At 52.1% G+C, this 106,594-nt stretch carries 100 protein-coding genes, 1 pseudogene and 1 riboswitch; of the genes and pseudogenes, 59 read left to right on the plus strand and 42 right to left on the minus strand.

The window, feature by feature from the left end; translation table 11 throughout:
* The 4 genes from P8H26_RS13305 to P8H26_RS13320 all read left to right on the plus strand — a co-directional run.
* A partial coding sequence (locus P8H26_RS13305) for an MBL fold metallo-hydrolase (RefSeq protein WP_289633578.1) occupies positions 1-852 on the plus strand: 852 nt, incomplete at its 5' end.
* A 3-nt stretch (positions 853-855) separates the two neighbouring features.
* The gene (locus P8H26_RS13310) at positions 856-1,197 is read left to right on the plus strand and encodes a helix-turn-helix transcriptional regulator (RefSeq protein WP_289633580.1); all 342 of its coding nucleotides are present in this window, start codon (positions 856-858) and stop codon (positions 1,195-1,197) included.
* 4 nt (positions 1,198-1,201) lie between these two features.
* On the plus strand, positions 1,202-1,627 hold the full coding sequence (locus P8H26_RS13315; protein WP_289633582.1) for a YeeE/YedE family protein: 426 nt from the start codon (positions 1,202-1,204) through the stop codon (positions 1,625-1,627).
* A 12-nt stretch (positions 1,628-1,639) separates the two neighbouring features.
* Positions 1,640-2,050 (plus strand): DUF6691 family protein, encoded by a 411-nt coding sequence (locus P8H26_RS13320; protein ID WP_289633583.1) that lies wholly within the window; start codon positions 1,640-1,642, stop codon positions 2,048-2,050.
* Positions 2,051-2,072: 22 nt separating this feature from the next.
* On the opposite strand, the gene thiD is transcribed toward P8H26_RS13320, so the two are convergent.
* The 10 genes and pseudogenes from thiD to P8H26_RS13370 form a co-directional block, all read right to left on the minus strand.
* Positions 2,073-2,906, minus strand: a complete 834-nt coding sequence (thiD, locus tag P8H26_RS13325; RefSeq protein ID WP_289633585.1) for a bifunctional hydroxymethylpyrimidine kinase/phosphomethylpyrimidine kinase — start codon at positions 2,904-2,906, stop codon at positions 2,073-2,075.
* Between the two features lie 3 nt (positions 2,907-2,909).
* A complete protein-coding gene (thiE, locus tag P8H26_RS13330; RefSeq protein WP_289633587.1) occupies positions 2,910-3,554 on the minus strand; it encodes a thiamine phosphate synthase in 645 nt (214 codons plus the stop codon).
* A complete protein-coding gene (gene thiM, locus P8H26_RS13335) occupies positions 3,541-4,353 on the minus strand; it encodes a hydroxyethylthiazole kinase (RefSeq protein WP_289633588.1) in 813 nt (270 codons plus the stop codon). The genes thiE and thiM overlap by 14 nt, the downstream gene beginning before the upstream one ends.
* Before the next feature lie 61 nt (positions 4,354-4,414).
* Positions 4,415-4,510, minus strand: a riboswitch (TPP riboswitch).
* Positions 4,511-4,554: 44 nt separating this feature from the next.
* A complete protein-coding gene (locus tag P8H26_RS13340) occupies positions 4,555-5,859 on the minus strand; it encodes a glycerate kinase (protein WP_289633704.1) in 1,305 nt (434 codons plus the stop codon).
* Between the two features lie 159 nt (positions 5,860-6,018).
* A pseudogene (locus P8H26_RS18090) lies at positions 6,019-7,014 on the minus strand (NAD(P)-dependent oxidoreductase); the annotation flags it as partial.
* Positions 7,015-7,040: 26 nt separating this feature from the next.
* Positions 7,041-7,628, minus strand: coding sequence for an RES family NAD+ phosphorylase (locus P8H26_RS13350; RefSeq protein ID WP_289633590.1), 588 nt, complete (start codon positions 7,626-7,628; stop codon positions 7,041-7,043).
* Positions 7,625-8,188, minus strand: a complete 564-nt coding sequence (locus tag P8H26_RS13355; RefSeq protein WP_289633591.1) for a hypothetical protein — start codon at positions 8,186-8,188, stop codon at positions 7,625-7,627. The genes P8H26_RS13350 and P8H26_RS13355 overlap by 4 nt, the downstream gene beginning before the upstream one ends.
* An 83-nt stretch (positions 8,189-8,271) precedes the next feature.
* Positions 8,272-9,513 (minus strand): FAD-binding oxidoreductase, encoded by a 1,242-nt coding sequence (locus tag P8H26_RS13360; RefSeq protein WP_289633593.1) that lies wholly within the window; start codon positions 9,511-9,513, stop codon positions 8,272-8,274.
* A gap of 149 nt (positions 9,514-9,662) precedes the next feature.
* Entirely contained in the window at positions 9,663-10,424 is a 762-nt protein-coding gene (locus P8H26_RS13365; RefSeq protein ID WP_289633595.1) for an ABC transporter substrate-binding protein, read from the minus strand.
* 149 nt (positions 10,425-10,573) lie between these two features.
* The gene (locus P8H26_RS13370) at positions 10,574-11,647 is read right to left on the minus strand and encodes a saccharopine dehydrogenase family protein (RefSeq protein WP_289633597.1); all 1,074 of its coding nucleotides are present in this window, start codon (positions 11,645-11,647) and stop codon (positions 10,574-10,576) included.
* Between the two features lie 216 nt (positions 11,648-11,863).
* Between P8H26_RS13370 and P8H26_RS13375 the strand changes: the two genes are divergently transcribed.
* The 4 genes from P8H26_RS13375 to P8H26_RS13390 all read left to right on the plus strand — a co-directional run bounded on the left by P8H26_RS13375 (position 11,864) and on the right by P8H26_RS13390 (position 14,776).
* Positions 11,864-12,292, plus strand: coding sequence for an Lrp/AsnC family transcriptional regulator (locus tag P8H26_RS13375; protein WP_289633599.1), 429 nt, complete (start codon positions 11,864-11,866; stop codon positions 12,290-12,292).
* Between the two features lie 187 nt (positions 12,293-12,479).
* Positions 12,480-13,727, plus strand: coding sequence for a hypothetical protein (locus tag P8H26_RS13380; protein ID WP_289633600.1), 1,248 nt, complete (start codon positions 12,480-12,482; stop codon positions 13,725-13,727).
* Complete coding sequence (locus P8H26_RS13385) at positions 13,714-14,361, plus strand: hypothetical protein (RefSeq protein WP_289633602.1); 648 nt, start codon at positions 13,714-13,716, stop codon at positions 14,359-14,361. The genes P8H26_RS13380 and P8H26_RS13385 overlap by 14 nt, the downstream gene beginning before the upstream one ends.
* A gap of 268 nt (positions 14,362-14,629) precedes the next feature.
* Positions 14,630-14,776, plus strand: coding sequence for a DUF1127 domain-containing protein (locus tag P8H26_RS13390; RefSeq protein ID WP_075656864.1), 147 nt, complete (start codon positions 14,630-14,632; stop codon positions 14,774-14,776).
* A gap of 172 nt (positions 14,777-14,948) precedes the next feature.
* Here the strand turns inward: P8H26_RS13390 and P8H26_RS13395 are convergent, their stop codons facing one another.
* The 3 genes from P8H26_RS13395 to dsbD all read right to left on the minus strand — a co-directional run bounded on the left by P8H26_RS13395 (position 14,949) and on the right by dsbD (position 18,072).
* Positions 14,949-15,386 carry a DsrE family protein gene (locus tag P8H26_RS13395; protein WP_289633604.1) on the minus strand — a complete coding sequence of 146 codons (438 nt, stop codon included), beginning with the start codon at positions 15,384-15,386 and terminating at the stop codon, positions 14,949-14,951.
* Positions 15,387-15,504: 118 nt separating this feature from the next.
* Entirely contained in the window at positions 15,505-16,137 is a 633-nt protein-coding gene (locus P8H26_RS13400) for a DsbA family protein (RefSeq protein WP_289633606.1), read from the minus strand.
* Between the two features lie 42 nt (positions 16,138-16,179).
* Positions 16,180-18,072, minus strand: a complete 1,893-nt coding sequence (gene dsbD / locus P8H26_RS13405) for a protein-disulfide reductase DsbD (RefSeq protein WP_289633607.1) — start codon at positions 18,070-18,072, stop codon at positions 16,180-16,182.
* 230 nt (positions 18,073-18,302) lie between these two features.
* Between dsbD and P8H26_RS13410 the strand changes: the two genes are divergently transcribed.
* The 4 genes from P8H26_RS13410 to P8H26_RS13425 all read left to right on the plus strand — a co-directional run bounded on the left by P8H26_RS13410 (position 18,303) and on the right by P8H26_RS13425 (position 23,809).
* The gene (locus P8H26_RS13410; RefSeq protein WP_289633609.1) at positions 18,303-18,962 is read left to right on the plus strand and encodes a response regulator transcription factor; all 660 of its coding nucleotides are present in this window, start codon (positions 18,303-18,305) and stop codon (positions 18,960-18,962) included.
* A complete protein-coding gene (locus tag P8H26_RS13415) occupies positions 18,962-20,284 on the plus strand; it encodes an ATP-binding protein (RefSeq protein ID WP_289633611.1) in 1,323 nt (440 codons plus the stop codon). Before P8H26_RS13410 ends, P8H26_RS13415 begins: the two co-directional genes overlap by 1 nt.
* 131 nt (positions 20,285-20,415) lie before the next feature.
* Positions 20,416-21,663 (plus strand): O-antigen ligase, encoded by a 1,248-nt coding sequence (locus tag P8H26_RS13420; RefSeq protein WP_289633612.1) that lies wholly within the window; start codon positions 20,416-20,418, stop codon positions 21,661-21,663.
* Positions 21,664-22,111: 448 nt separating this feature from the next.
* Positions 22,112-23,809: a thiamine pyrophosphate-binding protein gene (locus P8H26_RS13425; RefSeq protein ID WP_374708304.1), complete on the plus strand. Its 1,698-nt coding sequence runs from the start codon at positions 22,112-22,114 to the stop codon at positions 23,807-23,809.
* 67 nt (positions 23,810-23,876) lie between these two features.
* On the opposite strand, the gene P8H26_RS13430 is transcribed toward P8H26_RS13425, so the two are convergent.
* Entirely contained in the window at positions 23,877-25,913 is a 2,037-nt protein-coding gene (locus tag P8H26_RS13430) for an NADH:flavin oxidoreductase (RefSeq protein WP_289633616.1), read from the minus strand.
* A 161-nt stretch (positions 25,914-26,074) separates the two neighbouring features.
* Here P8H26_RS13430 and P8H26_RS13435 point away from each other — a divergent pair, with 161 nt between their 5' ends.
* The 7 genes from P8H26_RS13435 (at position 26,075) to P8H26_RS13465 (ending at position 34,958) form a co-directional block, all read left to right on the plus strand.
* Entirely contained in the window at positions 26,075-26,710 is a 636-nt protein-coding gene (locus tag P8H26_RS13435; RefSeq protein ID WP_374708305.1) for a TetR/AcrR family transcriptional regulator, read from the plus strand.
* A gap of 110 nt (positions 26,711-26,820) precedes the next feature.
* On the plus strand, positions 26,821-27,423 hold the full coding sequence (locus P8H26_RS13440) for a YigZ family protein (protein WP_289633618.1): 603 nt from the start codon (positions 26,821-26,823) through the stop codon (positions 27,421-27,423).
* A 435-nt stretch (positions 27,424-27,858) separates the two neighbouring features.
* The gene (gene repA, locus P8H26_RS13445) at positions 27,859-29,097 is read left to right on the plus strand and encodes a plasmid partitioning protein RepA (RefSeq protein ID WP_289633705.1); all 1,239 of its coding nucleotides are present in this window, start codon (positions 27,859-27,861) and stop codon (positions 29,095-29,097) included.
* Entirely contained in the window at positions 29,094-30,188 is a 1,095-nt protein-coding gene (gene repB / locus P8H26_RS13450) for a plasmid partitioning protein RepB (RefSeq protein ID WP_289633619.1), read from the plus strand. The genes repA and repB overlap by 4 nt, the downstream gene beginning before the upstream one ends.
* Before the next feature lie 337 nt (positions 30,189-30,525).
* On the plus strand, positions 30,526-31,788 hold the full coding sequence (repC, locus tag P8H26_RS13455; protein ID WP_289633621.1) for a plasmid replication protein RepC: 1,263 nt from the start codon (positions 30,526-30,528) through the stop codon (positions 31,786-31,788).
* Positions 31,789-32,047: 259 nt separating this feature from the next.
* Positions 32,048-32,803 carry an SURF1 family protein gene (locus P8H26_RS13460; protein WP_289633622.1) on the plus strand — a complete coding sequence of 252 codons (756 nt, stop codon included), beginning with the start codon at positions 32,048-32,050 and terminating at the stop codon, positions 32,801-32,803.
* Positions 32,804-32,960: 157 nt separating this feature from the next.
* On the plus strand, positions 32,961-34,958 hold the full coding sequence (locus P8H26_RS13465) for an acetoacetate--CoA ligase (protein WP_289633623.1): 1,998 nt from the start codon (positions 32,961-32,963) through the stop codon (positions 34,956-34,958).
* Here the strand turns inward: P8H26_RS13465 and P8H26_RS13470 are convergent.
* Entirely contained in the window at positions 34,955-36,001 is a 1,047-nt protein-coding gene (locus P8H26_RS13470) for an AraC family transcriptional regulator (RefSeq protein ID WP_289633624.1), read from the minus strand. The two genes, P8H26_RS13465 and P8H26_RS13470, sit on opposite strands and share 4 nt — an antisense overlap.
* A gap of 122 nt (positions 36,002-36,123) precedes the next feature.
* Here P8H26_RS13470 and P8H26_RS13475 point away from each other — a divergent pair, with 122 nt between their 5' ends.
* From P8H26_RS13475 to P8H26_RS13515, 9 genes are all read left to right on the plus strand, one after another.
* The gene (locus P8H26_RS13475; protein WP_289633625.1) at positions 36,124-37,293 is read left to right on the plus strand and encodes an isovaleryl-CoA dehydrogenase; all 1,170 of its coding nucleotides are present in this window, start codon (positions 36,124-36,126) and stop codon (positions 37,291-37,293) included.
* Positions 37,294-37,306: 13 nt separating this feature from the next.
* Positions 37,307-38,911 (plus strand): carboxyl transferase domain-containing protein, encoded by a 1,605-nt coding sequence (locus P8H26_RS13480; protein ID WP_289633626.1) that lies wholly within the window; start codon positions 37,307-37,309, stop codon positions 38,909-38,911.
* 8 nt (positions 38,912-38,919) lie between these two features.
* The gene (locus P8H26_RS13485; protein WP_289633627.1) at positions 38,920-39,723 is read left to right on the plus strand and encodes an enoyl-CoA hydratase/isomerase family protein; all 804 of its coding nucleotides are present in this window, start codon (positions 38,920-38,922) and stop codon (positions 39,721-39,723) included.
* The gene (locus P8H26_RS13490; protein WP_289633707.1) at positions 39,716-41,734 is read left to right on the plus strand and encodes an acetyl/propionyl/methylcrotonyl-CoA carboxylase subunit alpha; all 2,019 of its coding nucleotides are present in this window, start codon (positions 39,716-39,718) and stop codon (positions 41,732-41,734) included. The genes P8H26_RS13485 and P8H26_RS13490 overlap by 8 nt, the downstream gene beginning before the upstream one ends.
* Positions 41,735-41,736: 2 nt before the next feature.
* Positions 41,737-43,410 (plus strand): AMP-binding protein, encoded by a 1,674-nt coding sequence (locus P8H26_RS13495; protein ID WP_374708301.1) that lies wholly within the window; start codon positions 41,737-41,739, stop codon positions 43,408-43,410.
* A 35-nt stretch (positions 43,411-43,445) separates the two neighbouring features.
* Complete coding sequence (locus P8H26_RS13500; protein WP_289633629.1) at positions 43,446-44,378, plus strand: hydroxymethylglutaryl-CoA lyase; 933 nt, start codon at positions 43,446-43,448, stop codon at positions 44,376-44,378.
* Between the two features lie 206 nt (positions 44,379-44,584).
* Positions 44,585-46,027 (plus strand): homospermidine synthase, encoded by a 1,443-nt coding sequence (locus P8H26_RS13505; RefSeq protein ID WP_289633630.1) that lies wholly within the window; start codon positions 44,585-44,587, stop codon positions 46,025-46,027.
* A 260-nt stretch (positions 46,028-46,287) separates the two neighbouring features.
* Positions 46,288-47,346, plus strand: a complete 1,059-nt coding sequence (locus P8H26_RS13510; protein WP_289633631.1) for a GNAT family N-acetyltransferase — start codon at positions 46,288-46,290, stop codon at positions 47,344-47,346.
* Between the two features lie 70 nt (positions 47,347-47,416).
* Complete coding sequence (locus P8H26_RS13515; RefSeq protein WP_289633632.1) at positions 47,417-48,811, plus strand: serine hydrolase; 1,395 nt, start codon at positions 47,417-47,419, stop codon at positions 48,809-48,811.
* Positions 48,812-48,924: 113 nt separating this feature from the next.
* On the opposite strand, the gene P8H26_RS13520 is transcribed toward P8H26_RS13515, so the two are convergent.
* The gene (locus P8H26_RS13520; RefSeq protein ID WP_289633633.1) at positions 48,925-50,004 is read right to left on the minus strand and encodes an acyltransferase; all 1,080 of its coding nucleotides are present in this window, start codon (positions 50,002-50,004) and stop codon (positions 48,925-48,927) included.
* A gap of 338 nt (positions 50,005-50,342) precedes the next feature.
* Between P8H26_RS13520 and P8H26_RS13525 the strand changes: the two genes are divergently transcribed.
* On the plus strand, positions 50,343-52,130 hold the full coding sequence (locus P8H26_RS13525; protein WP_289633634.1) for a monovalent cation:proton antiporter-2 (CPA2) family protein: 1,788 nt from the start codon (positions 50,343-50,345) through the stop codon (positions 52,128-52,130).
* Here the strand turns inward: P8H26_RS13525 and pcaF are convergent.
* From pcaF to P8H26_RS13575, 10 genes are all read right to left on the minus strand, one after another.
* The gene (gene pcaF, locus P8H26_RS13530; protein WP_289633635.1) at positions 52,127-53,329 is read right to left on the minus strand and encodes a 3-oxoadipyl-CoA thiolase; all 1,203 of its coding nucleotides are present in this window, start codon (positions 53,327-53,329) and stop codon (positions 52,127-52,129) included. The genes P8H26_RS13525 and pcaF overlap by 4 nt on opposite strands.
* A 1-nt stretch (position 53,330) precedes the next feature.
* A complete protein-coding gene (locus P8H26_RS13535; protein WP_289633636.1) occupies positions 53,331-55,322 on the minus strand; it encodes a 3-hydroxyacyl-CoA dehydrogenase NAD-binding domain-containing protein in 1,992 nt (663 codons plus the stop codon).
* 45 nt (positions 55,323-55,367) lie between these two features.
* Complete coding sequence (locus tag P8H26_RS13540) at positions 55,368-55,763, minus strand: RidA family protein (RefSeq protein WP_022709570.1); 396 nt, start codon at positions 55,761-55,763, stop codon at positions 55,368-55,370.
* Complete coding sequence (locus tag P8H26_RS13545) at positions 55,756-56,172, minus strand: thioesterase family protein (RefSeq protein WP_121993216.1); 417 nt, start codon at positions 56,170-56,172, stop codon at positions 55,756-55,758. The genes P8H26_RS13540 and P8H26_RS13545 overlap by 8 nt, the downstream gene beginning before the upstream one ends.
* 10 nt (positions 56,173-56,182) lie before the next feature.
* Positions 56,183-57,361, minus strand: a complete 1,179-nt coding sequence (locus tag P8H26_RS13550) for an acyl-CoA dehydrogenase family protein (RefSeq protein WP_289633637.1) — start codon at positions 57,359-57,361, stop codon at positions 56,183-56,185.
* Positions 57,362-57,364: 3 nt separating this feature from the next.
* Positions 57,365-58,216: an enoyl-CoA hydratase family protein gene (locus tag P8H26_RS13555; RefSeq protein ID WP_289633638.1), complete on the minus strand. Its 852-nt coding sequence runs from the start codon at positions 58,214-58,216 to the stop codon at positions 57,365-57,367.
* Positions 58,213-59,013, minus strand: coding sequence for an SDR family NAD(P)-dependent oxidoreductase (locus tag P8H26_RS13560; protein ID WP_289633639.1), 801 nt, complete (start codon positions 59,011-59,013; stop codon positions 58,213-58,215). The genes P8H26_RS13555 and P8H26_RS13560 overlap by 4 nt, the downstream gene beginning before the upstream one ends.
* Positions 59,014-59,030: 17 nt before the next feature.
* Positions 59,031-61,364, minus strand: coding sequence for a bifunctional salicylyl-CoA 5-hydroxylase/oxidoreductase (locus tag P8H26_RS13565; RefSeq protein WP_289633709.1), 2,334 nt, complete (start codon positions 61,362-61,364; stop codon positions 59,031-59,033).
* A 156-nt stretch (positions 61,365-61,520) separates the two neighbouring features.
* Positions 61,521-63,140, minus strand: coding sequence for an AMP-binding protein (locus P8H26_RS13570; protein WP_289633640.1), 1,620 nt, complete (start codon positions 63,138-63,140; stop codon positions 61,521-61,523).
* A gap of 112 nt (positions 63,141-63,252) precedes the next feature.
* A complete protein-coding gene (locus P8H26_RS13575; protein ID WP_289633641.1) occupies positions 63,253-63,756 on the minus strand; it encodes a MarR family winged helix-turn-helix transcriptional regulator in 504 nt (167 codons plus the stop codon).
* A gap of 165 nt (positions 63,757-63,921) precedes the next feature.
* On the opposite strand from P8H26_RS13575, the gene P8H26_RS13580 reads away from it, so the two are divergent.
* The 6 genes from P8H26_RS13580 (at position 63,922) to P8H26_RS13605 (ending at position 69,614) form a co-directional block, all read left to right on the plus strand.
* Positions 63,922-64,800 carry an alpha/beta hydrolase gene (locus tag P8H26_RS13580; RefSeq protein ID WP_289633642.1) on the plus strand — a complete coding sequence of 293 codons (879 nt, stop codon included), beginning with the start codon at positions 63,922-63,924 and terminating at the stop codon, positions 64,798-64,800.
* A gap of 103 nt (positions 64,801-64,903) precedes the next feature.
* The gene (locus P8H26_RS13585) at positions 64,904-66,052 is read left to right on the plus strand and encodes an ABC transporter substrate-binding protein (RefSeq protein ID WP_289633644.1); all 1,149 of its coding nucleotides are present in this window, start codon (positions 64,904-64,906) and stop codon (positions 66,050-66,052) included.
* Between the two features lie 157 nt (positions 66,053-66,209).
* Complete coding sequence (locus P8H26_RS13590) at positions 66,210-67,130, plus strand: branched-chain amino acid ABC transporter permease (RefSeq protein WP_289633645.1); 921 nt, start codon at positions 66,210-66,212, stop codon at positions 67,128-67,130.
* 78 nt (positions 67,131-67,208) lie between these two features.
* On the plus strand, positions 67,209-68,189 hold the full coding sequence (locus tag P8H26_RS13595; protein ID WP_289633647.1) for a branched-chain amino acid ABC transporter permease: 981 nt from the start codon (positions 67,209-67,211) through the stop codon (positions 68,187-68,189).
* Positions 68,182-68,931, plus strand: coding sequence for an ABC transporter ATP-binding protein (locus P8H26_RS13600; protein ID WP_289633648.1), 750 nt, complete (start codon positions 68,182-68,184; stop codon positions 68,929-68,931). Before P8H26_RS13595 ends, P8H26_RS13600 begins: the two co-directional genes overlap by 8 nt.
* Complete coding sequence (locus tag P8H26_RS13605) at positions 68,931-69,614, plus strand: ABC transporter ATP-binding protein (protein WP_374708302.1); 684 nt, start codon at positions 68,931-68,933, stop codon at positions 69,612-69,614. The genes P8H26_RS13600 and P8H26_RS13605 overlap by 1 nt, the downstream gene beginning before the upstream one ends.
* A 45-nt stretch (positions 69,615-69,659) precedes the next feature.
* Here P8H26_RS13605 and P8H26_RS13610 read toward each other — a convergent pair whose 3' ends face one another.
* The 5 genes from P8H26_RS13610 to P8H26_RS13630 form a co-directional block, all read right to left on the minus strand.
* On the minus strand, positions 69,660-70,595 hold the full coding sequence (locus P8H26_RS13610; RefSeq protein ID WP_289633650.1) for a LysR substrate-binding domain-containing protein: 936 nt from the start codon (positions 70,593-70,595) through the stop codon (positions 69,660-69,662).
* A 79-nt stretch (positions 70,596-70,674) separates the two neighbouring features.
* Entirely contained in the window at positions 70,675-71,880 is a 1,206-nt protein-coding gene (locus P8H26_RS13615) for an FAD-binding oxidoreductase (RefSeq protein ID WP_289633651.1), read from the minus strand.
* Positions 71,877-72,689, minus strand: a complete 813-nt coding sequence (locus P8H26_RS13620; protein ID WP_289633652.1) for an NAD(P)-dependent oxidoreductase — start codon at positions 72,687-72,689, stop codon at positions 71,877-71,879. The genes P8H26_RS13615 and P8H26_RS13620 overlap by 4 nt, the downstream gene beginning before the upstream one ends.
* Positions 72,690-72,749: 60 nt before the next feature.
* Positions 72,750-74,366 carry a hydantoinase B/oxoprolinase family protein gene (locus P8H26_RS13625; protein WP_289633653.1) on the minus strand — a complete coding sequence of 539 codons (1,617 nt, stop codon included), beginning with the start codon at positions 74,364-74,366 and terminating at the stop codon, positions 72,750-72,752.
* Positions 74,363-76,447, minus strand: coding sequence for a hydantoinase/oxoprolinase family protein (locus P8H26_RS13630; protein ID WP_289633654.1), 2,085 nt, complete (start codon positions 76,445-76,447; stop codon positions 74,363-74,365). Before P8H26_RS13630 ends, P8H26_RS13625 begins: the two co-directional genes overlap by 4 nt.
* A gap of 299 nt (positions 76,448-76,746) precedes the next feature.
* Here P8H26_RS13630 and chrA point away from each other — a divergent pair, with 299 nt between their 5' ends.
* Positions 76,747-77,973: a chromate efflux transporter gene (gene chrA / locus P8H26_RS13635; RefSeq protein ID WP_289633656.1), complete on the plus strand. Its 1,227-nt coding sequence runs from the start codon at positions 76,747-76,749 to the stop codon at positions 77,971-77,973.
* Positions 77,974-78,081: 108 nt separating this feature from the next.
* On the opposite strand, the gene P8H26_RS13640 is transcribed toward chrA, so the two are convergent.
* The gene (locus tag P8H26_RS13640) at positions 78,082-80,073 is read right to left on the minus strand and encodes an autotransporter outer membrane beta-barrel domain-containing protein (protein WP_289633658.1); all 1,992 of its coding nucleotides are present in this window, start codon (positions 80,071-80,073) and stop codon (positions 78,082-78,084) included.
* A gap of 264 nt (positions 80,074-80,337) precedes the next feature.
* Here P8H26_RS13640 and P8H26_RS13645 point away from each other — a divergent pair, with 264 nt between their 5' ends.
* Together P8H26_RS13645 and P8H26_RS13650 are read left to right on the plus strand one after the other, a co-directional pair.
* The gene (locus tag P8H26_RS13645; protein ID WP_289633659.1) at positions 80,338-81,096 is read left to right on the plus strand and encodes a hypothetical protein; all 759 of its coding nucleotides are present in this window, start codon (positions 80,338-80,340) and stop codon (positions 81,094-81,096) included.
* Positions 81,096-84,110 (plus strand): hypothetical protein, encoded by a 3,015-nt coding sequence (locus tag P8H26_RS13650; RefSeq protein ID WP_289633661.1) that lies wholly within the window; start codon positions 81,096-81,098, stop codon positions 84,108-84,110. Before P8H26_RS13645 ends, P8H26_RS13650 begins: the two co-directional genes overlap by 1 nt.
* Here the strand turns inward: P8H26_RS13650 and P8H26_RS13655 are convergent.
* The 4 genes from P8H26_RS13655 to P8H26_RS18170 form a co-directional block, all read right to left on the minus strand.
* A complete protein-coding gene (locus P8H26_RS13655; RefSeq protein ID WP_289633663.1) occupies positions 84,072-84,314 on the minus strand; it encodes a hypothetical protein in 243 nt (80 codons plus the stop codon). The genes P8H26_RS13650 and P8H26_RS13655 overlap by 39 nt on opposite strands.
* A 101-nt stretch (positions 84,315-84,415) precedes the next feature.
* Positions 84,416-84,823, minus strand: a complete 408-nt coding sequence (locus tag P8H26_RS13660) for a type II toxin-antitoxin system HigA family antitoxin (RefSeq protein ID WP_289633665.1) — start codon at positions 84,821-84,823, stop codon at positions 84,416-84,418.
* Complete coding sequence (locus tag P8H26_RS13665) at positions 84,823-85,116, minus strand: type II toxin-antitoxin system HigB family toxin (protein WP_289633667.1); 294 nt, start codon at positions 85,114-85,116, stop codon at positions 84,823-84,825. Before P8H26_RS13665 ends, P8H26_RS13660 begins: the two co-directional genes overlap by 1 nt.
* Positions 85,117-85,377: 261 nt before the next feature.
* Complete coding sequence (locus P8H26_RS18170; RefSeq protein WP_374708303.1) at positions 85,378-85,650, minus strand: hypothetical protein; 273 nt, start codon at positions 85,648-85,650, stop codon at positions 85,378-85,380.
* 294 nt (positions 85,651-85,944) lie between these two features.
* Between P8H26_RS18170 and P8H26_RS13670 the strand changes: the two genes are divergently transcribed.
* The 4 genes from P8H26_RS13670 to P8H26_RS18095 are packed head-to-tail and all read left to right on the plus strand — an operon-like array spanning position 85,945 to position 88,446.
* Entirely contained in the window at positions 85,945-86,583 is a 639-nt protein-coding gene (locus P8H26_RS13670) for a phage tail protein (protein WP_289633668.1), read from the plus strand.
* Positions 86,584-86,595: 12 nt separating this feature from the next.
* Positions 86,596-86,904: a hypothetical protein gene (locus P8H26_RS13675; RefSeq protein WP_289633669.1), complete on the plus strand. Its 309-nt coding sequence runs from the start codon at positions 86,596-86,598 to the stop codon at positions 86,902-86,904.
* Positions 86,886-88,217, plus strand: coding sequence for a hypothetical protein (locus P8H26_RS13680; RefSeq protein WP_289633670.1), 1,332 nt, complete (start codon positions 86,886-86,888; stop codon positions 88,215-88,217). Before P8H26_RS13675 ends, P8H26_RS13680 begins: the two co-directional genes overlap by 19 nt.
* The gene (locus P8H26_RS18095; protein ID WP_308446676.1) at positions 88,153-88,446 is read left to right on the plus strand and encodes a DnaT-like ssDNA-binding protein; all 294 of its coding nucleotides are present in this window, start codon (positions 88,153-88,155) and stop codon (positions 88,444-88,446) included. The genes P8H26_RS13680 and P8H26_RS18095 overlap by 65 nt, the downstream gene beginning before the upstream one ends.
* Before the next feature lie 29 nt (positions 88,447-88,475).
* Here P8H26_RS18095 and P8H26_RS13685 read toward each other — a convergent pair whose 3' ends face one another.
* Positions 88,476-88,943: a hypothetical protein gene (locus P8H26_RS13685; protein ID WP_289633671.1), complete on the minus strand. Its 468-nt coding sequence runs from the start codon at positions 88,941-88,943 to the stop codon at positions 88,476-88,478.
* A gap of 121 nt (positions 88,944-89,064) precedes the next feature.
* Between P8H26_RS13685 and P8H26_RS13690 the strand changes: the two genes are divergently transcribed.
* The 9 genes from P8H26_RS13690 (at position 89,065) to P8H26_RS13730 (ending at position 94,711) form a co-directional block, all read left to right on the plus strand.
* Complete coding sequence (locus P8H26_RS13690; protein ID WP_289633673.1) at positions 89,065-89,490, plus strand: DnaT-like ssDNA-binding protein; 426 nt, start codon at positions 89,065-89,067, stop codon at positions 89,488-89,490.
* Between the two features lies 1 nt (position 89,491).
* Complete coding sequence (locus tag P8H26_RS13695) at positions 89,492-89,899, plus strand: hypothetical protein (RefSeq protein ID WP_289633674.1); 408 nt, start codon at positions 89,492-89,494, stop codon at positions 89,897-89,899.
* Positions 89,900-89,902: 3 nt separating this feature from the next.
* On the plus strand, positions 89,903-90,958 hold the full coding sequence (locus P8H26_RS13700) for a phage minor head protein (protein ID WP_289633676.1): 1,056 nt from the start codon (positions 89,903-89,905) through the stop codon (positions 90,956-90,958).
* On the plus strand, positions 90,955-91,365 hold the full coding sequence (locus P8H26_RS13705) for a hypothetical protein (RefSeq protein WP_289633677.1): 411 nt from the start codon (positions 90,955-90,957) through the stop codon (positions 91,363-91,365). The genes P8H26_RS13700 and P8H26_RS13705 overlap by 4 nt, the downstream gene beginning before the upstream one ends.
* On the plus strand, positions 91,365-91,790 hold the full coding sequence (locus P8H26_RS13710) for a phage tail terminator-like protein (protein WP_289633678.1): 426 nt from the start codon (positions 91,365-91,367) through the stop codon (positions 91,788-91,790). Before P8H26_RS13705 ends, P8H26_RS13710 begins: the two co-directional genes overlap by 1 nt.
* 45 nt (positions 91,791-91,835) lie before the next feature.
* Positions 91,836-92,312 (plus strand): hypothetical protein, encoded by a 477-nt coding sequence (locus P8H26_RS13715; RefSeq protein ID WP_289633679.1) that lies wholly within the window; start codon positions 91,836-91,838, stop codon positions 92,310-92,312.
* Between the two features lie 50 nt (positions 92,313-92,362).
* Positions 92,363-92,749: a hypothetical protein gene (locus tag P8H26_RS13720; protein WP_289633681.1), complete on the plus strand. Its 387-nt coding sequence runs from the start codon at positions 92,363-92,365 to the stop codon at positions 92,747-92,749.
* 541 nt (positions 92,750-93,290) lie between these two features.
* A complete protein-coding gene (locus tag P8H26_RS13725; protein ID WP_289633683.1) occupies positions 93,291-94,232 on the plus strand; it encodes a hypothetical protein in 942 nt (313 codons plus the stop codon).
* Positions 94,229-94,711, plus strand: a complete 483-nt coding sequence (locus tag P8H26_RS13730; protein ID WP_289633684.1) for a hypothetical protein — start codon at positions 94,229-94,231, stop codon at positions 94,709-94,711. The genes P8H26_RS13725 and P8H26_RS13730 overlap by 4 nt, the downstream gene beginning before the upstream one ends.
* Positions 94,712-94,803: 92 nt before the next feature.
* On the opposite strand, the gene P8H26_RS13735 is transcribed toward P8H26_RS13730, so the two are convergent.
* The gene (locus P8H26_RS13735) at positions 94,804-95,187 is read right to left on the minus strand and encodes an Arc family DNA-binding protein (RefSeq protein ID WP_289633686.1); all 384 of its coding nucleotides are present in this window, start codon (positions 95,185-95,187) and stop codon (positions 94,804-94,806) included.
* Positions 95,188-95,278: 91 nt separating this feature from the next.
* Between P8H26_RS13735 and P8H26_RS13740 the strand changes: the two genes are divergently transcribed.
* The 3 genes from P8H26_RS13740 to P8H26_RS13750 are packed head-to-tail and all read left to right on the plus strand — an operon-like array spanning position 95,279 to position 96,456.
* Positions 95,279-95,446: an Arc family DNA-binding protein gene (locus P8H26_RS13740; RefSeq protein ID WP_289633688.1), complete on the plus strand. Its 168-nt coding sequence runs from the start codon at positions 95,279-95,281 to the stop codon at positions 95,444-95,446.
* A 39-nt stretch (positions 95,447-95,485) separates the two neighbouring features.
* Positions 95,486-96,223, plus strand: a complete 738-nt coding sequence (locus P8H26_RS13745; protein ID WP_289633689.1) for an antA/AntB antirepressor family protein — start codon at positions 95,486-95,488, stop codon at positions 96,221-96,223.
* Positions 96,220-96,456, plus strand: coding sequence for a hypothetical protein (locus P8H26_RS13750; RefSeq protein WP_289633691.1), 237 nt, complete (start codon positions 96,220-96,222; stop codon positions 96,454-96,456). The genes P8H26_RS13745 and P8H26_RS13750 overlap by 4 nt, the downstream gene beginning before the upstream one ends.
* A gap of 29 nt (positions 96,457-96,485) precedes the next feature.
* Here P8H26_RS13750 and P8H26_RS13755 read toward each other — a convergent pair whose 3' ends face one another.
* Positions 96,486-96,740 (minus strand): hypothetical protein, encoded by a 255-nt coding sequence (locus tag P8H26_RS13755; protein WP_289633692.1) that lies wholly within the window; start codon positions 96,738-96,740, stop codon positions 96,486-96,488.
* A 124-nt stretch (positions 96,741-96,864) separates the two neighbouring features.
* Between P8H26_RS13755 and P8H26_RS13760 the strand changes: the two genes are divergently transcribed.
* Complete coding sequence (locus P8H26_RS13760) at positions 96,865-98,952, plus strand: tape measure protein (protein ID WP_289633693.1); 2,088 nt, start codon at positions 96,865-96,867, stop codon at positions 98,950-98,952.
* A gap of 55 nt (positions 98,953-99,007) precedes the next feature.
* Here the strand turns inward: P8H26_RS13760 and P8H26_RS13765 are convergent, their stop codons facing one another.
* Both P8H26_RS13765 and P8H26_RS13770 read right to left on the minus strand, forming a co-directional pair.
* The gene (locus tag P8H26_RS13765) at positions 99,008-99,379 is read right to left on the minus strand and encodes a hypothetical protein (RefSeq protein WP_289633695.1); all 372 of its coding nucleotides are present in this window, start codon (positions 99,377-99,379) and stop codon (positions 99,008-99,010) included.
* A gap of 48 nt (positions 99,380-99,427) precedes the next feature.
* Positions 99,428-99,748, minus strand: coding sequence for a ribonuclease E inhibitor RraB (locus tag P8H26_RS13770; RefSeq protein ID WP_289633696.1), 321 nt, complete (start codon positions 99,746-99,748; stop codon positions 99,428-99,430).
* A 303-nt stretch (positions 99,749-100,051) separates the two neighbouring features.
* On the opposite strand from P8H26_RS13770, the gene P8H26_RS13775 reads away from it, so the two are divergent.
* From P8H26_RS13775 to P8H26_RS13790, 4 genes are read left to right on the plus strand one after another with little or no spacing between them, the layout of a single operon-like run.
* A complete protein-coding gene (locus P8H26_RS13775; protein WP_289633698.1) occupies positions 100,052-100,876 on the plus strand; it encodes a hypothetical protein in 825 nt (274 codons plus the stop codon).
* A gap of 8 nt (positions 100,877-100,884) precedes the next feature.
* Positions 100,885-103,116 (plus strand): hypothetical protein, encoded by a 2,232-nt coding sequence (locus tag P8H26_RS13780; protein ID WP_289633699.1) that lies wholly within the window; start codon positions 100,885-100,887, stop codon positions 103,114-103,116.
* Between the two features lie 9 nt (positions 103,117-103,125).
* Entirely contained in the window at positions 103,126-104,952 is a 1,827-nt protein-coding gene (locus tag P8H26_RS13785; RefSeq protein WP_289633701.1) for a carboxypeptidase-like regulatory domain-containing protein, read from the plus strand.
* Entirely contained in the window at positions 104,952-105,419 is a 468-nt protein-coding gene (locus tag P8H26_RS13790; RefSeq protein ID WP_289633702.1) for a hypothetical protein, read from the plus strand. The genes P8H26_RS13785 and P8H26_RS13790 overlap by 1 nt, the downstream gene beginning before the upstream one ends.
* 3 nt (positions 105,420-105,422) lie before the next feature.
* On the opposite strand, the gene P8H26_RS13795 is transcribed toward P8H26_RS13790, so the two are convergent.
* The gene (locus P8H26_RS13795) at positions 105,423-106,010 is read right to left on the minus strand and encodes a CatB-related O-acetyltransferase (RefSeq protein WP_289633703.1); all 588 of its coding nucleotides are present in this window, start codon (positions 106,008-106,010) and stop codon (positions 105,423-105,425) included.
* Positions 106,011-106,594 lie beyond the last annotated feature (584 nt).

Genomic DNA, 106,594 nt, shown 5'->3' on the forward strand with positions numbered 1-106,594 from the left:
TACGATCAGCGCACCGGCTCCGTTCAATATGTTGTTGCAGACCCTGAAACGCTGGACTGCGTGATTATTGATCCCGTGCTGGAATATGATGAGAAATCCGGCCAGACTGCCACCAACCATGCTGATGAAATGCTGGATTATATCGCGCGCCGTAGCTACCGGCTCGTGCGTATTCTCGACACGCATCCCCATGCTGATCACCTTTCTGCCGCCCATTATCTGCACACCCGCACCGGTGCGCCGACATCTATCGGCGCGGAGGTCAGACAAGTGCAGAAAATTTGGTGCGAAATATATAACTGGCCGGATCTGGCCTGCGACGGTTCGCAATGGGATCATTTGTTTGAAGACGGCGAGACATTTCAAGTCGGCAATCTCGATGCCCGCGTGATCCACTCCCCCGGCCACACGCTGGCCTCGGTCACTTATGTGATCGGCGATGCCGCTTTCATCCATGATACATTGTTCATGCCCGATGGCGGTACAGCGCGCGCCGATTTTCCGGGCGGCAATGCCACGGCACTGTGGAACAGTATTCAGGCCATTCTGCAATTGCCGGAAGATACGCGTCTGTTTACCGGCCATGATTACCGGCCGAACGGCCGCGAAGCTCGCTGGGAATCCCGAATTGGCGACCAATTGCAGGATAATATTCATCTCAGTCGCTACCGCGATGAGGCGAGCTTTGTGGCCGCCCGTCAGACACGGGATTCCACTTTGCCGATACCAAAACTAATGCTCCATGCCTTGCAGGTGAATATTCGCGGCGGGCGTTTGCCGGAGCCGGAAGATAACGGACAGCGCTATATCAAAATCCCGCTCGGGCGTTTTGACGGCGCGCCGTGGGAGTAAAATATGGCTGACATTATACAATCTGTAGCCTCTGCCCCCGATGCGAGTGAACTGCGCGCGCGGGTGACCGAGGCTTCCGCCTTTCTGAAAAAGCTCTCGAACCCTGACCGCCTGCAAGTGGCCTGCGCTCTGGTTGAGGGTGAACTGTCCGTGCGCCAGCTTGAGGATATGCTCGGCATCCGCCAGCCAGGTCTGTCACAGCAGCTGGCAGAATTGCGCGCTGCCGGTCTGATCAGCGCCCGCAAAGAAGGCAAAGCCGTGTTTTATTCGCTGGCCGATGAGCGGGTGAAAATCTTCATCGCGACCATGCATCAGCTGTTTTGCGCACCGGATATAAGGACGTAATATCATGGAAAATTTTACCCCGTGGTCTGCACTCTCCGGCGGGCTGCTGATCGGGTTTTCAGCCGTCTTGCTAATGTTGTTTGAAGGTCGGATTGCCGGTATCAGCGGTATTGTCAGCAGGCTTTTCCCGCCCTATACCGACAATCGTTTTTTATCTCGCGCCGGTTTTGTGCTGGGATTACTGACAGCACCTTTTCTCTATCTGCTCTTCACCGGTGCGCTGCCAACAATCACAGTTTCATCCGATCCGGTCATGATGATGAGCGCCGGTTTGCTGGTTGGTTTTGGTGCGGTCTTGGGTAGCGGCTGCACCTCCGGCCACGGTGTATGCGGAATTTCCCGCCTCTCACCCCGCTCACTGCTGGCGACAACATTGTTCATGGCAGCCGGTTTTATCACCGTCTTCATCATGCGCCATCTTATCGGATAAAGGAGATCGATCATGTCATTTTTGATTAATCTTGTTATCGGTCTGATCTTCGGGCTGGGGCTGGTAATCTCCGGTCTGGCCAATCCTGAGAAAGTACTGAACTTTCTGGATATTACCGGCAATTGGGATCCCTCATTAGCTCTGGTGATGGGTGCAGCAGTGGTCACAACTTTCATCGGCTATCGCGTGGTTTTTGCCCGTCAGAAACCGCTCTGCGCTGTTGGTTTTGATGTGCCTGCAAACCGTAAAACCGACAAATCCCTGATGACAGGGGCAATCCTGTTCGGCATCGGCTGGGGGCTTGGCGGTATTTGTCCGGGGCCTGCCATCACCACTGTCGGCTTAGCCGCAACCGGAACATTGATCTTTGTACCGGCGATGATTGTCGGCATGTTGATCGCCCGTAAAGTCAGGGCTTCCTGATCACTCAGGAAGCCCCCACTTATCAGTTCATTTGATCAATCGAATGAAACACAGGGCCGTGACCGACTGATCGGCCATTTCCGTCTTTCATACCAACTTTAAGCTGATGCGCAGCGCCAATCGCCCGCAGCAGATAGGCCTTGGCCTCGCGCACCGCATCCGGCAATATATTGCCTTTTGCCAGTTCCGCCGCCAAAGCGCTGGAGAGCGTGCAGCCGGTGCCGTGGGTATCGGGCGTTTCAACACGCGGCGCTTCAAACCACATATTATACTCAGCATTCAGGAGCAGATCAGGGCAATGCTCTCCAGTCATATGACCGCCCTTCATCAGCACGGCTTTGCAACCTTTAGCCAGCAAAGCACGGCCTTGGCGCTCCATATCTTCACGGTTTTCAGCCATCGGTTGTCCCAGCAATGCCGCCGCTTCCGGCAGGTTCGGCGTCAGCAAAGTTGCCAGCGGCAGCAATTTCTGCGTCAGACTTTCCACCGCCTGCGGATCAAGCAATGCTGCGCCGCCTTTGGCAATCATCACCGGATCAAGCACAATCTGTAAATCCGGTTGTTTGACAAGCTGCTCCTGCAAAACCTGCGCCACGCGGTCAGAAATCTGCGCATTCACGATCATACCGATCTTAACCGCATCGACGCGCACATCGCTAAAAATCATGGTTAATTGCTGGGCAACAAAATCTGCCGGTACAGGGAAAACACCGGAAACGCCCTGTGTATTTTGCGCTGTCAGCGCTGTTAGCGCCGCCATGCCGTAAGTGCCTCGGGCAGCAAAGGTTTTCAGATCAGCCTGAATACCGGCACCGCCGGACGGATCGGAACCGGCGAGAGAGAGAACATTTTTCATGACTTAGCCCTTTGCTCCACGGAAATGAGCAATCGCCGCATTGAAAGCACGCGCTTCCTGTTCAGGGCTCTCCTGTCCGCAAATCGCAGACACCACAGCCAGACCATTAACACCGGTTGCCAGCACATCTTCCACATGCGGCAGTTTAATGCCTCCGATTGCCACGGCTGGCAGGCCGTTGTGCGAGTAAACCCGTTTCAACCCGTCAAAACCGATAGAGGGCGCGCAGTTCTTTTTGGTAGCGGTCGGGAAAACTGGGCCGATGCCAAGATAATCAACCACAGCACTATCCGCTTTAGTGGCCATTTCTGCAGTCTGTACCGACAGACCGAGGATCATATCCGGCCCGATTTTTGCACGCACCTGTTCCGGCGAGCCGTCATGCTGGCCGATATGCAAACCATCCGCACCAACAGCAATGGCAACATCAACATTGTCATTGATAATCAGCTTGGCATTGGTGCCTTCAAGCGCCGCCTTCAGCGCTTTGGCGGTTCCAAGTATCTCTTGCTGACTGGCATCTTTATCACGCAACTGCACCATTGTAGCACCGCCGCGCACCGCTGCGATTGCGGTTTCTACCATACCCAAACTGCCGCAAAGCTCGCGGTCGAGAACGAGATAGAGCGACAGATCAAACTGTTTCATAAAATTGTACCTTTGCCTGAGACTGGAATTGTGCGGGGGAGAGCGCATAAAGCGCATCAATAAAATTTATCTGGAAGCTGGCGGGGCCTTTTGCCTGCAAGGCGGCGTGCTCTCCGGCCACGGCATACATAGCCAGAGCTGCGGCAGAGGCCTCGAGAGCAGAGACTTTATGTGCAGCGACAAAAGCACCGGTCAGGCAGGTCAGCGCACAACCCAAAGCCGTGACTTGCGGCATCAGTGGCGAGCCGCCGTCAATGCGCAAAGTTGTCTGACCATCGGTGACAAGATCATAAGCGCCGGTCACCGCGACTGTGCATTTATGCTGCTGCGCCAGTTGTTGTGCCGCATGGTGCGCGCTACCGGCATCATCACCGCTGTCTGCGCCTTGTCCGCGCGCGGAAAAACCGGCAAGCGTCAGAATTTCCGATGCATTGCCGCGGATGACGGTTGGCTTCAGTGCCAGAAGTTTTTGCACAGCATCGCGGCGGAAAGTTGAGGCAAAATGCGCAACAGGGTCAAAAACCCACGGAATATTATGCGCATTGGCGGCTTCAACCGCTGTAAACATACCTTGCAGCCAGAGCGGCGACAGCGTGCCGATATTGATCGTGACCGCACCGCATAATTTTGCGAACTCTCCTGCCTCTTCCTGCGCATGCAGCATGGCCGGTGAGGCTCCGGCAGCCAGAACCACATTGGCAGCCGTATTCATCGCCACGAAATTAGTGATGCATTGTATGAGGGGTTTACGTTGCCGCATGGTTTCCAGCATCACGCCGAAATCCGGTAAATTTTTCATATCAGCCCTCCGCAACGGTGAGGGTCTGACGCGGGGCCGTTATCGTCGCTGTTGCGAAAAGCCGCCCTTTGATCTGACTCCCTCCGCCGGCATTATCCGGTTCAGGTTCAAAGGGTACTTCTCAGCCGGTATGATCCGGGCGCCCCTGTCTCTCATCTTCATTATGGCAGAGCGAAATGCGGCTGTCCACCGCTCGCAAGTTCAGTTGATTAATATGGCACGGAAATCATTGACATTTGTGCCGGTCGGCCCCGTCACAAACAGATCACCACTGGCATTGAACGCACTCCAGCTGTCGTGCTCTGCGAGAAATTGTTTCGCATCAAGACCAAGCTTCGTCATGCGCTGAATTGTGCTTCCATCAGCAAAAGCACCGGCATTATTTTCCGAGCCGTCAATACCGTCCGTATCCGCAGCCAAAGCATGGATATTCACGAGCCCAGCAATATTCAGTGCCAATGCCAGCATAAATTCGCTATTGCGCCCGCCTTTCCCTGCTTTTGAACCGGAGCCGAGCGTTACCGTTGTTTCACCGCCCGAAAGCAGCAGAAGCGGCTGGCCGGATGTGCGGTTGCGTGCCTGATACTGCGCCATTGCCCCATGTATCAGCGCAATGTCTTTCGCTTCACCTTCAATGGAATCCGATAGAATGAGCGTCTCAACGCCTTGTGCTTCGGCCAGTTTTGCAGCTGCCTTTAGTGATTGCGCGGCACTGGCAATAATATGGTGACTGTGCCGCGCAAACACCGCATCATCCGGCTGCGGAGCATCCGCTGCTTCACTTCGCAAATGTGCCATCACCTTTTCCGGCAACTGCATCTTATAATGTTCAATATATTTCAGTGCATCATAGCGCGTTGCACGGTCGGCAATTGTGGGGCCTGAAGCAATCAGCGCCGGTTCATCGCCCGGAATATCTGAGACAATCAGGCTGACCATGCGGGCAGGTCCTGCCAAAGCTGCCAGCCTGCCGCCTTTAATCGTGGAGACATGTTTGCGAATGACATTCATGACACTGATCGGCGCGCCGCTGGCGAGCAGTGCAGCATTAACCGCCTGCTCATCGGCCAGTGTCAGCCCCTCCGGTGGCGCAGGCAGCAAAGCCGAACCGCCGCCGCAGATCAGCGCCACAACCAGATCATCTTCGTGGAGATTTTTCAGCGCGGCTTTTAACTGTTTTGCTGCTTCCAGTCCGGCATCATCCGGCACCGGATGTGCGGCTTCCAGCACTTTGATAAAACAGCATTCTGCACCATAACCATAACGGGTGACAACCACACCCTGCGGTGCAGGGTTACCGGCCTCAACCCATAAAGCCTCAAAAGCCTGCGCCAGTTGCGCAGCGCCTTTGCCCGCACCGATCACAACCGTTCTGCCCTTTGGTGCTTGCGGCAAATAGGGTTTGAGACAATGCAGCGGATCAGCTGCCTGCACGGCTGTTTCAAACAGCGATTTGAGGAATTGCCGCTCTTGCCCTTTTTTGAGTTTCGCCTGCGGGCGCCCGATACCCTGCGGCAGCTGGCTGCCACCATAGCTGTAACCGGCAGGGATCGCGCCAACTGCATTGATGACACGGCGCTCGGTAATCGCCGCGAAAATCTGGTCAACGGCCTGTTTTGCTCCTGCCAGCCGAGATGGGTGATCGGTATCAGCTGCTGCATGAGGCAGCAGAAGCATGCGTTGCGGGTATTTTTTTGCCAATGGCAAATAAGGCGCCAGCGGCCCAGACAGAGTGCCGTCTTTTTCAAACAGGTCGGCATCCACTGCAACATTGCGGATATGTCCGCTCTGCATCAGCCGTTCAAGCGCCGCAACATCCACCAGCTCGCCACGGTCATAATTGATGACCATTGCGCTTGTCGCCATTGCCGTCAGAACATCGTGACCGACAAGATCCTGATTGCTGTAGCGTCCTGTTTCACTATTCAGCGCACCTAGTCCCAGATGCACGCTCAATACATCAGCATTTTGCGCAGCCTCTTGTGGTGTCGTCGCATAAGTATAGCCTTGGCTTTCAATCCATTGGCGGTGATGTTCGCGTGCATAGATCACCACATCCATAGCAAAGGCTTTGGCGAGTTTTGCCACTTCCATGCCAATATTGCCGCTGCCGAGGACTGCAAACTTACATCCTTCCAGACCAGTGCTTGGAAAACGTGCCAGATCGCGGCCGGTATCGAATTTGCCTTCCAGCACCTGCGTATAAAGCGCTTCCGTATCCAAATCAGGACGAAACTGTAATAGCGCTTTCAGCACCATTTGTGCGGTGATACGGCTATTGATGCCCGGTGTATTCATCAAAGGCGCTGTGCCGGAAACCCATGATTGCGATTGCATATTGCCGGTACCGGCACCAATACGCACCCCGCCCTCGGCAAACAGGCATTGTGGCGGGATACGGGTGGCGGCTGCAATTACCGCATCATATTGCCCCTTCCCTGCAACAGCTGTCAGTTCTTGTTCAGTGCTCAAATCAGGGCAATAGAAGAAATGCAGCTTACCAGCTGCGAGTTCCTGCCCTGCTTGCAAAGCATGGTCGTGGAAGACCCCGCCTTTGCCTTCAATGTAACGGCGGATTTCATGCCATTGATGCTTACCTTCCGCATCCAGCCGCAACTCCAGATGATCCGCAATCAGGATTTTGGCAGTTTTGTCCGGCATGATTTCAGTTTCCTTAGTGGTGATTTTTAAGGTGCGATACCCAGATTATAGTGATTGGCAATTTGCCAGAACCAGTCTGCATCAAGATCAGCCTGCCGCTCAGCAATGCTGATATGCTCCGCGCAATGATCAAACAGCGCGTAGCAAAGCTGCTCATCATCGTGGCGGGCATAATAGGCAATGCCATCTATCTGTGCAGGATGGTTGTGCAGCGCTTTTGACCAGTTTTGCGCGGTATCGTAAGGCAGTCCGCTATGCAGAACCTCTGCCGTTGCACCAAGAATAGCAAGGCCGCGCCCTGCAAGCTTAGCCAGCTTCAAGGGTGCGGTCAGTTCCAGCTCCACATGCGCTTTCTTTTGCAAAAGCCCCAGATCAATCAGGCTGCGGCCGGGTTCGCGTAAGAATGTTTCAGCAAAAGCGCCTTCCCGAGCGGCGGCAGTATACAATACACCATAGGACGCATCCGGCGCATTCAGCCTGCCCATATCCGAGCGGTCGAAATAGACAGGCTCAAATGCTGCCGTGTGAAAGCGATATAATTTGCTCCCCGCAGCCAGAGGCATCAGCTCAGGCTGTCGGGAAGCCAGATTGTGCGGTGGTTGCGGCCCGCTCACGCGCCTTGCAGACCATTCAGCCGTGCAGCTTCCAGCACCGGCTCAGTCTCACCGCGGCGCAACAGTTCAATCGGCTTTTTGCCGTTGAGCCGCTCATCCGGCCTGCTCAGAAAGTTCAGCAGGAACCACGGATTAGCACTGCCAAGTGCCTGCCGCACAGCTTTCAGTCCGGCAACAATACTGCCGTCATTGAGAAACTGAATTGTCGGATAGGCACGGCGGTTGCCGGGCCCAGGAACTGCAAGCAATGAGCCATCCTGCACGCGTTTATCAACAGCCTGACGGGAAATACCCTGCAATAACAGACGCACCTGCTCCAGCGTGTAGGCACCGCCCGCTTCACGCAGATCCTGCTGAGCAATCTCAAGACCACGCAACAAAGCCATAGCACGGGCATCCGGCTGGTAAGCATCTCTGGCAATAACAGCGCCCGCAGTTTTATGCGCGGTCTGTCTTTTCGCAGTCGCGCGCAACGTTGTGCCGGAGCGCGCCTTTGCCTTGGCAGTCAGCGTTTGCCGTGCTTTCTTGGGTTCCTGTGCATTCTGCGTTGTCTGTACCATTATCATCTCCTGATCTTAAAGATGATACTGCACAGAGGCGTTGTCAACCTTGCTGTTGTTGTCAAGGTTGACAAAGTTTCCTATTACATAAAACGACCTGCAGAATATGGCTCTGCCGGAATGAACGGTTTTTCTTGCGTCATCAGTTCTGCCAGCAGACGACCGGAGGCAGGCCCCAGTGTAAGACCATGATGCGCATGACCAAAATTCATCCACAGTCCCGGCTTGTTCGGCACCTGACCGATCACCGGGCGCATATCCGGCATACAAGGACGCAAACCTAACCAAGGTTGGCTTTCAACCGGCTTACCCAGCGACGGCAGCACTTTACGCGCCCGTTTTTCGGCACGATCCAGCAGGATACGGTTGGCCGGTGCATCCGGTGACGCGAATTCAATACCGGTTGTGAGACGCATGCCCTGACGCATTGGTGCCAGCACATAGCCGCCTTCCACTTCAACCACCGGATGATTGAGCGCTGCATCATCATTGAGCGAGAAATGCAGATGGGTGCCGCGCTTGACAGCCATTGGCAATTGCAGACCGGCTTTTTGATAGATGAGATGTGACTGCGGTCCGAGCGCGGCCACAACATTGCGCGCTTGCACCGGCTCTTTGGCCTGCACAGACCAGCCATCGCTCTGCTGTTGCAATGTGGAAGCATCACCATGCAGGAAAACGCCGCCTCTCTGCACGAACAGACCGGCATAGGCTTTCACCAAAGCGGAAGGATCACTCACGGTTTTCGGATCGAGCCAATGCACTGCACCGGCAATATTGCGCATGGATGGTTCTGTTGCCGCAAAGCCGGAACCGTCGAGCACTTTATACTTCAGGCCAAACCGGTCGAGATCCGGCAGATTTTTAACGAAAGCATTGAAAGCCTGCTCACTGCAAAACGCTTCCAGCCAACCTTTGTCCTGAATCAGCCCCTGACAATCTGCCTGTTCAATCAGGAAATCATGTTCTGTCACGCTTGCTTCAACGAGCGGCAGCATGGCTTCCGTGGCTTTGGCAAGTCCGGCGGCAGATGAATTGCGCCAGAACTGAAACAACCACGGCGCCAGTTTCACCATATAGGCCGGATCATAACGCACATCGGTGCGGTTATTCAGGGCGTATTTTACGAGATTGGAAAGTCCGCGCGGAAAAGAATAAGGAATAACGCTGGAGCGCTCAATCAGACCGGCATTGCCGTAGCTGGTGCCTTCTCCGGGATCTTTTTTGTCGACGAGACAAACGGCATGACCGCGAGCCTGCAAATGAAGGGCGGTGCTGACACCGATAATGCCTGCCCCTAAAACAATGGTATCGAATTTACGCATGATATAGCCGGAAAATGCGGGTCACAAACGACTGGAACAGAAGTATCCGGTCAGCAGCTTTGCCACGCAACAACAGAGAAATATGAAATTTGAAGTGAAATGAGCGCGCAATGATGCGCGCCCACCAAATGCTTTAGCAGCTATAGCGATCAATAAATGTCGAAGTCGAAATACTTCTTCATGATCTTGTCATAGGTGCCGTTTTTGCGGATGCCATCAATCGCCGCATTGAACTGGGCTTTCAGATCGTCATTGCCTTTTTTCAGAGCAATGCCGGTTTCTGTCTGGGTGCCCGGAACATCTTCCAAAATATGACAGCAGCTGCCGGCTTCCGTTTTCAGCCAGTCCATGACAGGGAACTTATCAGAAATCATCGCATCCAGACGACCGGTCTTGAGATCGGCATTGGCTTCATCTGCGCTGACATAGAGTTTGACTTCGGCACCTGCTTTGGCAAACACGTCTTCAGCATAAATAGCCTGTGTGGTACCGCCCTGCGCGCCGATTGTTTTGCCGGAGAAGCTTTCCGGTTTCACATCTTTAATGGGGCTGTCTTTCGGTACGGCAATCGCCAGAGGGGTGGAGTAATATTTATTGGTGAAGTCGATCTGTTTCTGACGCTCTTCGGTGATGCTCATGGATGCGATAACCGCATCAAATTTTCCGGCCTGCAGACCCGGGATCATGCCATCCCAGTCATTAGCAACCAGAGTACATTTCGCTTTCATTTCCTCACAAAGCGCATTGGCAATATCAACGTCAAAGCCTTTCAGCGTACCGTCAGCATCAACAAAGTTGAACGGAGGATAGGCACCTTCGGTGGCGATGCGGATTTCTTTCCATTCTTTAGCGCCAGCTGATGTTGCAATAGCAGCCAGTACCAGACCGGCGAATAAAACTGATTTACGCATAGTTCCCTCATTTATGTCGTAGAAATCGTTATTTCCGAGGGTAGCTAAACAGAAAAACGGGACAAAGGAAAGCCCCTGCCCCGTTTCTCATTTCATGACCATATTCTCATCGCGCATCACATGAATGATGCGCGACAGGGACGGTTGAATTACGCGTAAACTTTACCGAAGCGGTTTGCGAGGAATGCATCCAGCGCAATATCTTCCTGCTTCATGAAGCCCTGTGCAGGGATGCTGCCGTCAGCAAGCATATCAACAACAGCGCAGATTGCGGAAGCTGTGGTAACCTGGATACCGGTCATTTCCAGCTCGCCCTGAGTCTGGTTGTAAACCTTGTTTGCATAGGTTTCCTGAGTCAGACGGCCATCCTTGTAACCGGTTACGGTTACGAAAATAACGATAACGTCCTGCTGGGTGCCCGGAACGGATGTTTCCAGAACTTCCTTGAACAGGTCGCGACGGTTGCGCAGGCCCAGATCGTTGAGCAGTGTTTTGAAGATTGCGCAATGGCCAGGGTAACGGATAGTGCGGTAGTTCAGGGTGCGCACTTTACCTTCAAGGGTTTCTGCCAGAGTGCCAAGGCCGCCGGAAGTGTTGAAGGCTTCATAGGTTACGCCTTCGAGCGAGAATTCTTCACGCTCTTCCATCGCAGGAACCATAGTCAGCTTGCCGTTTACGATCGCTTCGCAAGGCTCGATATATTCGTTGATAACGCCGTCCGTGCTCCATGTCAGGTTGTAGGTGATGGAGTTGGTCGGGAACTGTGGCAGGGCGCCAACGCGCATGCCGATGGATTCCAGCTTGTCGAATTTCTTCGCCAGATCGTAAGCAACGATCGAGATGAAGCCCGGAGCCAGACCGCACTGTGGAATGAAAGCGGTTTTAGCTGTTTTCGCCAGTTCTTTAACGTGGCGTGTGCTTGCAACGTCTTCAGTCAGGTCGAGGTAGTGAACGCCGGCTTTAGCAGCAGCATCAGCAATGCGGATTGTCATCTGATAAGGCGCTGCGCTGAGAACGGCAAATTTGCCGGCCAGAACGGCTTCAAGAGCTGCGGCATCAGCAATATCAACAACCTTGGCAGTGATATTCTTTTTGCCTGCAAGGGCTTTCAGCTGTTCTTCCGAACGGTCTGTTACCGTTACATTATAATCACCGGTGTTACCCAGAAGCTGTGCAATTGTTACACCGATCTTACCGGCACCAACGACGACGACGTCTTTCATGATTGACCCTTTATTATATCTGCCTGAGTGTCACAGCCTGTGCCTGCGCAACAAGAGAAATGTAACACTTTAATAATACTGTACTATTTGTTGGGTACTTTGATTCATTCCCAAAAAATGATGGCATAGAGTCGCAGAAATTTCGTCAAAAAGAAGTATCTAAAATGACGGAATGACGCTATATATTTGGACGAAGTGACGTTAACGAGGTTCAAAATGACGACGAAAGCCGATATGGCCCTGATTGCTCTTTTACGCGAGAATGCCCGCGCATCGACAGCAACACTGGCCAGGCGGCTCGGCGTATCACGAACAACCGTGCAGAGCCGTATCGACAGGCTCGAAAAACGCGGCGTTATTACCGGCTATACGGTTAAACTATCGTCCGAACATGAGAGCCATCTGGTGCGCGCGCATGTGCTGGTAACCGCTCTGCCGAAATTTTCACCAAAGGTTGAAATCGGACTCAAAACAATGCTGTCCGTGCGCTCGGTGCATTCAATCAGCGGCAATTTTGATATGATTGTGATTGTGGAAGCCCCGTCCATCGGCGAGCTTGATAGTGTGCTGGATCAGATCGGCGCGCTGGAAGGCGTTGAACGCACAATGTCTTCCATTATTCTCTCCACACGGATTGAGCGCTGAAGCTCAGCTTGTGCAGGCAGGCTGCAGCTCCTCAAATATAGTATATTCTGAAATAGTTTTGCAGTCATATCTAATATTAGTGGTCTGAGCAGAACAGGAATTATTACAGAAATTAGCGCTGCCATTTTTATCCCCGTAGTATATGTAGTCTTTGCATCATATTTAGGCAAAAACCGCGGGGGTAGTCTTGCTTAAAACCTATAAAGGCATTCGCCAGCTTATCAGCGCGGGTGTAATTACGTGCACGGCAATCGCTTTCATTTATTCCAATCAGTTTGCAGCGCTCAAACTCGCTTTAAACTGGTGGGATCCGTTTGCAATTTCTCATTACAGACTCTCCGCCTTAACTACGGACGAGTTTATTTCTGAAATTCAGAGCGCTTTGGATGAAGATGATATTGCAGAGGCGCAAAATCTCGTCACCTTGGCAACAGATTACGGGCACACACTTCCGCAGGAACTGGTGGCAAATACCGAAGAAGGTTATCTGGCAGCAACCTACCGCTATAGCTCCGGTTTTGTGAATGGATTTATCTATGGCGAAGTCGATTCCGTTAACACACTGCTCGGTAGCCTAGCATCCGATTATGTTGGGTATGGCGACCTGAGAGACATATCGACAGAAGGCACAAAGTTCGTAACAGGTGAAAGCTATGATGCGATCACCTTAGGTATAGCTGCAGTCGGTTTATCTACATCGGTTGTAACCTGGAGTTCTAAGATCGCCTCTTTGAACCCGATTAATGCACCTGTAACTGTACCCGTAGCATTAGCTGCCGCTCAGGCTGATAAAGGCGCGTCATTAATAAAGGGCGCATACAAGACCCGAAAACTGTCGCGACCGCTCATTGAGAAAATAACGGCCGTTTCTTCCAAGCTCATCAATAAACCCGCCTTAACAAAGGCATTAACGAGCCCTGAGCCATTATACAAAATCCCTTCACTATCGAAGATGACAACAGCCGCTAAGAATATTGACTATAAGAAATTGCTTAAAGGCGATTTCACTGATTCAGAAACCATTTTGTATGAAGCGAGCCCGCTTGATCTCGCAGCACTGGGAAAAAGATTTGACGGCGTTATAAATACAAGTGCCGTCAAAGAACTGGATGACCTTGTCTCAGCATCCGGAAAGTTGCTCTCCAGTGCCGGTGTCAGCACCTCTATGCGGGCGCTGGCCTATGCCGATGATGCAAAAGACTTGCGTAAGTTCGCCAAACTATCTGATAAATTCGCCGAGAAAACTTCATCCGTCATCAAGCTGCTTGGCAAAAATGCCATCAGGCTCGGCAAGCTCCTGTACTTGGTTATCTCCATTCTGATCTCTGTTGCGATCTGGCTCGCATGGGCAATTTGGCTTGTTTATTCGCTGTCAAAGTCAACCTACCGCATAATTGCCCGCAAGAAAAAACGAGTTGCCCATGAAGCTCTCTAGTCCGACAAAATTATCCATGCTGGCAGCAGGTGCCGGCGGGGCAGCAGTTGCAGGCTTCGGATTGGCTGCCGGTCGTGACTTATATAAAAGCACCAAGAGGAGTGTCGGTTTGCTCCTCTTATTGGGCGCAGCACTCGTCTGTCCGTTTATCGGCGGGCGCGGTCTTGTCAGGGGGCATGACCGTGGTTTTTTAGGAACGCTTTTCCTGACCTGTATCAGCAATTTTTTGCTTATAGCGCTGGGCATTGCCGCATCGTCAGCAATAGTCTTCTACTTCATTGCTGCGGGAGCCACCCAGTCCAGTCCTGCCACAATATCCGGCGCGATTTTCATTGGCGCAAGCGCAACACTGCTTATGACAGCAGCCGGTATTTTAGTCGGCTTATTCCAACGACCTAAGCGCCTTAAAATCTTTACCGTTGCACACGCAAACGAACGCTTCATGCATGATCAGGGTTTTCAGGAGACGAACGGAACCGACATTACGCATTATGATAAGAGCGGTCATGCTTTGCGGTTTCTTGAAGCGCATCCGAACAAGATCGTTTTTATGGCCGTTGGCAGACGCGGTAAACGCGCATTCATTAATCTCGATAAAGACGGCAGAATGATAGGATATACCGGCGTCCAATAAAGAACTGCATAGCTCAGGTGCCGGTTTTGCAAAAATGCAGCCTTTATAAGAGCCTGACCACGATTGTGGCCGCTTCTGGGCTGCATACAGAGCATTTTGGGCAAGTTTTTCAATTAAAACGATGATTATGACAATTTGATGCGTAGGGATGCGTTTTCCCAATCTGAATAAGCAACGCTGCTATGCAAATTTGTCTCTGCTCATTTCTGATCACAAGGGCTATATACAACTCAACAAACAACGACATAAAATTTTCTAGGTGAGAAACATGAACCTGATCCGCTCTTACAATAACTGGCGCCGTTACCGCAGCACAGTAAACGAACTGAACCGCCTCTCAACACGCGAACTGAACGATCTCGGCATCCTGCCTGCAGAAATTCCGTTTGTAGCTCGCAAGGCAGCTCAGCGCTAATAAGAATTACAGAGATATCAAACCTGAGCCTCCCTCCTCCTCCCAACTCAGGTTTGATTGAAGACCGGTCTCCCTCCTCCCAACCGGTCATTCATTGTAACGCCCGATGCTCCTCCCAGCGTCGGGCGTTTACTTTTTCTGCAACCTGAATTTTTTGCTGAAAGCCCGTCAATCAAAGATGGATATAGGCAAAGCCCTGCATTTGCAGGTAGCCAAGTTCTGCAACGCCGCTTGGCACAATGTCATTCTCTGCAACGCGGCAGAGATTTTTCGGCTCCAGAGCCCGCGCGCGCAATGTATTAGCGCAGACCAGAAAACGAACGCCCTGTTCGTGCAAACCATCAAAACGGTTTTTTAGAGTTTCGTCGGCTTCAACAATGCCGAACAGATCAACCCCCGCACCATGACAAACGACATGAATGGCAAAGCCGTCCGGTGTTGCATCGCTGCGAAGTGCCTGTACATGATTTGTCAGTGATGTGAGCAGACTTGCCATATAGGCTTTTGTGTCTGCGGGGCTCGCATTTATATGAGCGCCATTATTATGATAGACGATCCGCTGTTCAACGGGACTGTGATAGCGGTTGTTGTTCAGCGGATCGCTCATCATATTTTTCCATTCAGAGGACGACGACTTTTGTGTCGTTCACACTTACTGGCAATATTGGTATTACCGGTAAATTCCAGAGCGGTATTATACCGAAGGGTAATAAAACCGCTCTGTCTCGTTATTTCGCAGCCTTTTCACGGGCGCGGGCATCAGCAACAGCCATCTTGAAACCGTTATAATCCAAAGCCATTGCACGGAACGGCCCGATCAGATGGGTTGGAGTGCCCTCAACGCCGATGGACTCCGCCTGCGCCATAACACGTTTAAGCTGCGCAGTGATTTTGCCGTTGTTCTTGTTCAGATCAGCCTGCAACTGCTGCATATCAGCGCCAGAGGCTTTGACCGCATCAAGCATCGCCTTTTTTGAGACTTTGCCACCCGGAATAGACATCAGTGCTTTATGCACCAACTCATATTTACCCTGATACTGCGCCGCCAGTGCCAGCTGGGAACCATAGACCGAGGATTCTGTCAGTATCGGCCATTCTTTATAAACAAGGCGGATATTTCCGTCTTCCTTCACAATCCGCGCCAGATCCACACCGGACTTTTTGCAATAAATGCAGTTATAATCGGTGAAGACAACAATGGTCAGATCACCTTTCGGATTGCCGCCAAGCGGCGCTTCCGGATCATAGAGAATACCGTTGATATCAACATCCTGCGCAAGCGCTGCCTGTTGTCCGGCGAGCAGCAGAGAAGCACTCAGCGCGATGCCGGAGGACACTTGAAGAAACTGGCGGCGTTGCATTGGGTAACTCCTGTTATACTAAAATAAAATCGCGTGTTGTGTTCACAGACCAAGCGCCTGCAACCGGTCATTCAGCTTTGCTGAGGTCAGCTCACCGATGACACGGTTATGCGTTTGCTCTTTTGCCGTTTGCGCTTCAAGGAACATCAGCGTTGGCGGGCCGGCAACATTAAAACGCTGCATCAGATCACGGCTGGCATCCGAATATTCGGTAATATCGGCCTTGATGAGTGTCAGATTGCCGAGCCTCGCCGCATATTCCGGTTTTTTCATCAGTTTTTCATTGGCCTTGCAGGTCACACACCAGTCTGCGGTGAAGTCAACCAGCACCGGCTTTCCGGTCGCCACGGCTTCGCTCATTGCCAGATCATATTCGGTTGTCGTTTTGACAATTTTGGCCTGTTGCACCGGTGTGCCCTGAGCAATCTGCGTGGCATTGCCCTGCAAAAAACCTAACGGCTGCCACGGATCGGTAGAGCCACCAGCAAAACCGACAAGCAGCAATGTTCCGTAAATCAGCGCAACAATACCGGTCGTTTTTTCCACCCGCATCAGCGGCGTGCTTTTGGTGCTCAACCGGTCGAATACGCCGAGAAACACACCACAGGCCAGCGCCGTAACAGCGAGCAGCAGCATGGCATTTTCATCCGACAGCAGGCGTAGCACCATATAGATCGCCAGCCCCAGAAACACGACGCCGAAAATCTGCTTGATCGTATTCAGCCAAGGGCCGGATTTTGGCAGGAATTTTGCTCCGAAAGTCCCAAAGATGATGAGCGGCACGCCCATGCCCAGCCCCAGTGCAAACAAGGCTGAAGCACCGCGCACGGCATCTCCGGTCTGCGCCACGTAAAGCAGAGCGGCGGCAAGCGGCGGAGTAACACATGGCCCGACAATCAGCGCGGAGCCAAAGCCCAGCAATAACGCGCCGGTGATTGCACCGCCTTTTGCCGATGTGCGGCGGCTGAAATAGTTCGTCCAGGCTTGCGGCAGCTGCAATTCGTAATAGCCGAACATAGAAAAGGCGAGTGCCACAAAAATCAGCGCCATGAATCCAAGCGCATAAGGCGTTTGCAGTGCGGCCTGCAAATTATAGCCGGACCAGGATGCGGCAAAGCCAAGCAGAGCATAGGCAGCAGCCATTGCCACCACATAAGCCGAAGACAGCACAAAGCCGCGCCCCGCTGAAAGCTTTTCACCGGAACGGGCAAGCATGCCCGACAGGATCGGGATCATCGGAAACACACAAGGTGTGAGCGCCAGCAACAGGCCGAAGCCGAAAAATGCAGCCAGCATGAGCGTGAAATTGGAGGCCAGCCATGTGCTGACTTCCTCTGCGCTCACATCTGTCAGGCTTGCGACAAATCCGGTTTCTGCCGGTGGCGTGCTTGTCTCAGCAAAAGAGGTGTCACCCAGTGACAAATCGGCGACCGGCAGATCAGCCTGCCCCAGCCCGCCAAAACCGAGCGCGACCTTTGATATTTCCAGCGTTTGCAGATCAAGCGACTTTGTTACCGGCGGATAGCAGATGCTGTCCTCTTCACAACCCTGATAGCGGATCAGCACATGGCCGTCTTTTGGCAGGGCACTGTCTGCGACCTGTGCAAAGGCACGGTTATACAGAACCTCTGTGCTGCCGAAGTTCATATCCTCTTTGATAATGCCCTCAGTCACATCTGCTGGCAAAAGCGTGCCGTCCGGTTTCTCAACCTGTATCTTGTCGCGATACATATAAATCTTAGGTGCAATATTCCACTGCAGCTGCAACGCATTGTTCGCATCGCGCGCGACGGTCAGTTGCATAACCTCTTCAACACTGCGAACAGATTGTGCCTGCGCCTGAGGGGTAGCAAGAAAAGCAGCCGTCAAAACAACGGATAAAAAAGCGCTTAAAAAAACAAAGCTGAAAAGCTGTCTGTGAAAATATCGGAGCATATTATCCTGCGGATCGTGGAACTGTGCATGTGATTAGATGATAAGTCGCCTTGAGGCTCATCCCAGAACCGTGGCGCCGTGTTATAATATGTATATTTATCTCATGACCTTAAGTCAGCCTTAAGGCAGAAAAGTCAGGCTTGGCCAAGAATAGACCGCAAATCCGTTGCAGGTAAATATGGTTATGCAGCCCCTGAGAGAATACGGGCGGTGCGGCGCAGGAGAATGATATGCGAATTCTGGTAGTGGAAGATGATCCGGTTTTGTCAAACGGTCTTAAAGTGGGTCTTGGGCTGACCGGCGCGACTGTTGATCAGGTTGCCACTTGTGCCGATGCTCTGGTCGCACTCACGTCTTCCCGGTTTGATGCGATTGTGCTCGATCTGATGCTGCCGGACGGTTCCGGACTGGATGTGCTTAAGAAAATACGCGCGGACAAAGACCAGACCCCGGTGCTGCTGCTCACTGCGATGGATGAAACATCAGACCGCATTACGGGGCTGGACAGCGGCGCGGATGATTATATGGGCAAGCCGTTTGATCTGGATGAGTTGGCCGCACGGATCAGAGCGATTGCGCGGCGCGGTGCGGGGCGTGCGCGCGCCGTTATGGTGGCCGGTCATGTGGAGCTTGATCCTTCAAGCCTCAATGCAAAAGTAAAAGGCCAGCGTGTGCCGCTGTCGCGCAGGGAATTTGCCGTTTTATCTGCGCTGATGGAAAGGCCGGGCATTATCCGCTCCAAAAGCGATATTGAAGAAAGGCTCTATGGCTGGCAGGAGGAAGTGGAAAGCAATACTGTGGAAGTGCATATCCATAATCTGCGCAATAAAGTGGGGCGGGATGCGATTGAAACAATACGCGGCCTTGGCTACCGCATGCGGGTAACATAATGACATCGCTGCATAAAAGACTGTTCATCATTCTTGTAACCGCAACCGGTATTATCTGGGCTTGTGCGGTTGCGTGGACATATTTCAACAGTCGCAATCAGCTGGAAAATGTGCTCGACACCCGATTGCAGGAAGCCGCACGGATGGTGCACTCGCTCTTGGGCAATTCAGCGGGAATGAGTACGTCCAAAGCTATCAGCCTGCCCCATGCACATGGCAATTATGAGCGTTATCTTTCCTGCCAGATCTGGTCGCTGGATGGTGAGCTTGTCGGCAGTTCCACCGGCGCGCCGGATATCAAAATACATGGCAACACCACCGGCTTTTCGGATGAAGTGGTTGAGGGCGAGCTATGGCGTGTTTATACGATTGTTGATCCGGCAAAATCTGTGCGGATTATTGTGGCTGACCGGCTGGCTTTGCGCGACCGGCTTGTAAGTGATCTGATTAAAGGACTGCTTGCGCCGGTTATTCTGATCCTGCCATTGTTCGGGCTTCTGATCTGGGTGAGCCTTGGCCGTGGTTTGCGGCCGCTGCATGAACTGGCTGATAAGGTGCGGCAGAAAGATGCCGATGATATGCGGCCGTTGCAGGCGACAAATATTCCTTCAGAAGTGAAACCGCTGGCCGATGCGCTCAACGGGCTTTTTGTTAAAGTAGAAGCCGCACGCCGCCATGAGCGTGAAGTCACTGCTTTTGCCGCCCATGAATTGCGCACACCCCTCGCCGGTCTGAAAACGCAGGCGCAGATTGCCCTTGCCGCCGCCGATCCCGCGATTAAAGAAGGCGCATTGCAGCAAATCCTGCTCTCTGTTGACCGCACAACCCGTCTGGTGCGCCAGTTGTTGGCACTGGCAAAACTGGATGCCGATGCCTCCCCTGTTGTGACCGAAACGGTCAATCTCGGGCAGTTGGTCGAGGAGATCATTGCGCAAAACCCCGTGAGTGGCCGAAAGGTTGCAAACATGATTGATCCGGCGCTCTACGACAGCACAATCGAAACAGACCGGCATAATCTGTCGCTGATGCTGCGTAACATCTATGAAAATGCCACCCATTATTCACCGCAGGATGAGGTTATCCGTTGGGAGAGCCTGAAAACCGGCAACGGCATTATTGTGCGCGATTGCGGGCCCGGCGTCACAGAAGAGGAAGTGCCGTTGCTGACAACGCGCTTTTATCGCGGCAGCAACAAAAGCCAGACAGGAACCGGTCTGGGACTGACCATTGTGGAAACCGCGGCCAAACGCATTGGTGTGTTGTTCAGCCTGCGAAACCGCTCGGATCGCAAAGGCATGGAAGCTGAACTGCGCTGGACATAATCTGGCGGTAAACAGCAGACACAAGTTCATGATTATAGAAGTTTAAATATATAAGAGTTAGAATGAAATAAGAGAAAACTGACGTATATTAGCGTTATTTGAAGAGATAATTATTTTGAAAGGAAAGATCAGTGAACCGGACAGGCAAGACTATCCTGTTTGTGCTGATTTTTCTTCTGTTCTGGGTCACGTTGACACCGTTTATGGATTTGCGTGATCCGACTGTCCTGCTCGCACAGGAGCAGGGCAACGCGCTTCAGCAGCTTATATCCCTGTCGCTGTTCTTCATTTCCGGTCTTTATTTACTGGCAAACCGGCAGATCGCCTTCAAAATGCTGTCGCCACTGCTGATCATCCTGCTGTTCTGGCAGTTTATTACGGTCTTCACGTCTGATTATTCCGATATTGCATTCCGCCGGTATGTCTACAGCATCACAGTGATTGTGACCGCTATGGCATGGGTTATTCTGCCTGAAAATAAGCAGCATTTTCAGCGCATGCTGAAATATCTCAGCCTGTTCATTCTGGGATTGTCTTATTTCGGCGTGATTTTCATGCCGGAAGTTTCTATTCATAATGAAGCTGAAGTGCTGGAACTGATCAATGCCGGTTCGTGGCGCGGACATTTCTCTCATAAGAATATTGCAGGCCCTGCGATGATCGTGCTGATCATCTATAATCTGTATCTGCTGCGCAAAGATGATTATCTGATACCGGCGCTGAATATCGTGCTGGCCACAATTTTCCTGATCTTTTCAAACAACAAAACCTCCATCGGCCTGATTATTGTAGCCCTTCTGGTCGCCGAGGCTGTGCGTTTTGCGCGATTGCTGCCGCTGCAAATTCTGGCAGCACTCATCCCCATCGGATTGATGATGGTGCTGACGGTTGGCACAGTTGTGAGCCTGCCTGTGCAGGATTTTGTTACCGGACTGATTTCAGACCCGACCTTTACCGGACGCACCGAAGTCTGGAAATTTGCGCTTGAGCAATTGCGGGCGCATCCGTGGATCGGTTTCGGCTTTGATACATTCTGGAACATGTCCCATCTGGTGAATGGCGGCTATGAGATTGAAACATGGGCAGCATCAGCCGGACATGCGCATAACGGCTATATCAATCTGATGGTGAGCACAGGGATTATCGGCGTAGGACTGTTTATCGTCTGGATGCTGTTTTGCCCGCTTCTGGATTATCACCGGTCGCAGAAAACCGGCAATGATACAGGGCTTGCAATGATGTATCTGCGCATCTGGGTGTTTATGATGCTCTATGCCAGTCTGGAATCGCCGTTTTTTGCCCCGCGCGGGCAGGTGTGGTTCTCACTCCTCGCAGCCGTTTTTGCACTGCGGCTGCATGCCCGCAGCAGAATCCAATAAACAATCCTCCCTGCCGGTTGCTTATGTCCATCCGGAATTTCGATCTGGATTAGCGTTTTTCCGGTTAAACCGTAATTTCTTAAACTTGAATCAGTTTCAGTTAAAATTATGCGCTCATTTTCAGATGTTAGAGCGAGTTTTGTGCGTTCAATGGGACGCCCGGCGCTCTAATGATGATCTATTGGCACAATGTGATTAGTATTCATCACAAATGATTGTCGTTGTTGTTGACTAAGCTCAATTTTCAAACTGTATTTCTGTGGTCTTATATCTGTGGGAGACAGGTTAGGGGCATGCTTCGAAAAAACGGACACGTTTTTTTCGGTACCAGCATGCAAAGGGAATGAACGGAGCATGCACTGCTCCGGACGGCAGTTAACCGTGATCAAGGTAATCCGGGGGGATGCCGGTACGGTTACAGGCACTGCAGGCGAACATTATTGAGGAAATGTCGGCTATGAATCATAAAAATAATCACCGGACAGGCGGAGAGATCCTGATTGATGCTTTGCGCATCAACGGCGTGGACAGAGCTTTCTGCGTGCCGGGTGAAAGCTATCTGGCAGCTCTCGATGCATTGCACGATGCAAAAGAGGAAATTGAGCTGATTGTCTGCCGTCAGGAGGGCGGTGCAACTTATATGGCGGAAGCCTATGGCAAACTCACTGGCAAGCCGGGGATTGCTTTTGTTACCCGCGGACCGGGTGCAACCAACGCATCGGTGGGCGTGCATACCGCATTTCAGGATTCCACCCCGATGATCCTGTTTATCGGACAGGTTGCCAGCGATCAGGTTGAACGCGAAGCCTTTCAGGAAGTGGATTATCGCCGCATGTTCGGCCAGATGGCCAAATGGGTTGTGCAGATTGATGATGTCGCCCGTATTCCGGAGCTGGTGTCTCAGGCGTTTCACCGCGCGGTCAACGGCCGTCCGGGTCCTGTTGTGGTGGCGCTACCGGAAGATATGCTGACCGCTCATGCCAGCGTTTCTGACGTTCCGGCACATAAAAAGGTAGAAATTTCTGCCGGTGCCGAGCAATTGCAGGAACTGACCGATCTTTTGAAACAGGCAGAACGCCCTGTGGTGATGCTCGGTGGCAGCGGCTGGAACAAGCAGGCTGTGGCCGATGTGGAATCCTTCTGCGCAGCCAACAATCTGCCGGTAACAACATCGTTCCGCTGTCAGGATCTCTATAATAATGCGCTGGCTAACTATGCCGGTGAATTAGGCACGTCTGCCAGCCCGAAACTGCTGCAAAGTGTCAAAAACAGCGATCTTTTGCTGGTGATTGGCGCACGGATCGGGGAAATGACCAGTGCCGGCTATACAATGGTCAATATTCCGGTGCCAAATCAGAAACTGATCCATGTGCATAGCGGCGCGGAAGAGCTTGGCCGCGTTTATTACCCTACCCTGCCAATCAATGCGACAATGGCAGCCTTTGCCAAGCAATTGCGTGGTCTTGCCAAGATCAGCTCTGATAAATGGGCATCCTGGACAGCTGAGCTGAACAAGAATTACAACGATAATCTGCAACATGCGCCAATTCCGGGCAATGTGCAGATGGGTGAAATCATGCAGTGGATGCGGGCAAATCTGCCTGAAGATACGATCATGACCACCGGCGCGGGCAACTACACCGCATGGCCGCATCGTTTCTACCAGTATAAAACCTTCCGCACCCAGCTTGGTGCGACCAACGGCTCAATGGGCTATGGCGTACCGGCGGCGATTGCTGCCAAGCTGACCGACCGTGACCGCACAGTGATTGCTTTTGCCGGTGACGGCTGCTTCATGATGAATGGTCAGGAACTGGCAACGGCGATGCAATATGATGCCCGCGTGGTGTTTATCGTTGTTAATAACGGCATGTATGGCACTATTCGCATGCATCAGGAACGCACCTATCCGGGCCGTGTTTCCGGCACCGCTCTTGCTAATCCGGACTTTGCAGCTCTGGCTCAGGCCTATGGCCTGCATGGCGAAGTGGTTGAAAATACCGGTGAATTTGCACCGGCTTTTGAGCGTTCCGTTGCCTCCGGTAAGCCTGCACTGATCGAAATCCGTATTGATCAGGAAGCAATTACACCGAAGATGACCCTGAGCGCGATGCGTGAACAGGCACTGGCTGCTCAGAAGGGCTAAGCATTTACAGTTAAAATATAAGAAGCCCCCTGCCCTCCTCCGAAGAGGGCAGGGGGCTTCTCTTCTGTTAAAGGTCTTTGACCAGACGCAGCGCATCATAAATCGCTGCATGGGTATTACGCGCGGCAACGGCATCACCAATACGGAACAGCTGGTACCTCCCCTCCCCGTTTGAATTGATCTCTTGGGCGCGACCATCAATCAGATCATCATAATTCACCGCGCCGAGATTTTTGGAGAGCGGTTTCAGGTCGAAATACAGATCATCCAGCGGCCGCGTGCCGTGGTTGATAATAATCTGATCATGTTCCTGCTGCTTATCCACGCCGCCATAATCACTGCCGATATGTGCGGTGAGGCTGTTGCCGCTTCGGGTCACTTTATCCAGACGGTACGTCACGGTGAACGTCACACCGTCTTTTTGCAAGCTCCGCATATAGGGCACGAGATTCATCGCCATGATTTCCGGCGCAAAACTGCGATCAGGGGTCATCACCTCAACTTTAGCGCCTGCTTTTGCCAACACTTCCGCCGCCTGCAAGGCAGCATGGTCACCCGCATCGTCAAAAATCAGCACATTGCTGCCCGCTTTGACATCGCCGGATAAGATATCCCATGCAGAAACAACAAAATCATTTCCCTCAGGCAGCATTTCCGTATGCGGCAAACCACCGGTGGCAATAATCACCACATCAGGATTTTCCGCATCAATCTCCGCCTGCTCTGCCCATGTGCTGAATTTGAACTGCACACCGAGCCGCTCACATTGCGCCATACGCCAGTCGATAATGCCGATCATCTCACGGCGGCGTGCGGACTGTGCTGTCAGGCGGATTTGCCCGCCTGCCCTGTCTGCCGCTTCAAACACCACCACTTCGTGGCCGCGTTCACCGGCAACACGGGCTGCCTCCATACCGGCAGGCCCTGCGCCGACAATCACAATCTTCTTTTTCACCGGCGCTTTGCTGATCGTATGCGGCATCGTCAGCTCACGCCCCGTCGCCGGATTATGAATGCAATAGGCCGCACCGCCCTGATAAATCCGGTCGAGACAGTAATTGGCACCGACACAAGGGCGGATATCATCTTCACGCCCTTCAATAATTTTACGCACAATATGCGGATCGGTCATGTGGGCGCGCGTCATCCCCACCATATCCAGCTTGCCGGAAGCAATGGCATGGCGCGCTGTCGCCACATCAGGAATTCTGGCCGCATGAAAGGTCGGAAAATTGGTCGCTGCACGAATTTCTCCGGCAAAGTCCAGATGCGGAGAACCGGCCATACCCTGAATAGGAATGAGATCGGTCATTGCCGGGTCGGTATCAATATGACCGCGCACCACATTGAGAAAGTCGATCATGCCACAGTCTTTGAGACGACGGGAAATCTCGATCCCCTCTTCTTTGTCGTGGCCGCCTTCCATCATTTCATCACCGGTATAACGAATGCCGACAATAAACTCTGAGCCTACCCGTTTGCGGATCTCTGCCAGCACATCAAAAGTAAAGCGCAGACGATTATCCAGCGAGCCGCCATAGGCATTGTTAAGATCATTGGTCACCGGCGACCAGAACTGCTGGATCAAATGGCCATAGGCCTGCAATTCAACCCCGTCCAATCCTGCGGCCTGCATACGCTCGGCCGCATCGCCGAAATCCTTGATAATCCGCGCAATGTCCCAGTCCTCCAGCCGCTTCGGGAACGCGCGATGCGCTCCTTCCCGCTCGTGCGACGAGGTGACAGCTGGCAACCAGTCGCCTTTATCCCAACGTGTGCGGCGACCAAGATGGGTCAGCTGGATCATTACCGCTGCGCCATATTCGTGGCATTCGTCTGCCAACGCCTTCATCCACGGCACGACTTCATCTTTATAGGCCAGCACATTGTTGAAAACCGGCGGGCTGTCACGCGAGACTGTGGCAGAGCCCGCAGTCATTGTCAGCGCCACACCCGCTTTGGCACGCTCCACGTGATAGGCGCGATAGGCATCTTTCGGCATACCGTCTTCAGGATAAGCAGGTTCATGCGATGTGGTGATAATACGATTACGTAATGTGAGATGTTTCAGCTGATACGGCTGCAGGAGCGGATCATTAAGCATTGTCTTTCCCCCTATTTTGGTGAAAGCCTATGTAAAATGTACAACAGTGTCAATTTTATATACAGCAGTGTACATTTTATCGCAGGTACTATAATCTCTGGCTCTGGTTTTAACATAAGACTATGATAAATATGAATTTAAATTGAAAGCAGGTGCCGATGATGGAGGCCTTGACGGATGCAGACAGCGGCTGGCGCGGCTCAAAAGAGCTCTGGCTTGAAGCCGCCTATCAGTTGTTGATTGAAGGCGGGATCGACAATGTCCGGGTTCTGACGCTGGCAAAAATGCTGAAATTGTCCCGTACCAGCTTCTACTGGTTCTTCAAAGACCGTGATGCTTTGCTCGATGCGCTGCTCATTCTCTGGCAGGAGAAAAACACTTCTGCCTTGCTCAACCAGACGACGGCCAAAGCCAGCAGCCTTGCCGAAGCGACGCTCAATCTTTTTGACTGCTGGCTTGATAATGCCCTTTTTGACAGCGTGTTTGAACATGCGGTGCGCAGCTGGGGCGTACAGTCGGCTTCTGTATCGCAAGCACTCAGTGACGCTGATGCAGTCAGGCTTGAAGCCGTCAAAGCAATGTTTATCCGCCACGGCTCAGAACCACTGGTCGCCGATGTTCGCTCCCGTGCGCTTTATCTGACACAGATCGGCTATATCAGCATGAACACACAGGAAGATGTGGCAACACGTATGCTGCGTGTTCCGTCCTATGTTGCAATTTTCTCAGGCACCCTGCCCTCCGGCGCTGAGCTGGAGCGCTTTCATCAGCGTCATTCTTACAGGCAGCGCCCGTAGCGCATTTGGCGCTTCAGACATTATCTGCTATCAGAGCATTCGCAATGTCCGCTTTGTTTTAAAACAAGGCGCATTGCAAGACAGCATTCATCCGCAGAAATTGAGACGCCATGTTTACGCTAGCAAAACGCGAGGTTTTTGAGCAGGAAATCAAACGGAGCCGTTTTCTTGCCATTGCACTTCCCGTTGCCGATGAAGACGCTGCTAAAGATTTTATTGCCCGTGAATCCTATAGTGATGCCAATCACAATTGCTGGGCATGGCGCATCGGACAGAATTACCGCTTCAACGATGATGGTGAACCAAGCGGCACCGCAGGCAAACCGATCCTGCAAGCAATCGACGGGTTGGAACTGGATAATGTCGCCGTTCTGGTCACACGATGGTTTGGCGGCACTTTGCTTGGCAGCGGCGGATTGATCCGCGCCTATGGCGGCAGTGCCGCTTTATGTTTACGCGCCGCTGAACTGATTGAGCTCATCCCGACCGAGACTGTTTATATCCGCGCGCATTTCTCAGAGCTGGCTTTGATTAAGGCGCGACTGGCAGGCGTTGAGCATCTGGCTATCACCTCAGAAGCCTTTCACAATACCGGTGCAGACTTGCGGCTGGAAGTTCCCGTTGCTGAAAAAGACACTGTGCTGCGCATGCTGACAGATATTACACATGGACGTATTCAGATCTCCGACAAGGCTGAAGATCTGAGTTTCTAAAACAGAGTGCTGTTGACAGCTGTCAACTCTGCGGGGATGAGACAGCCTTACTGCAGGCAAGTCATGTCCTGAAAATGCGCGACACCGACCTTTCCGGCGTCGAATTTTGCGCGTCAAATTTTGATAATCGAGCGTTGCAGAGCGGTTAATTTCCGTTAACTATAAACTATTTGACTTTCCTTACAGGATTTTACACCTTTGTAACGAATAAATTCGAATATTTATCGTTTTTCCGTTACTCGTTTATCCTGCTGTTATTTGCGTTTTCCAGTGTTGATTTCAATACTGTCGTTAACAGATTCGTAATTTTGTCCGAATCGTAGCATGGTAGGCAAATAAAAGTAGCGGATTGCAGGTATTCGTAACCGGTACGCATAAAGGTTAGATAAAGTGACAACGAATTGGGCAGATATTGTTGCTGATGCACAGCAGCATTTGGCAACGACAAACAAATCAACTGAAGCACCGCTGGCCGCCGACCAGGCGATTGCTGCGGATGCGGAATTGTTGTCTGCCCAGTTGCAGGCTATGCGTGAACGGTTGTTTGCGCCGGCATCCAGTAAAATTCTGCGTAAATTCAGCAGCAGCGAAGCGGCAAAGCTGATCGGCGTCTCCGACAGTTATCTGCGTCAGCTTTCTATTGCAGGCGAAGGCCCGCAGCCGGAAACCGGAACCGGTGGCCGCAGGCTCTATACGCTTGAAGATATCAATGCATTGCGCCATCTGCTCACCGAACAGAATACTAATAAAAGCCGCAGCTACCTGCCTTGGCGCGATGAAGAACGCGGCGAACATTTGCAGGTCATCGCGGTTACCAACTTTAAGGGCGGTTCAGGCAAAACCACAACCACTACCCATCTGGCGCAGCATCTCGCTTTATCAGGCTTGCGCGTTCTGGCGGTTGATCTCGATCCTCAGGCTTCAATGTCAGCCCTGTTCGGTTATCAGCCGGAACTGGATTTGAGCGGCAATGATACGCTCTATGGTGCCATTCGTTATGATGAAGCACAGCGCCCTTTAAGCGATATTATCCGCAAAACATATTTCGACGGTCTTGATCTGGTTCCGGGCAATCTGGAATTGCAGGAGTTCGAGCATACCACGCCGCGGGTTCTGGCTGAACGTCGCGGCCCTGCCACCGATATGTTTTTCACCCGTGTTCAGGCTGCCCTGCAATCGGTTGCCGATGATTATGATGTCGTTGTCATCGACTGCCCGCCGCAGCTGGGCTTTCTCACACTGTCAGCTTTGTGCGCAGCCACATCGGTTATCGTGACGGTTCATCCGCAGATGCTGGACGTTGCCTCGATGAGCCAGTTCCTGTTCATGACATCGGATTTGCTTTCCGTTGTGCGTGAAGCCGGCGGCTCGTTGAATTTTGACTTCCTGCGTTACCTCATCACACGCTACGAGCCAAATGACGGGCCACAGGCACAGATTGCCGGTTTCTTACGGGCGCAATTTGGCGAACGGGTGCTAACCTCACCAATGGTCAAATCAACGGCAGTTTCTGATGCCGGTCTGACCAAGCAGACACTTTATGAAGTCGGACGTGAAAATTTCAGCCGCGTCACCTATGACCGTGCGATGGAATCGTTGACAGCTGTCAACGCAGAGATCGAAGCGCTGATCTATTCTGCCTGGAACCGTCCGGCGAGGGGAGGTAAGGCATGAACAGCTCAAGCCGTAAAAACCAGCTGAAAGCCCTGTTCGGTGCTCCGGTTGTGCCAACACCGGAGCCGAAGGTTGCAGAACAATCTGCACCACTTGCTCCGCAGGCAATACCGGCTGAAAATCTTACAACGCCCGAAAAAACGGCGGACACACCGATGCGTTCTCAAGCCAGCCGTTCCGGTGCCGTGAAGGCGATGGGATTGTCACTTGCGGATATGTCGCGTGAATTGGAAAGCGCAAAGCAACTGTCGGAAAGCCTAGCCAAGGGCGATCAGGTTGTCGAGCTTGATGCCGCACTGATCGACGGTTCTTTTGTCGAGGACCGCCTGACACGGCAGGAAACCGATGATCCGGACTTTCTGGCTTTAGTACAGAGCTTGCATCAACACGGGCAACAAGTGCCAATTCTGGTGCGTCCGCATCCGGAAAAAACCGGGCGCTATCAGGCGGCCTATGGTCACCGGCGTATGCGTGCCGCAGCGCGTCTTGGTCTGCCGGTCAAAGCGCTGATCAAGCCTTTGAGCGATGCCGAACTGGTGCTCGCGCAGGGCAAAGAAAACAGCGAGCGCCGTGATCTTTCTTTCATTGAACGCGCATTGTTTGCGCAAGCCCTGATTGAACGCGGCTTTGACCGGACAACCGTTCAGGATGCTCTGTCTTTGCATAAAGCGGAAATGACGCGCTTCCTTCAGGTTGCCACAGCTATTCCTGAGCAGATCATTCGGGCCATTGGCCCTGCGCCCAAAGTCGGCAGACCACGCTGGATGCAATTGGCCGATGCGCTGAGAGACAAGGTTTTACTGAAACAAGCGCAACGTGTGATCGCAGAGCAGGATTTTAAAGATGCGGAAACGGATCTGCGTTTTCAGCATCTCCTGCAAAAACTGACAGCCACCGATAAAGCTGAAACACAGAAACCGGCAGAACATAAGTTGCGTACGCGTGATGGTGAAAGTCTCGGACTGTTGCGTTTACAGCAGGGCAGGGCGCAATTCGATATTCAACATCACGATGCAGAAGCTTTCGCAGAGTATCTGGCCGGTGAAATGGCAGCGCTCTTTGAGAAATACCGGCAAGTGCGGGAAAAGTAAAAATCTATCCCCGCTTTGCAGACTTGCGTTAAGTATGGGTAACACGCGTCATTCATCGTCTTGAGCAGGCTCAACTGCTGAAGGCGGCAACAGGAAACGAATAAAGGAAGTGTAGCGGTTATGTTGACTAATCCCTGCCACGCACATGCGGCACGGACGCTGACATAGTCAAATTCACAAAGATAGGAAAAAACGGCAAGAAAAAAGGCCCCCTGAACGTATCCGAACCGGAAGCCCTCTTTCGATGTAGCAATTAGAGAGAATCACTTTCGAGACCAAAAGTCAAGCGTCGGCGATGTTCCGGCAGTGTTTTTGCTTGCCTCAAACGAGGTGACAAATGACTGAGCATTTTGCGACGTCCCCATTTGGCGGGCGAATGATGAATGCTGCACATTTTTTGAGTTACGAAAAACTTCGTCAACAGCAACAAAATATGTGCAACGAACAATCCGATCGTGGTGCAAAACCGGTGCAAAACCGGTCTGTCGACCGATGGAAACTGCTGCGTTCTTTAACGGAAGCGCGTGAAGCCTATCAGCTTTCCTATCGCACCATTGCGGTTTTGGAAGCGCTTATGAGCTTTTATACCGATAAGATGCTCGACGGTTCGCTCCCCCTGATCGTCTTCCCGTCCAATCACGAGCTTTCCATGCGTCTGCGCGGCATGTCCGCGCCAACCATTCGCCGTCATATTGCATGCCTTGTTGCACTTGGCTTTATCCTGCGGCGTGACAGTCCGAACGGGAAGCGTTTTGTCCGCCGTGACAGCAATGGCGAGATTGCGATGGCTTTTGGCTTCGATCTGGCACCACTTACCTTCAAAGCCGATGAGATTGAGAGTTTTGCCGAACAGGCAAGGGAAGAAAACCGCCAGAGACAGCAGCTGCGCTTCGCTATTACCATCCATCTCAGAGATATTGCCAAGACAATTGATGCTGCGCTCAATGAGGGCAGGGCAGGCGACTGGGCAAGCCTTCTCGTCCGTTTGCAGCAGCTTTCCGGCCGCGTGGAGCGCAATGGCACGATCCATGATTTGAGTGAACGTGAGCTGAGCTTAAGCGTTCTGCGTCAGAAAGTAGAAAACCTTTATCTTTCAAATCTTTCTAACCAGGAAATGATCGGCAATGAAACTGAAAATGAGCACCACATTCAGAATTCAAAAATAGAATCTATAGATTTAGAAACCAACGAAAAAAGTAAGAAGAAGAATATCGCTCACAAGGCAGAGCCAGCTAAACCGAAGACCACCATGCTCCGGACAGTGCCTGAACTGGATGAGATTTTACAAAACTGCCCGCAGATTAAGAGCTATGCCGTCCGCGGCATTCATAATTGGGCTGATTTGATTACAACAGCAGGGCATATCCGCTCCATGCTTGGTATTACTGCCTCTGCATGGCAACAAGCCTGTGAAATAATGGGCGATATGAATGCCGCGGCTACAATTGCGGCTATGCTTGAGCGCTCGGAGACAATTCATTCCGCAGGGGGGTATTTGCGAAAATTAACGCAGCGTGCTGAAATAGGGCAATATTCGGTAAAACCGGCTTTAAGAGCCTTGGCTCATACCCGGGCGGTTGATCTCCGGATTGTTTCATAGCGCTCGTTCCGGACATTGAAAGTACGGCAAATTACCGGTTCGATCATTAATTTCGGTGATTACCTGTCATTTGAGGTTGTGGTGCGCAATTCAAAATCTTATTTGCTGGGCAAGGTTCCGCTGCGAAGATCAAGGCAAAACCATACTCTTTTTGTGTCGGCTTATGATAAGAAATCTTAAAATCGAAGCAAATACAATGGGTTAATAATGATATGATTAAGGCTCATACGGCGTGCGCTTAACAGATGAGGGTAAAAACATGGTTGAAGAGCAAACGACACCTGTTAAAAATCTGCGCGGCAGAATAGCGCTGATTGGCCTGATTGCATTGGTTTTAATCGGAATTTTAACTGCGCTAGGCAGCTGGCAGATACAGCGTTTAGGCTGGAAGCATGATCTGGTTGCCCGTGTTGAACAGAATATTCATGCGCAACCGGTTGCTGCACCGGATAGTGCTGCATGGCAAACGGCCGATAAGAAAGCCACGGAATACCGTGCTGTCAGCGTGCGTGGGCATTATTTGAACGATAAGGAAATTCATGTCGGTGCCTTGACAGAAAAAGGCTCCGGTTATTGGATTGTCACACCATTTCAACGTGATAGTGGCGAAGTTGTTTATATCAACCGTGGTTATGTTGCTTCAGCTCTGCGCGATCCTGCAAAACGCGCCAGCGGCCAGATTACAGAGGAAACATCCGTCACAGGCCTGCTCAGACTGACAGAACCGAAAGGTTTTTTCTTGCGTCAGAACGAGCCGGATAAAAATATCTGGTATGCCCGTGATGTTGAGATTTTTGCTGAACGCGCAGGTTTGAAAAATGTCCCGGCCTATTTCATTGACGCGAATGCGGAGCAAAACCGTTCCGACCGGCCGCAAGGCGGGCTGACCGTGATCAAATTTGCAGATAACCATCTTGTCTATGCTTTAACCTGGTTTTCACTGGCGCTTATGGTTTTTGGCATGACTGTTTTTCTTATTCGTTATGAAATGAAACGGAATGATAAGGATGAGTAAAAAACTATAAGCTTTTGATTAATTTATATTTTTTTGAATAATTAAGAAATATAAGCGAAATAGCTGCTCGTTGAATTTCAGATACAGCACCCGCATTTTCATCCGGCCTTTGTCTTCTTCATAAAAACGGCGATAATGCTGTGAGGAGGAGAGCCGGATGAACACCAATGCCCGACCAACCACTGAAGATGCCAGACCTTTATGGCAGCCGACGGCACAAAATATTGCCGCAGCTAATCTGACCGGTTTTACAGCAAAAGCGCGGAGTATCAGCGGCTCACCTCTTGAAACCTATCAGCAATTGCATGACTGGTCAGTTGAGCGGCCGGAGGTTTTCTGGCCTCTGATATGGGATGAATGCGGTATTATCGGGCATAAAGGTGCTCGCATTCTGATTAATGCCGACAATATGCTGGCTGCACGGTTTTTCCCCGATGCGAAACTGAACTATGCTGAAAATCTGCTGCAAAAAACCGGTAATGACGATGCTCTGGTGTTTCGCGGTGAGGATCGTGTCCGTTCGCGTCTGTCCTGCGATCAGTTGCGGGATCTGATCTCGCAGTTACAGCAGTTTATGCTGGCGCAGGGCGTGCAGGCGGGGGATCGTGTGGCGGCCATGCTGCCAAATATGCCGCAAAGCATTGCCGCTATGCTGGCCTGCGCTTCCATTGGTGCTGTCTGGTCGTCCTGTTCACCCGATTTTGGTGTGCAAGGGGTGCTGGATCGTTTTGGCCAGATATTGCCCAAACTGTTCATCACCTGCGATGGCTATTGGTATAATGGCAAAGCGCAGCCGATCGGTGATAAATTAGAACAGATTGTGCCGCAATTGCCGTCCCTGCAAGCGGTGCTGATCGTTGATTATCTGGGCACTGCTGAAGCTGTGTCCCGCGAGATTCAAAATGGGACATCGGCAAAATGTCTGACCTTCGATCAGGCCACAGAACAATTCACCCCATCAGAATTGCAGTTTAACCAACTTCCATTTGCTCATCCGCTGTTTATTCTCTTCTCATCGGGCACCACCGGCATACCAAAATGTATTGTCCATTCCGCTGGCGGCACCTTGTTGCAACATGCCAAAGAACACCGTTTACATGCGGATATTAAACAGGGCGACAGACTGTTCTATTTCACAACCTGCGGCTGGATGATGTGGAACTGGCTGGCCTCGGGGCTGGCTGCAGGGGCGACCTTGTTGCTCTATGACGGGTCGCCGTTTTATCCCGATGGCAATGTGCTATTTGACTATGCGCAGGCCGAAAGCATGACTCATTTCGGCACTTCCGCTAAATATATTGATGTCTTGCGCAAAAGCGGGATCGAGCCTGCGACCAGTCATCATCTGCCGCATCTGCGCGCTGTGTTTTCTACCGGATCACCGCTTTCACCGGAAAGTTTTTTCTATATTTATCAGTCTGTTAAGAAGGATATCCACCTCGCTTCGATCTCCGGCGGCACCGATATCGTGTCCTGTTTTGTGCTGGGTGTTCCGGTTCTGCCGGTATGGAGCGGTGAAATTCAGGGTGCAGGCCTTGGCATGGCTGTTGCAGTCTGGGACGTAGACGGCACACCATTGATGCATGGCAAAGGCGAGCTTGTCTGCACCAAACCGTTTCCTTGCCAGCCGACCGGTTTCTGGAATGATCCGACTGGCGAGAAATACCGCTCGGCCTATTTCGACCGTTTTGCAAATGTGTGGTGTCACGGTGATTTTGCCGAACTCACGGAACATGGCGGCATCATCATCCACGGGCGTTCTGATGCCACACTCAATCCGGGTGGTGTGCGGATCGGCACCGCCGAGATTTATAATCAGGTCGAGCAATTGCCGGAAGTTGCCGAAGCGATTTGTATCGGGCAGAACTTTGCAGATGATGTGCGGATCGTGCTGTTCGTGCGTCTTGCCGCAGGTGCCAGTCTTGATGATGCCTTGCAGGAACAGATCAGGCAACACATCCGCAACGGTGCCTCACCACGTCATGTGCCTGCAAAAATTATCGCAATTGCCGATATTCCACGCACCAAATCAGGAAAAATTGCTGAAATCGCCGTGCGGGATGTTGTTCACTGTCGCCCAATTAACAATCGGGAAGCACTGGCCAATCCTGAAGCATTGGCTCTTTATGCAAACCTGCCGGAGTTGCAGATTTAGCACCCTGTCTGGGACTTTTTTCTGAAGACACTGGGCGTTTCATTCGTGCGGGAGCGGAATGCACGGGAGAAACTTTTCTCATTGCTGAAACCGGCAAGAAAGGCCACGCGCTTGATCGGATGTGTTGAGCGTGCAAGCAGCTCTTTGGCGCGTTCCGTCTGCACGTGTTCTTTCAGCGCGCGCAAAGAGGTTCCTTCCGCACTGAGATGGCGGTGCAAACTGCGCACAGACAGGTTGAAAACACTTGCCACATCCTCGGCCACAGGCAGGCCGTTTTTTGCCATACGCAATAAGCGTCGCACCTGACTTGTCAGTTGATGCTCGCTTTTATAGGGCAGAACAGTGAGCGGCAAAGCGCGTTTGAGCATGCTGTTAATTGCAGCCTCATCCCGTTGCAGCGGGCGTTCTAGAAACGCTGCATTGAACTGAATACGCGCGATTGAGGCTGAAAACTTTAGCTTTGGTGAGAACAGCTTGGGATAAATATCGGCGTGTTGTGGTTCTGCATAGGGAAACTCGGCGGTTGTAAGCGGTATTCTCTCGTCGATAGCCCAGCAGGCAAAGCCTAAAACATAGCGCAGTAAAGTGACGAGGCAGAACTCGCGATAAGCTCCGAGAGCCCGTATCTCAGTGATGCTGATCGAGGCAATGCCATCGGCAATATCGAGATTGAGAAGAACATCATCTGTGAGCAGGCGATGATGGCGCTTCCAGCGGTGCAGGGCAATGCCAAGCGTTGTGGCACCAAGGGAGGCACGGCAAAGCATGCCATAAGTGCCCCACGGCAATTTGCGGGAAAACCAGCCCAGAGCCTCATCATCCAGCTCCTGCATTGCTTCCCAGTTCAGGTCTTCAAACTGATCCGGTGTGACGCGACCGTTCTCATCAGCAAGGCTTTCTGGCGGAATTTGTGCCTTTTCCAGTGTTGCGGCAGGATCTGCCCCATATTTTGCATAGGCCAGCAAAATACAGCGGACAAAGGCCGCAGGGATGACCGCTGCCGCTTTTCCTGTGTGAGAAGAGACCGAAATTTGATCCGTCATAACCGTAGCTTGTAGCCAAATGGCCGATTTTGCAACCTGTATGTCCGATCAAGTGCCGGCTTATGGTTCACACTGGTTATAACATAGGCAAACTGCAAAACGGTTTGGGAGGACTGTTGTTGATGACACCAAGCCTTGACTTCCTTTTGGGAGAGGAAATCGCCCAGTTGCGGGATAGTGTGCGTACATTCGCAGAGGCAGAAATTGCCCCCCGCGCGGCATATATCGACAGCAGCAATCAATTTCCCGCCGATTTGTGGATGAAGTTTGGTGCAATGGGATTGCTTGGCCTCACCGTGCCGGAAGAAGACGGCGGCACCGGCATGGGCTATCTGGCGCATATTGTGGCGATGGAAGAGATTTCGCGCGCCTCCGCCTCTGTCGGTCTGTCTTACAGTGCCCATTCCAATCTTTGCGTCAATCAAATCCGTCGCAACGGCAGTGCAGCGCAAAAAGCCAAATATCTGCCAAAACTGATCTCAGGAGAGCATGTCGGCGCCTTGGCGATGTCGGAACCGGATGCGGGTTCTGATGTTGTTTCAATGAAATTGCAGGCGCAGAAACAGGCGGATCATTATATCCTCAACGGCTCGAAAATGTGGATTACCAATGGTGGCGATGCGGATGTGCTGGTTGTTTATGCAAGAACCGGCGCCGGCAAAGGGGCAGAGGGCATCACAGCTTTTCTTGTCGAAAAAGACATGGCCGGTTTCAGCCACGGTGCGCATCTTGATAAGCTCGGCATGCGCGGCTCCAACACATACCCGCTGTTCTTCGATAATTGTCTTGTGCCTGCAGAAAATGTGCTTGGCGGCGAGGGCAATGGCGTTAAAGTTCTGATGTCGGGGCTTGATTATGAACGCGTGGTTCTGAGCGGCGGCCCCCTCGGCATCATGGCGGCCTGTATGGATATCACGCTGCCTTATATGCATGAGCGCAAGCAGTTCGGCCAGCCGATCGGTGATTTTCAGCTCATGCAGGGCAAGCTGGCCGATATGTATTCCACATGGCAGGCCGTGCGCGCCTATATCTATGCTGTTGGCGTGGTATGCGACCGCAATGACCATTCCAGAACCCTGCGCAAAGATGCGGCAAGCGCCATTCTCTATGCCGCAGAAAAAGCGACATGGATGGCCGGAGAAACAATCCAGACACTCGGCGGCTGCGGCTATACAAATGATTACGCAGCGGCACGGCTGTGGCGCGATGCCAAATTATACGAGATCGGTGCAGGAACTTCAGAAATCCGCCGGATGCTGATCGGGCGGGAATTAATGGCTGAAACCAGATAATCGGGGCATAGATATGGGTGTTCTGAAAACCGGTATTAACCTGCAAAGCGACGAATTTACCGCTAATCACGCTGTCATGCGCTCTCTGGTGGGGGAGTTGCGTGGCCGCAGTCAGACTGCCTGTGCCGGAGGCGGGGAGGCCGCATCGGCACGGCACAAAGCGCGGGGCAAATTGCTGGCGCGGGAGCGTATTGATCTGCTGCTTGATGCCGGTGCAGCGTTTCTGGAAATCGGACAGCTTGCCGCAAACGGTCTTTATGATGATGACGCGCCGAGTGCCGGTCTTGTTGCCGGTATTGGCTGCGTTTCAGGCACGCAATGTATGATTATCGCCAATGATGCCACGGTCAAAGGCGGCACTTATTATCCGCTCACGGTCAAAAAACATCTGCGTGCGCAGGAGATTGCCGAGCAGAACTATCTGCCCTGCATCTATCTGGTGGATTCCGGTGGTGCCTATCTGCCGAGACAGGATGAGGTGTTTGCGGATCGTGAGCATTTCGGCCGGATTTTTTATAATCAGGCGAATATGTCGGCAAAAGGCATTGCGCAGATTGCTGTGGTGATGGGCTCCTGCACGGCAGGCGGTGCTTATGTGCCTGCAATGTCTGATGAAACGATTATCGTGCGCAATCAGGGCACCATCTTTTTAGGCGGGCCGCCACTGGTTAAAGCGGCAACCGGTGAAGTGGTCACAGCAGAAGAATTAGGTGGTGCTGATGTGCATACAAGCCAGTCCGGTGTGGCCGATTATCTTGCGGAAAATGATGCCCATGCGCTGACAATCGCCCGCCGGATCGTTGCCAATCTGAATATGACGGCAAGGCCTGATCTGCTCAATGGCGGTGAAGAACCGCTTTACCCGCCGGAAGAGCTCTACGGCATTATCCCTGCAAATCCGCGTCATCCTTATGATGTTCGGGAGGTGATTGCGCGGCTGGTTGACGGCTCACGCTTTGATGAGTTCAAGGCGCGGTACGGCACAACGCTTGTGACCGGTTTTGCGCAACTCTATGGCGCAACGGTCGGGATCATTGCGAATAACGGTATTCTGTTCGGTGAATCTGCACAGAAAGGCGCACATTTTATTGAGCTTTGCGCGCAGCGGCATATTCCATTGGTTTTTCTGCAAAATATTGCCGGTTTTATCGTCGGGCGAAAATACGAAAATAACGGCATTGCCAAAGACGGCGCGAAAATGGTGACGGCTGTGGCAACCGCGCAGGTTCCAAAAATTACAATGCTGATCGGCGGCTCCTTTGGTGCCGGTAATTACGGCATGTGCGGCAGAGCCTATTCGCCGCGCTTTCTGTGGACATGGCCGAATAGCCGCATTTCGGTAATGGGTGGTGAACAGGCTGCCAGCGTGCTCGCCCGTGTGCGGCGCGATGCCTTGGAAGCGCGCGGAGAAAGCTGGAGCACTGCGGATGAAGAAGCATTTCAGGCGCCGATCCGCGAGCAATATGAAACGCAGGGCAATCCCTATTATGCCACAGCCCGCCTTTGGGATGACGGCATTATTGACCCAGCCCAAAGCCGCCGCGTTCTCGGCCTGTCACTGGCTGCAGCGCTGAATGCTCCGGTGAAAGAAACCAAATTCGGTCTTTTCAGAATGTGAGGCAAATCATGTATGAAGCCTTGGAAATTACCCGCGACGGCTCCGTGGCAACCATCTGGATGAACCGTCCGCAACGGCATAATGCGTTCGACGCTGCACTCATTGCCGAACTGACACAGGCCTTTACGCAGCTTGGTGCAGATGATGAGACCCGTATTGTGATCTTGGCCGGTCGCGGCAAAAGTTTTTCTGCAGGCGGCGACCTCAACTGGATGAAAGCTGCCGGTGAGGCCGGTTTTGATGCCAATCTTGCCGATGCGGAAAAGCTGGCGCAGATGTTTCACATTTTGGCTGAGATACCCAAGCCGACAATCGCGCGCGTGCATGGTGCAGCATTGGGCGGCGGAATGGGGCTGGCTTCTGCCTGCGATATTTGTATTGCCTCAACGCTGGCAAGTTTTGCCACATCCGAAGTGCGGCTGGGCATTATTCCGGCGGTGATCAGTCCCTATGTGCTGCGTGCTATCGGTGCACGGCAGGCTTCACGCTATTTTCTGACTGCGGAGCGCATTGATGCTGCAAAAGCCCTGCAAATCGGCCTTGTGCATGAAGTGACGGAAGCGGAGGCGCTCGATGCTGCGATTGATGATCTGATAGCGGCTCTGCTCAATGGCGGCCCGCAGGCACAGGCCGCTGCAAAACGACTGATCCGCAATGTTGCTGGCAAGATGATGGGCGATGCATTGGCGCAGGAAACCGCGGATAGTATTGCTGCTCTGCGTATGAATGCGGAAGCCCGTGAAGGCCTGAGTGCCTTTCTCGATAAACGGGTACCGGCATGGATAAACCGGACAGGATCAGATGATGTTTGACAAAATTCTGATTGCCAATCGCGGCGAAATTGCCTGCCGCATCATCAAAACCGCCCGCCAAATGGATATCCGCACGGTTGCCGTTTTCTCTGACGCTGATGCGCAGGCGCGGCATGTGCGGCTGGCGGATGAGGCCGTTTATATTGGGGCTGCGCCGCCACGGGAATCCTATCTCGACGGGGCAAAAATTATCGCTGTGGCACAAGCCACCGGCGCTCAGGCCATTCATCCCGGTTATGGTTTTCTCTCGGAGAATGAAGCTTTTTGTCTTGCCTGTGCGCAGGCCGGAATTGTCTTTATCGGTCCGCCCGTTGAGGCCATTCGGGTCATGGGTTTGAAGTCGCAAGCGAAAAAGCTGATGGGTGCGGCGGGCATTCCGCTGATCCCCGGTTATCACGGGGAAGATCAGACGCCTGAAAACCTGCAACGCGAGGCTGATGCAATCGGCTATCCGGTCCTTATCAAAGCATCGGCAGGCGGCGGCGGCAAAGGCATGCGGCTTGTTGAAAGGTCTGAGGATTTTACGCAAAACTTGTTCGCCTGCCAGCGTGAGGCGCAATCCGCTTTCGGTGATGATCATGTGCTGATCGAGCGCTATATTACCCGTCCGCGCCATATTGAAATTCAGATTTTCGGCGACAGTCACGGCAATTATGTTTCGCTGTTTGAGCGGGATTGCTCGGTGCAGCGTAGGCACCAGAAGATCGTTGAAGAAGCGCCTGCGCCGCATTTTTCCGAACAGCAACGCCGCATCATGGGCAAGGCCGCAACAGATGCCGCGCGCGCAGTGCATTATACGGGCGCAGGCACGGTCGAATTTATCGTTGCCCCTGACGGGCAGTTCTATTTCATGGAGATGAATACTCGCCTTCAGGTGGAACATCCGGTGACAGAAATGATAACCGGCCTTGATCTTGTGGAATGGCAGTTGCGGGTCGCGAGTGGTGAGAAACTGCCTGTTACGCAGGAGGATTTGTCTCACTCCGGCCATGCCATAGAGGCGCGTATCTATGCGGAAGATCCGTCAGCCGGATTTTTACCGTCAACAGGCAAGCTCGTGCATTTTCAATTGCCTGAGGAAAGTGCTCATGTGCGGGTGGATGCAGGTGTTGAGGAGGGGGATGCGATCAGCCGGTTCTACGATCCGATGATCGCCAAGTTGATTGTCTGGGATGAAACACGTGACAAAGCCCTGCGCCGCATGGAACGTGCACTGGCAGATACGCAGGTTGCAGGCATTGCCAGCAATATTGAGTTTCTCTCGCGTCTCGTGCGTTGCCGTTCCTTTACGCAGGCTGATCTGGATACGGGGCTGATTGAGCGTGAAACTGCGGCGCTCTTTCCAGAAGTGCAGGAGCCACCCGCTGAAGTGTTTTTATTGGCGGCACTGGCACAATTGTTGCATGAGGCCGATGAGGCTCCGTTGTCTTCTTTCTTGCAACGGCGCGATGGTTTCCGGCTCAATACGCAGGTCAGGCGTGATCTGAATTTCCGTTATGGTGCGGCACAGCACATTGTCACTGTGACCTATCTGGACACAGGATACCGGTTGCAAACAGGCTCACTTGATGTCACTGCCACCGGCCGACAAGACAAGGGCAATCGCATCATTGCCGAGATTGACGGGCTGCGTAAATCATTCACGGCAGTCAGATTGGGCAGTTTCATTCACCTTTTCACAGACGGGCAAAGCTGGAAGCTGGAATGGCTTGATCCGCTTGATGTGTCGCCCGATCACGCTGCTTCCCATGACGGACTCGTGGCACCCATGCCCGGCAGTATTACCGCCTTGCTGGTGGAGCAGGGGCAGCAGGTTGCCAAAGGCACGCCGCTTCTGATCGTTGAGGCGATGAAAATGGAATTCAAAATCACGGCTCCTGCTGCGGGCTATGTGAAAGCCTTCCGCTGTGCTGTTGGCGATCAGGTCAATGAAGGCACAGAGCTGGCTGATTTTGAGCTAGCAGACGGAGAGGCAAAGGAGCAGCTTGCGCTGACCTCACAGGAGGAATGAAAGTGACAGAAAAGCTGAGCTTGGTGAAAGGCGCGACGGAATATCCGCTGATAGAAGCCACGATCGGTCAGTTTTTCGATGAAACTTGTTTGCGATATCCGCATGTTGATGCCCTGATCTCAGTGCATCAGAATATACGGCTGACCTATGCCGAGCTCCGTCAAAAAGTGGATGCTCTGGCCTGCGGTTTATTGCGCCTTGGCCTGACAAAAGGGGATCGGGTTGCGATCCTGTCACCCAATAATGCCGAATGGGTTTTGACACAGTTTGCCACAGCAAAAGCGGGTCTGATCCTCGTTAATATCAATCCGGCTTATCGCCTGACCGAGCTTGCTTTTGCAATCAGCAAGGTGGCATGCAGGGCGATTATCCTGTCTCCTCGTTTTAAAAGCAGCGATTATATCGCGATGCTCTGCGAATTAGCGCCGGAAATCCCTGTTTCAGACCCGTATAATCTGCGGATTGAGCGTTTCCCGCAATTGCGATGGGTTATACGCCTTGGCACGGATAAGACATCCGGCCTGATCAACTTCGACGATCTGCTTGTTGCGCCGGAAGTGGCAGAACTGGACGCATTGCAGCAGATTGGTGCGGGTCTGAATGCGAATGACCCCATCAATATTCAATTTACCTCAGGCACAACCGGCTCACCGAAAGGGGCGACACTCACACATCGCAATATTCTCAATAATGGACGCTTTGTCGGCGATGCAATCCGCCTGCAAAGCGGTGACAGGCTGTGCATTCCCGTACCGCTTTATCATTGTTTCGGGATGGTGATGGGTAATCTCGGCTGTCTCACACATGGCGCGACGATGGTCTATCCGGCAGAGTCTTTTGAACCGCTGGCTGTGCTGAAGGCCGTGCAGAATGAGCATTGCTGCGCTCTATATGGTGTGCCGACCATGTTTATCGGTATCCTCGATCATCCTGACTTTGCAACATTTGATGTCTCAAGCCTGCGTACCGGTATTATGGCGGGCAGTCCCTGTCCGGTTGAGGTGATGAAGCGGGTGATCGAGCATCTGCATATGAAGCAGATCACAATCGCCTATGGTATGACAGAGACATCGCCGGTATCGTTTCAAAGCAGTGTCGATGACAGTCTTGAGCGCCGTGTTTCAACGGTTGGCAGGGTTCAGCCGCATTGCGAAGTGAAGATCATTGATAGCAGCGGGACAATTGTGCCGCGTGGTGTGTCGGGCGAACTCTGTACGCGCGGTTATCTCGTTATGCATGGCTATTGGGACGATCAGCGCCAGACTGATGAGGCCGTGGATCAGGATGGCTGGATGCACACCGGCGACCTCGCCACCATTGATGCTGAGGGCTATTGCAATATTGTCGGGCGGATAAAGGATATTATTATCCGCGGCGGCGAGAACATTTATCCCCGCGAGGTTGAGGAATTTCTGTTTCGCCATCCTGCAATCAGGGATGTGCAGATCGTGGGTGTTCCCGATCATAAATATGGCGAGGTAGTCTGTGCATGGATTATTTTGCGCGCAGATGCCGAACTGACAGCGGAGGATGTCCGCGCCTTCTGTGAGGGGCAGATCGCCCATTATAAAATCCCGCATCACGTCAAATTCGTTGATCAGTTTCCGATGACGGTGACAGGTAAGATACAAAAATACATTATTCGCGACCAGATGATGCAAGAACCGGGACTTTAGGAAAGCAGAACAGCGTAAGCTGACGGGAGATCACAATGGGAGAGCGTGTCAAAATTGTTGAAGTCGGCCCGCGCGATGGTCTGCAAAATGAAAAGCAGATCATTGATACAAGCATCAAGCTTGAACTGATCGAGCGTCTGGTCGCGGCCGGTTTGCGCAATATTGAGGTGACGTCTTTCGTATCGCCCAAATGGATACCGCAAATGGCAGATCAGTCGGCGGTTATGCAGGGGCTGAAAACCCATGCCGGTGTTTCCTATTCGGTGCTCACGCCTAATCTGCAAGGCTTTGAGGCGGCGGTGGCCGCAGACGCAAAGGAGGTTGCCGTTTTTGCTGCGGCTTCAGAGACTTTCAGCCGGAAGAATATCAATGCCAGTATCGCGCAATCGCTGGAGCGTTTCGTGCCGGTCACAGAGCAAGCACTGAAATTGGGACTAAAAATACGCGGCTATGTCTCGTGCGTATTGGGCTGTCCCTATGAAGGAGAGATCGATCCGCGACGGGTCGCGCAAATCTCCAAAGAGATGTTCGATATGGGCTGTTATGAAATCAGCCTGGGCGACACGATTGGTGTCGGTGTGCCCGATGGTGTGAAGCGGCTGATTGAAAGTGTCGGTGCGCAGGTTCCCGTTGAGACACTGGCCGGACATTTTCACGATACCTATGGCATGGCCGTGGCCAATGTCGTGGCTGCCTATGCCTTGGGCATAAGAACTTTTGATGCCTCGGTCGCAGGGCTGGGTGGCTGCCCCTATGCCGCAGGCGCTACCGGCAATGTGGCGACAGAAGATCTTGTCTGGCTGTTTAACCGGACAGGTGTGGAAACCGGTATTGACCTGAAGCAACTGGTGGATTGCGCAGTCTGGATCAGCAAATATCTTGGCCGCTCGCCGCAATCGCGGGTTGCTCAGGCGCTGAACAGCACCAGAGCGGCTCCGGTTAATATTGACCCGTTGAAGCTGTTATAACTCTTTGTTTATAAACATATTTTGTTTGAAAGCTGTTTCATATTTTTCGGGGTGGGCTCTGACTCTACATGGCAGGCAGGTAATCATGTTTTGTAATATTAATGCATTACAGGGTGTTTATCGTTATTATGAAGCGATAGTCTGATTAAAACAGGCTCGTTGCTCTTCAAATACAGGTTTTTATACTTACGGTCAGAGAGGCAAAAATGGCGAAAGCGAAATGGCAAGTCTATGGCGAGATAACCGGCCCTGTCATCATGATCGGTTTCGGATCTATCGGGCGCGGTACCTTGCCGCTGATTGAGCGTCATTTCAAATTCGATAAAGCGCAGATGACCGTGATCGATCCGAGCGATATCAACCGTAAAATTCTTGATGATAAAGGCATCCGCTACATACAAGAGGCGATTACGAAAGAGAATTACAGGCAGGTGCTCGAGCCGCTTTTGAAGGGTGCCAAAGGCCAGCCTTTTGTCGTCAATCTTTCTATTGATACCAGCTCGCTTGAACTGATGCGTTTCAGCCGTGAACATGGCGCGCTTTATATTGATACGGTCACCGAACCCTGGCCCGGCTTTTACTTTGATGAGCAGGCGGATAATGCCTCCCGCACCAATTATGCCCTACGTGAAACGATACGCGCTGAGAAGCGCAAAAATCCGGGCGGAACCACCGCCGTTTCCTGCTGCGGTGCCAATCCCGGCATGGTGTCGTGGTTTGTCAAAAAAGCCCTGATTGATCTCGCGACAGAGTTGAAAATCGACTTCACCGAACCGGCAGCAGATGACCGTTCCGGTTGGGCAAAACTGATGAAGAAGGCCGGTGTCAAAGGCATTCATATTGCCGAGCGCGATACACAGCGCGCTAAAGAGCCCAAGCCTTTTAATGCGTTCTGGAATACGTGGTCAGTCGAGGGCTTTATCTCGGAAGGGTTGCAACCGGCAGAACTCGGCTGGGGCAGCCATGAAAAATGGAAACCGAAAAACGCCCGCAAACAGAAGAAAGGCAGTAAAGCAGCCATTTTTCTTGAGCAACCGGGCGGTAATACCCGCATCCGCACGTGGTGCCCGACCCTTGGCGCGCAATATGGCCTGCTGGTGACGCATAATGAGGCGATTTCCATTGCAGACTTTTTCACGCTGCGCGACAAGAAGGGTAAACTCGACTACCGCCTGACCTGCCACTACGCCTATCACCCGAGCAATGTTGCCCTGCTTTCACTGGACGAGATGTTTGGTGCCAGCGGCAAGGCGCAGCCGGTACAGCATGTGCTCGGAGAAGATGAAATTATTGACGGCTCCGATGAGCTAGGGGTTTTGCTCTACGGTCACGATAAGAATGCATATTGGTATGGCTCGCAGCTGACAGTTGCGGAGGCGCGTGCTCTTGCCCCTTATCAGAATGCGACCGGATTGCAGGTTTCTTCCGCAGTGCTGGCAGGCATGGTCTGGGCACTGGAAAACCCTGAAAGGGGCATTGTTGAGACTGACGAGATGGATTATCGCCGCTGCCTGGACGTGCAGATGCAATATCTGGGGCCGGTCAAAGGTTATTATACCGACTGGACACCGCTGGAAGGTCGCAGCCATCTCTTTCAGGAAGAACTCGACACCAAAGACCCGTGGCAGTTCCGCAATATTCTCGTGTGATCCGTCTCCGGTCAGGGCTGTATCAAGGTTCGGGCAAGCGGCCAAAAACCGCTTGTTCCGCCTCTGATCCGGCAGTATCTGACTGGTCTGCACTTTTATTGCAGTGCATGAAACGCAAAAGCGAGGTTCCAGAATGACAGTTGTTTCTGTGCCATGTGCCGGCGGGCGTAAGCCGGATTTGTGCGGAACATATGATCTGTTCCGTCTGGTAACATTCATGGTGCAGGCGCGCAGCGCTGCACCTTCAGGATCGCTTTTATATGAGAAAAATCGAGCAAAAGACCTATGCGGTCGCTCACGCTGTTTTAGCTGAACTATCTTCTGTCCATCTTGCCGTCGTCGCTGTTCTCGACGGTATGATTGACGGAGAAATATGGGTCGATGATCCGGTCAATCCTGCGGTTGTCATTGTCGTTAATGGCGATACGTATTTTCTGGCAGGTACTCCGGATGCCGCAGCCCCGACCTTGAAAAGTGTCAAAGACATTATTCCCGACTGGGCTTATCTCTTTGTGGAAGACTGCTGGGTTCCGCATCTCTCCAAGATCTGGAACAACAGCTTTGCCATTCCGCATCCGCGCATTCGGATGGGATATGTGTCCGGTACTGCCTTGCCTGCACCACGCCTGCCATCTGCGCAGTTTGAACTTGTGCCGATTGACCGTGCCTTGTTTGATCGCAATCCTGATAGTCTGGATGTGCTAATTGACAATGTTGAGGGATGGGGTTCAGAAGATACTTTCTTTGAATCCGCAGTTGGCTTTTGTGTCCTGCATGAGGGCAAGATCGTCAGCCACAGCGTAACGGATAGTGTCAGTGGTTCCCGATGTGAAGTCGGTGTGGGAACAGATGCCGGATTCCGGCGTATGGGGCTTGGGCATGCGGTTGTTTCCGCTACAATTGCCGAGTGCATCAGGCGCGGCCATCATGCTGTTGAATGGCATACGCATGTCTCAAACAAAGGTTCGCTGGCAATCGGCAAGGCCATAGGACTTGTCGAACTGGACAGGCACACGGCTTATAGTTGCAGTCTGCCGGCCGAAAATATTGGCGATCTCAGTTCTGACGATTGTTTGGAACTGGCGGTTCATTTTGAGAAGGCCGGCGAACATATCAACTGGAGCCGTTTTCATGCAGCCGGAGCGCGGGCGCTTGCCGGTGAGCGTGAAAAGGCTCTTGAGAATGTTCGTCTTCTGATCGAGGGGGGCTGGGAAGGTGAGGCCGAATGGCTGGAGGGGTTCTGGGCTCTTCAGACGCTGACAGATGATCCGGCATTTCAGGCTTTGCTTCAGCTGAAGCGAGCAGGACAGACTGTATAAATAGCATTCATAAATGATACTCTGCCGCATCTTTGATGCGGCCAGTTTCCGCATCATAACGGAGAGACTGATGAAACTTGCTTTCTCTACTTTCATGGCTGCTTTATTCATGCTGACGCCGGTCTATGGTCAGGAGGTGACTCTTCCTTCGGATGCGGACATCACCCAGATTTTAACCGACCGTATTGACCGTGATCAGGCTGGCACTGGTATCGTTGTCGCTGTGGTTGAGAATGGTAAGGCACGGTTCACCTCTCATGGTTATTTTGGACGAGATGACCTTCGGCCGGTCGATGAATATACGCTGTTTGAAGCGGGCTCGATTACCAAGATATTTACCAACCTGCTGTTGGCACAGCTTGTTCTCGACGGGCGTATTGATCTCGATGCGCCGATTACCAACTATCTTCCCGCCGGTACAATTCTGCCCGACTTTGAGGGCAGGGCAATAACCGCTTTTGATCTGTCGACACACAGTTCGGGCTTGTCAGGACTACCGGATGATCTGATGGCAGCGGGGTTAAAAAATCCGTATACAGGCTATGGACGTCAGGCATTTTTGGATTGGCTGGCGGGTGTTCGCATTACCCGCCCGATCGGGCAAACTTTCGAATATTCAATCGCGGGCACGGCGCTGCTGGCGCTGGCTATTACCCATGTTGATGGCCGGTCTTATGCACAGATGCTGCAGGAAGTGATACTTGATCCGCTTGGCATGCAACAGACAAGCCTTGCATTAACCGGTACAGTGCGTCCGGATATGGCAACCGGCCACGATCTGAGCGGTGCACCGGTCAGTCACTGGGACTTTGATGTCTTTGCACCGGCAGGGGCGCTGATCACGTCTGCAAGCGATCTCACCAAATTTATGACCGCAGCCTCGGGTCAGATGGAGACTCCACTAACACCCGCTTTCAACCTGTTGCTTGAGCGTACCCGCTCTGCCGGTGACGGCACCAAACGGGTTGGTCTTGGCCCTTTCATCTCGAAACTCGCAAAGCGTACGATTGTCTGGCATAACGGCAAGACCGGCGGCTTTAACAGCTTTGCCGGCATCGACAGGGAAAACGGCAATGGCGTTATCATTCTGGCCAACCGGATTTCCACATCAGGCATAGAAGATATCGGCGCGCATCTGCTGGATAAAGAACAGCAACTGGTTCAACAGCCAAAGCCCCGCATGGTTGCCCGGATTGATCCGGCTCTTTTGCAAAACTATACCGGCATTTACCAGTTGGGTCTGATGACATTTATGACTGTCACAGCAGAACAGGGACAGCTTTTTATCCAGCTTACCGGCCAGCAACGATTTGCCGTGTATCCGGAAAGCGAAACCAAATTCTTTGTGCGCGAGGTGGATGCGCAGATCAGCTTTAGTGTCCGTGACGGTAAAACGACTTCGCTAACTCTGCATCAGAACGGGCGCAATTTAGCCGCGTTGCGTGTCCCAGACCCGCACCCTTAAAATCAGAGGGCTGCAACTCATGCCTGATCTGTAGGATATGCAACAGTGGCATCGGCATGACCAAAGCGGTCAAACCGCCGATGCGATCTTCTTTTTCAATATTCCAGCGTGCTTTATGCAGCTTGTTCTACAAGCGGGGGATTTCCCTTGGTTTTTAAAAGATACTTTCTGCAGAGGCGCAATAAAGGGCGCTCGACAAACACGTATAAAAGGCAACCGCATAAAATTGTTATGCAAAATGTGACGAAATACACAACCAAAGAGTTTACCGCGACAAAGCCAGAGAGCTTGATGACGATCTTTGCAATCAGCCCCAGAAAGGCTAAATGCGTGAGATAGATCGTATAGGACGCATCGCCGATCAGGCTGAGCAGTTTAAAGCGCGACGCCGGAAAACCAGCTCTTTCATAGGCCGCAGCGCCAACAATGATGAACCCGAAGCTGGCAGCATAAGCCAGCTGAAGATAATTGTAGGTCAGCCGCTTGCTCTCAAGGAAGTAGATGAGAATGAAGAGCGCCAGACCGAAAGGGAATGCCGGTTTCAGATTGATATTCTGCGAATGCTTCAAAGCATAGAAAGCGGCCATGCCGATAAGAAAGTTAAAATTCAGAGGCGAAAAATAGGTTGTCAGAGGCAGTCGGGCACCTTCCTCAGGATACTGAAAAACAATACCGCCCGCTAATAACCACACGAACATCACTATTATCCCGAGGGTGCGGTTTAGAATGAGCGTGGCAAAAATCAGATAGAAAGCCAGCTCATGGATCAGTGTCCATGCAGGCGTGATCGGCAGCTCAAAACTATCGAGTCGGATCAGGAATAGTGTTGATATCCAGTTGCTGAAGCTCTCAGGGACAATACTGGCGCTGCCAAAGCCCAAGGCGACCAGAATACAAAAAATCGCAGTGTAGAGCCAATATACCGGAAAGAGCCGGATGAAGCGTTTGATTAAATAGTCCCGGGCACGATCTGGCTGATTAATATCGTTGTGATGTGCGAAAACGATGATGAAACCAGACAAAACGAAGAAAAAATCCACGCCTAAATTGCCGCGATGCGTGAAATTCAGCAACACAGCATCATTCAGATAACGAGGGCTTCCGAGTAAAAGCGACAGGTGAAAAGCCACAACTGCTATGGCTGCTAAACCGCGGCCTTGCTGCAGGGATTTTAATTGAATTGGCTTATTCATATTCTTCCCCGAAAAAGAATAAATATTTATCAAGTGGAGTTCTTGTAAAACACTTATCTTATTATGAGAAGTTTATCTTTTTTCTGTATTTATATTAAATATTTGAATTGCAGTAATATGAAATATATAAGCTTGGCAGTGCCGATATCCCGCCGGAAGGCATAGGCCTGACAAGGTGGAAGCCGGAGCCTCGCCCAGCAAAGAGGGCACTCATACCGGCTTTTCAATAGTGCGATAATCATCTTTGCGGGCGCTGTTTTAGGGCGCAGATACCGGTCTATGCATCAATGCTTATTTTAGCTACACTTCGATCAGTGACACTGGCAAGGAGTTGAGCGATGGCAGGAACCGAAACCGCAACCCATGCCGCTGAAGCCGTTCAACATGGCGGTTTTGATTTGGTTCCTATTGTCATTCTGCTGGGCACTGCCGTCATCGCTGTTCCGCTTTTCAAGCGTATAGGGCTTGGTTCGGTGCTTGGTTATCTTGCTGCCGGATTGTTCATCGGGCCGTTCGGTCTGGGGCTGTTCTCAAACCCGCAGGCTATCTTGCATGTTGCCGAGCTGGGCGTGGTGATGTTTCTTTTTATCATCGGTCTGGAAATGCAGCCCTCGAGGCTATGGTCTATGCGCGGCGAGATTTTCGGGCTTGGTCTGGCGCAGGTTACGGTGTGTATCGCTCTTTTGACCTGTGTCGGTCTTGCGCTTGGTTACTCGGTTCCGCAGAGCTTTGTTGCAGGCACAGGCTTTGTGCTGACCTCCACCGCCATTGTGATGCAGATGCTGGAAGAGCGTCATGCTATGGGGCTGCCGAAAGGCCGCCGCATTGTTGCAATTCTCCTGCTTGAAGATCTTGCTATTGTGCCGCTGCTGGCTCTTGTGGTCTTTCTGGCGCCGGGCGGTGAAGAAGCCACGCTTAGTGACCGCCTGACCGGTATTGCAATTGGTCTTGCCTCGATTGCCGGTCTGATCCTCGCCGGACGCTACCTGCTTGATCCGCTGTTTCGCATTCTCGGCAAGGCGAGGGCGCGTGAGGTTATGACAGCGGCCGCTCTCTTTGTGGTGCTGGGGGCTGCACTTGTTATGCAGCTCGGCGGGTTGTCGATGGCGATGGGGGCATTTCTCGCGGGCGTGCTGCTCTCGGAATCCTCTTTCCGCCATCAACTGGAAGCTGATATCGAACCTTTTCGCGGTATTCTGCTTGGCTTGTTTTTCCTTGGTGTCGGCATGTCGCTCGATTTTGCGGTGATTGCCGCAAACTGGCAGCTTATTATTATCGCGGTCATCGCTTATATGTTGCTGAAGATGATCGGCATTTATGTCATTGCCCGTCTGTTTCGCGCGGGCAATCGTGAGGCGATGGAGCGTGCCGTGTTGATGGCGCAGGGTGGCGAATTTGCTTTCGTGCTCAATGCTGCTGCGGCTTCTGTCAATATTATTGATACAAGCGCCAATGCGATCCTGACGGCGACGATCATCGTTTCTATGGCACTCACGCCGGTGATGATCATTCTTTATGACCGGCTGATGCCAAAACCGGAACCGACAATGGACGGGGTTGAGGCGGCGGAAAACCTGTCGGCAAGTGTGCTGCTGATAGGTTTCGGGCGTTTTGGTCAGATTGTCAGCCAGCCTTTGCTTGGCAATAGCTGTTCAATTTCGATTATCGAAACGGATACAGACGCCATTCGCGATGCGCGGGACTTCGGCTTCAAGATCTATTTCGGTGATGGCTCGCGTCTTGATATTCTCCATGCTGCCGGAGCGCATCATGCACGGTTGATTATTGTCGGTATTGACGACCGCGAGGCCAGTCTGAAAATTGCGGAGATCGTGAAGGCGGAGTTTCCACTGGTTCCGGTGCTGGCGCGGGCATTCGACCGTGAGCATGCCATCGAGCTGATCCATGCGGGTGTGGAGTATCAGATCCGTGAGACATTTGAATCCGCACTGGCTCTTGGCGAAAAAGCGCTGGAAATCCTTGATGTTGAGGAGGATGAGCGCGTGCGCGTGATGGAGGATGTCCGCCGCCGCGACAGCGACCGCCTTGCAATCGAAATTACCGGCGGTATTTATGCGGCGCGTGACCTTATTCATGGTAACGCGCCGCGCAAACCTGCTGTTTAAGGCTGGCTGAGCAGCATGGATATGCCCTGACCGACACCCACGCACATGGTTGCCAAGGCGTGATTTATACCTCGTGCCTGCAACTCAATGGCAGCGGTCAAAGCCAGCCTTGCACCGGACATGCCCAACGGATGACCAAGTGCAATTGCGCCGCCATTCGGATTGACATGCGCTGCATCATCATCCAGTCCGAGCTGGCGCATACAGACCAGAGCCTGCGCGGCAAAAGCCTCATTCAGCTCAACCAGACCGATATCGGCCATGGTAAGGCCATGACGGTGCAGCAGTTTTTGTGTGGCAGGCACTGGGCCGATGCCCATAATACGCGGTGCAACACCTGCGGTTGCCATGCCGCTGATCCGCGCCAGCGGTGTCAGGTCGTAGCGCTCAACCGCTTGTTTGGACGCGATAATAACCGCCGCCGCACCGTCATTCACGCTTGAGGCATTGCCTGCGGTGATCGTGCCCCCACGGCGAAACGGCGTATCAAGCGCGGCCAGTTTTTCCAATGAGGTTTCGCGTGGCTGCTCATCCTGAGCAACAATCGTGCTGGTGCCTTTGCGCCCTGCAATTGTATAGGGTGCAATTTCCTGCGCCAGACGCCCGCTTTGCATGGCTGTTGCTGCGCGTTGCTGGCTGCGTAATGCGAATGCATCCTGATCTGCGCGGCTGATACTATAATCAGCGCTGAGATTTTCTGCGGTTTCCGGCATGGATTCACTGCCGTAATTTTTGTCGAGCTGCGGATTGATAAAGCGCCAGCCTATTGTGGTGTCATAGACTGCATTTTGCCGCTGAAACGCGGCATCGGCTTTGGGCATCACGAATGGCGCACGCGACATGCTCTCAACACCACCGGCGATGATAATATCGGCCTCACCGAGTTTAACGGCGCGCGCAGCATAACCCACAGCATCAAGACCAGAGCCGCAAAGACGGTTGAGCGTTGTTGCAGGAACTGTTTCGCCAAGGCCGGAAAGCAAGACTGCCATGCGCGCGACATTGCGGTTGTCCTCACCAGCCTGATTGGCGCAGCCGAACACCACTTCATCAATCATCTCTGCGCTCAAAGACGGGAAACGTGCCAGCGCCTCACGGATAGTATGCGCTGCCATATCATCAGGCCGCACCGATGAGAGTGCGCCGCCATAACGGCCGATTGGCGTGCGCACACCACCGATAATATAGGCTTCGCTCATATTAGTGTTCCTTATGGTTTTGTGCAGCAAACATCGGCCCGCCTTTATGCGCGGGAAAGCCATAGCCGTTAATCAGCACCAGGTCGATATCGCTGCCGCGCGCTGCAATGCCCTCACGCAAGAGTTGCGCGCCCTCATCAGCCATGACTTTCAAAAGCTGGCGGATGATTTCATCCTGCGTGAAGGAGCGCGGCGTAATGTTTTTCTCAAGCCGTGCCGCTTCGATAATCGCGGTGACATCCGGATCGGTTTGCCGCTTGCCATCACTGTAAATATACCAGCCTTTACCGCTTTTTTGTCCGAACCGGCCTGCCTCGCAAAGACGGTCGGGAATGCTGCAATAGGGCTCATCAGGGTTGCGCGTTGCCGCCTGACGCTTGCGCTTTGCCCAGGCAATCTCCAGTCCTGCCATATCGTAAACCGCAAACAGTCCGAGAGCAAAACCGTAATGCTCCAGCGCTGCATCAATCTCATGCGGCCACGCACCTTGCTCAAGCATGAACTCGGCCTCACGGCGATAGGCGGAGAAAATCCGGTTGCCGATAAAGCCCTCGCAAACGCCGCAGACAATGGCCAGCTTGTTGAGTTTTTTGGCAACCTCAAGCGTGGTCGCCAGTACATCCGGCGCTGTTTTTGCACAATTGACCACTTCCAGCAGGCGCATAATATGCGCCGGTGAGAAGAAATGCATGCCGATAACCCGCGACGGATTGCTGATCTGTTGTGCTAATTCATCAGGATTGAGATAGCTGGTATTGGTGGCAACAATAGCATCGTCACGCAAAACGCCGGACAGACGGCGAAACAGTTCTGATTTAACCTCAAAATCATCAAACACCGCTTCAATCACCAGATCAGCACCGGCAAGCGCGTTGAGATCAACACTGACTGTGCAATTGGCGCGCTGCTGTTCTAGCGCCTGTTCACTGAGGCGGCCGGACTGAAGCTGCTTGTTCAGCAGTGCTGTGATGCGGGCAAGACCGGCATCTGCCGCTTCCTGTGTCGGCTCATAGCCGATAAGCTGATAGCCAGCGGCAAGGGCAGCAACCGCAATTGCCGAGCCCATCATACCGGTGCCGGCAATGCCGATTGTAGCAACCGGCCGTGGCACGGTTCCGGCAGGCAGATCATGCTTTCCGGCTTCGCGTTCGGCGAAAAACACATGCCGCAAGGCTTTAGCTTCATCGCTTTCACGAAGGCGCAGAAATGTGGCGCGTTCTTCGGCTAAAGCCTGTTGGGCAGGGAGTGTGGCTGCCAGCGATACCAGACGCACGGCCTCGGAAGGGGCGAGACGCCCGCGCGCTTTGGCAAGAATTTTTGCGATTATTTGTTCATTGTTTGCAGGCTGAACAGACAAAGCCAGCGTGCGGCGCGGTTCTGTGCCCATATGGTGTTGCGCTGCCTTTTGTGCGGCATCAGTCAGGTTCTCAGCTGTTGTGATTTCATCAATCAGGCCATTCTGCAGCGCTTCCTGTGCGGAAATGGTTTTACCCGATGCGATCATGTCGATTGCAGTAGCAAGGCCGGTTAGGCGTGGCAGACGCTGGGTGCCGCCCGCACCCGGCACAAGTCCGAGTTTTACTTCCGGCAGACCGAACTTGGCTTTCTCAACAGCCAGCCGGTAATGGCAGGCGAGAATAATCTCGCAACCGCCACCAAGGGCTGCACCGTTAATGGCGGCAATCACCGGCTTAGCGGATGCTTCAATCCGCGCTGTCACCTGTGGCAGTGTCGGCTCGCTCGGCGGCAGATCAAACTCTTTGATATCAGCACCGGCAGCAAAGAATTTGCCTGCACCGCGCAGAGTAAGGACACGGATCTCGGTAGAGTTCTCTGCCAAACCCAGCGCCTGCATCAGCCCTTCGCGGATGGCGGCTGAAATCGCATTCACCGGCGGGTTTGCTAGAGTGAGATGCAACACACCATCCTGCACCATGCCGGTAACGGCAGATGAAAAACTGATCGGCTGCGGCGTGTCAGAAGGGCTGTGCATTATATGTCCTGTCCGGATTTTCAGTCGCTTACTCAGGCAATTACTTTAGTCTGGCACAACTGCTGTGGCCTGAATCTCGATCTTGGCACGATCTTCAATCAGCCCTGCCACCTGCATTGCCGCCATTGCCGGAAAATGCTTGCCGATAACATCGCGATAGGCCTGACCAAGACCGCGCATATTGGCTTTGTATTCCTGCTTGTCGGTGAAATACCAGGTCATGCTGGTAATATGTTCCGGCCCCGCACCATCGACAGCGAGAATGGCGACGATGTTTTTCAGGGTCTGGTGAACCTGTTCAACAAAATCATCGGTTTCGAATTCACATTGTTCATTCCAGCCGATTTGCCCGCCGATAAAAATGGTGCGTCCGCGTGCCGAGATGCCGTTGGAATAGCCGATCGGGGCAACCCAGTTATCCGGCTGTAAAATCTTATGCATGAACTGTCTCCAGATGATTGAGAAGCGCGGCGCGGATATCATCGGGCCATGCGCGGGCTTTATGAGTTGTGCTTGAGGTGGCGACGAGCTTGTGTTTCGCCGTCCATAACAGATCGCCATTGGCGCGCACTTCATGGTCGAGCGACAGCGAACTGCCGCCAACCGCAGTGACTTTCAGTGTGAAGTCCAGCAGGTCGGCATGGAAGCCGGGTTTTACAAAAGTCAGATCAAGCCGCACGGTTGGTGTTGCGATCTGCCGGTCATGATTGAGGCTTTTCCAGTCGGCTCCGATTGAGGCGAAGAAGTCTTCCAGAACCCCGATCAGAATATTCAGATAAGACGGAAAATAAGCGATGCCCGAAGGATCACAATCGCCGAACCGCAAGGGCCTTGTGGTGTGAAAAGCCATGATCCGCCCTTTAAACCGTTTTCAGCAATTCGCGGGCGATGATCAGTTTCTGAACCTCTGTTGCCCCTTCATAAATGCGCAGGCTACGGATTTCCCGATAGAGCTTTTCGGTAATCGCGCCGCTTTGCACACCGCGTCCGCCAAACATCTGTAAAGCGCGGTCAATAATCATTTGGGCAGATTCCGTCGCAGCCATTTTGGCCATTGCCGCCTGTTGCGTGGTTGGCAGTTTCTGCACATCGCGGCGCCATGCAGCGCGGTAGGTCAGCAGGGTTGCCGCCTCCAGTTCTGTCGCCATATCGCCAAGTGCGGCCTGTGTCAGTTGCAGATCGCTGAGTGTTGCGCCAAATATCTGCCGGTTACGCGCATGGTTCAAAGCCTCATCCAAGGCACGGCGGGCAAAGCCAAGGGCGGCGGCTGCCACTGAAGCACGGAAAATATCCAGCGTGCGCATGGCAATTTTAAATCCTTCGCCGCCTGCGCCTAAACGCCGTGAAGCGGGGATACGGCAATTCTCAAAACGGATTGTAGCGAGCGGATGCGGCGCAATCACTTCAAGCCGCTCGGCAATAGAAAAGCCCGGATCAGTGGCATAGACCACAAAGGCCGAGATGCCGCGTGTGCCTGCAGCCTCACCCGTGCGGGCAAAGACGGTGTAAACATCGGCGATGCCGCCATTAGAAATCCAGGTTTTCTCGCCGTTGAGAATATACTCATCGCCGTCCTGTGTCGCAGCGCATTGCATGGCGGCGACATCGGAACCGGCTTCTTTCTCCGACAGGGCAAAGGCCGAAAGCCATTCACCGGAAGAGATTTTTGGCAGAATATGCTGTTTTAATTCATCCGATCCGGCAAGGCCGATCGCGCCGGTGCCAAGCCCCTGCATGGCAAAGGCAAAATCCGCCAGCCCGTCATGCCATGCCAGTGTTTCGCGCGCCAGACAGACCGAGCGGGAGTCGATCTCGGTCTTGCCGCTGTTGCCGGTGACGCTATCAAGAAGTCCTGCTTGCCCAAGCAGTTTCACCAACTTGCGGCAGGCGGCATCTGTGTCGTGATGATCAATATTTTTCAAAACACCGGATGCGGCAAATTCATTGAGCTTTCGAGCAAAATCACGCTGTTGCTGCTCAAAAAACGGCAGTTCCAGATGTTCATGAACGGGGGCTTCGCGGCAAGCTGTATCTGACATGGTTCAGTTCCCTTCAAATTCAGGGCGGCGTTTGGCGGCAAAGGCTTCAAATGCGCGGCGGAAATCCTGTGTCGCCATGCAAATGGCCTGTGCCTGCGCTTCCGATTCAATCATTTCATCAATGCCCATCGCCCATTCCTGAGCCAGCATGGTTTTGGTAATGCCATGTGCAAAATAAGGGCCGTCAGCGAGGGTTTTGGCGAGCTTTTGCGCTTCCGCCAGAAGGTTCTCACCATCATGCAGATGGTTGTAGAAACCCCAGTCTTTGCCCTCGGTGGCAGACATGAAACGACCCGTATAAAGCAGCTCTGCTGCACGCCCCTGACCGATAATACGGGGCAGAATTCCGCAGGCGCCCATATCCGCACCGGCAAGACCGACACGGGTGAATAGGAATGCGGTTTTCGCCTCATGGGTGGCAAGGCGTAAATCGGAGGCCATTGCCAGAATGGCACCGGCACCGGCGCAAATACCGTCCACAGCCGCAATCACGGGCTGCGGGCATTTGCGCATGGCCTTTACCACATCGCCGGTCATGCGGGTGAAGGCCAGCAGTTCCGGCATCGGCATTTTCGTCAAAGGTTCGATGATCTCGAAGACATCACCGCCGGAAGAGAAATTACCGCCCGCTCCGGTGACAACCACGGCGCGAATATCCGATGCATAGGTCAAATCACGGAACAGATCGCGCAGCTCCGCATAGCTTTCAAATGTCAGCGGGTTTTTGCGGGCAGGGCGGTTGAGCGTGAGGGTGGCAACGCGCCCGTCTTCACTCACCTCCCACAGAAAATGCTGTGCCTGATAGTTTTTGAACGCTTTCAGATGACTGTTCATGCTGATGATTTGTTCGCTCATCCTGCCAATACCTCGCCACCGGCAATCGCAATTGCCTGTCCGTTGATGGAGGCGGCATCAGGAGATGCCAGCCATAAGACTGTGTGTGCCACTTCCTCCGGTTTAATCAGCCGGTTTTGCGGATTGGCTTTTACAAAATGCGCCAGCGCTTCTTCTTCAGAGCGGCCGGTTTTTTGCATGATCTGTGCAATGGCTTCACGGATAATCGGCGTATCGGTAAAACCCGGACAAACGGCATTGACGGTAATGCCCTTAGTTGCGAGCTCCAGCGCCAAAGCACGGGTGAGGCCGACAACACCATGTTTTGCAGCGCAATAGGCCGAGACATAGGCATAGCCGGTCAGCCCTGCGGTGGATGCAATATTGATGATACGCGCATTTGTGCCATAGTTTTTGAGATCGGGCAGCACAGCCTGCGTTACCTGAAAAACACCGGTCAGATCAACCGCAAGCACTTGCGACCATATCTCAAGACTGGTTTTTTCAAACGGCGCGGAAGGCGCTTCACCTGCATTGTTGACCAAAATACTCACCGGCCCGAAAGCCGATTGAGCCGCCTGCAACCCTGTGCTGATCGCTTGCGCATTCGTCACGTCAAAACCGCTGGCGACAAAACAGGTTTTGCGCCCCGCAGCCTGATCGAGCTCTGCGGCCAGTGCCGCCAGAGGCTCATGCCGTCTGCCGGACAAAGTGACATTGGCACCGGACATAGCAAAGTCACGGGCAATGGCCGCACCGATACCGCTGCCCGCGCCGGTGATTAAAACATGTCTGCCGTCGAATTTATTCTTGCTCATATCCGGTCTCATTCTGGTTATTTTTGTGCGGCAGCCGCGGCGGCTTCACGAGCCAGATTGGTTTCATACTGGGCTTTGCCTGAGTAATATTGCTTCGGCCAAGGCACGGAGGTCAGCCCGATTTTCGCTGCCTCATGCAGCACCCAAGCGGGGTCTGCCAGATGCGGGCGGGCCACGGCGCAAAGATCGGCACGCCCCGCGGAGATCACTGAATTGGCGTGATCGGCTTCCGATATCGCACCCACAGCAATTGTCGGGATGCCGACTTCATTGCGGATTTTGTCTGAAAACGGGGTCTGGAACAGACGGCCATAAACCGGTTTTTCATGTTTAACGACCTGACCGGACGAACAGTCGATGAGATCGGCACCGGCATCTTTAAACATCCGCGCAAAAATCGCTGCATCATCAGGCGTATTGCCACCTTCCGCCCAGTCATGACAGGAGAGGCGCACCGAAATCGGCTTATCCTGCGGCCAGACCGCGCGAATGGCTTTGAACACTTCCAGCGGAAAACGCGCACGGTTTGCGTGGCTGCCGCCATATTCATCTTCACGCTGATTGGTGAGCGGTGAGAGGAAACTGGAGAGCAGATAGCCATGCGCGGCATGAAGTTCCAGCCAGTCTGCGCCGGTACTTGCGGCAAGCTCGGTCGCGCGTACAAAATCAGCAATTACCCGATCCATATCTTCGCGCGTCATAGGCTTCGGCTTCTGGCTGTTGACCAGATAAGGCTCAGCCGAGGCCGAAATCAGCGGCCAGCCGCTCGCTTCATCAACCGGCTGGTCAATGCCTTCCCAAGCAGGTTTGGTGGCGCCTTTGCGCCCCGCATGACCCAGCTGAATAGCCACTTTGGCATCGCTGTTCTGATGCACAAAATCGACCAGACGTTTCCAGCCGTCGCGCTGCTCTTCGTTCCACAATCCCAGACAATTCGGAGTGATACGTGCATCAGGGGATACGCAGGTCATTTCAGCAAAGATCAGACCGGCACCGCCGAGCGCACGGGAACCGAGATGCACCATGTGAAAATCATTAATCAGCCCGTCCGTTGCCGAATACATCGCCATTGGCGACATGACGATACGGTTCGCCAAAGTCACACCGCGCAATTGATAGGGCGTGAACATCGGCGGCACATGGCGCTTGCCGCTGTTGCTCTCAACCGGCAGACCGGACTTTCTGGCAAACCAGTTTTCATAGCCCTGCAGCCAGTTTTTATCGCGCAGGCGCAGATTTTCATGGCTGATACGCTGTGAGCGCGTCAGCATGGAATACATGAATTGTTCCGGTTCAAAATGATCGGCATAGCGCTGACCAACCACCTCAAACCATTCCATCGCATTGCGCGCGGCATTCTGAATGCGCGCCACATCCACGCGGCGGATTTCCTCATAGGTTTCCAGCGCTGCGGGAATATGGCTCTTATCATGGCCGTGCAACTGGAACTGTCGGGTCAGCTCAATCGCATCATCAATTGCCAGTTTGGTGCCGGAGCCGATGGCAAAATGAGCGGTATGGGCGGCATCGCCCATCAGCACCACATGGGAATTACCGTTATAATGGCTCCACTTGCCGCAGATCAGCCGGTTGAAATTCAGCCATGCCGAACCGCGCAAATGCCGCGCATTGGTCATCAGCGGTGCGCCCTCAAGCACTTCCGAGAAAAGGTTCTCACAGAAAGAAATGGAATCCTGCTGTGACATCTCGTCAAGACCATGCGCCTGATAAGCTTCTTCCGTGGTCTCGATAATGAAAGTCGAGGTTTTGTCGTCGAACTTGTAAATATGCGCCTGAAACCAGCCATGATCCGTCTTGCGGAAATCAAAGGTGAAGGCGTCAAAGAGCTTATTGGTGCCAAGCCAGATATAACGGTTTGGCCGCACGATCATATCCGGCTCGAATATATCGGCATAACGGTGACGGATTTTGGAATTCAGCCCGTCAGAGGCGATAATCAGATCAGCATCGGGATATTGCGTATCTGCATCCACATCGGTTTCAAATATCAGCTCAACGCCCAGATCTTCGCAGCGTTTTTGCAGAATATTCAGCAGTTTTTTGCGGCCGATACCGACAAAACCATGACCGCTTGTGCGCTGGCGTGTGCCTTTGAACAGCACTTCAATATCGTCCCAATGATTGAACGCATCCTGAATTTCTGCCGCACTGGTTTCATCCCAGACCTTCATCGCTTCCATCGTCGCATCGGAAAACACAACGCCCCAGCCGAATGTGTCATAGGGTTTGTTGCGCTCGACCACGCGGATGTGATGCTCGGGATGGGTTTTCTTCATCAACAGGGCAAAATACAGTCCGGCCGGACCGCCACCGATACAAACGATACGCATGGTCAAATTCTCCCCTTGAATGCTCTGTTACCCGCTATGCGGCCGCAGTCATTTTTATGATGTGCAACGGCGGCAGGCACCAAAGCACAATTTATTTTATGCTTAAAACATATGGATGAAATGGTTTTGGTCAAGTGATAAATTTGCATGATGCGTTCAGCCTTGCTTACGCAGCATGAAACGCTGGATTTTGCCGGTAACGGTTTTCGGCAACGCATCGACAAAACGAACTGAGCGGGGATATTTATACGGTGCGATCAGCTTTTTAACGTGATCCTGCAAGGCTTTGACCGTTTCAGGAGAAGGCTGCACACCATTGCGAAGCACAATATGCGCCTCAACAATCTGGCCGCGTTCTTCATCACTCACGCCGATCACCGCGCATTCCTGCACATCCGCATGGGCGAGAAGGGCGGCCTCAACCTCAGGCCCCGCGATATTATACCCGGCAGAAATAATCATATCATCCGCACGGGCAGCGAAATGGAAATCGCCGTTCTCATCCTGAAAGAAACTGTCGCCGGTCAGGTTCCAGCCATCGCGGACATAGACTTTCTGACGCTCATCCGCGAGGTAACGGCAGCCGGTCGGGCCGCGCACCGCTAAGCGGCCGATTTCACCGCGCGGCACTTCCTGCATATTCTCATCAACGATTTTGGCCTGATAGCCGGTAACGGGTTTGCCTGTGCGGCCGGGACCGGAATCACCTAAACGGTTGCTGATAAAAATATGCAGCATCTCGGTCGCGCCGATCCCGTCCAGCATCGGCTTACCGGTTTTCTCCACCCATGCTTCATAAATCGGGGCGGGCAGGGTTTCACCTGCCGAAACCGCAATGCGCAAGGATGACAAGTCGGCACCTTCATTCATTGCCTGCAACATCACGCGATAGGCGGTGGGGGCAGTAAAGCTGATGGTCGCCTTATAGGTCTCAATCAGCTCGATCATCTTAGGCGGTGTTGCCTGTTCAAGCAGCGCTGCTGCTGCCCCGAAGCGCAGCGGGAAAATGGCCAGTCCGCCCAGACCAAAGGTGAAAGCGAGCGGTGGTGAGCCAACGAAAATATCGTCCGGCTGCACATTCAGCACTTCCTTGGCATAGGTATCGGCAATCAACAGCAGATCGCGGTGAAAATGCATGGTGGCCTTCGGCTCACCGGTAGTACCGGACGTAAAACCCAGCAGTGCCACATCATCGCGTCCGGTTCTTACCGCATCAAAACGCACCGGCTTGTTGAGCGCTGCATGGTCAAGTTCCGCATCATGATTGGCGGTGCCGTCAAAGCCGATCACTGTTTTAAGAAAAGGGCTCTTTGCCGCGCAAATCTGCAAATCTTCCAGCAGTCGCGTGTCACACAGCGCCAGCGAGATTTCTGCTTTATTGACGATTTTTGTCAGCTCATCAGGGCGCAGCATCGGCATGGAATTGACCACGACCGCACCGGCCTTGGTGGCGGCGAGCCAGCAGGCAACCATTGCCGGATTATTGGCAGAGCGGATCAGAATGCGATTGCCCGGCTGCACGCCGTAATCTTCAACCAGCACATGGGCAATGCGGTTGCTCCAGTCGGTGAGTTCCTTATAGGTGCGCCGCCGTCCGTTGCCAATCAGCGCAGTGTGATCGCCAAAGCCTTTGGCCACCATCGCATCGGAAAGTTCATAGCCGGCATTGAGCCATTCGGGATAGGTGATGTCGCCGGATGGCAATTCCGGCCAATCCTCAGCCGGTGGCAGGTTATTTCTGGTAAAATGGTCTGTATGCGCCGTTGGTCCAAGCATTTTTTGTTCCCCTGCGAGCTTTTGCCCGCGTCGTTATTTTTTAAAAAATGGCGGCAGATGATGTGGATTTTTCGTAACGGGTATCCTGATTTTTCGAATGGTCTGATGCCGGTTAAGCCAGATGGTCGTGCTCGTCCTGCAAGGCCAGCGCATGCTCGATTGTATCGATAACCGTGACCAGTTCTGCCGATTGTGCCGGTGACAGCACGCTGAAAATATCGCTGATCCAATGCTCATGGGCGGCGGCCATGGCTTCAAACTCTTCGCGTCCCTTCTGGGTGAGGCGCACCAGCATAGCGCGTTTGTCGCCCGCAACCGGAACCCGCAAAACGGAGCCGTCACTGACCAGCCGCTCCACAATGCCGGTGACATTGCCGTTGGAAACCCGCAGAGCCGCAGACAATTCGGTCATTTTGAGGCCGCTTTCAAAGCGGTACAGCGCTGCCATCACGTCGAAGCGGGGCAGGGTCGTATCAAATTCCTGACGCAGCTTTTCGCGGATCACCGCTTCAACATGCTTTGTTGATTTGAGAAGCTTCAGCCATGTGCGCAGACTTTGCTTGGCTGAAGCCTGCCCGTCTGCCACTGTTTTCTGCTGATCTTGCGCAACTACCATCGTAACACTCCGTTGCCTCCTGCAAAGATTTGGTGTGATTGCAGGGCGACTGATTTCTTTTATGGTGTCACTTACAAAAATAATTTCAAGTATGAAATTTCATGCTTGAAATTATTTTTTATTTATGGAGATATTTGAAGGGTAGTCATGACGGAGGAGCGGGGAATGCAGATCAGAGCGGCAGAACCGGTTTTAAAAACCGCGCCCGCTGAACCGGATAGCCCAGCTATGAAAGACTGGGATCTGGCCTATTCGAATGTGCTGCATGTCACCGGTTCTGCGCAATTTCCTCCGCAATGGCAGCAAAAATCACAAGGTTTTCGGCAGCAAATGCAGGCGCAGAACCGGTTGATCGCCGATGTGCGCTATGGTTCGGACGAACGCAATGTGCTGGATATCGTGATGCCGCAGGGGCAGCCGCGTGGGCTGATGGTCTTTGTGCATGGCGGCTATTGGGTGCGCTTTGACAAGTCCTATTTCACTTATCTTGCTGCCGGTGCCGCAGCGCATGGTTTTGCCGTTGCAATCCCGTCCTATACACTTTGCCCGCAAGCGAAGATCAGCGAAATTACCGCTGAAATTGGTATGGCGATTGTGCAGGCCGCATCGATGGTCGCAGGCCCGATACATCTGACAGGGCATTCTGCGGGCGGACATCTGGTTGCGCGGATGGGAACGGTTACAACACCCCTGAGCCGAAGCCTGCAACAGCGTTTGCGAAAAATTGTACCGATCTCGGGGCTGAGTGACTTGCGGCCCTTGCTGAACCTGAAAATGAATGATGATTTCAGGCTTGATCTGGAACAGGCGCGCAAGGAAAGTCCGGCTTTGCTTGAGCCGCTGAACGGTATTGATGTGACGGCATGGGTCGGCGCGGCGGAATTGCCGGAATTTATCCGGCAAAATCAGGCACTGGCTAATTTGTGGAGCGGGTTCAACTGCCGTATTGATCAGGTGGAGGAACCTGAACGTCATCATATGAATGTCATTGACGGTCTGGCTGAAGCGGATCATCCGCTGACGCGCAGATTGCTCTGTCTGTAAGGCCTGAAGCACAGTTTTGTATCGGGAGAGACAAAAGCGGGCTTGTAAGTGATCGTATTTTATTATTGAACTGCATAATAACAATAATCACGAGGGAACACTGATGAAACGAATTACTCTTGGCTTATCAACAGCCTGCCTTGGTTTAGGTCTGGCCTTCTCAGGAACTGCGATGGCAGAGCCTTTGAAGATCGGCATGATCACAACGCTTTCCGGTGGCGGTGCCGGACTTGGTATTGATATCCGTGACGGCTTTCTGCTTGCGGTCAAACAGGCTGGCAATAAAGATGTCAGCGTTATCGTTGAAGATGATGCACAAAAGCCTGAACTGGCTGTGCAGATCGCCGATAAAATGGTGCAGAGCGATAAGGTCGATATTCTGACCGGTATTGTCTGGTCCAATCTGGCGATGGCCGTGGTGCCGGGCGTTGTGGCGCAGGATAAAATCTATGTTTCCACCAATGCGGGTCCTTCTGCGCTGGCGGGTGCCAAGTGCAATGCCAATTACTTCAATGCCGCCTATCAGAACGACAATCTGCATGAAGCTGTCGGCAACTATGCCAATACCGCAGGCTATAAAAACAGCTTTATTCTGGCGCCGAACTATCCGGCAGGCACCGATGCTCTGACTGGTTACAAGCGTTTTTATAAAGGCAAACTGGCCGGTGAAATTTACACCAAAGTCGGCCAGACCGATTATGCGGCCGAGATTGCACAGATCCGTGCTTCCGGTGCGGATTCGGTTTATTTCTTCCTGCCGGGCGGCATGGGCATTGCTTTCATGAAGCAGTATTCACAGTCGGGCATGACCATTCCGGTAACCGGCCCTGGCTTCTCCTTCGATCAGGATGTGCTCGGCGCGATCGGTGATGCGGCTGTGGGCGTGAAAAACTCCTCCCATTGGTCAAAAGATCTCGATAATGAGGCAAACAAAGCCTATGTCGAAGCCTTCAAAAAAGAATATGGCCGCCTGCCGTCGCTCTATGCAACACAGGGCTATGATGCAGCCAATCTGATCCTTTCGGCAGCCGCTAAGGCGAGCGTTAATGACAAAGAAGCTTTCCGCGCAGCGATGAAAGCGGCTGATTTCAAATCTGTTCGCGGCAAGTTCAAATTCGGCAATAATAACCATCCTATTCAGGATATTTATATGCGCGAAGTGATCAAGGAAGACGGCGTTCTGACCAATAAGATCGTGGCAACAAGCTTCACCGATCATCAGGACAACTATGCAAAAGACTGCAAGCTCTGATGCAACCGGATACGGCGACAGTGTGAACTGTCGCCGCTTTTCGCTCAGGCTGTCTTCAGCACCGGCCGGACTGTTGCCATAACAGTTCTTCGGGCGGCATAGACGACTTTTTTCAAAGATATTTTTATGAGAACCAATCAACAGATCGGACGCGGTTTTGTCTTCTGCACTTTTTATTGAGCAGTTACTCAACGGGCTGCAATTCGGCGTTATGCTGTTTTTGATGGCAGCCGGACTAACCCTTATTTTCGGGGTTATGGGTGTTATCAATCTTGCTCACGGCTCGCTGTTTATGGTGGGAGCATTTGCCTGCGCGGTGGTGGCCGCGGCGACCGGTTCGTTCTGGCTCGGCCTTGCTGCCAGTCTGATTGCAGCAGCAGCTGCCGGTGGGATCATAGAAATGGTGCTGATCCGCAGGCTCTATAATCGCAGTCATCTGGATCAGGTTCTGGCAACCTTTGCGCTGATCCTGATTTTTTCCGATGCAACACGCTGGATCTTTGGTTCATTCCCGCTTTATCTGGATATTCCGCCACTTTTGCAGGGGTCGGTTACGCTGCCCGGCGGTTCGCAATATCAGCTCTACCGGCTGGCTATCATTGGTGCCGGAATTATCGTTGCGGTCGGCTTGTATCTTCTGATCGCGAAAACCCGCCTTGGCATGCGCATCCGCGCCGGTGAGGCAGACCGTGAAATGATCGGCGCACTGGGCGTTGATATTGCCAAACTGAACACGATTGTTTTTGCGCTCGGTGCTGCCTTGGCAGGCCTTGCCGGTGCATTGATCGGCGCGCTGCAATCGGTGCAGGTGGGCATGGGCGAGCCGGTGCTGATTCTCGCTTTTGTGGTGATTGTTATCGGTGGTATCGGCTCTGTCAAAGGCGCGCTGGCGGGCGCTGTGCTGGTGGGTGTGGTGGATACGATGGGGCGCTTTTTGCTGCCCAAACTCTTTGCGATGTTTATGGAGCCGTCGCAGGCAGCAACAGCGGGAACCGCGCTGGCATCCATGCTGATTTACATCGTTATGGCGATCATTCTCACGGTGCGGCCACAGGGATTGTTTGCAGCCAATGGATAGTTTCAAAATATTTTCTTCATGCTGTGATGCGGTACTGGTTCCGGTGCTGGCAAGTAAGACATGTCAGGAGCAGGGGCAATGACACGCGAAACATTGATAAGTCTGGTTTTTGCGCTGGCGCTGCCAATCATTGCATTGATTGCCAATCAGCTGGGCGAGACATTTTATATCTCACTGGTCACGCGTATTGCCATTCTGGCACTGGCGGCCACGGGACTTAATCTGGTGCTTGGTCTTGGTGGCATGGTGTCTTTCGGGCATGCTGCCTTTTTCGGGATCGGCGGTTATGTGGCGGGCATTCTGGCCAGCCATGCTGCTGACGGAACAGCGGTGATGAACTGGCCGTTTGCGATTTCCGGCAGTGACCAGATGCTGGTTATCTGGCCTGCGGCGATGCTGGTGGCGGGTCTTATCGCCCTGCCGATTGGCATGATCAGCCTGCGCACCTCGGGCGTGTATTTCATTATGATTACACTGGCCTTCGCGCAGATGATTTATTATTTCACGATTTCCTGGCCTGCCTATGGCGGGGAAGACGGTCTGTCCCTTGCGCTGCGCAATAATTTCCCCGGTGTGAACACGCTCAAGCCTTTGAGCTTTTTCCTGATTGCTTATCTTGTTTTGATGGCAGCGCTGTTTGTTTTCTCGCGCATCCGCAATTCCCGTTTCGGTGCGGCGCTGGAAGGTGCACGGCAAAATGAATTGCGGCTGGCTTCTGTCGGCATCGGCCCGTTGCGCATCAGGCTGGTGGCCTTTGTTCTCTCGGCGATGATCACGGCGCTGGCCGGTGCCTTGTTTGTTGATCTCAATCGCTTCGTCAGCCCGTCCATGTTCTCATGGCATATGTCAGGTGAGCTGATTGTGCTGATCATTCTCGGTGGCACAGGGCGCCTGTTTGGCCCGTTGATCGGCGCAGTCCTCTATGTGCTGTTTGAATTTGCACTGGGCGGTATGGTTGAGCACTGGCAGTTGTTTTTCGGATTGATTTTGCTAGGGGCGGTCATGTTTGCCCGTGGCGGAATTATCGGTCTGGTTGCAGGGAAAATCCGATATGGCTGAGACAGTTCTGGACATTAAAAATCTATGTAAAAGCTTTGGCGGGCTGAAGGCGACCGATGATGTGAGCCTGAATTTACGCAAAGGTGAAATCCACGCTTTAATCGGGCCCAACGGTGCGGGAAAATCCACCCTTATCGGCCAGATTGCCGGTACGATTAAACATGACAGCGGCACAATCCGCTTTGACGGGCAGGATATAGGCTCGCTGGGCGTAACACAGCGCGCGCAATTAGGGCTGGGGCGGACTTTTCAGGTGTCATCGCTGATGCCCGAATTTTCTGCATTGCGTAATGTGATGCTGGCTTTGCAGGCGCGGCAGGGCTCAAGTTTCCGTTTCTGGAAACCGGTGATGCAGGATACGGCACTGAAGGATGAAGCAGCAGCTGTTCTGGAGCGGGTGCGGCTCGGGTCGCGGATGCATGTGCCGAGCGCCGAGCTTTCGCATGGCGAACGCCGCCAGCTGGAGATTGCCATTGCACTGGCACTGCGCTCCAAAGCATTGTTGCTTGATGAGCCTATGGCCGGAATGGGTCCTGAGGGCTCCAAGCAGCTGACGGTATTTCTCGACGCCCTGCGCCATGAAGTGCCGGTGCTGTTGGTTGAGCATGATATGGATGCGGTTTTTGCACTGGCAGACCGGATTTCCGTTCTGGTCTATGGCCGTGTTGTTGCCAACGGTACCGTGGCAGAAATCCGCAGCAATGCACTGGTGCGTGAAGCCTATCTCGGGGAGGCGGTTTGATGTTGCTGGAACTCAATCAGGTCGAAACATTTTACGGCGCTTCGCAGGCATTGTTCGGTATTGATCTGCATGTTGAAAAAGGCGAGGTCGTCGCGTTGATGGGGCGCAACGGCATGGGTAAAACCACGACCATTCGCTCCATCTTTGGCCTGACACCGCTGCGTCAGGGCAAAGTCAGTTTCATGGGGCGTAATATTTCTGCGATGCAGCCCTATCGCATTGCGCGGCTTGGGTTGGGGCTGGTGCCGGAAGGGCGGCGCTGTTTTCCCAATCTGACTGTTACGGAAAATCTGCTGGCCTCAGCGCGCAAAGGCGAGTGGACGATTGAAGCGGTGAATGAGCTGTTTCCCCGTCTGAAAGAGCGCAGCCAGCAACAGGCCAATACTTTGTCCGGCGGTGAGCAGCAGATGCTGGCGGTTGGCCGGGCGCTGATGACCAATCCTGAACTGATTGTGCTGGATGAGGCAACCGAAGGGCTTGCGCCGGTCATCCGGCTGGAAATCTGGAAGGCTGTGCGCGAACTGAAACGGCGTGGCCAGTCTATTCTGGTCGTCGACAAAACGCTGTCGGAACTGCTGCCGGTGGCAGATCGTTGCGTTGTGCTGGAGCGCGGGCGCACGGTCTGGGAGGGTAAATCCTCTGCCATGAGTGCAGATATTCAGGATCAGTATCTCGGCGTCTGAGCCGTCTTTCTCCCGCAGGGAATTTGCGGGAGAAATAGCGGGCGGTTAGTCCGCGGTCATTTCTCTGTGCAGTATGGCTGACCAGTCTTCCGCTTTAATCCAGTCGCAGAAGGCCGCGGTGGTTTTCATCCGCCGGTAGCCGCGCGGAACAACGAGATAAAAGCCCGGAATGTCTTTCTCTTTCATCGTGCTCAGGGCATCAGTGCCGAGCGGTGCAATCAGCCGTCCCTGACGCAGATCATCAATCGCATCAATTGCCGAAATCAAACCGATACCCATACCCGCCAATGTTGCGCGGCGCATGGTGGCAGCATCCTGAAACTGCACATCGCCTTTGGCTTCAACATCCTGCACATCAAGGTGTCGCAGCACTTTCTGCCACAGATTGGTGGCCAGAACCGGATGCAGCAAGGTCATGCTCGGCAGGTCTTCCGGCTTGCGCACACGATGCGCTAATGCCGGTGCGCAACAGAGAATTTTCGGATCGCGTACCAGCAATGTCTGGTCAAATTCCGCCCATTCGCCAAAGCCCCATTGCACGGAAACGTCAATATCATCGCGGGAGAAATCGGGAATTTCCACCATAGTGGTGAGCTGCAGAACCACACCGGGCATCGTCGTGCGGAACTGCTCCAGACGGTCCATCAGATAGCGGGTGGCAAAATAGGGGCTGGCATTTACATTGATGCGGTTGCGGTGTCCGGTCTTGGTAACGCGGCGCACACCTTCAGCAAATTCATCAAAACCGGCCTGCACAAAATGCGCGAGCAAAATGGCTTGCTCTGTGGGCTCGACCATGCGGGTTTTACGGTCAAACAACATGATCCCCAGCGTGTCTTCCAGCAATTTGATTTGCTGGCTGACAGCTTGCGGGCTGACAAATAATTCGTCTGCCGCCTTGCGAAAACTGCGATACCGCATCACCGCATGAAAAACACGCAAAGCATTGAGCGGAGGAAGGCGCGGCACCCTGTCATTCATAGTCTGCGACCATGATTGCAATGACCTGAGTTGTTTGCATCGACTGCCTGCGCTCCCTTATTGATCAATAAGGCTTACATCATATCACAGCCTTTTCAAGGAAAGGCTTGTTGGCAATCACGCGCTCATAGCCCACTTCCGAGAGATCGAGCGTGCGGAACGCATTATAGGTAATCAGCTCCGACACAGCACGCCCCGTTGCGGGGCCTTGCTGCAGGCCGTGACCGGAAAATCCGTTGGCGAAAATGAAATTGGTTACCTCAGGATGACGGCCGACAATCAGATTATGATCCAGCACATTGAAGTCATAATGCCCTGCCCATTGGTTGACCACTTTGATCGCTTCAAAAGCCGGAGAGCGTTCTGCCAATGCAGGCCAGATAATCTCTTCAAACTCCTCATAACGCGGCGTGAAATCATCCCAGTCTGCAACAGGATCTTCCACAGGCGAGCAGCCGGTGAGGAAGAAACGCCCTTCAGGACGGCAGAAGACACCGCCCGGATCAATCATCAGCGGTAGTCGTCCGCCATTGACCGTGGCGCTGCCTTCCGGCGTTTTAGCACAATCATAGACGAATAAGGTGCGTTTGCGAGGTTCAACCGGCACATCCAGCCCCGCCATCCGTGCTGTTAAGGCGGCGCTGGCGCCCGATGCATTGACGATGGTGCCTGCCGAGATGGTCTGGCCGGATTTCAGCTCCACACCAGTAATGCGGTTTTGTGCGCGGTGAAGTGCCACCACTTCATCATTGATATAATCGGCACCGAGTTCACGGGCTTTGTTTTTAAAGCCATACATCAGGCCGGTATTGTTGAACCAGCCTTCACCGGAGCGGCCATAGGAGGCCAGCAGAATATCATCCGTATTGAGATGCGGAAATGCGCGGCTCAGTGCCTCACGATCCCACAACACCACATCAGCACCACAGGCGATCTGCACTTCGTGATTTTCGCGCAAAGTTTGCATCTGAGCTTGCGTATTGGCGAGGAACAGATAGCCGCCTTCGTGAAATTGCAGATCAGGTTTGTCACCGGCAACCTGCATCACTTCCGCAAAATTGCGGATAAACTGCGTGCCGAAACGGCTGATTTCCACATTAACCGGATTGGAAAACTGGTTGCGGATTGACGAGGAAGACAGTGATGTGGCTGCGCGCACATAGGTCGGATCGCGTTCTACCACGAGGATTGAACCGTCAAAATCAGGGTTTTGTGACAGGAAATAAGCGACCGAGGAGCCGATAACCGCGCCGCCAATAATCACAACATCATAATGTTGTTTCATGATTTTGCCTCGTCATCAGGATGCCCGATATCGACAAACCAGCCACCGAGACAACGGGTGGCAGGGGCATCAGGATCAGCCCGTTTGGTGCGGCCTTCCACAGCTGCGCGGTAGCTTTCCGTATGATCCTGCGGCTGATAGCCAAGGTGACCTGCCTTGCTGTTATCGACCGGCGACACACGGTTATCAGACATGCCGAAACTGATAGTAAAGCCGACACGCGGTGCGGTGATGGCCGCGGAGACCAGACGCACACAATCATCAAAAGACAACCACGACCACAACATGCGGCGGTCCGCCGGTTCCGGAAAAGACGAGAAAATGCGCAGGGCAACTGTTTCGATACCGAATTTATCCCAGTAGAGCCGTCCCAGATCTTCGACAAAACATTTGGACAGCCCGTAGAGACTATCAGGACGATGCGGGGCATCAGTGTTGATATGGGTTTCTAGTTCGTGATAGCCGATAGCATGGACTGAAGAGGCATAAATCACGCGTTTGACGCCGTTTTTGCGGGCGGCTTCATAAATATTATAGCTGCCCTGAATATTCGAGCGCAAAACTTTGTCCCATGTCGTCTCCAGCGGTTCACCGCCGAAATGCAGGATAACATCAACGCCCTCTGCCAGCTTCATGATTGCATCGGCATCATCCAGATCGCAGATCACGGCCTCTTCATTGGGCTGCAGATCGGATATAGCAACGCGGTCGCTGAGGCGTAATTTGCGCGCCAGCGGTGCCAGACCGCGCCGCAGTTCTGTGCCGAGCCTTCCGGCAGCGCCGGTAATCAGGATTGTATCAAAGTCCATGTTTTTGTACCTTTGAAGATGTGTGAGAACGGGCTGCCGGATGAGATGCTACACAGGTCATTATTTACCCTCCGTGACATAGCCCTGAAGTCTGTCCTGCTCTTTTGCCTGTGCGCAGCGCTGTGCCGGATTGCCATATCCGCCGCCACCGGGCAGGTTCAGCACCAGCCTTTTGCCCGCAGGTACATGCTGCCAGCCTTTAGAGCGCATTGTCGTGCCGTCGTCGAGCTTAACCGTGCCTGCTGTTCCGTTTTTACCGCCATTGCGGCCGCGCGGCGCCTGCGTAACGCGGTCAAACATCGCCGAGAAATCAAACTCATGATTATCCGCTGCACCGATTTCGATGACCTGTCCCAGACCACCGCGGAACTCACCATCCCCACCGGAATCCGGCCGCAATTCCTTACGCCAGATAATCACAGGACCGGTATGTTCGGTGGCTTCAATCGGCATCGTGTGCACGCCGGACGGGAAGGCCGTGGCTGATAATCCGTCGAGGGCAGGGCGCGCACCCATACCTCCGGAATTGAACATCAGCACTTCGGCATTGCGTCCGCTTTGCCCGTTCACAGGGCGCACGGAAATATGGATGTTCCACAAAGCGCCTGCCCCTTCAGCCATAATCTGACCCGGCAAAGCCTGTGCCAGCGCACCGAATACCAGATCGGGCACCATATGACCGATAACGTGGCGCAGACTAACCGGAGCCGGACGTTGCGCATTGAGAATATTGGTCTCGGATGACACGGTGAAGAAAGCCAGCGAGGCGGCATTGTTCGGAATTTCCGGTGCCAGCACGCATTTCAGCGCATAGGATGCATAGGCCTTGGTATAGATGATCGGAACATTGATGCCCCAGCGGCTCATCGGATCGCTGCCGGTGAAATCAACATTCACCAGACCGTCTTTCATATCCACTACGGCTGCGAGGCGGATCGGCGCATCATAGCCGTCAGTCATCAGTTCGCTTGACCATGAGCCTTCCGGAAACTGCGCATGACGTTCGCGCATGGCATTGGTGGTGCGCGAGAAGATGAACTCCGACAGATTGTCGAGCGATGTCAGGCCGATCTCACGCATCATATCAACAAGACGGCGATGACCAACCTCGTTACAGGCTGAGAGTGAGTAGAAATCGCCGACGACCTGATGTGGCTCACGCACATTGGCACGCAGAATGCGGATCAGGTCTTTATTGACCACACCGCGTTCGGCAAATTTCATGATCGGAATCTGAATACCTTCTTCATAGACGGATTTACCATCTGCGCCGAAGCCACGGCCGCCGACATCGACCACATGGGCGGTACAGGCGAAGAATGCGACCAGTTCGCCATTGAGGAAGGACGGCGAAACCATTGTGATATCATGGAGATGGCCGGTACCTTTCCACGGATCATTGGTGACATAGGTATCACCCTCGAACATCTCTTCGCGGGGAATTTCCTTGATAAATTCCAGTACCGCTTCGGCCATAGTATTCACATGGCCCGGTGTGCCGGTCACGGCCTGCGCCAGCATTTGCCCCTGCGGATCAAAGACACCGGCAGAAAGATCACCCGCCTCACGCACTGAGGTAGAAAAGGCGGTGCGCAGCAAAGTCAGCGCCTGTTCTTCCACCACGGAAATCAGGCGGTTCCACATGACCTGCATGCGGATTTCATCCAGTTCGCTCATGCGGATTTTCCTTTTTTCACCAGCAGAATTGTGCCGTCATGCTGTATAACCGCATCAAAAGGTGCGGTCACAATGGTGGAGGTTTCGCGCTCGGTAATGATCGCAGGGCCGGTTATGCGGTCGCCCGCTTGCAATGCTGCGCGGTCAAAAATACCGGTCGACAGCATCGCGCCGTTGCTTGGATCAAACACATCGCGTTGCTGCGATGGTGCAATCACACGCTCGCCATAGCTGACAGTGCCGCTTTGGGTGAAGTTCTGTTTGACTTCTACTTTCACCGACCATGTTACGATTTCAATCTCCGCACCTTCAATCGGGCGACCAAAGAAACGGGCATAATTTTCAATAAAGCGGTCGCGGAGGGTCGCCAGTGCCTGATCATTAAACGGTGGCTGCAGTGCAGTAACCGGAATTTCCCAGCCCTGACCCGCATAGCGCATGAAAGCGGTGACTTCACGCTCCAGCGGTGCATCAGTGCCGCTGCGCACAAAGCTTTCCGCGGCTGCACTGAGTTCTGCCAGCGTGGCATTGACTGCATCAAGATTGATGCCGGATAATTTGGCTAGATGTGAAACCAGAGCCTCATAGCCGAACGGTGCTTTGAGGAAGCCGATAGCGGAACCGACTCCTGCGCCCTGCGGGATCAGGCATTGCTCAACGCCGAGCTTTTCACACAGGCGCGCGGCATGCAAAGGTGCGGCACCGCCAAAGGCGATCATAATATTATCGGAGATGTTTTTGCCGTTCTCCACCGCATGAACGCGGGCGGCATTGGCCATATTCTCATCGACCACTTCACAAATGCCGAAAGCAGCGGAAAGCGGTTTGAGATTGAGCTTGGAGCCGACTTCTTTGTCGATGGCACTTTCGGCATTCTGCACCGACAGCTTAATCGCGCCACCGGCGAAATTATCGGCATCGAGCTTGCCCAGCATCAGATCGGCATCGGTGATCGCAGGACGCTCACCGCCACGCTGATAGCAGGCAGGGCCGGGTTCAGAAGCCGCACTTTCAGGACCGGTCTGGATGCGTCCCATCGAGTCCACCCAAGCGATAGATCCGCCGCCTGCACCGATTTCGATCATCTCGATCACCGGAATGGAGATCGGCATGCCGGAACCTTTGCTGAAGCGATAGGTACGGGCAACTTCAAAGGTACGCGCGGTTTTCGGGACGAAATTTTCGATCAGACAAATCTTGGCTGTGGTGCCGCCCATATCATAGGAAACAACATTCTCAAGACCAAAGCGGCGGGCAATAGCGGCAGCAAAGATCGCGCCGCCCGCAGGGCCGGATTCCACCAGACGGACTGGGAATTCAGACGCTGTATCAACGGAAATCAGGCTGCCGCCGGAGTGGATCATGAAAACAGGGCAGTTTGCGCCCATTTCTTTGAGACGCACTTGCAGACGTGCCAGATAATCCGCCATTTGCGGGCGCACATAGGCATTGGCGCAGACGGTGTTGAAGCGTTCGAATTCACGCATTTGCGGCGAGACTTCTGCCGAAATAGAAATGGGGATTGAGAGCTTGCGCTGCAAAATAGCACGGGCACGGCGTTCATGCTCCGGATTCATATAGGAGTGAATAAAGCCGATGGCCACCGCACCGAAACCACCTTCTGAAATCGCATCGGCGATTTCTTCCAGCTTTGCCTCATCCAGCGGCTGCAATTCCTGCCCCTGCGCATTCATGCGGCCTTTCACGGTGAAGCGATGTTCACGCACAACCAGAGGCGAGGGCAATTTCAGATTGAGATCATATTGCTCGAAACGGTTTTCACTGCGCATTTCGATCACATCACGATAGCCTTCGGTGGTCACAAAAGCTGTCTTGGCACCGCGCCGCTCAATCAGCGCATTGGTGGCCAGTGTGGTGCCGTGAATAACAATATCGAGCTCGGCAGGGCTGATGCCAGCCTGTTCCGTGACAATATGGATGCCGTCGAGAATGGCCTGCTCCGGTGCGGTATAATTGGTCAGCACTTTGGTGGAATAGAGTGTACCGCGCATATCCAGTGCAATATCGGTGAATGTGCCGCCGATATCTGCACCAAGCCGGATGTCGTTTCGGGATGTCATGCCATTTCCTTCGCTGTGTCCGGCGCATCTCCGGCTTATCTCTGGCGGGGTGCATGCTTGCGGCGGAATTATCAGAGCAAGCATTGCGGCTGCCGGATATAAATGCATGTTGGCGCGTCATCAGAAATCAAGAAAAGACACTAAATGACAAGATTTACTTGTTAGTCGCTTGGGCGTGGCCAGCTGGTTCTGTCATGCCTCTGACATGAGCGCGTCTTATGAGCCTGAAACGCTGGGCATGGCTGCTAAACCATGCAAAACCCTGTAGGGTTTGAAGGCAATGTCTTGGTTGGGGAAGCATGAACGCAAGCGATAAATCCGGCACTGGCACAGAAACGGCAAGAGGGTCCTGCGGCGAAGTTTTCCTTGCTTTTCTCAAGCTCGGTCTCACCTCATTCGGGGGGCCGATCGCCCATCTCGGCTATTACAGAGATGAGCTGGTGGTGCGGCGGAAATGGATTGATGAGGCCGGTTATGCCGATCTTGTTGCGCTCTGCCAGTTTTTGCCGGGGCCGGCATCCAGTCAGGTTGCCTTTGCGCTGGGTGTGTTGCGGGGCAATGGCTTGCTTGGTGGTCTGGCGGCATCCCTCGCTTTTACACTGCCTTCAGCTCTCGTGCTTGTGGCGCTGGGGCTGAGTGCCACGGCATTGACAGGACCCTATGCGGAAGGCTTGCTGCACGGGCTGAAACTGGTTGCAGTGGCTATTGTTGCGCAGGCTGTCTGGGGCATGGCAAAGAGCCTCACGCCGGATAAGCCCCGCGCGGCGATTGCGCTGATGGCTGTTGGTGTTGTGGTGTTTGCCACTGGTGCATCCGGCCAGATTGCTGCAATCGGCGGCGGTGCCATCATCGGGTTGTGGCTCTGCCGCAGCAACGGCGCGCCCGTGACCGGTCATCTGAATTTTCCGGTTTCACGCAGAGGCGGCATGATTGCCCTGTTTATTTTTGCCGCTTTGTTTGTGATCCTGCCGGTGCTGGCCGCAACAACCGGCGCCCAGTCTGTGGCAGTGTTTGATGCCTTTTACCGTGCGGGTGCCCTTGTATTCGGGGGCGGGCATGTGGTTCTGCCCCTGTTGCAGGCTGAAGTTGTGACACCGGAATGGGTGAGCCGCGAGGCTTTTCTTGCCGGCTACGGTCTGGCGCAGGCAGTTCCGGGGCCGCTTTTTACTTTTGCAGCCTATCTCGGTGCGGTGATGCAGCCGGAGCCGAATGGTCTGAGCGGAGCCATAATCGCGCTGACGGGCATATTCCTGCCCGGCTTGTTGCTGGTCTATGGCATGCTGCCCTTCTGGGACAGGCTGCGTCTGCGACCGGCGGCGCAAGCGGCCATGCGCGGAGCAAATGCTGCAGTTGTCGGTATTCTTGGCGCGGCGCTTTATGATCCGGTCTGGACAGGCGCTGTCTTCTCATCACGGGACTTTGCGCTGGCGCTGGCCGGTTTTCTGCTGCTCACCCTTTGGAAAGTACAGCCGTGGATTGTTGTTGCCTTGCTTGCGCTGATCAGTATGGGACTGGCTGCTTTCTGAGACATGCAGCACGCGTGTCGCATGGGCGCAATTTTATTTAACAAAAAAGCCTCACATCCGAAGTGCCGGATATCAGGCTTTTATATCGTTATAAGCTGTGCAGCTGGACTACCACTTCATTTTGAATCCGACAGTACCTTTGACAATATAGCTGTCTGCAAAATGATTGAGTGATGTATTGACCGAACCTTCGCCATAAACAGCATAGGCATTGTCGCCCCATGCATAGGTACCACCGGCACCAAGACCTGCCCATGTTCTGTCTTCATCATTGGCCAGTTTCACGTCCGCAACATTGATTTTGCTGCTGCCGGAGAGCTCCTGATAAAGATTGGCAATGCCGTAAAGCTGAGTGTTAACCGTGCGTCCGTCATCACCCTTCCAGTCGCTGCGATAATTGGCAGCAAGGCCGAGACGCGCTGTCAGGCTGTCGCCGTCATTCTTATCGACTTGTGTGCCATAGCTGTCGCTGAAGCTGTTGAAATCGAGCGAAGACCACATCAGCTGTGCCTGTGGTGTCAGCGACCAGTTGTCATTGACGGCAAAGTTCTGTCCGGATTCAATGCTCAACGCATAGCCGAAGGCATTGTGACCGTTGGTAAGGCTGTTCGCATTGTCAATTTTCAGATCACTGTCATACCAGTTGGCCTGTGCCTGACCGTCAACGTAGAAACCGTTGCTGCCATACCATGTGAGCGTGCTGCCCAGACCCCAGCTCTGTGTTTTGATCGTACCGTCACCGGCAAAAGCTGAGACATTGCTCTGCGCATTGCCATATTGACCGGTGATGCCGCCGATCAGCCTGCCATTGTCATTTTCATAGAACTGGCCATCAGCGCCGCTTTGCATAACATATGTATTGATATCCTGTTGCAGGCGGCCGGATGAGCTATTGTTGCGAAGATCGCTATGGGCGCCTTCAATGCGACCCCAGATAGCGCGGTTTTCACCGCTGCTTTGGCCCGCGGTTGAAGCAGGTGTGCCATCCTGATAGCGCTCGCCGACACGCTGCTGCAAAGTAGGCAGCTTGTTCAGCGATTGCAAAGTGCTCATATAGCCCTGATAAACCGGCACGGCTGCACTGTAGCGCGGGGTGGTTTCATTGCCATCACCATTACCATTGCCGCCATCGACAGGGTCGGTTTTGTAAACTTCGCTGACCAGATACCAGTCGCCATCGGCGGGGTCGGATTTGGCATTTTTGAGCAGTTCATAGGCATAGGCGCCACCAATGACGACCTTCTTGCCGTCTTTGGAGGTATAATCGCTGACAAGCGAGAAAGTACCGTCGGACTGGCCGCCGACTTCAATAATCTTGATGCCGTTGACTGTCTGCCCGCCAAGACCGTTACGGTTCAATACTTTCACATCAGTATCACCGGAACTGTTGCCGGTAATGACCAGCTTGTCGGTCGCCGATGTATCATCGCCAAGCACGGTTTCGATCTCGAGCACGCCGCCTTTGCCGGTATAATCACCGTCGATTGTCAATGTGCCGAGGGATGCATTGCCAGCTGCAATCACACCGCCTTTGGACAGAACGGTATCACCGATTGTGCCGATACCCTGCAAGCGCCCGCCGGAAACATCCATCGTGCCGCCGAGACGATGATCAACCTCAAGAATGCCGGATTGAACGAGTGTCTGACCGGTGAAACCTGTCTGATCTGTTGTCAGTGTGGTTTTGCCGGAGCCGATCTGGCTGAGCGTGCCTTTGCCTTCCAGCGCCGTGCCGAAGTCATAGTTGTTTTCAATGTGATTGAAATTGAGTGCGCCATTACCGGCGCCGAACTTGATGCTGCCAGCTTCAATTGTACCTGCACGCGTTGCCGCCTGACCTGTAGCGCCACCGATATTGATGACACCTTCGCTGTCTGCAGTTGTGGCAATATCAATGGTACCGGCGCCGCCAGCAGCAATGACAGCGCCACCATTATTGATGGTGAGTGTGCCTTTTTTGACGACGTTGCCGGTGCCGCCGCCAAGAACAAAACCATTGACCCGATTGTCTGTTGTAATCAACTGCGAACCGACACCTGAAACCATGACATCAGCAACAGCGTCTTCTGTAATACGTGTGTCAAAAAAGCCCGCACGCATGCTGCCTGCCTGCACGACACCGCCATTGAGAATATTCAGGGAGCCGCGAAGCAAAATGAACGGGTAGGTAACATCCCAGCGCGAGCCGGCATCGGATACAAAAATGTCGGCAGAGCCTCCGCGATCAAATTGTCCTTTACCGTCAGCGGAATCATATGGAGCTATAACGCCAATCTGTGCGGCGCTACCTAAAATTTGTCCGCCGTTGCGTATATTTATTACGGCATTGCCTTGATTGACACGTACAGGGCCTTCTAACAGGCTATGGATTATAAGCGAGCGCAGATCGCAGCGTTGCAGGCTAAAGCAGCAGGGGAAGGCAAGGCTACTGAGTATGACTTGAATCCTATCTGGGGGCAGGACGAAAAAGGCAATTCGGTCTTAGGTGTTCTCGGCAAAGATGGTTCATTTAAAAAAGTCGATACTGGCCAGTTTGATATTTCGTCCGGCACAGAACAGATCGACCTTGGCGACAGCTTTGCCATTAAAGACAAGCGTTCAGGTCAGATTATCGGTTCGGTTCCGAAAAACCTTGCAAATGCCGAGCGGGAAAAAGTTGTCGGCAAGGCTCAAGGCGAGGCTGTCGCTTCACTTCCTGCCGATTTGGCTAAGAGTGAGCAAACGGTAGGGCAGATTGATCAGTTGCTCTCCCACGATGGCTTATCTGCAATTGTGGGGCCTGCTGACCAATACCGTCCATCATGGACGATGGGATCAAGTGGCCGTGACGCGTTGGCGCGCCTCAAACAGCTTCAAGGCGGCGCATTTCTTCAGGCATTTGGGATGCTCAAAGGCGGCGGTCAAATTACTGAAATTGAAGGAGCGAAAGCAGAAGCTGCAATGGCGCGTATGGAGCGCTCGCTGAGTGAGGATGACTTTAAAACTGCTCTGAAGGATTTTCGAAGCGCAGTCTCAGATGGCATGCAAAAATTAAAACAGAAAGCTGGCGGTAACAACGCGCAATCAGGAAGTGCGCAATCTAAAAGACTTCGATTTGATCCACAGAGTGGAGGATTCAAATAATGGCAGAGTTGCGCGCATACAATCCCTCGTTGCGGGATAGGATTGCCCGCATGCTCCTTGGCGACGGAAAACCTTCGGAGACAAAACGGCGGGTAGTTCTTGGTGCGCTTGGCTCAACAGGCCTTGGTAATGACAGCCTATCAGTTTCTGACTTCACTCCGCTTGGCATGGTTCTTTCGGGTGATGAGGCTATTAGATCTGCCCAGAACGGGAACTATGGGGGGGCAGCTTTGAACGCTCTTGGAGCACTACCCGGGGGAGTGGTCACAGCCGGTGTTGCCAAGGGTGCGAAAGCGGTTGATAAAAGTGGTAAGTTTGCGTCACGTACATCAAAACTGTATGATGACATTCCTGATTTGCCTCAACGCCCTTTTGAAATGGATTATCCAAATGGCGCACAACACGACAACGGACGGCTCCTTACCGATATCGAAGGAAGACCTCTTACAGCGCCAAGAATTGCTGGACGCACAAGCCTCGGCGCAAGTGAAGTGGCGCTTACGCCTCGCGAGGTGCGATCCATCGGAGAGGAAATCACTGGGAGACCAGTACAGTTTAGAAATGGCGGAGTGGGAGAAGAGGACGGGCTTGCGAGTCTTCACTTCGATCAGTCGGGAACTCCGGTTGAAATTACTCTCCAAAGAGGGCTAACACAACAGCAGTACAATGAGGTTCTGCCGCATGAGGTGGGACATGCTATTGACCTTACGGCGGGGCGAATTCCGTTCAATGAACAGGAAGCCGCTGCCAATTATTCTCAATTATTGAGAGTAAAACATCCAGACGGGCGGATCGCTACTCCGCAAGATGTTGGTTATGAAGATTTTGAAGCTCCCTATGAGCTAAGTGCGGAAGCAATCCGCGCCTACATGTCAAATCCTAACTACTTCAAGACTGTTGCCCCCAAAACTGCGGCCAGTATCCGTGAATACGTAAACACTCACCCCAAACTCAAAAATATTATCCAATTCAACAGCGTTGCCGCAGCGGGCGGCGCTGGCGCATTGGCTATGAGCGGGACAGATCAGGCGGAGGCTGCAAGCATGGATACAGACATCATTGAAGTTGAATTGCCAGACGGTACAATTGCTGAATTTCCGGCAGGTACATCGCAGGATGTAATGCGGACTGCCCTGATGAAGCAATTTGGGCAGTCAAGCCAGATCACACCAGAGCAAGCCGATCCACGTGATAGCTTTTTGGGCAAAGTGGATTCAGTCATGCGCGGCGCTGCTGACACGCTTTCATTTGGGTTCTCTGATGAGATCGCCGCGGGTCTAGGCACTGGCTTTGGCTATCTAGGTGATTACGACCAAGAACTTGCCCGCCAGCGGGGTATTGACCAGTCAGATAGTGATGAGCGTTTCGGCTATCGTCTCGGTGGCCAGATTACCGGTGGTGTTACAGGTGGCGTGGGCTTGGCAAAATCCGGCGTGTCCCTCGGTGCGAATGCAATTAACGCAGGTAAAAGTCTCGGCAAGGTTGCTCTTGCATCGGGTGTAGAGGGTGCTACCCTTGGCGGCTTGCACGGCTTTGGCAGTGGCGAGGGTGTTGATGGGCGAGCATTAAATGGTTCAATCGGCTTGGCTGGTGGCGGCATTATAGGTGCAGCCGCACCTGCTGCAATCGCAGGCGTATCAGGGGTAGTTAAACCTTACCTTGCACAGGCAGGGGCAATGATAAATCCTGAGAAATACGCCGCCAAGGCTCTTGGTGACGGTGTTCGACGCTCTGGTAGCACTGCGGATAAAATAGCGGCCATGCTTACCGGCTCACAGGCTGATGACCAAGGCATGTTTACTGTGGCTGACGCTATGGGGCATTCTGGTCAGCGCATGCTCTCAACTGTTGCTCGTAATCCAAGCGAAATGCGCCAAACCGTTGTTGATACACTTACGCAGCGTCAAATGGGGCAGGGTGAAAGATTGTCTCAGTTCCTTGCTGATGGATTTGACGCAACTGATACAGCCGCGCAACGCGCAGCAAGTCTGACAGCTCAGCAGAAAGCCGCAGCAACAGTTAATTATGGAGCAGCCCGTGAAGCCGCGGGAACAGTTGATCCAACGTCAGCTATTCAGGCGGCAGATGATTTCTTGATGCCAGGGGCTTCACGCGTCATGAACCCGGGCAACAATATTGCGGATGACAGCATTGAATCCGCTGTGCGCCGCGCGCGGTCATACCTCACTGACGGCAACTCTATCCTAACCGACTTCAATGCCGCGTTGCGATCCAAACAGGAAATTGACGCGATGATTGAAGGGGCAAAACCAGCAGTTCAGTGCCAGTTAATCCCGATCCGTAATTCTCTCGATGAAGCTCTGGGCAATGCCTCTGAGCCATATGCGGCGGCTCGCAATACCTTCCGCCAGCAAAGCCAAGCAATTGATGCGGTTGAACAGGGAAAGAATGCAGCTTCAAGCCGGATGAGGGCGGGTGATACTATTCCTCAGTTCAACAAACTTGCGCCTGATGCCCAAGATGCATTCCGCGCTGGCTATGCTGACCCACTGATTACCAAGGTTGAATCTGCCTCTATGTCGCCAACCACTAACAAAGCACGGGCATTGGTAACGGAGAAAACGGGTCAGGAGTTTCCAGTATTCGCAGCGGCAGGCAAAGCCGATCAGTTAGGTGCACGTATTGCTCGTGAACAGCGCATGTTTGATACAGCTAATACCGCCTTGGGCGGGTCTAAGACTGCTGATAATTTGGCTGATGCGGCAGAGCTATCAAAACTCGACCCGAGTATTGTCTCAACACTTATGCGGGGTAGGCCATTCGCAGCGGCAGCGCAGGGTATTGGATCGCTATTGAATGCAGGCAGAGGGCAGCCGAAAGCTGTATCTGAGTTGATTGCCAAAGCTCTGTTAGAGACAGACCCAGAGGTTGCGCGGAAATTACTTGATACCGGTTCGCGTCAGCTCACAAAATCTGAAACTCATCGCGCTCTAGTGAATGCTATTACGGGCAATTTAGGAGCCGCTGGGGTCGCGAGGCTTGGTACGCCATGATTCAGGGACTTTGTTCCCTGTGATCTCAATCGCCCATGCCGTGAGCATAATGCCGGTGAAGCCACCAAGAGCAATCGGCCACCACTGAAATTCATTGAAGTATAGGTATCCTGCCCAAGCTAAACCGACGACAACAAACCCCTGCCAATAAGGGAATGATGAGCGGTCAATCTTTGGCTCATTTGGGTCGTGGTCTATTTGCATAAGCGTACTTTACTGGCACGGGCGGAAATGTCGAGACAAAATAAAACCCCGCCGAGCGGGGTTAGTTTCCCTCGATATTAGAGGGGCGTGGAGTTTTAGCGTTAAGCTGCGTTGGCTTTATCTCTTTGGTCATCATTCACCAAATGATACGGCTGGATGAGAACCTCTGCTGGAATGTGCCAGTCTCTGTTGAGCTTGAATGCCATATCCATAGTAAGCTGGCGCTTCTTGCTCAGAACTTCGGAAGCTCGAGAGCGTGATCCGATTACATCAGCAAGGGCAGTCTGCTTGTATCCGGCCATATTCATATGTGCCTGAATGGCTTCAATAGGGTCGGGTGTCGTAATAGGGTAGTGCTTATCCTCATATGCCTCAATGAGAGTAGCGAGGATATCGAAGCGATCACCATCAGGAGAGCCTACTTCTGGTTCATTCTCGAAGTATTTGGTAATTTCGACAATAGCCCAATCGTAGTCGGCTTCGGTTTTAATAGGACGAATATTTTCCATCACACCTTCTCCGGATTGATTTTGTCATACTCTTTATGTGTTCCGACAAACTTGATGAGAACACGGTGAAACTTGTAAGCCACATGCACAACGATACGGTACTTGTTGCCGCCGATGTCAAAAATAACGCGATTGTCACTAACAAAGTCTGCGGAGCCAAACATAGCCTTGATATCGTGTGGGCCAGACCATTCGGCCTTGCTTACCGCTAGATACCAAGCCGTCAAAGGTGCCTCAGCTTGATTGTGCTTAACCCAGAAATCTTTGAGTGCTTTTTTGGCTATGATCTGCATGGCCTTATATAGCGTATTCCCGAATTGGGAACAAGTGAAAAATTCCCAAAATGGGAAATAAATGCACATCCACAGTTTGAAAGTGTAAGTTAATGCACTTCATGGAATTATTGACAGCATAAAAGAAGGCGGCTCAGGCCGCCTTTTTCAATACTCAATCCTGAAAGGAATGGAAGATGAAGATACGTCTATTCTTTATTCATCTTATAGCTAAAGCGTTGGGCATCCTCATTCATATAGATGGGATGCCCTATGGATCAATCAGAAACGGCCATTTCGGTCCTTGAGCCAGTTAGTACAGGCCATGTGTCTATTAGCGCCCCATTCACCTGTGAGGCGCGTAACATACAGAGAGTCGTTTCCATCAATATATCTCATTAAATGGTCAAGAACTTCGCTAGCTGACTTTGTTGTCTCAATAAAAAACAATGATTTTAGCGCATGACAGTGCGTGTAACTTCTTATCTGTCTGAGCAATTCGGTATAATCCTTGCCCGGTGAGTTTAAGTCATAAGAGACGATGTAAACGGCCATTTTGATTCCCTCGCTTGTTAACGCTCCGATATTTAAATCTTAATGTAACCTCTCAAATAATACTTTGGGATTATATCTACATACACACAGCCTCGCTTTTGCGGGGCTTTTTTTATGGAGTAACCTATGCCCTACAGTTCAAACGGTAACTATGCTCTCCCTCCGGGCTACAAAGCTGAAACAGGGCAAAAAGTGCTGCCTACGCAACACAACCCTCCACTTGAAGACATAGCAAGTGCTCTAAGCTCCGTTCTCTTGCGGGACGGGCGGTCGCCTATGACTGGCAATCTTCCAATGGGTGGGAATAAGGTTACAGATATGGCTGTCGGCAAGGCATCAACAGATGCAGCGACGGTAGGGCAGCTTTCAGCCTCAGCGCCAATCGGCATTATCGTTGATTTTGCAGGAACAGCTGCGCCATCAGGCTGGCTATTATGTCATGGGCAGGAAATCTCGCGGGCTGAATTTGCTGCTTTATTCGCTGTCATTGGTACGGCTTATGGCGCAGGCAATGGCAGCACTACCTTTAACTTGCCTGACACACGCGGACGAGTAATTGCTGGCCTTGATAATATGGGTGGGACTGCATCTGGCAGGCTTACCAGTTTTTCTACCACCACTGTTGGCGGTAGTGGCGGCGCACAGACCCATGTTCTGACTATCGCGCAGATGCCTTCTCATGATCATGGCGGGTCAACTGGATGGGCTGGAGAGCACTCCCACCCTTTCACTATCTTTGGGCAGCGGTATTCCGATCAAGGTGGCTCAATACCGACGTTGGGTGGTGCTAATACCAGTCAAAGTTGGGCTGGAAACACGGCTGCGGCCGGAAATCACCCCCATACGATTAGCGGCCAAGGCGGTGGCGAGGCACACAACATTGTGCAGCCGACGATAGTTATGAACAAAATTATCCGCGCTCTTGCGGCTTAAGTAGGAGGTGTCATGGATAATTCTTGCATCAATTCAACTCTGGGCAGCTGCATCGATTTTGATATCACCTATGCAGACGAGAGCGGGACACCTGAAAACATTACTGACAGTACATTCGACGTTTATAAAGCGTCGAAGCCAGCTTTTTATGACGCCGTTATCTCGATTTCTGACCCGCTCACCGGTGCTGTCCATTTCCACTTATCGCCGGATAATTCAGCAAAGCTTTCATCTGGGAACATAAACTGGTTTCGGATACGGCGAACTATGCCTGATGGCTGTGCTCAAGTGTCTGAGCAAATATGGGTGAACATGGTATGAGCATCAACGTGCAGAACTCAACCAATCGCGTCATTATCACGCCACCAAAAGCCCCATACAGAATAATTATTTCAAGCAAAGGCACGCAGGGCGCGACAGGCGCCTTTTTTCGGGTCGTGGATACTGAAGCGGATCTAATTCCTTCGTTCGGGAATGACCGCGATACCGCCATTACCATTCTTGACGGGCACGAATATTTTAAGGCGAATGGAACTTGGTCTGCAACTGGCCGGACATTCTGGGGTACATTGCTACAGGATACATCAGCATATGCGATTGCAGCGGCTGCGAGTGCAGCATCTGCCGCAGCAAGTTCAGATGCAACCTCTGCCGATAGGCTCGCGACAGGTCAGGATAGAGTTGCTACAGCAGCATCGGCGGCCGCTTCGGAAGTATCTAACCAAGCCAGTGGGATTAGCGCTTTTAATGCCGCTTTATCTGAAAGTAACGCTGCCGGTTCGGCGGCATATGCCAACTCTTCGGCACTTCAGACCGCATCCGATCTCGCGGGTACAGGAGCAAATCTTACTGCTGCACTTATAGCAAAAGCTGCAGCAGAAGCGGCTGCGGTTCAGACTGGTCAGGATAAGGCCGCAACAGCGGCTGATCGTACTGCGGTTGCAGATGATAAAATTGCTACCGGTATCGACCGGACAGCAACCGCTGCTGATCGGGTTCAGACTGGACTTGATAAGAGCGCGGCGGCTGGCAGTGCATTGACTGCAAGTACAAAGGCCGGTGAGGCTGCTGCTGATCGCGTACAAACGGGATTGGACAGACTTGCGGCAGGCGCAAGCGCTACAGCAGCAGGCACTAAAGCTGGGGAAGCTGCGGCATCTGCGGTGCTTACTGCAGCAGATCGTGCTGCCACAGCCTCAGACAGGAATGCAGCGCAAGCTGCTATGGCCGGCTCAGAAGCCGCACGCGATGTTGCGTTGAGCACTTATGCAAATCTGGCTGGAGGTGCACCGGGGCAAATTCCCGTTAAGGCTAGCGGAGCCGATTTTGACTTTTCTTGGGGCAATCCCGCCGTTGGTGATATGCTGTCGTCCACATGGGCAGCTATAATTAATGCCAACACTGCAGCACGTCATGCGCATGGCAATAAAACGGTTCTCGATGCGACGACGGCCAGCTATTTGACGGCTGAAAAGACAAAGCTGGCCGGAATTGCTGCTGGCGCGACTGCCAATACAGGAACAGTGACAAGTGTCGGGGTTGCTGTGCCGACTGGCTTGTCTGCAACTGGTGCGATTACCACAAGCGGCACAATCACTATCTCATACGCTGCCGGTTATCTATGCTTCATTTGAAGCCGCATATCAGGAGGCGCGTAATCAGGGCAGTTTGAATGCAACTGGCTCTGCATCTGGTGCGGTCACTCGTAAGAAGGTCGGTGAACTTGAGGTTCAATACGCAGGCGCTCAAAGTGATGGAACGGCATCATTTCTGACACCGCTCATATCGACAGTCGACGGAATGCTCGCCCCATATCTTCGCGATAAACAAGCATCGAGAGTTTGGATCGGAGCAGTTGGGTGATTTATGACCGAGCAGGCAGATGGTTTGCCTCACCAGCCCCGCCAAGTTGAATCTGCTTTTGGCATAGCTGCGCAGTGATAATCATCGACAAATCTACCTGTAGCTTTATCACGGCAGCGCCATATCAGCTGGTTATACTGGTTGTAGAACTGATCCCAAGCTACACCGTAGGACGAAGTTTGCGGGTAATAGCCTCCAGCATAACCGCCGTTGTTGGCGACAACTGCACCTGCTGCGACTGCGCCAGCAGAAATGGCAATTCCAGTAGCTAGGTTATTGTCGGATTGAATAAGGCGCACACACTTTTCAGGGTTTGCACCCCGCTTAATAAGCAGGATAACTGCTTTATTTTTAGTTACTACGTCTTTGCTTTCGTAGACTATACGACAAAGACCTAGCGTGCCCTCTGCGCTTAAATCTTTATTCGCAGGAGATGTGCTCGTTGTGCATCCCGAAGCTAATACCGCTAAGCTCGACAATAATAATAATGATTTCATGATGCCCCCCTAGTAGTGAGTGCTTCTGCATTATCTTTGCGCGAAGTGTCCAGAGTTTAATTGATGAAAATATAAATAAATCAGGGGAAATTACTTAAATTCGCATGGGAGATATCGATTAATGGCAGTTCATTTCGTAGCGACCAGCCAAATCGCAAATAACTATACCGATTTAGATAAGTTCAAAGGCCACTGCGATGCTGCTGGGCATGATCTGACCGAACATAGCGACAGCGACATTGAATACGCCCTCCGCAGTGCTTCGAAATATTTAGACACAACATATGGCTCTCGCTTCATCGGTGAGGCTGCAACATTCGAACAACCCCTTGCATGGCCTCGCAAACGGGCAAAGTTTCAGGGGCGATTTTTCCCTAATAACGAAATCCCTGGCCAAGTTATCGTTGCGGCTTGTGAGGTTGCTTTCATGTCCCTTGCAGGCGTGAGCAACGATCAAGAACCATCAGTTATTGAAAACATCTTGTCCGGACTGATCCAGCCTGAGCAATTGGGGGCGGCAGTCTTTGGCTCTGTAGCACGGGTGTAGCATGACAGCCTTTGATTATGGGATGATGCGCGATACTGCGCTCGAGCTTCTTACGGAATTCGGATCAAAGGTAACGCTCACAAGAGTTGATGCAGGCGACCCGAACGACTGGCAATCATCGGGTGGCACTCAATCTGTTTACGAGGTCACGGTTGCCATACTGCCGGTCAGTGCAGGCAAGGCTGATAACTTCGACCTCAAGTTCGATACCAATTTTGTTATCCAGCAAGCGCGTTTTGGCTACATGGCCGTGCAGATGAAGAGAATCAGCGGCACCGGAGCAGATCGCATTCAGCCGCAGCCAACCGACATCATCAATGTGAATGGCGAAGAGCTTGTTGTGATCGGTTCGCGTGATCTCAATCCAGCCGGAACGCCGGTCTATTACTCATTCGCTGCTAAGGCATAATTTATGACATATCGGTTAACCGCAAAACAGCGCCGACAGCTTGAGGCGTTAACTGCGCGGTTTGAGCCGGTGGTGCGTGATGCCTTTCTCGCTGTGGCTGATCAGATCATTCGTGATGCTGACTTTACTAGACTTGTGCAGGCGATTGAGACAGGGAATGTCCGTGATGTTCTCCGGTCTATCGGTATTCAGCCCGGTTCGTTCAATGCGATAGGCGAGGCGATGGGCGAGGCTTACGCTGCATCCGGTGCTGCAGCAATGACAATGCTGCCGCTTGTTCGTGATGCGCGCGGCTTCAAAGTGAACTTCCAGTTCAATGCGCGCAATCTTCGTGCAGAACGCCGCCTGAGCAGCTACTTGAGCGGATTGATACAGGATTTCACCAAAGAAGCCGAGGCCGCTACACGGGCAACCTTGGCGGCAGGATTGAAGGCAGGACGTAACCCGCGACAGGTCGCGCAAGAATTGATCGGCGTTTATGATCCGGCACAGCGCAAGCGTATCGGTGGGGCGTTGGCACTCAATCGCAATCAGGCTGAATATGTCCAGCGGGCAAAAGCTGAACTTTCATCAGGCAACCCACAATCATTGGCGAATTACCTGACCAGAACGCGCCGCGATAAACGCTTTGACGGAACGGTCAGGAAGGCCATGAGTGGCGAGATTGAACTATCACAAGCCCAGATCAACAGACTGGCAACGCGATACTCTGAGCGGCTTCTGATCACGCGCGCAAATACCATAGGACAGACCGAAGTCATGGAGGCTTTGAACTCTGCCCGTATGGAAGCTGGTTATCAGGCGGCAGAACAAGCCGGAGTTGATCCTGATAAAGCGGAAAAAGTCTGGATTGCCACAACTGACAACCGAGTTCGCGAACAGCACCTGCACATGAATAACGCGTCAGTGTTGGGCATGGATACGCCTTTCACGCTGCCAGACGGTACGCAGATGCAATACCCGATGGATAGCAGCTTAGGGGCTGGCGCCAGTCAAACGATCAACTGCCGCTGTACATATTTTGTCAGGTTGAACTTCTTCGCAAGGAAAGATCGATGAGCTTTGCAGATCAGGTCGGCGGCTTCCACAAGGACGTGATGAAACTCATTCTCGCAGTGTTTCAGACCAGTGTGCAGTTTATGGCCGAGGACATTGTGAAGACTTCGCCGGTTGATACGGGTTTTCTCCGCAACAGCTTCAATATCACACTGAACAGCTTGCCGAACCTTGGCGATAACGGGGTTGGTATTGCTGGAATATCCGGCGCGGTTGCTGGCATCAAAATATCCGACACCGTTTATCTGAGTTTCACAGCCTCTTACGCCATGCGCCTTGAATATGGGTTTGAAGGCAAGGACAGCAAAGGCAGGCTTTACAATCAGTCTGGCCGGTTCTGGGTGCGTGGTGCCGCTCAAAACTGGAATAGCTATGTCGAGCAAGCCTTTAGAAAGGCCGGTGCCGTCTAATGATTTACAAAGACATTATGTCCGCACTCTACACGCGGCTGTCACTTCTCAACGCTGAAATTCCTATTGTCTACCAGCTTAAACGTTATTCGCCTTTAAACGGCGGCAGGGAGCCATTCATTCGGGTCAACCTGTATCGCAACAGGCCAGAACGCTTAACTATGGGTGAGGGCAATGTCAGCCTGTTTAAGGGCATTCTGCAATGCACAATCACTCACATTCCCACAAAAGACGAATGGATTAAGCCGGAGGGTGATTATCTCGCCCTTGGTGAAAAGCTGGTTGAGCATTTTCCTGCTGATCTCACGCTTTGGCATGGCGCGGCACAAGTCCGCATCAGCCAGATACCAGAATTAGGCACGATCTTTTCCGAGCCTTCACAAGTCACGCTGCCGGTTTCAATCTACTGGCAGGCTGGCGGATAATCAGTTTTCAATAATCACATCCATTCCAACTTATGAGGTCATGCAATGTCTCTTGCTCTAACGAATATGGGGCGTAAAACCTATGTCAGCGCCACCGCACACCCAGCCGAAATGGACTTGGACGCATTTGAAGCGGTAACAGACTGGACGGAAGTTCGATTTGTAACTGAAATCGGTGAGTCCGGCGTCAATACAAACATCGTGTCGCTTCCAGTGATGGACACTAAATTCACTGAAAAGGGCAAAGGTATTTCCGATGCCGGTGACGTGGCGATTACTGTACGCTTCGATCAGGCCGATCCGGGGCAGGCACTGCTACGTCAATTTGGCGCAACCAATATGACTTATGCCTTTAAGTTCGAGCTGGACAATAAAGCCACCCCCACAGGCAAAGGTAGCACTGAATATAATCGTGGGATTGTAACGGGGCCACTACGCTCAAACGGTGGAGTTGAGGATTTCGTGACCGAAACTTTCACGGGCGGCTTTACGCAGCAACCGTTCTGGGTTCCAGCAACTTAATATAGCGCCCTTCGGGGCGTTTTTTGTAACTAAATTCAGAAGGTAATTGCATGTCAATTTTTAATATTGTGAAGTATGATGAGGCCATTAAATATGAACTCGTTCACCCAGCATCTGGCGATGGTCTGGGTATAACATTTTCACTTGTTTCAAGCGCATCTGATCAAGCCAAGGCCATCTATCGCAAACAGATCAAACTCAATTACGCACTGCAGCGTAAGGGTAAGACAATTGATATTGATGAGGGCGAAGCACAGATCATTGAACGCTTATCAGCAAGCATTGTCGGTTGGGATTGGGCGGATCAGGAATTCCGTGAAGGCGAAGGCGCGCCGGAGTTCAACAAAAGCAATATTTCTGACGTTTTGACTGTTGATTGGATTTTTGACCAAATCAGCAAGCAGGTCAACGATATCCAAAATTTTACCAATCCCTAAAGGCTGATATTTGCGGCGCTGTTTTTCATCATGTCAAATATGATACCCCAGATCACAAAGGGGCAACACGGCGGGAACGCAACCAGCTGGCAGGGTGGGAAGATAATACACCAGAGATTAAGTGCCCACTTGAGGCGCTATATCTCTGGGAGTGGTTTTTTGAAATATCGAACACACGCCACGACTGCGAAAAGCGTCTGCATTTCTCCGAAATTGACGCTTGGTCACGCTTGTCTGGCAACAATCTAACGCCTTACGAGTTTGAGCTTATCACTGCGATGGATGCAAGGTTTGTCGAAGCGTTTCGGTCTGAAATGGCAGACAACCGCACAAGGCATGATGAACAGCAAAAGGCTATTGCCGATAGTCGGGGCAGGCGTTGAAGTTCCAGCGACTTAATGAAACCAGCCCCTGCTAAGTGCGGGGCTGCTTCCTTCGCTGCTAAGGCGATAGGGACCGGACGGGGAGGAGGCGAGGGGCAATTTTTATATTTGGTAAAAAATAATATTAATGACTCGCCTTTTGTACGAATCCTGCTTTGATGGCCAATATCGAGGTGGGGCAATTAATGAGAAAAGTATCACATTACCGTCGTGCAGTATGGTTGGTTGATAATGGGCCAACATTGGAAGCATTAATAAGAACTTATCTTAATCAAAGTCCTGATGTAGTATCGACGAAATTTGTATATGGAACGGATATTGATGTTCAGATCGCCGAACGCTCAATAAATGGTCGCGGTATTGGTATCTATTTTACACTTTATACAGAAGGACGACGAACTGCGACTGTTGAAAATGGCGGCTCTAGCGTTAATAGGCGGAATGCTCCTCGTGGGGAAGAGTTTCTTAAAACCGGTATTGTCATTATGATTGAGGGCAACAATGTAGCTTATATCGCGGATGGCCATACTAATGATGCTCAAATAACTAACTTATTCCATTGCGCTTTTAAGGCTCAGAATTTCCCTGATGAAACAACTCAGTTTGGGCTAATGCCCAAAATGAATGAAGATCAACTGCAGCGATTGATCCAACGCGGGGTGAAGTCTATAGATCTTGGCATTACCTCCTTCAATGCAACTATTGATCAAATTAATAATGCAGGTGGAAATAGCGATTGGCTTGAGCCATTTGCGGCGATGGGGGAGGCTTTAATAAATGCATTTGGTCGAGATCGTACCCCATTGGAAGCAGAAGCAGCATCTCACATTGAAGCGACTATTCATCTAGGTTATGATGGAAGAAGCAGGAATACATTGATACCTCAAGTGTTGGCTAATCTGGCACATGGCGTTGAAGAGCTAGGAAGCCAATTCAAGATCGTTACAACTGATGATGTTGTAATAACGCATGAAAAGCTTGTCATCCGCGCAGAGATAGATGTCGATGGAGATGAAGTTGCAATTGATGCACAAAGTGCCTTCACTCCTCTTCGAATGATAATGAGTACATGGAGACGGTCCGGGATTTTTGAGCAATGATGAATAGGCGAGGGATATACATAATACTGAGTGCGATCGCTGCTACTGCAGGTGTATATTATGCCCCGGACGTTCTTCAAAAATCTCCTGCTGCTCTAGAAGGGATTATTAGTGTTTTTTCAATCTTAGCGGGTGTTTTGGTTGCCGTTATGTCGATTATTGGCGATCCATCAATGCTTTTGACTGGAAATTGGCGCCTTGGTCATGAGCATGCAAAAGATATACAGAAAAGAATATCTAATTACTCAAATCTAATAGCGCTTTACATCATTATATTAATTGGTGTGCTTTTGCTGATGGTATTTAAAGACGCTAAGATTGTAGGAGTTATATGGGCATCGTATGCTGTACAATGGCTATCTACGTTTGGTTTGCTTCTATCAATTCCATTGCCATACAGTCTGATGAAGATTCAAAAAGATCGTATGGATGAAGAAATTAAACGGAGAAAACGATCTCCTAGTGATAATGATTGTTAGTTTTAATAATAACTTAGCCGTTATTTTTTAGTTATTAAAGGCGCCTCGGCGCCTTTTTCTTTGTCCCTCTTGCTGTCGGTGGGGTCTGTTATTTAATCAAGATTTACTTGGGTGGCTTCTTTGATGAGTAATATTGCTTTATCCAAATCAAATTCGCCGGCTGCTCCTGAGGTAGTAGAGGATATTATTCTAATAATATTGAGTAAATCTAAATCTAAATTACCGTCGCTGGCGGCTACTTGATCAAGTAGGTAGCGCATTAGTTTCATCTGAGAAAACGCGTATTCTGAGAATGCGAGGTGTTTTTTGGAATCTTCTAATGACTGCCCAAGCTCCGATTGAATATTAAAGCTAGTTTCTAATCGGTTCACAATCTCAGCAGTCATCGAGCGCCGGTTTGCAGACGCAGCTTCTTCGATCTTATTTTTCAGGTCTTCAGGTATCCGCAAGCGGAAATGTAAATCTTCTCTAGCCATGCCTCACATATGACACACATCGCACTTGACTTCTATGCCACACATATGACACACATATAGTGACGCACGGTGTGTCAAATAGGGAGATTAAATGTCAGAAGTTAGAATGACCGTAAGGCTGCCCAAAGAAGTGGCAGATTTTTTAGGAATGGAAGCGAAGGATAATTATACTTCACGCAATGCGGAAATAGTTCGATCCGTTAAGCAGCGGATGAGGGCCATAGAAAACGAAAAAGCCGGATCGCCTCTCACAGCATAATCCAGCTTTTTCTTGAAACCATCATACAAGGATTTCGGAATGAACAATATCAAATTCCCTGTCGTAATGGAAGGGGCTATCGGCTCCGAAACAATTCAGACCGTTAACGGACGTGATTTACACCGCTTCCTTGAAGTAGGCAAAGACTTCTCAACATGGATTAAAGACCGTGTGGCTCAATATGGTTTTTCGGAAAACACCGATTATGTAGTTTTCCCCGAAATTGGGGAGAACTCAAAAGGTGGCAGACCATCAAAGGAATACGCAGTTTCAATAGACATGGCGAAAGAGCTTGCCATGGTAGAGCGGAACGAAAAGGGCAAACAGGCTCGTCAGTATTTCATAGAATGTGAACGTCGAGCCAAAAATGCAGTTGATCCGGTTGCAGTTCTTAATAATCCGGCTGCTATGCGGGGTCTACTTCTTACGTACAGCGAGAAGGTTATCGAACTTGAAGGCCGCATTGAAGCGGATAAGCCGAAAACATCCTTCTTCGATGCCTACATTAATGCAGAAGGTCTTTATAATCTGCAAAATGCTGGCAGGGCGTTGAATGCTCGCCCTAATCTGTTCATTCGCTACCTGAAAGAAAAGTACATGTTTTATCAGGGTACAGCGTTGGTTCCTCGTGTGCAGTATATCCAAATGGGATTGTTCGAAGTCAAAAGCGAAATCGTAGAGGATAAGGTTCGTCCGCGTTCTTATATGACAGCGAAGGGGCTGGAATATTTCTCAAAGCGCCTTCCTGACCATATTCGAGTGGGGAAAGCAGCATGAACCGACGCGCTTTCCTCTCTGCTGTGCCTGCTGTGGCTCTGGCTACATCACCGGCGGCGTCTTTGCCAGCACCAATACCACCGAAAGAGCGCCTCAAACTCGCGATTGCTGAAATAGAAAGCGTATTTCGTGAGTTATATCCTGATCTTAAAGTTAGAAAACATCTGAGTGAAATCAGAGATATAGATCAGTATGATCCGAGCACCGTTCAGCTCGTTATTCGTGCAGCATAAAAGAAGGCGGCTCAGGCCGCCTTTTCTATTTAGAAACGAGGTTCGTTTCTTTTAATTTCAGTATTAGGTGAGGTGAGTTTAGCTAGATGGCCCTCAATTAGAACAAGCAAGGAAACAATCCCGCAGGTCACAGCTGCAATGATCACGCCTACAACTGTACCAATGATGATGCTTGTGGTTCCCCCAAAAGGCGATTTGTAGCCAAAGTATGCCCCAGTGGCGATTATCAAAAAGCCAATTGTGGCATTTAGTACTGATAAAGTTTCAGAAAAAATACGATTCAATTCATGCCCCCTGCAAAAGTTTCCGCGGTGACAATAGTCTTTGCTCATCAGTCAGGCAACAAGATAAGCCCAGCTTAGTTTGTAGAGTGCTGCCGGAGCTTGAAATATAAAAGAGAGCTACTTTATGGCTGAGGCAATTTTAAATATCCGAGTTAGCACTAATGGCGTGAGCGCAGCTAATTCTGAGTTGGAAAAACTCAATAGCAACGCAAGTAGCGCTGAAAGAAGCGTAAAATCGCTTTCTGGCGCGGCAACTCTGCTTACCGGTGCTCTTGGTGGAGTGCTTGCTGCTTTCTCTATTGGCGCTATTGGACGAATGGCGGACGAATGGTCTGACCTTAATTCCCGTGTAAACCTTGCGACAGGTAGCGTTGAAAAAGGTACGGCTGTAATGTCTCGCCTTCACCAAATGGCGAATGCTACCTATTCCAGCCTCAGAACTACGACCGAAGCATTTATTGCAAACTCTACGACGCTAAAGGCGCTTGGTAAATCGACCCAACAGCAGATTGATTACACTGAGGCGCTGAATAATGCGCTTGTTGTGTCCGGAGCGAAGGGGCAGGTAGCCGCCAGTGTGCAAGACGCTCTTGCGAAGGCTATGGCGCTTGGTGCGCTGAAAGGGGATCAACTTAATACGGTTATTGCCAGCGGTGGGCGAGTTGTGGAGTTGCTTGCTGAAAAGCTTGGAGTATCAACGCTTGAAGTGCGAAAGCTCGGCTCGGAAGGTAAAATCACAGGGGAAATAATTTATTCTGCACTCGTAGGGAATATGCAAAAGCTTCGAGAAGAAGCTGACAGTATGTCAGCTACTCTTGGCGATGCTTGGCAGCGGATGAGTAATAACGCTCTAGCCTTTGTTGGGACGCTCGATCAAATGTCGGGGTCATCTGGGTCGCTTGCACAAGTCCTTCTGACGCTGGCAGACAATATTGATAGGCTGATTGTCTACGGCGGGACTGCAGCATTTACATTTGGCACAGTATATGTTGGTGCAATGACGGCCTCTGCCATTGCCACAGGGGGATTGTCTGGAGCTTTATTAACTCTTCAAAGGGCTCTCTTGGCGACAGGTATTGGTGCGCTTGTCGTCATTCTTGGCGAATTAGTTTATCAACTTCTGCAAGCACGAAAAGCCTCAAACGATTGGGGAGAGGCATTTTCAAGGCTTGCCGGACGCCTGCTTGAGATTTGGGAGGGTCTTAAAACTGGATGGTCTGCTCTTGTTCAATATATGCAGAGCCTTTGGTATAAGCTAATGGCGAATGTCTACCAGTCTACTGATAAAATGATGACCGGATTAATGCGGTTGTTTGGCATCTCTGCGGCTGATGCTGAGGCCTTTGGTGCTCAATATGAACTTATGGGTGAAACGGCGGGTAAATATGCCCTGGATGGCTTTCAGAAGTCAGCAGAACAAATAAAAAATGCTCTTAGAGAATTTAAAAGCGAGATTGAGGAAGTCCCGCTTGGCGGTGACGGCGGCAAAGGTTTTGGCGGGTCTCTTGGGGCTGCTGGCGGCAAAGGTAAAGGCAGCGGCAAAGACGAAAAATCCCGCGCTGCCGAGAAAATTGGCCGTGAAATGGAACACCGGCTTGAGGCTTTAAAGCAAGCCTTTATGACCGAGGAAGAAACGGTTCTAGCTCAATACCAGAAAGACCTTGAAACCCTCGACTGGCACTTAGCCAACAAGAAGATCAGCGAACAAGAATATCTAGAATGGAAAGCCCGTGTCACTCGTGAGCATGAGCAAGAAATGCAGGCTATTCGCTATCAATCCTATGCGGACGCGCTGAGCGCTACAGGCGATCTCATGGGCGCTATGGCTCAGGTCGTCGGTGGCAATAACGAGAAAATGCTGAAAGCGCAGCGCATATTTGGCGCCGCATCTGCTTTGGTCAGTACCTATATCGGCGCGGCTAAGGCGCTGGAGCTTCCTTTCCCTGCAAACTTAGCGGCTATGGCATCCGTTCTCGCTAAGGGCATGGCGCTTGTTGGCGCAATCAAATCCGGCTCGAAGTCGTCAGCATCAGGCGGCGGAGGTGGTGGCACAACTCAAGCCGCTGCACCTCAGGAAAAGGCACCAATCCGGCAGATGGCGCGTATCGATGTTCATGGCGAGGTCTTCAACCGAGAACAGGTGATCGGGCTGATTGAAAAGATCAATGACGTTCAAAAAGACGGCCATGTCATTAGCTGGCAGGGCGCGTGAGGTGATTGATGTACAGGGCGACTGTGTAAGGGAGCGTTACACAAATATATGTGCGTCAGCTGGCGACATATTCGCCAGCAATCGGGCTGCTAGTCCTAGGTCCGTTATCAAGGCCGGTATTGATGATATCTAGCTGTATTTGAACTACTTCCTCCAATCCTATTTGAAGGGACTGATAATGATCGATAGTACCAAAACTAGACCAAGATGAGCGGTTGAAACCATATTCTAAGTGATTGTAATAAATCACTGTCTCACCGATGATTGCTATAACCCAGAAAGCGCTAGAGTCATTTATTGTCCACACCTCAGGCGCCCGCTTGATAACTTCCCAGAGATTGCGTTGTCTGAAGGACATACGGCTCCAGCCGTCATTAATCTCGTCCCAAAGCTTTTCTTCTGGAAATGAAATGATATCGCGGGTCATATTTCGGTCTCCAATATTCACATTTCTAGCAACTGAATCAAAGCATCATCAGGGGGTGAAGAAGCCCCAACCATCTGCTTGACCATTGTGTGATCGCGCTAAATTATCCAAGCTTTCTTCTATTTCTGTTATGGCTTCGCAAGTAGGTATTATCTCTTTCGAAGCTTTTACGTCCCACGTGTATATTTCAATGTCAATTTCATACATAGCAATGGCAAACCCCTGGGCATCAGCCGCTTGAGCGAAGTTTTCAGCGGATATTTTGTCTGGGAAAATATGGCAGAAATCGATAGCTCGTGGTGAAATAAGGTCTTTCCCCTCGGATGCGAACCTTTGCAGAACTGCTGCATTATCTTCAAATAATGACATTTACATCACCATGATTGCTTTGATTTTATGTGTATCAGGATTCCTAGGCATCTGTCAGCGGGCTTTAAACTGAGAATAAGTAGATGTACACGGCTGCTATTAAATGACGGCTAACTTAACGGCTCTCAATAAACAAAACCCATGCCGTTAGCTGCACGATAAGTGTGAGCCTACTACAAAGTACTGAAGTCGATTTCGTAATCATACGATGGCAAAGATTGCTTGCTTGAGGCTGATCTTGGGTAATCACATACCCAATATTTAATTATACTACTAGTCATGCGCTAGATGGAGAACTGCATAATGACCATCATTATTACGCAAAACATGGTTGTCACTTCGGCGCAGTCCGGCACAAGTGGCAAGCCGTGGTTTGCATGGCGTAACTATGTGACGCGTGGGAATGTGACTGCTCAGTTTGAGGATGCACTGCATCCGGCGAGCAATCTGGGCAATACCAACACAGCCTTGTCATGGCGCTCAACTTCTGCCGCTGAACAGACGGTTGACGTTGGGTTGGGTGGTAGCGCTCCGATTGATTACATCGCCATAGCTCGGCACAACCTAGGCAGTACCTTTTGTGAGATCAGCGTTGAGGCTCTTATCTCAGGGGATGAAAGCGACGGCTATATTGAGCTTATCGCAGGGCAGTTTCTTGGCACCGATGAGCCGGTGATTATCCGGTTTGGTGAGATATACCCGACACGGATCAGGGTTCATCTAAAGCCACAGAATGCCCCGCCACAGGTCGCAATTCTCTATGTCGGCAAACTGACTGTTATGCAGCGCGGGATGGCTCAAGAGGTTGTTCCTCTCCATTTCGCCTATGAAACGGAAGTTGCTACGGGTCGTGCAGAGAGCGGCGACTTCCTTGGCCGCATCATCACAGATCAATCGAAGAACGTGTCCTACACCTTTGAAATGGTTGATTACAGCTGGTTCAAGCGTGAATTTGGTGAGTTTGCAAAAACATCACTAACTCAGCCGTTTTTCTTCTCATGGCTTCCGAAACTTTACCCTGATGAGGTCGGCTTTGGCTGGCTCAATACGGACATTAACCCGAACGCTTCCCATTTTACGGGCGGTATTCAGGTCAGTTTCACACTGGATATTTCTACAATCGCGTAAGGTTCAACATGCAGCGGCTAGAATTCATTGAGATTGATATTGAATATTGCAGTCTCAATTATGGAGTGCTGCCTTGTGGTGCGAAAGGCTCCAGCCCATGCTTCAACACCAAATCAACCTGTCAGGCACGGACAAGCTTTAAGGCGCAGTCTGTCACGTTGCGGTTTGCTGTTGGGGCTTCATATCTTCACGCGGCCGGCGTTGAGATAACCGCACCATGCGTTGAGGATATCTCATATTCTGCCGGTGAGGTGTCGATTGGTGAAAACCTTGGCCGCAGAGCAAGCCTGTCAGTCACAATGTCGGATTTCCTGTGGTCTGATACAGGGCTTGGTTTTGATAAATATCACGCGCAACGCGAATACGACCCGTATAGCCAAGGCACTTTCTGGGGCAAGTTCTCAGCTCGGCAGCGATATTTGCGCGGGCGGCCTATGCGCTGGATACAAGGGCAGGTCGGGCAGCCATTTGACGCGATGGAAGTCCGGCACTTCATCGTCGATAACTTCAATGGTCCGACACTGGACGGGCGTTTCAGTATTACAGGCAAAGACATTCTAAAGCTCGCGGATGATGATCGGGTGAAGGTGCCGATTGCATCGCGTGGTTATCTGCTGTCCGATATTAATGCGACGCAGACAACATTCACCATCGGGCCATCTGGCGCAGGCAATCTGGAATATCCTGCAAGTGGGCATATCAATATTGGCGGGAAGGAGATTTGCACTTTCACCCGATCCGGTGATGTATTCACGGTGGAGCGCGGCGTTGAGGGTTCTGTAAACGTCACCCATAAGTCACAAGACAGAGTGCAGACCTGTCAGGTTTATGACGGCATCGATCCTGCCGACATCATTCAGGACTTGCTCGTTTCATTCGCCAAGATACCAACTGAATATATTCCGATTGCGGATTGGCGCGCAGAAACAGCAACCTTCTTGCGCAGGCGGTATTTCCGCATTCTGGCCGAGCCTATGGGCGTTTCTAAGGCTATTTCTGAGCTTATCCAGCAGGCCGGTCTTATGGTGTGGTGGGATGAGAATACCAAGCTGATCCGTTTAAAGGTTATCCGGGCGATTGATACGGATGCCCGTGTCTACGATGATATGAGCACGCTGAAAGGCAGTTTTAAACAGACAGAAAAGCCGGATAGCCGACTATCGCAGGTCATGACCTATTACGGCAAGCGTAGTCCGTTAGAGCGCGATACGGAGCCAACCAGCTACCATTCATTGCAGATGGACGTAAATCTTGAGGAAGAATCCAACTATGGCGGCGATATTATCAGGACGCTTCATGCCTCTTGGATACCTGCCTTTGGCCGTCCGGTAGCCCAACGCATCAATGAAATTTTGCTTGGCCGGTTCGTTAATCCGCCACGTGAGTTCCAGTTCAGCACGTTCAGAGGTGTTAACACTATCCCGCCTATGTCTGGTGATGGCTATCTGATCTCATCACGGGCTTTGCAATCCGCATCTGGCGCATCAGAGCTAGTGCCTGTGCAGGTAACAAAGGTCACGCCAAAGGCAGAGGGCTTTGATGTGAGCGCTCTTGAAATGCGCTTTATTGATTTCTCAGAAGAAGACCTGAATGACCGCACCATTACGATTGATGGTGATGTTTATAACTTCAACTGGCGGCAGGCATATAACCGGCTTTACCCGCCTCCCAAGGCCACAGACGATATAGTTTGCATCGTAAATGAAGGTGCCAATGTAGGCAGTCAGATTTTTGGTCGGGCTGCCTTTATTGTTGGTGACTGGCCGTCTGACATTAAGCTGAGGCTTTATATCCGAGGCCGCATCCAAGGACGAGGCGGTAACGGTGGCGATGGTGCCGGTAATGACGGCCATGCAACCCACGGGCAAGACGGTGGAGCGGCTTTCTACACCCGCAGGCCAGTTATCATTGAGAAGTCAAATCAGGTCTGGGGCGGCGGCGGTGGCGGTGGTTCTGGCACGTGGAAATATGGCGGCGGTGGTGGCGGCGGACAAGGCTTCACGGCTGGCTTAGGGGGCAGCGGTGCCGGTGATTCATTCTCCGCAACAAGAGAGCAGTACGGACAAGCACAGTACGGTGGTCACGATGGCAACCGTGGTGGCGGGGCTGGTGAGGCTGGCTGGAACGGCAAGGGCGATAGCTGGTCAAAGGGCGGTGCGGCAGGTGCTGCAATCGATGGCGTTTCATTCTTAACATTTACGAGCGGGCAAGGCGATTTGCGCGGCCCACGCATAAACTGAGGTATAAACATGGAATACTCAGCTTGGCACAGCGTTATTCAGGACGGTAACGGCGCTGTTGTCCCTATGGCAAAAATTACTGTTCGCAGTACATCAACGGGCGCACTTGCAAAACTGTATAGCGCTCGTGATGGCTCGGCACCGAAAGCAAACCCATTTAATGCCGATGAAAACGGTCAGGTGTTCTTCTTTGTCGCTGGCGGGGCATATACGATCAAGGCCGAATTCGGTTCGCAGGAACGCACATGGCCGTTTGTGCCGGTCGGAACAGCGGCAGAGTATGACATCGACAGTCTGGCGCTATATCTCAATTCCGGTGTTGTTTACTTTCAGAAGTATGCTGATCTTGGCACCTATGTGCCGCTGTCATATCCTGCTGCTGCGGTTGTGCTGGCTGACCCTGACGCGCTAAAAAACGGTTATTACACCAATAGTGGCGCGGGTTGGGTGTTTGGCCGTGCATTGCAGGATACAATCTCACGGCTGTTTATCACCAGTGGTGCAGTCAACGCGCCAACCGCAAATGTCGGGCAGGGCATCAATCCATCAGCGCCATTGGTGTTTTACGTCGACGTGACCGCACCAAACACGGCAAGCGTAACGCTTAATGTTGTTGGCCTTGGTCAGGGCGTTGTTCTCAATGCGGCTGGCAATCCACTTGCTGCTGGTGAATGGCTTGGGCGTGTCATGCTTACCCGCGAAACAGATGGGCGTTATAGGATCATGAATGATCCGGCCTCTGCTTTGTCAGCAGCACAGTCGGCGACGGCGTCAGATACTGCAAGAGCGGCATCTGTTGCAGCTAAAAACCAGTCCGAAAGTGCAAAAGACCAGTCAGTTACTGCGAAGGACGGGTCTGTTGCGGCGAAAGATACATCTGAAACTGCGCGTGACCAGTCTGTGACTGCAAAGAACCAGTCAGAAACTGCGCGTGATCAATCGGTAACGGCAAAGAGCCAAGCCGTTGCAGCAAGCGATAGCTCTGGCAGGAGTGCAGTTGCTGCTGCAATTAGTGAAAATAACGCAGCCGGTTCTGCCTCTGCGGCTTCTGGCAGCGCATCATCAGCCAGCACAAGCAAAAACCAAGCGGCATCGAGCGCGACAACCTCCACCAATGAAGCCGATCGTTCAAAGCGTGAAGCTGACAGAGCGGAAGCTGCTGCAGGCGGTTTGATTAATGCGGTGCAGTTCGTACCGCAAACTCTTACTGCACCACAGCAGGAGCAAGCCAGAGCGAATATTGGAGTGCAACCCGTTAATGTGTCCACCGTAGGGGCCGCGCTTGCTACGCCGACGCCAAGTGAAACGATTGGTGATGGCGACAGGTTATCTGGCCTCGACCCATCAGGCACTGGGTTAAAGCTGTTCCGATTCAGCGCAGTCAAAGCATGGATACAAGGCTGGCTTACAAAGGCAATGGTTGGCCTCGGCAATGCCGATAATACCAGTGACGCGAATAAGCCGGTATCAACACAGCAGCAAACGGCTCTCAACCTCAAACTCGACAAGAACGCACAGGCTGCGGATAGCGCGTTGTTAAATGGAAAGACCGAAGCGGGTCTTGTTATAAGTGGGTCGATTGCTAATGCGCTGGCAGGCAAGGCTAGTATTTATAAAGGTGATTGGCAGGATGAAACCAACTATCCAATCGGGACTTTACTTTTAGTACGTGACCAAACGCCAGCCCGAAATATCGCTATGACTGTTCGCATTTCGAATGGGGGGACGGGTTTCTCTACAGGTGGCTCTACTGCCCTTCTAAGTGGCGTTTGGCGGAACCGGGGTGTCTACGGATACAGTGGTGCAATTGTTAGTTTGGTTCAGAGGACAGAATAATGCCAGAAATTCATGAAGTGTTTACAGTCACTAAAACTGCGGACGATGCTCTTATCGTAGACGTTGACTTCACAGGTGTCTCTGGCGATAGGATGAGAACAGATTATATTCTGCGCCACGGAGATGAACACGGGGCGGCCCCTATGATCCGTCAGTGGCTTGAGGATAACGTCCCAGAAGAATTGCCGTATATTCCGCTGTCACCACTCTCAGAGGAGGAATTGCGAGAACAGATGCCGGATAAAACACCTCGTGAATTTCGAGATATTTTAACCGACATGGGAATTTTCCCATATATGGTAACCGCTAAAATCACTGAAATACCATTTGATATTGAGAGGCAAAAAGCGCTTAACGCTTGGGAGGTGCCAACATCTATCCGACGCGTTGACCCTTACGTTGATATGATTGGAGCATTCTTTAATAAATCTCCCAATGAGATTGATGCGGCATGGGAAGCTCCATGATCACTATTGATGCAGATCGATGAATTGATCAATTGGAATAAAGAAGCTCGGTTGCTCATCGATTATCTTCTGATCACTCCAATTCCACCACTGAATATTTAATAATTTTTCGATTTGTGGTTTAGTAAATCGAAACTTTAGTATTTTGGCAGGAACACCAACAACGATGGCATATGGTGGTATGTCTTTATTAACTAGAGCATTTGTTCCAATAACTGCCCCGTGCCCAATGGTTACATTTGGCATAATAGTAACACCTCGACCGATCCAAACATCATTACCGATCGTTATTGATCCGTTATCAATTAAATCACTACCGTTAGGTTCGACTCTAGTCATTTCGGTTTTGAATGGAAATGTAGAGGCAAAGTGCGTAGGGTGATTTGCTTTACAAAGAAACGAGACGTTCTGAGCGATTGAGCAAAATTTGCCTATTTGGAGAGGAGTGGAGAGGTCACATCCAAATAACCCTTTTTCCTCTATCCCATAGGTCCATTCACCCACATGTACGCCATTCGGCAGTTTAAACCCAAAACGGTAAGTTTCTTTGCGAAATCCAAGCCGAGTACGCAACTTTCTGAAAAGAGCCATTTTAGATTTCCATATTTTCTCAAAAATCAACCATGAAAGCAGGAAGTCTGCGCAGAGTTTTAATACTATTTATTGGATTTTTGGAGTTATGTGCTTCAACTGAATGAGAATTCCCTAAGGCATTCATTTCAAATATCAATCAGTTATGCAAGCGTCATAATGAAATGATTAGTTGACAGATGAGTACTAAGCCAAAACCGCCCTTGAGGTGGTTTTTTATTGTCAATTTGGAACCTGTATCAGCCCTGTCTGTTATCTAACAGGAGGCGCTAATGAATACGCATGAATTTTTCTCGGTCTACAGCATGGTTGTAACTTTTATCGCTCTAGGAGTGATCATGCTCGTATTTTCAATGTGGCAGTTACGCAAAAGGCGGAAGCGCCCGAAATAATTAATCCTAAACTGAAAAGCCTCGCTCACGCGGGGCTTTTCTCTATCGATAGGAACACCCATGAAAAACAGTTATGCATGATGCAAGTATAATGAGAGCAGTAAGACTGCTTGCTCTTTCATCTCTCATTGTATCCCGCATAAAAAGAATTATTGATATTGTGTAGTGTTAAAATGGTTTGAATAGTGCGTA

It is taken from the genome of Pseudochrobactrum sp. sp1633 (genome assembly GCF_030376605.1).
Classification (GTDB): Bacteria; Pseudomonadota; Alphaproteobacteria; order Rhizobiales; family Rhizobiaceae; genus Pseudochrobactrum.

Bases quoted from the DNA above. Each gene is read 5' to 3' on its own strand.
- P8H26_RS13310 (WP_289633580.1), top strand. From the start codon at position 856: ATGGCTGACATTATACAATCTGTAGCCTCTGCCCCCGATGCGAGTGAA.
- P8H26_RS13315 (WP_289633582.1), top strand. From the start codon at position 1,202: ATGGAAAATTTTACCCCGTGGTCTGCACTCTCCGGCGGGCTGCTGATC.
- P8H26_RS13320 (WP_289633583.1), top strand. From the start codon at position 1,640: ATGTCATTTTTGATTAATCTTGTTATCGGTCTGATCTTCGGGCTGGGG.
- thiD (WP_289633585.1), bottom strand. From the start codon at position 2,906: ATGAAAAATGTTCTCTCTCTCGCCGGTTCCGATCCGTCCGGCGGTGCC.
- thiE (WP_289633587.1), bottom strand. From the start codon at position 3,554: ATGAAACAGTTTGATCTGTCGCTCTATCTCGTTCTCGACCGCGAGCTT.
- thiM (WP_289633588.1), bottom strand. From the start codon at position 4,353: ATGAAAAATTTACCGGATTTCGGCGTGATGCTGGAAACCATGCGGCAA.
- P8H26_RS13355 (WP_289633591.1), bottom strand. From the start codon at position 8,188: ATGGTACAGACAACGCAGAATGCACAGGAACCCAAGAAAGCACGGCAA.
- P8H26_RS13360 (WP_289633593.1), bottom strand. From the start codon at position 9,513: ATGCGTAAATTCGATACCATTGTTTTAGGGGCAGGCATTATCGGTGTC.
- P8H26_RS13365 (WP_289633595.1), bottom strand. From the start codon at position 10,424: ATGCGTAAATCAGTTTTATTCGCCGGTCTGGTACTGGCTGCTATTGCA.
- P8H26_RS13370 (WP_289633597.1), bottom strand. From the start codon at position 11,647: ATGAAAGACGTCGTCGTCGTTGGTGCCGGTAAGATCGGTGTAACAATT.
- P8H26_RS13375 (WP_289633599.1), top strand. From the start codon at position 11,864: ATGACGACGAAAGCCGATATGGCCCTGATTGCTCTTTTACGCGAGAAT.
- P8H26_RS13385 (WP_289633602.1), top strand. From the start codon at position 13,714: ATGAAGCTCTCTAGTCCGACAAAATTATCCATGCTGGCAGCAGGTGCC.
- P8H26_RS13390 (WP_075656864.1), top strand. From the start codon at position 14,630: ATGAACCTGATCCGCTCTTACAATAACTGGCGCCGTTACCGCAGCACA.
- P8H26_RS13395 (WP_289633604.1), bottom strand. From the start codon at position 15,386: ATGATGAGCGATCCGCTGAACAACAACCGCTATCACAGTCCCGTTGAA.
- P8H26_RS13400 (WP_289633606.1), bottom strand. From the start codon at position 16,137: ATGCAACGCCGCCAGTTTCTTCAAGTGTCCTCCGGCATCGCGCTGAGT.
- dsbD (WP_289633607.1), bottom strand. From the start codon at position 18,072: ATGCTCCGATATTTTCACAGACAGCTTTTCAGCTTTGTTTTTTTAAGC.
- P8H26_RS13410 (WP_289633609.1), top strand. From the start codon at position 18,303: ATGCGAATTCTGGTAGTGGAAGATGATCCGGTTTTGTCAAACGGTCTT.
- P8H26_RS13415 (WP_289633611.1), top strand. From the start codon at position 18,962: ATGACATCGCTGCATAAAAGACTGTTCATCATTCTTGTAACCGCAACC.
- P8H26_RS13425 (WP_374708304.1), top strand. From the start codon at position 22,112: ATGTCGGCTATGAATCATAAAAATAATCACCGGACAGGCGGAGAGATC.
- P8H26_RS13430 (WP_289633616.1), bottom strand. From the start codon at position 25,913: ATGCTTAATGATCCGCTCCTGCAGCCGTATCAGCTGAAACATCTCACA.
- P8H26_RS13435 (WP_374708305.1), top strand. From the start codon at position 26,075: ATGGAGGCCTTGACGGATGCAGACAGCGGCTGGCGCGGCTCAAAAGAG.
- P8H26_RS13440 (WP_289633618.1), top strand. From the start codon at position 26,821: ATGTTTACGCTAGCAAAACGCGAGGTTTTTGAGCAGGAAATCAAACGG.
- repB (WP_289633619.1), top strand. From the start codon at position 29,094: ATGAACAGCTCAAGCCGTAAAAACCAGCTGAAAGCCCTGTTCGGTGCT.
- repC (WP_289633621.1), top strand. From the start codon at position 30,526: ATGACTGAGCATTTTGCGACGTCCCCATTTGGCGGGCGAATGATGAAT.
- P8H26_RS13460 (WP_289633622.1), top strand. From the start codon at position 32,048: ATGGTTGAAGAGCAAACGACACCTGTTAAAAATCTGCGCGGCAGAATA.
- P8H26_RS13465 (WP_289633623.1), top strand. From the start codon at position 32,961: ATGAACACCAATGCCCGACCAACCACTGAAGATGCCAGACCTTTATGG.
- P8H26_RS13470 (WP_289633624.1), bottom strand. From the start codon at position 36,001: ATGACGGATCAAATTTCGGTCTCTTCTCACACAGGAAAAGCGGCAGCG.
- P8H26_RS13475 (WP_289633625.1), top strand. From the start codon at position 36,124: ATGACACCAAGCCTTGACTTCCTTTTGGGAGAGGAAATCGCCCAGTTG.
- P8H26_RS13480 (WP_289633626.1), top strand. From the start codon at position 37,307: ATGGGTGTTCTGAAAACCGGTATTAACCTGCAAAGCGACGAATTTACC.
- P8H26_RS13485 (WP_289633627.1), top strand. From the start codon at position 38,920: ATGTATGAAGCCTTGGAAATTACCCGCGACGGCTCCGTGGCAACCATC.
- P8H26_RS13490 (WP_289633707.1), top strand. From the start codon at position 39,716: ATGTTTGACAAAATTCTGATTGCCAATCGCGGCGAAATTGCCTGCCGC.
- P8H26_RS13500 (WP_289633629.1), top strand. From the start codon at position 43,446: ATGGGAGAGCGTGTCAAAATTGTTGAAGTCGGCCCGCGCGATGGTCTG.
- P8H26_RS13505 (WP_289633630.1), top strand. From the start codon at position 44,585: ATGGCGAAAGCGAAATGGCAAGTCTATGGCGAGATAACCGGCCCTGTC.
- P8H26_RS13510 (WP_289633631.1), top strand. From the start codon at position 46,288: ATGAGAAAAATCGAGCAAAAGACCTATGCGGTCGCTCACGCTGTTTTA.
- P8H26_RS13515 (WP_289633632.1), top strand. From the start codon at position 47,417: ATGAAACTTGCTTTCTCTACTTTCATGGCTGCTTTATTCATGCTGACG.
- P8H26_RS13520 (WP_289633633.1), bottom strand. From the start codon at position 50,004: ATGAATAAGCCAATTCAATTAAAATCCCTGCAGCAAGGCCGCGGTTTA.
- P8H26_RS13525 (WP_289633634.1), top strand. From the start codon at position 50,343: ATGGCAGGAACCGAAACCGCAACCCATGCCGCTGAAGCCGTTCAACAT.
- pcaF (WP_289633635.1), bottom strand. From the start codon at position 53,329: ATGAGCGAAGCCTATATTATCGGTGGTGTGCGCACGCCAATCGGCCGT.
- P8H26_RS13535 (WP_289633636.1), bottom strand. From the start codon at position 55,322: ATGCACAGCCCTTCTGACACGCCGCAGCCGATCAGTTTTTCATCTGCC.
- P8H26_RS13540 (WP_022709570.1), bottom strand. From the start codon at position 55,763: ATGCATAAGATTTTACAGCCGGATAACTGGGTTGCCCCGATCGGCTAT.
- P8H26_RS13545 (WP_121993216.1), bottom strand. From the start codon at position 56,172: ATGGCTTTTCACACCACAAGGCCCTTGCGGTTCGGCGATTGTGATCCT.
- P8H26_RS13550 (WP_289633637.1), bottom strand. From the start codon at position 57,361: ATGTCAGATACAGCTTGCCGCGAAGCCCCCGTTCATGAACATCTGGAA.
- P8H26_RS13555 (WP_289633638.1), bottom strand. From the start codon at position 58,216: ATGAGCGAACAAATCATCAGCATGAACAGTCATCTGAAAGCGTTCAAA.
- P8H26_RS13560 (WP_289633639.1), bottom strand. From the start codon at position 59,013: ATGAGCAAGAATAAATTCGACGGCAGACATGTTTTAATCACCGGCGCG.
- P8H26_RS13565 (WP_289633709.1), bottom strand. From the start codon at position 61,364: ATGCGTATCGTTTGTATCGGTGGCGGTCCGGCCGGACTGTATTTTGCC.
- P8H26_RS13570 (WP_289633640.1), bottom strand. From the start codon at position 63,140: ATGCTTGGACCAACGGCGCATACAGACCATTTTACCAGAAATAACCTG.
- P8H26_RS13575 (WP_289633641.1), bottom strand. From the start codon at position 63,756: ATGGTAGTTGCGCAAGATCAGCAGAAAACAGTGGCAGACGGGCAGGCT.
- P8H26_RS13580 (WP_289633642.1), top strand. From the start codon at position 63,922: ATGCAGATCAGAGCGGCAGAACCGGTTTTAAAAACCGCGCCCGCTGAA.
- P8H26_RS13585 (WP_289633644.1), top strand. From the start codon at position 64,904: ATGAAACGAATTACTCTTGGCTTATCAACAGCCTGCCTTGGTTTAGGT.
- P8H26_RS13595 (WP_289633647.1), top strand. From the start codon at position 67,209: ATGACACGCGAAACATTGATAAGTCTGGTTTTTGCGCTGGCGCTGCCA.
- P8H26_RS13600 (WP_289633648.1), top strand. From the start codon at position 68,182: ATGGCTGAGACAGTTCTGGACATTAAAAATCTATGTAAAAGCTTTGGC.
- P8H26_RS13605 (WP_374708302.1), top strand. From the start codon at position 68,931: ATGTTGCTGGAACTCAATCAGGTCGAAACATTTTACGGCGCTTCGCAG.
- P8H26_RS13610 (WP_289633650.1), bottom strand. From the start codon at position 70,595: ATGAATGACAGGGTGCCGCGCCTTCCTCCGCTCAATGCTTTGCGTGTT.
- P8H26_RS13615 (WP_289633651.1), bottom strand. From the start codon at position 71,880: ATGAAACAACATTATGATGTTGTGATTATTGGCGGCGCGGTTATCGGC.
- P8H26_RS13620 (WP_289633652.1), bottom strand. From the start codon at position 72,689: ATGGACTTTGATACAATCCTGATTACCGGCGCTGCCGGAAGGCTCGGC.
- P8H26_RS13625 (WP_289633653.1), bottom strand. From the start codon at position 74,366: ATGAGCGAACTGGATGAAATCCGCATGCAGGTCATGTGGAACCGCCTG.
- P8H26_RS13630 (WP_289633654.1), bottom strand. From the start codon at position 76,447: ATGACATCCCGAAACGACATCCGGCTTGGTGCAGATATCGGCGGCACA.
- chrA (WP_289633656.1), top strand. From the start codon at position 76,747: ATGAACGCAAGCGATAAATCCGGCACTGGCACAGAAACGGCAAGAGGG.
- P8H26_RS13640 (WP_289633658.1), bottom strand. From the start codon at position 80,073: ATGCGTGCGGGCTTTTTTGACACACGTATTACAGAAGACGCTGTTGCT.
- P8H26_RS13645 (WP_289633659.1), top strand. From the start codon at position 80,338: ATGGATTATAAGCGAGCGCAGATCGCAGCGTTGCAGGCTAAAGCAGCA.
- P8H26_RS13650 (WP_289633661.1), top strand. From the start codon at position 81,096: ATGGCAGAGTTGCGCGCATACAATCCCTCGTTGCGGGATAGGATTGCC.
- P8H26_RS13655 (WP_289633663.1), bottom strand. From the start codon at position 84,314: ATGCAAATAGACCACGACCCAAATGAGCCAAAGATTGACCGCTCATCA.
- P8H26_RS13660 (WP_289633665.1), bottom strand. From the start codon at position 84,823: ATGGAAAATATTCGTCCTATTAAAACCGAAGCCGACTACGATTGGGCT.
- P8H26_RS13665 (WP_289633667.1), bottom strand. From the start codon at position 85,116: ATGCAGATCATAGCCAAAAAAGCACTCAAAGATTTCTGGGTTAAGCAC.
- P8H26_RS18170 (WP_374708303.1), bottom strand. From the start codon at position 85,650: ATGGCCGTTTACATCGTCTCTTATGACTTAAACTCACCGGGCAAGGAT.
- P8H26_RS13670 (WP_289633668.1), top strand. From the start codon at position 85,945: ATGGGTGGGAATAAGGTTACAGATATGGCTGTCGGCAAGGCATCAACA.
- P8H26_RS13675 (WP_289633669.1), top strand. From the start codon at position 86,596: ATGGATAATTCTTGCATCAATTCAACTCTGGGCAGCTGCATCGATTTT.
- P8H26_RS13680 (WP_289633670.1), top strand. From the start codon at position 86,886: ATGGGTGAACATGGTATGAGCATCAACGTGCAGAACTCAACCAATCGC.
- P8H26_RS13685 (WP_289633671.1), bottom strand. From the start codon at position 88,943: ATGAAATCATTATTATTATTGTCGAGCTTAGCGGTATTAGCTTCGGGA.
- P8H26_RS13690 (WP_289633673.1), top strand. From the start codon at position 89,065: ATGGCAGTTCATTTCGTAGCGACCAGCCAAATCGCAAATAACTATACC.
- P8H26_RS13695 (WP_289633674.1), top strand. From the start codon at position 89,492: ATGACAGCCTTTGATTATGGGATGATGCGCGATACTGCGCTCGAGCTT.
- P8H26_RS13700 (WP_289633676.1), top strand. From the start codon at position 89,903: ATGACATATCGGTTAACCGCAAAACAGCGCCGACAGCTTGAGGCGTTA.
- P8H26_RS13705 (WP_289633677.1), top strand. From the start codon at position 90,955: ATGAGCTTTGCAGATCAGGTCGGCGGCTTCCACAAGGACGTGATGAAA.
- P8H26_RS13710 (WP_289633678.1), top strand. From the start codon at position 91,365: ATGATTTACAAAGACATTATGTCCGCACTCTACACGCGGCTGTCACTT.
- P8H26_RS13715 (WP_289633679.1), top strand. From the start codon at position 91,836: ATGTCTCTTGCTCTAACGAATATGGGGCGTAAAACCTATGTCAGCGCC.
- P8H26_RS13720 (WP_289633681.1), top strand. From the start codon at position 92,363: ATGTCAATTTTTAATATTGTGAAGTATGATGAGGCCATTAAATATGAA.
- P8H26_RS13725 (WP_289633683.1), top strand. From the start codon at position 93,291: ATGGCCAATATCGAGGTGGGGCAATTAATGAGAAAAGTATCACATTAC.
- P8H26_RS13730 (WP_289633684.1), top strand. From the start codon at position 94,229: ATGATGAATAGGCGAGGGATATACATAATACTGAGTGCGATCGCTGCT.
- P8H26_RS13735 (WP_289633686.1), bottom strand. From the start codon at position 95,187: ATGGCTAGAGAAGATTTACATTTCCGCTTGCGGATACCTGAAGACCTG.
- P8H26_RS13740 (WP_289633688.1), top strand. From the start codon at position 95,279: ATGTCAGAAGTTAGAATGACCGTAAGGCTGCCCAAAGAAGTGGCAGAT.
- P8H26_RS13745 (WP_289633689.1), top strand. From the start codon at position 95,486: ATGAACAATATCAAATTCCCTGTCGTAATGGAAGGGGCTATCGGCTCC.
- P8H26_RS13750 (WP_289633691.1), top strand. From the start codon at position 96,220: ATGAACCGACGCGCTTTCCTCTCTGCTGTGCCTGCTGTGGCTCTGGCT.
- P8H26_RS13760 (WP_289633693.1), top strand. From the start codon at position 96,865: ATGGCTGAGGCAATTTTAAATATCCGAGTTAGCACTAATGGCGTGAGC.
- P8H26_RS13765 (WP_289633695.1), bottom strand. From the start codon at position 99,379: ATGACCCGCGATATCATTTCATTTCCAGAAGAAAAGCTTTGGGACGAG.
- P8H26_RS13770 (WP_289633696.1), bottom strand. From the start codon at position 99,748: ATGTCATTATTTGAAGATAATGCAGCAGTTCTGCAAAGGTTCGCATCC.
- P8H26_RS13775 (WP_289633698.1), top strand. From the start codon at position 100,052: ATGACCATCATTATTACGCAAAACATGGTTGTCACTTCGGCGCAGTCC.
- P8H26_RS13780 (WP_289633699.1), top strand. From the start codon at position 100,885: ATGCAGCGGCTAGAATTCATTGAGATTGATATTGAATATTGCAGTCTC.
- P8H26_RS13785 (WP_289633701.1), top strand. From the start codon at position 103,126: ATGGAATACTCAGCTTGGCACAGCGTTATTCAGGACGGTAACGGCGCT.
- P8H26_RS13790 (WP_289633702.1), top strand. From the start codon at position 104,952: ATGCCAGAAATTCATGAAGTGTTTACAGTCACTAAAACTGCGGACGAT.
- P8H26_RS13795 (WP_289633703.1), bottom strand. From the start codon at position 106,010: ATGGCTCTTTTCAGAAAGTTGCGTACTCGGCTTGGATTTCGCAAAGAA.